Consider the following 115,343-nt stretch of genomic DNA (forward strand, 5'->3'; position numbering starts at 1 on the left):
CAACCCAGAAACCCCACAAATCAAGGAGCTTCGAAACACGCAAAAAGTAGCCTGACTCACTTCACTTCAGGCGACAACTTCCTTGACAGCCACCGAAACCGCGCAGCACCATCGCATTGATCATGCGTTGGCGAAGAGGTGTCATGACAAATCTCCTTGGAAGCGGGGACCGTTCCCCGCTTTCAAGCTTTCACCTCAATGCCGTTCAAGGCAAGCACCGCGCAGGACAACGACGCGCTGCCGGCCTGTGCACACCTGCCACCGCGAAGCGGTTTAGTTCAACGTTAATTGGACGACTGAATCCTACCCGTACTTACAATCTAATACAACTAAAATTCAAAAGTTTCTTTTTATTTTCAACGGGTTATCGGGTTGCCAAGTCGTTTAGGCAAACCTAAAATTTAACGGATGAACCTGCCTCCACGGTCACTCGCGCCACTGCTGGAATCTCCACCATCACTACCTCCAAAACTTCTGGAGCAACTGCGTATTCACCTGCGCACACGGCACTACAGCATTCGCACCGAGCAGACTTATATCGACTGGGCGCGGCGCTTCATTCTCTTTCACAACAAACGGCATCCGCGCGACATGGGCGCTGTGGAGGTAGAAGCATTTTTGAGCCATCTGGCCGTTGAGCGTAATGTATCGGCATCGACACAAAACCAGGCCAAGGCGGCGCTGCTTTATTTGTACAAGCAAATCATCGGGGTTGATTTGCCCTGGCTTGATGAGGTGGTTCAGGCCAAAACACCCAAACGCTTGCCGGTGGTGTTAACCACGCGCGAAGTGCGCGACCTGCTGATGCAGCTCAATGGGCCGATGTGGCTGATTGCCAGTTTGCTTTATGGCACCGGCATGCGTTTGCTGGAAGCTCTGCGGCTGCGGGTCAAGGATGTGGAGTTTGAGCGCCGCGAAATCATTATTCGCGAAGGCAAATGGAACAAGGACCGGATCACCGTCTTGCCCGAAAACCTGATCGTTCCGCTGCAGGCGCAATTGCAGCGCACCCAACTCATCCACGAGCGTGATCTGGAAGCCGGGTTTGGCGAGGTGTATTTGCCGCATGCGCTGGCCGTCAAATACCCGAACGCCGGCAAGGCATGGGGCTGGCAATATGTCTTTCCATCGGCATCGCGGGCCATGGATCCGCGAAGTGACGGGGTGCAAAGGCGTCACCACGTGTTTCCCGAATCGGTGCAGCGGGCGGTACGGGAAGGTGCGCGGCGCATGGGTCCGGGCGTCACTGCGGCAATCGATTCAGGCGATGAGCGCACGGGCGGCGCAATGGCTGGCTCTGCCAAGATCATCACGCCGCATGTGCTGCGCCATTCGTTTGCCACGCACATGCTGCAGGCGGGCTACGACATCCGAACGGTGCAGGAGTTGCTGGGCCACAGTGACGTCAGCACCACCATGATCTACACCCATGTGTTGAACAAGGGCGGGCGCGGGGTGCTGAGCCCGTTTGATGCGTTGTGAAACGCCTCAGCTCACTGCGTCGGCCGGCTGCTTGAGCAGCATGGCCAACGAACTCGCCACGGTCTTGCGCAATTCCCGGCGGTCGCAGATGAAGTCGATCGCGCCCTTGGTCTGCAGGAACTCGGCGCGCTGGAAACCTTCGGGCAGGGTGACGCGCACGGTCGATTCGATGACGCGCGGGCCGGCAAAACCGATCAGCGCTTTGGGCTCGGCAATCACGATGTCGCCGATAAACGCAAAACCGGCGCTCACGCCGCCCATGGTCGGGTCTGTCAGCACGCTGATATAAGGCAGGCCTTTTTTGGCCAGCCGGGTCAGCGATGCGTTGGTCTTGGCCATCTGCATCAGGCTCAGCAGGCCTTCCTGCATGCGCGCGCCGCCGGTGGCGGTGAAGCAGATGAACGGCACTTTTTGCTCGATGGCGGTGTGCACGCCGCGCACAAAGCGCTCGCCGACGACGCTGCCCATGCTGCCGCCCATGAAGTCGAATTCAAAGCAGGCGACGACCACGCCGATGCTGTGCAGGGCGCCGCCCATCACCACCAGCGCATCGGTTTCGCCGGTGTTTTCCATCGCTTCCTTCAGGCGCTCGGGGTACTTGCGGCTGTCCTTGAACTTCAGCGCATCGACCGGAAGCACTTCCTGGCCGATTTCATAGCGGCCTTCGGCATCCAGAAAGGCATCGAGCCGCTCACGCGCGCCGATGCGGTGGTGGTGGCTGCATTGCGGGCAGACGTTCTGGTTTTTTTCCAGGTCGCTCTTGTACAGCACGGCCTCGCAGCTTGGACATTTGATCCACAAGCCTTCAGGAACACTGCGGCGCTCGGTCGGGTCTGTGTGGCTGATTTTGGGAGGGAGGAGTTTTTCTAACCAAGACATGACGTCAGTCCTTGTGATATTGCGCTGCAAAAAACCTGCTGGCGCACGTCGAAAAGCGCCATTATGCGCTGGCTTTACAGGGCCAAAAGTCAGTCCAATGCGCTGCGGATCTCTTGTAAAAAGGCCTGGGCAACAGCGGCCACTTTGTCCCGAGGCTGGTTTTCAATCAGCTGAATGATCTTGCTGCCAATCACCACGGCGTCCGCCACCTTGCTGATGGCCTTGGCTGTGGCGGCATCGCGAATGCCAAAACCGACACCCACGGGAACCCGGACATGCTGGCGAATACGCGGCAGCATCGCCTCCACGGCATCCACATCCAGCCCACCGGAGCCGGTCACGCCCTTGAGCGAGACGTAATACACGTAGCCGCTGGCGACTTTGGCTACCTGCGCCATGCGTGCGTCGGTGCTGGTGGGCGCCAGCAAAAAGATCAGGTCCATGCCGTGGGCGCGCAACCTGGCGGCAAACTCTACGCACTCTTCGGGTGGATAGTCGACGATCAGCATGCCGTCCACGCCGGCCTCAGCGGCGTCGCGGATAAAAGCGCTTTCGGTGCTGCCCGCGCCATGCTTGATGTCATAGCGTTCGACCGGGTTGGCATAGCCCATCAGCACCACGGGCGTCGTGTTGTCCTGGCGGCGAAAGGCGCGCACCATATCGAGCACCTGGAGCAGGCCGACTCCTTGGGCCAAGGCCTTTTCGCCGGCTTTCTGGATCACCGGGCCGTCGGCGCTGGGATCGGAAAAGGGCACGCCCAACTCGATCACGTTGGCGCCGCCCGCCACCATGGCGTGCATCAGTTCGGGCGTGGTGTCGGCGTACGGAAAACCCGCCGTGACGTAAGGAATCAGCGCTTTGCGGCCTTGGGACAGCAGCGCGTCGAGAGTGGGTTTGATCCGGCTCATGACTTGAAATTTACAACTTGCGAGCCGCCTTTGATGCTTTGGCCGTGGCAGGAAGGGCGACAGTAGAAGTCTGCACCCGACAGGTCGGCCACGGTGCCGATGTCCTTGTCGCCCCGGCCTGACAGGTTGACCAGGATGCTCTGGTTGCTGCGCATGGTCTTGGCCAGTTTCATCGCGTAAGCCACGGCGTGGGCAGATTCCAGCGCCGGAATGATTCCTTCGATGCGGCACAGGTAGTGAAAAGCGGCCAGTGCTTCGGTGTCGGTGATGCCGACATATTCGGCGCGGCCGATGTCTTTCAAAAACGCATGCTCGGGGCCGACGCCAGGGTAGTCCAGGCCGGCGCTGATGCTGTGCGTCTCGGTGACCTGGCCATCGTCGTTTTGCAGCACATAGGTGCGGTTGCCGTGCAGCACACCGGGCAGGCCGCGTTGCAGCGACGCCGAGTGCTTGCCGCTGTCCAGGCCTTCGCCGGCGGCTTCCACGCCAATCAGCCGGGTGTTTTCATGCGAAATGTAAGGATGGAATATCCCCATGGCATTGCTGCCGCCGCCGACGCAGGCAATCACTGCATCGGGCTGCCTGCCCCCGTTCATCTCAGGCATTTGGCTCAGGCATTCGGTGCCGATGACGCTCTGGAAGTCGCGCACCATCATCGGGTAGGGATGCGGGCCGGCGACGGTGCCGATGATGTAGAAGGTGTTGTCCACATTGGCCACCCAGTCGCGCATGGCTTCGTTCAGCGCATCTTTCAGCGTCTTGCTGCCGCTGGTCACTGGCACCACGGTGGCACCCAGCAGGTTCATGCGGTACACGTTCGGGCTTTGGCGCTTGACATCCTCGCTGCCCATGTAGACCACGCATTCGAGGCCGTAGCGGGCACAAATCGTGGCAGTTGCCACGCCGTGCTGGCCGGCACCGGTTTCAGCAATGATGCGTGGCTTGCCCATGCGTCGCGCCAGCATGGCCTGGCCGATGGTGTTGTTGATCTTGTGCGCGCCCGTGTGGTTGAGGTCTTCGCGCTTGAGGTAGATTTGCGCGCCGCCCTGTTCGCGGCTCATACGGGCCGCATGGTAGATGGGGGAAGGGCGGCCGACGAAGTGCTTCAGCTCGTAGTTGAATTCTGCCAAAAACTCCGGGTCATGCTGGTACCTGGCATAGACTTCCTTCAGTTCAGTGAGTGCATGGGTCAGGGTTTCGGAAACGAAACTGCCACCGTAAATGCCGAAGTGTCCGGCCAGGTCAGGTTGTTGATAGTCGTACATGGTCTTGATCAGTTAAGGACAGCGCAATGAACATTGCTGCGCTTATGCAGCCCGTTCTGTCCCGCTAGGTTTTAAAAATTGTTTGTCGGCAGCGCGAACGGCTGCGACAAATTGATTCATTTTTTCGGCACTCTTGATTCCTTTGGAAATCTCGACGCCGGAGCTCACATCAACGGCCAGTGTGGTGCAACGCGGCCTGATTTGCAAAATGCCATCGGTCACGTTTGCATGCGTCAACCCACCAGACAAAACGAGGTGAGCGTTGACGCTTTGAGGAAGAAGTGACCAATTGAATGTTTTCCCGCCGCCGCCGTATCCTTCGACATGGGCGTCGAGCAAGATGGCTTGGGCTGCTGAATAATCTTTCGCGTATTTTAGGAGATCAAAGCGCGGGCTGCCCGGCGTGGGGTTTTCGTCCAGCGGGATGCGAGCCGCGCGCAGGAAGGTCCTGCCGGCCTTCAGGCATTCTTCAGGCGTTTCATCCCCATGAAACTGGACAATTGCGCAAGGAATACGGGCACATGCAGCTATTATTTTTGCAGTGTCCGCATTGACGAAAAGCAGCACCGGGGTTACAAACGGCGGCAGTCGGCTGGCCAGTTCTGCGGCGCGTTCCAGCGTGACATGGCGTGGGCTGTGCGCGTACATGACCAGACCGATGGCATCGGCGCCAGCGGCCACCGCAGCATCAACGTCTTCCTCGCGGGTCAGGCCGCAGATCTTGATACGGGTACGGCTGGCGCAAGGGGATGGAATGGTCATGGCAGCCAATCATAAGCTGCCGTACGGGTCGGCAAGCCATGGCGGTCCTCATATACCGGACCCAGAAAATAAAGACCGTCGGGCGAAAAAGTCGGGGCGGCGGCATCGCGGCGGCGGGCTGCCACCACACTGGCCAGCCAGCCGGGAGGCTGGCTGCCCTGGCCCACAGCCAGCAGGCAGCCCATGATGTTGCGGATCATGTGGTGCAGGAATGCATTCGCCTCAAACTCAAAGCGCCAATAACGCGACCCGGCGCCGGCGCGCTGCGAAATCTCGATACGGTTCATGGTCTTGACCGGTGACTTTGCCTGGCATTGTGCGGCCCGGAATGAGCTGAAGTCATGTTCACCCAACAGGTGGCTGGCAGCCTGCCGCATGGCATCGCCATCCAGCGCCCGGTAGACCCAGCCAACGCGTCCGGCTTCCACGCTGGGGCGCACGGGCGATTCAAGCACCACGTAGGCGTACCGGCGTGCAATGGCGCTGGCGCGCGAATGAAACTCATCGGACACGGGCTGCGCCCACTGCACCGCAATGTCGCGGGGCAAAAAAGCATTGGTGCCGCGCACCCAGGAGCCGGTTTCGCGCTGGAGCGAGGTGTCAAAGTGCGCAACCTGCATCAGCGCATGGACCCCGGCATCGGTGCGACCGGCGCACATGACACGAACAGGCTGTACGGCAAAACGGCTCAAGGCTGCTTCCAGCTGGTCCTGAACCGTCTTGCCGGACAACTGGCTTTGCCAGCCTTCATAGGCGCTGCCGCTGTAGCTGATGCCGAGAGCAATCCTCACCGATGCTGTCCCGTAGATGAGTGCAGGCGCTTCAAGCGTTGATCACGACAGGGTATTGAGAAATGCCTGGGCCTTGAATTTCAAGGGGCCCTGGGCATGGGCCACGACCTCGTCGGCCAGCGACTTGGCTCCTTCCGAATCGCCCAGGGTGCGAAATTCCTCAGCCAGCAGGAACTTGATTTCAAGCGGGTCTTTTATAGCGCCAGTCAAGGCCCCAGCATGGGGTTTGGTGGCCGGGCCAAGGTCCAGGGAAAGTGAATCGAGGTCGAACTCCAGCATGCCGCTGTGTGTTGCAGGCGCCGTTGGCGCAATGGCTGCTTTGGGCGCAATGAAGGGTTCCGGCGTGAAGTCCAAGCCATTGGCATTCAGATCAAATTCCGAAGAAGACAGTTTTGCCGACAGGTTTTGAGGGTTCGCCGCTGGCGTAGCGGATGGCACATCGTCCAGGTTCAAATCCAGATCCAGAAAAGCCGATGGAATGGCAATTTCTGACATCGGTTCGGCTTTCGAGCCTGGGTAGGCGACGGCGGCCGCTGCCTTCAAAGCAGGCTGCATCGACGCAGAAGGGGATGCGCCTGCCGGAAAATCGAGATCCAGGTCCAGGTCCAGGTCCAAATCGAGGGCCTGTTGCCTTTTGACAACCGGCGCCAATCCGGCCAGGGCCTGCGGGATGGTGCTGTTCAGGGGCACGAGGTCAGAATTACGTCTTTCGACAAGGTCAACCGAAAAGCTGGCGCCAGATTGGTACATGGAATTGCTTGGCTCCAGATCCCGACCCAGCTGGCTGATATAGGACCACTCTGCGCCTTGGCCTCCCGTCAGCTTAAATGCTGTCAGGGCCGCATTTTCGAAGGCCTTGTGGTCGCGTCGCTTGGCGTGGATTTCAAGCATCTTGCTGTGAACAGCCAGACGTGCGGGATAAATGCGTAACGCTTCCTTGAGGATTTCTTCGGCCTGCTGGTCGCGGCCGTAAGCAAGGTAGACATCGGCTTCGGCTACGGGGTCCACATCGCCGACTGCATCCAACTGGCTGGGGGAGTAGGCCATCGAAGACGACCGTTCCCCACGGATTGCATTCGTATTGACAAGCTGCCCACCACTGGCGCCAAAGAACGAATCGGGCTGCAGGCGGCTGTCCAGAAATGAACTGTCCACATGGCTGGGTCCTGCGTTTTTCTTGTAGCGCGCAAACCCCAGGCCCGCCAGCAACGCCAGCAGAACCCCCCCACCTAGAAGCCATGAGTTGTCAATGATCCAGGTAGTCAAGCTGGATTCAGGCGATGTGACGGGCGGGGCTGTCAGCGAAGATTGCTGGCTCACAGCGGCAGTTGCGAGCGGTGCCTGCGCGCTGGCCAATGGCATCGGCTCCGGTGCTGCGGGCACTGCAAGGGCTGAAGCGCCGGCTGTGAGTTCTGCGGCGCTGGAGGCAATAAGCGCTGGCCTTGCCGCAATGGCAGTTGGGTCAACAGCAGAGGGAGATGCGCTGGAGCCTGCAACCAACACTCCTGGCACCGTGCTGCCTAAACCGGGAATGGCGGCCTGTGGATTCAGCGCACTGCTGTTTTTTGACTGATCTGTGGTTCGGCTTGCGGCATCCCTTGCGCTCGGTTCGTCGGACTGTATGCCCTGGATGGCACCTTTTGAAAGCGTCAGACGGTCTGGCGAAGTGCTGGCTTGCGCGCGGTCATCGACACGCGTCTGGACCTTGCCGCCAGCCTGGCGCTCTGCACTGTCGAGCTGTGTGGCCGGAACACCGTCGGCCAGTTTGCGGCGGAAGGTGTTGAAATCCCTGCTCTGGGCAATGAGGGCCTGCCTGGCGTCGCCCGGTGACAGCGCGTTGGCTGCCTGCGCGTCCGGAATATCCACCACGGCACCAGACTTGATCAGGTTGATGTTGCCACCAACGAATGCGTCGGGATTTCCCCTGAGCAGGGCCACCAGCATCTGGTCCAGCGACACGCTGGCAGGCTTGTTTTGGGCCGCAATCCTGCCGGCATTGTCTCCGGGCCTGACCGTGATCTGGCGGACACCGGAGGTGCTTTGGGGAGGAAGCGTCCTGACGGCTTGCGGCCTGGGGGATGCCGACGCCGGACGGGCAGCAGGCCGGGCGTTTGGAGCTTGCGTGTCCTGCTTGGACGGGAGGGCGGATACGGTCACCGGCTCGCGGGGCAGCACCGGTGTCGACGACACCAGTGGAGCGTAGTTGTTGCGCAGGTTGGGGGGGTCAAACAGCATCGTGTAGTCGCGTGTGACGCGTCCGGAAGCCCATCGGGCCTCAAGAACCAGGTCCACGAAGGGCTCGCCAATGGCACGGTTGCTGGTCAGGCGTAAATAAGGCCTGCCGTCCGGACGTCGCTGGAGCCGAACATCGAGCCCCGAGACGGCAGCAGAGTAGTCGAGTCCAGCAGCCCTGAAAACGTCAGCCCCCGCCACGCCGACCCTGAGGCTGGATGCCTCGTCGGCACTGAGATCGGAAATATCGATTTCTGCACGCAGTGATTCACCCAGGGCGGACTGAACGGTGATGCGGCCCAGCGCCACTGCATGCGCTTCAAGGCTCGCCAGGCAACCAAGCAATGCGATTGCACTTGCCATGGCACCAATACGCCAGCGACCGGGATGATTCATGAAGTTTTGAGCATCTGGAGCTCGGTCTGATTGGAACGTTTTAGGGCTTGAGCGCACAAAAACCTTGATGCTAATTTTTTGAAAAACAACCTTAACACCAAGGCCGGATAGTGACAAGTTAGGACAATGCTTAAGTTTTGATACTTTAATCAAACAGCAAGGATGAAGGTTTCATCCGTTGCCATGAGACAACGCCATCAACCTGCCTGCCGCATTTCTGGATTGTAGGTGCTCAGTCGGTCGGGAACGAAAGTTCAAGCCTCGATCAGGATGCGCAACATGCGGCGCAGCGGCTCTGCAGCGCCCCATAGCAACTGGTCACCCACGGTGAAAGCGCCCAGATAGTCCGGCCCCATCGCCAGCTTTCGCAGGCGTCCGACCGGGATTTGCATTGTTCCTGTTACCGCCACCGGGGTGAGGTCCTTGATGGAAGCCTCCCGCGTATTGGGTACCACTTTTACCCAGGCGTTGTCGGCGGCGATCATTGCTTCGATGTCGGCCAGAGGCACGTCTTTCTTGAGTTTGAAGGTCAGCGCCTGGCTATGGCAGCGCATTGCGCCAATACGCACGCAAAAGCCATCGACCGGCGTTTCAGCGTTGCCGAAGCTGGCACCCTGGCCCAAAATCTTGTTGGTTTCGGCGCCGCCTTTCCATTCTTCCTTGCTCATGCCGTCGCCCAGGTCCTTGTCGATCCAGGGAATCAGGCTGCCGCCCAGTGGCACGCCGAAGTTGGCGGTTTCACTGGCGCTGAGCGACTGCTGCTTGGCCAGAATACGGCGGTCGATCTCCAAAATGGCCGATTTCGGGTCCTCCAGCAAGGACTTGACTTCGCTGTTGAGCGTGCCGTACTGGTTCAGCAGCTCGCGCATGTGCTGCGCGCCGCCGCCGGACGCCGCCTGGTAGGTCATGCTGGTCATCCATTCAACCAGGCCGGCCTTGTACAGTGCGCCCACGCCCATCAGCATGCAGCTAACGGTGCAGTTGCCGCCTATCCAGTTGTTGCCACCCTTGGACAGCGCGTTCTGGATGACAGGCAGGTTGACCGGGTCCAGCACGATGACCGCGTCGTCGTTCATGCGCAACGTCGAGGCGGCGTCGATCCAGTGGCCGGTCCAGCCGGCAGCGCGTAGTTTTGGGAACACTTCCGAGGTGTAGTCGCCGCCTTGTGTGCTCAGGATGATGTCGCACTTTTTGAGCGTTTCGATGTCAAAGGCATCTTGCAGTGTGGTTTCGTTCTTCGCCTGCGCTGGGGCCTTGCCACCGGCGTTTGAGGTCGAGAAAAAAACTGGCTCGATCAACTCGAAGTCGCCTTCGGCCTGCATACGGTCGATCAGGACCGAGCCGACCATGCCGCGCCAGCCGACGAGTCCTGTGAGGTTGCCTTTGGGTTTCATGAAATGCCCTTAAAAAGTACGAAAAAATCGGCTTTTTGGCTTGGCTCATCGAGCCAGAGGGCACGACGAACCAGGCTTGCTAGCCTTTAATGGTGGTCGTTTGGGTGATCTGGGCAAAAGCCGACATGCCATAGCCTGTACGCAGGGCGGCAGGATCGGTGAAGGCAATAAGGCTTTTACACATACCCTTATTGTAGCGAGGGCTGCCTTTTACCTGGCTGACAAGGCCCTGCCGTTCACGAAGGCGCTAATTCTTTTCAGCCCAGCGCCTTGACGACTGCATCGCCCATTTCCACTGTGCCGACTTTTGTCGTGCCTTCGCTGTAGATGTCGGGTGTGCGCAGGCCTTGGCTCAGAACGGCGTCTACGGCTTTTTCGATGCGCGCGGCTGCTTCAGGCTGATTCAGGCTGAAGCGCAGCATCATGGCGGCGCTCAAAATGGTGGCCAATGGATTAGCCACGCCCTTGCCGGCAATGTCGGGCGCGCTGCCGTGGCTAGGCTCGTACAGGCCCTGGTTCTTGTCGTTCAGGCTGGCCGAAGGCAGCATGCCGATGGAGCCGGTCAGCATGGCGGCGGCGTCGCTCAGGATGTCGCCAAACATGTTGCCGGTGACCACCACGTCAAATTTCTTGGGTGCCCTGACCAGTTGCATTGCCGCATTGTCCACGTACATGTGGTCCAGCACCACGTCGGGGTACTGAAGACCGATTTCAGTCACCACGTCTTTCCAGAGCTGGAAGGTTTCCAGTACGTTGGCCTTGTCGACGCTGGTGACGCGTTTGCCGCGCTTGCGAGCAGCCTGAAAAGCCACATGGGCGATGCGTTCGATCTCGGGGCGCGAGTAGCGCATGGTGTCGAAGGCTTCTTCGGCGCCTGGAAAATGGCCGTCAGTCGCAATGCGGCGGCCGCGCGGCTGGCCGAAGTAAATGTCGCCCGTCAGCTCGCGGATGATGAGGATGTCCAGACCCGAGACCAGTTCGCGCTTTAAACTGGAGGCATCGACCAGTTGCTCGTAGCAGATGGCCGGGCGGAAGTTGGCGAACAGGGCGAGGTTTTTGCGCAGCCCCAGAATGGCTTGCTCGGGGCGCAAGGGCCGGTCGAGCTTGTCGTATTTCCAGTCGCCCACCGCGCCGAACAGCACGGCGTCGGCATCCTTGGCCAGCTGAAGTGTGGCGTCGGGCAGCGGATGGCCGTAAGCCTCGTAGGCGGCGCCGCCGACCAGGGCGGTTTCCAGTTCAAAGTTCAGGTCCAGAACCTTTAGTACCTTGACAGCTTCGGCGACGATTTCGGTGCCGATGCCGTCACCGGGAAGAATTGCGATTTTCATTAGTTACTATCTTTTTTATAGCTGCTTGCGACCGTCTGTATTGCGCAAGAGCATGATTCGGCTATTTATTTGTATCAACCCGCGACCGTGTGGCTCAACCAGGGCTTGGCCGCAAGCCGTTCAGCTTCAAAGGCCTTGATCTTGTCGCTTTGCAGCAAGGTCAGGCTGATGTCGTCAAAGCCGTTGAGCAGACAGTATTTGCGGAAAGCCTGCACATCGAAAGGCAGTTCCTCGCCCTGCTCTTTGACGATGACCTGGCGCGCCAGGTCGATCGTGAGCCGGTAGCCGGGAAACACGGCCACTTCGTCAAACAGCTGTGCCACTTGCGCTTCCGGCAGCACGATGGGCAGCAGGCCGTTTTTGAAGCTGTTGTTGAAAAAGATGTCGGCGTAGCTCGGCGCGATGATGGCGCGAAAGCCGAACTGGTCCAGCGCCCACGGCGCATGCTCGCGCGACGAGCCGCAGCCAAAGTTCTTGCGCGCCAGCAGGATAGAGGCGCCGGCGTAGCGCGACTGGTTCAGAACAAAATCGGGGTTTGGCTTCCGGCTGGCCGGGTCCTGACCCGGAAAGCCAGGGTCCAGGTAGCGCCATTCGTCGAACAGGTTGGGGCCGAAGCCGGTCTTTTTGATCGACTTGAGGAACTGTTTCGGGATGATGGCGTCGGTGTCCACGTTCTCGCGGTCCATTGGCGCTACAAGCCCTTGGTGTAGGGTGAATTTTTGCATGCGGGTTGAGCCTATCTGGCAGCGTTTGAAACAGCGGACCCTGCGCGCTGCACGTCCTGGCCAATGCCCCGGACGGTGTTGCAGCCGGACAGTGCAAAGGTTGACAGCAAAGCGGCTGCGATCATGAGGCTTGCGGTGATTTTTTTCATCGGGTCTTTCTTTGAGGCGTCGTTAGACAAATTTCCGGATATCGACGAAGTGGCCGTGCACCGCCGCCGCCGCCGCCATGGCCGGGCTGACCAGGTGGGTTCGGCCGCCGGCGCCTTGCCTGCCTTCAAAGTTGCGGTTGCTGGTGGACGCGCAACGTTCGCCCGGCTCCAGCCGGTCGGCATTCATTGCGAGGCACATCGAGCAGCCGGGTTCGCGCCACTCAAAACCTGCAGCGAGGAAAATCTTGTCCAGTCCTTCGCGTTCGGCCTGTTCCTTGACCAGGCCCGATCCTGGAACGACCATGGCAAGCTTGACGTTCTTGGCAACCTTCTGGCCGATTTTTTTCACCACAGCTGCGGCTTCGCGCATGTCCTCGATGCGGCTGTTGGTGCACGAGCCGATGAACACCTTGTCGATGTACAAATCGTTGAGCGCCTTGCCGGGCTCCAAACCCATGTAGGCCAAGGCGCGTTCAATGGCACTGCGCTTGTTGGCGTCCTTTTCCTTTTCCGGGTCGGGTACCCGGCCTTCAATCGACAACACCATTTCAGGCGATGTGCCCCAGCTCACCTGAGGCAGGATCTGGCTGGCATCGAGTTCGACCACGGCATCGAATGTCGCATCCGCATCGGAATGCAGCGTGGTCCAGTATTGCGCGGCCAGGTCCCATTCCGGGCCACCGACGAACTGGCCGGTTCTGGGATCGGTTCCCGGGGCCAGCAATCGGCCCTTGACATACTCGATCGTTTTGGCATCCACCGCCACCAGACCGGCGCGGGCGCCGCCTTCAATCGCCATGTTGCAGACCGTCATCCGGCCTTCCATGCTCAGGTCACGGATGGCCGAGCCGGCAAATTCAATCGTGTAGCCGGTGCCGCCCGCCGTGCCAATCTTGCCGATGATGGCCAGCACGATGTCCTTGGCGGTCACCCCGGGCGCGCACTTGCCTTCGACTTTTACCTGCATGTTCTTGGCTTTTTTGGCCAGCAGGGTTTGCGTGGCCATGACATGCTCAACCTCGCTGGTGCCGATGCCGTGGGCCAAGGCCCCGAATGCGCCGTGGGTCGAAGTGTGCGAATCTCCGCAAACCACGGTCATGCCGGGCAGGGTGGCGCCGTTTTCGGGGCCGATCACATGCACGATCCCCTGACGCCTGGACATGAAAGGAAAGAAGGCCGCCGCGCCGAATTCCTTGATGTTGCTGTCCAGCGTGGTGATCTGTTCCTTGCTGACCAGATCCGTGATGCCGTCGTATCCAAGTTCCCAGCCGGTGGTAGGCGTGTTGTGATCGGCGGTCGCGACAATGGAACTGATGCGCCAGACCTTGCGGCCGGCTTCGCGCAGGCCTTCGAAGGCTTGCGGACTGGTCACTTCATGGACCAAATGGCGGTCGATGTAAAGAATCGAGGTACCGTCTTCTTCGGTGTGAACGACATGCTCGTCCCAGATTTTGTCGTAGAGGGTGCGTCCCATAGGTTTTCCTTCGTGGTCTTTTGGTGATTTTAGAGGCTGGACGCTTGGCTCGAAAGGTGATCGACCAGCAGCCGGGCGGTTAGCGGCAGAGTAGAGAAATCTCTCGCCACCAGTTCGATTCGGCGGTCTGCCCAATGGTCAAGCAATGTCACGGACTCCAGTTCGCCGACACCATGCATCAGTTCAAAGGCGCGCTGTGGCATCACGCCGACGCCCAGGCCGTTGTGGATCATGCGGCACATGGCATCCAGGCCAGTGACATGGATGCGCAGCTTGATGGTGCGGCCCACAGCCGCCGCCGCCTGGCGCATGGCCAGGTAAATCGAACTGTTGGAATGAAGGCCGACCTGGTCATGGTCAAGCGCTGCTTCAAAATGGAGCGCTTTTTGCGCCAGCAGCACATGCCCTTTGGGGACGATCAGCACCAGTTTGTCATGGCGATAAGGCCGGACCTGCAATGCCCCGATGCCGTGGACGGTATTGCAGACCCCCAGGTCGGCTGCGCCTTCCTGAACCGCCCGGACCACCTCCGTGCTCAGGTGCTCTTCCAGGTCGATCTTGATTTCAGCGTGCTGGCGTATGAAATTGCCCAGGTCTTCCGGCAGGAACTGAACTATGGCCGAGATGCTGGCATGGACGCGCACATGGCCGCGAACGCCGTCGGCATATTCACTCAGCTCGCCCTGCATTTTCTCTAGGCTGAACAGTACCGATCGCGCATGGTGAAGCAGACTTTCTCCCGCCGGCGTCAGGTCAACACCCCGCGTGTGACGGTAAAGAAGCGGTGTGCTCAACAGGGCTTCTAGATCGCTCAGCCGTTTGCTCACGGCAGAAGCGGCTATGAATTCACGCTCGGCCGTCTTGCCAATGCTGCCCAGTTCACACACGGCAACGAACAGCTGAAGCGAGGTCAGGTCAATGCGGCGGGCGAAATTGCGTTCAGAGCTTTTAATGGACATGAAAGTGGTTCCATCGCATTTTGCGATGGATATTGATTTTGCTCCAATAACATTGGTCTTGACATCGTGATTCACGATGACGAACCCAGTAGCTGGATGTTTTTATATGCCCGGGTAAGTGACTTTAAAGGTTGATACTTCAAGCCTTTTCCGCAGAGAGGTGAACGATAGTTTGCTATGAAAAAGAAAAACATGGCGTGAAAAAGCCCGCCGAGGTGACTGCAGCGGGCTTTTGGCTTAAAACTGAAGGACGCGGGTGTTTAGCGCTGTTCCATCGGCCTGACTTCTCGCGGAGTGGAGCCAACAAAGAGCTGGCGCGGACGGCCAATCTTGTACTCGGGGTCGCCGATCATTTCGTTCAGCTGGGCCATCCAGCCGACATTGCGCGCCAGTGCAAAGATGGCGGTGAACAGCGGCACGGGAATGCCGATGGCCCGCTGGACGATGCCTGAATAAAAGTCGACGTTGGGGTAGAGCTTGCGCGAGACAAAATAGTCGTCTTCCAGTGCAATTTTTTCCAGTGCCATGGCCAGCTTGAACAGCGGGTCATTCTCAAGGCCCATTTCCTGTAGCACTTCCTTGCAGGTTTCCTGCATCAATTTGGCGCGCGGGTCGTAGTTCTTGTAGACGCGGTGACCAAAACCCATCAGCTTGACGCCGGAGTTCTTGTCCTTGACCTGCTTGATGAATTCACCGATGTTTTCGACGCCGCCGTTCTTCTGGATGTCGCCCAGCATGTTCAGCGCCGCTTCGTTGGCGCCGCCATGCGCCGGGCCCCAGAGACAGGCCACGCCGGCTGCAATGGCAGCGAACGGGTTGGTGCCCGATGAGCCACACAGCCGAACCGTGGAGGTTGATGCGTTTTGTTCGTGGTCTGCATGCAGAATAAATATGCGGTCCAGTGCGCGCTCGAGCACCGGGTTGACCTTGTATTCCTCGCAAGGCGTGGCAAACATCATGTGCAGGAAGTTGCCGGCGTAGCTCAAGTCGTTGCGCGGGTACATGTAGGGCTGGCCTACGGTGTACTTGTAGGCCATGGCCACCAGCGTCGGCATTTTGGCGATCAGGCGAATCGCGGCAATGTCGCGGTGCTCCGGATTGTTGATGTCGGTGCTGTCATGGTAGAAGGCCGACAGGGCGCCGACCAGACCGGTCATGATGGCCATCGGGTGCGCGTCACGACGGAACCCGCGCAGGAAAAATTGCATCTGCTCGTTGACCATGGTGTGGTTGGTCACGCGGCCCACAAAAACCTTTTTCTGCGCTGCATCCGGCAGTTCACCGTAAAGCAGCAGGTGGCAGGTCTCCAAGTAGTCGCAATTGGTGGCCAGCTGCTCGATGGGGTAACCGCGGTACAGCAGTTCACCCTTGTCACCGTCGATGTAGGTAATGGCCGACTGGCAGGCAGCCGTGGACAGGAAGCCCGGGTCATAGGTGAACATGCCGGTTTGGGCATACAGCTTGCGGATGTCCACGACGTCCGGGCCCACGGTTCCTTGGTAGACAGGCAGGTCCACATTGGGACTGCCATTGCTGAAGGACAAGGTGGCTTTGTTGTCAGCTAACTTCATGTTCGTTTCTTTCTCTCTTGTCAGAGGGGGAGTTAGGGGGCCGCAGCATGCTAAGAACTTCAAGTGCTTCGGGATTGGAGGCGCTTGCCCTTGCTGACGCATCGGAGAGTTGATCGGGCTCTTTTCGTCTGAGCAGGAGGTCAAGCAAATCGTTGTCAGACAAATCCATTAAATCATTCAAGCCTTTAGCCTGCCTGACATTGAGCGTGGTTTCAAAATGCAGAAAGAATTTTTCGATCAGCAGGTCATTTTCCAGCAGGCCCCGGCGGCAGCGCCAACGGAGCTTGCTCAGGCTTCGCTCATCAAGTAGATCGTCGGTCATTTCCATGTGCTTGTGATTTTCCGCAACGTCAGACCGTGCGCAAGACCATCATTTCCTTGATCTTGCCGATGGCCTTGGCCGGGTTCAGACCCTTGGGACAGACATCGACGCAGTTCATGATGGTGTGGCAACGGAACAGCCGGTAAGGGTCTTCCAGATTGTCGAGCCGCTCGGCGGTGGCTTCGTCGCGGCTGTCAGCCAGGAAACGGTAGGCCTGAAGCAAACCTGCGGGTCCCACAAACTTGTCAGGATTCCACCAGAAGCTGGGGCAGGCCGTGGAGCAGCTGGCGCACAGGATGCACTCATACAAGCCGTTGAGTTCATCGCGCTCTTCGGGGCTTTGCAGGCGCTCTGTCTGCGGCGGCACGTTGTTGTTGATCAGGTAGGGCTTGATCGAGTTGTACTGCTTGAAGAACTGCGTCATGTCGACAAACAGGTCGCGCACCACCGGCAAGCCAGGCAGTGGCTTCAGGATGATAGTGCCCTTGAGCGTGTTCATGTTGGTCAGGCAGGCCAAGCCGTTCTTGCCGTTGATGTTCATGGCATCCGATCCGCAAACGCCTTCGCGGCAGGAACGGCGGAAACTGATGGTCGGGTCCTGCGCCTTGAGCTTCATCAGGGCGTCGAGCAGCATGCGTTCGTGGCCGTCGAGTTCTACCTCAATGGTCTGCATGTAGGGTTTTGCGTCGGTATCGGGGTTGTAGCGGTAAATCTGGAAAGTACGTTTGGTCATGTGGTTTCTCGCTTCTTTCGATTTTTTGGGTGGCAGGCTGTCGTTTAGAACGTGCGCGTTTTCAATTCCACGGATGCCACCGTCAACGGCTTCATCTGCACCGGCTTGTAGGCAAGGCTGTTGGTTTCGCTGAACCAGAGGGTGTGCTTGTGCCAGTCAGTGTCATTGCGGCCGTTCGGATGTTCTGGCGTGTCGCCAAAGTCATCCACTGAATGTGCGCCACGGCTTTCCTTGCGTGCGGCGGCCGAAACGATGGTGGCCTGAGCGGCTTCGATCAGGTTTTCGACTTCCAGTGCTTCGATACGCGCGGTATTGAAGATCTTCGACTTGTCCTTGAGGCCGATCTTGTTGACGCGGTCGCGCAGAGCGGCGATCTTGGTCACGCCTTCGTTCATGACGGCCTGGGTGCGGAAAACTCCGGCATGCTGCTGCATTGCGGCGCGCAGGTCGTTGGCCACGTCCTGGGCATACTCGCCCTCGGTCGCATTGTCAAGGCGTGCAATACGTGCCAGTGTCTTGTCGGCAGCATCAAGCGGCAGTTCCTTGTGGGATGTGCTGTTGTTGAATTCGACAATATGGTTGCCAGCAGCGCGGCCGAACACCAGAAGGTCGAGCAGCGAGTTGGTGCCCAGGCGGTTTGCGCCATGCACGCTTACACAAGAGCATTCACCGACAGCATACAAACCGTTGACGACTTCGCTCTGGTTGTCGGCGTTTTGGGTGACTACCTGGCCATGGATGTTGGTCGGAATGCCGCCCATCTGGTAGTGGATGGTAGGAACGACGGGAATGGCTTCCTTGGTAATGTCGACATTGGCAAAGTTGTGGCCAATTTCAAACACCGAAGGCAGGCGCTTCATGATGGCGTCAACGCCCAGGTGCGTCATGTCCAGCAGGATGTAATCCTTGTTGGGTCCGCAGCCTCGGCCTTCCTTGATTTCCTGGTCCATCGAGCGGGAAACGAAGTCGCGCGGCGCCAGGTCCTTGAGCGTCGGGGCATAGCGCTCCATGAAACGCTCGCCGTTGCAGTTGCGCAGAATGGCACCTTCGCCACGGCAGCCTTCGGTCAGAAGCACGCCAGCTCCGGCCACACCCGTCGGGTGGAACTGCCAGAATTCCATGTCTTCCAGCGGAATGCCGGCGCGTGCTGCCATGCCCAGGCCGTCGCCGGTGTTGATAAAGGCGTTGGTCGAAGCAGCAAAGATGCGGCCTGCGCCACCCGTGGCCAGCAGGGTGGTCTTGGCTTCGAAGATGTGCACGTCGCCGGTTTCCATTTCCAGGGCGGTCACGCCGACCACGTCGCCAGCGGCATCCCGGATCAGGTCAAGCGCCATCCATTCAACGAAGAAACTGGTCATTTCCTTAACGTTTTGCTGATAGAGCGTGTGCAGCATGGCGTGGCCGGTACGGTCGGCTGCTGCGCAGGCGCGTTGCACCGGCTTTTCACCATAATTGGCAGTGTGGCCACCAAAGGGACGCTGGTAAATCGTGCCATCGGGGTTGCGGTCGAATGGCATGCCCATGTGTTCAAGGTCATACACAACCTTGGGGGCTTCGCGGCACATGTATTCGATAGCGTCCTGGTCACCGAGCCAGTCGGAACCCTTGACCGTGTCATAAAAATGGTAATGCCAGTTGTCTTCGGACATGTTGCCCAGCGATGCGCCAATGCCGCCTTGCGCTGCCACGGTGTGCGAGCGGGTCGGGAATACTTTGGAAAGTACGGCGACATTCAGGCCGGCACGGGCCAATTGCAGGGAGGCGCGCATGCCGGAGCCGCCAGCACCCACGATGACGACGTCAAATTTGCGCTTGGGAAGTTTGGAGGTAGCAGTCATGTTTTTATAAATCTTGAAAGCTGGAAAATGCCAGCATTGACTTTAGGGAAGAGATGTCGCATCAAAGGCGCCACAGCACTTGGACACCCCAGCCCGCACAAGCGACAAGCCAGAAGATGGTAAACACCTGCAGCAGCAAGCGCAGGCCGACCGGCTTGATGTAATCCATCCAGATATCACGCATGCCGACCCAGACATGCTGAAGCAGGGCAATGATGACGGCAAAGGTCAGTACCTTCATCCATTGGGGCGAAAAGATCCCGGCCCACTGGTCGTAGCCGATGGGACCCTTGCTAAAAATGACCTGACCCAGCAGCAATATCGTGAAAATGGCCATCAGGGCCGCCGTGATGCGCTGGCTTAGCCAGTCTCGGGTACCGTAATGAGCGCCGACAACGATGCGCTTCGAGCCGTAATTGACAGACATGTTTTTCTTTCCTAGTTCAGTTGGACGCAGCGCTTGCGCTGTTTTTGAAGAAGACCCCTGCAGGCTTTTTGATTGCTAGTAGAGGCCGAACAGCTTTGCGCCCAGCACCAGCGTAAGGCCAATGCTCACGACGAGCGTGAAAGCGGCTGACTGCCTGCCGAAAGTCTTGCTGACAGCTTCATGACTGCTGTCCATCCACAAATGCCTAATGCCTGCCAGAAAATGGTGCAAGTACGCCCAGATCAGTGCCAGCGCCACCAGTTTCCAGATAACGCCTGGCAAGCCCAGCATGCCCGCATTGAAGGCGGTCTTGAAACGGTCGAATGAAATGTCTGAAGAAATGGAAGTGTCGAACATCCAGATGATGAAAGGCATCAGCAGGAACATGATGGCGCCGCTGACACGGTGCAGAATGGAAACAATGCCAGCCAGCGGCAATCGGTAGTTCGGCAGGTCAGTAAAGGCATTGATGTTGCGGAACTCTGGCCGCTTGGGGCGCGGAGTGGATGCCAGCTCTGTCATTTTTTTGGGCTTTCTTGGTGGTAACCGGTTGGTAACTCAACGGGACATGACCGGCGGTCAAACATTTTAATTCTATTGCAATGCAACAAATTTATTCACAAAGCTTTGCCGGTTTGGGGTGATGCCGTCAACTAAGCACGTTTTTGTAATGATGGGTGTCGGTTCGGTACAAGCCCCGGCGCAGTTCCATCGGGATGTCGTTGTAGGTATAAGCGACGCGTTCAACGCTCAATAGCGGCTCGCCCTGCTTTACGTCCAGCAGCCCGGCTGCCACGGCATCGGCTGCAACGGCACGAATTTTTTCTTCGGCGCGCACCATGTGTACGCCAAACTCGGTTTCGAATAATGCATACATCGGGCCCCCGTAAACCGCCAGCCGGCTGGCGGTCAATCCCTTGAAGGGGCCGCCCGGCAGCCAGACGTCTTCGACAATCGTGGGTGTGCCCTGGAATGCCAGCACCCGGCGCAGCTGAAGCACGGCATCGCCGGTCCGCAAGGCCAGGGGGCGGGCGATGTCAGCCGTGGCCCGAAGCCGCTTGCAGTCAACGATCTGCCGTTCCGCCGGACCTTCGTTGCTGATATCGCCGGTGTCGGGCATCAGCCGAAGGAATCGGTATTGCACCTGCTGCTCGGCGTGCGTGGCCACGAAGGTCCCCTTGCCCTGACGACGGATCACCAGGTTTTCGGCGGCAAGTTCATCAATGGCTTTTCGAACGGTTCCCTGGCTGACGCGAAATCGCGCAGCCAGTTCCATCTCGCTGGGAATCAGTTCGCCCGGTTTCCATTCAGCCGCCTGAAGTCCCTTGAGGATCAGCACCTTGATCTGCTGGTACAGCGGGCTGAATGCCGGCGTCTGTCCGGCGGGCGCGACTGCCTCCTGCTCGACGGCTGCCAGGGAGGAATCGGGTATCAAAGAATTGGTATTTGTCATACAGCAGATTTGCGCAGCGGCCTGGGATGATGGGGCGCAGTGCTTGACCCGGACACGAAATCATGTCTGGATCATATCTTATATAAGACATAAGACAAGTTGACCTGCCGCAATTTTCAAGCGTAAAATCCTCGGTTTTGCATCGCGCGGACTCTCTTTGCTGGTCATGTACGAAAAGACGGTGCTTTCACGGTCCGGCAAAGCTTGAAATTGCGACGCAAACCTTGTGTCACATCCTGTTCAATAATTTTTTAACCTTCCTGGAGTTGTCAATCATGAGCAAAAAACCCGTCCGTGTTGCAGTTACCGGTGCTGCCGGTCAAATCGGTTACGCGCTGCTGTTTCGCATTGCCTCGGGGGAAATGCTTGGCAAGGACCAGCCAGTGATTTTGCAATTGCTCGAAGTTCCGGTCGATGGCCCGCAAAAAGCGCTTAAGGGCGTGATGATGGAAATTGACGACTGCGCGTTTCCGCTGCTCGTCGAGATGACCGCGCACAGCGATCCGATGACGGCCTTTAAGGACGCCGACTATGCCTTGCTGGTCGGCTCGCGTCCGCGCGGCCCGGGCATGGAGCGCGCCGAACTGCTGGCTGTCAATGGCGCGATTTTCACCGCACAAGGCAAGGCACTCAATGCCGTCGCCAGCCGCAACGTTCGCGTGCTGGTGGTCGGCAACCCCGCCAACACCAATGCCTACATTGCCATGAAGAGCGCGCCCGACTTGCCACGCAAGAACTTCACTGCCATGCTGCGCCTGGACCACAACCGGGCTGCCAGCCAGATCGCTGCCAAGACCGGCAAGGCCGTGGCCGACATCGAGAAATTGACGGTTTGGGGCAACCACTCGCCCACCATGTACGCCGACTACCGCTTTGCGACCATCAATAGCGAGAGCGTTGCCCAGATGATCAACGACCAGGAATGGAATGCCAACGTTTTCCTGCCGACCGTCGGCAAGCGCGGCGCTGCCATCATTGAAGCGCGCGGTTCTTCTTCGGCTGCATCGGCCGCCAACGCCGCCATTGACCACATGCGCGACTGGGCGCTGGGCACCAACGGCAAGTGGGTCACGATGGGCATTGCATCCGATGGCCAGTACGGCATTCCAAAGGACACAATGTTCGGCTTCCCGGTGACCTGTGAAAACGGCGAATACAAGATTGTCGAAGGCCTGGAAATTGACGCATTCAGCCGGGAACGCATCAACAAGACCCTGGAAGAGTTGCAAGGCGAGCAAGCCGGCGTCGCGCACCTTCTTTAACAGTCTGCAGGCGAATCGGGGGACGTGGGCAGCGAGCTTGTGAAGCGCGCCCGGCGCCCGAGCCACTCGCGACAGATCCCAGGACCGAGTTTATTCAATGAAACATCCGCGCGAAGTTCTTCTCGGCGCCCAGGCGGCAACCGCTTTTTTGCCGGTTTGTGACCACTACAGCGGCGTAGAGGCACGGATGCGCAAAAGTCTGCAATTGCAGGCTGAAATGATCGATGAGTTCGGCGCCTGCGTGTTTGACGTAACGCTGGACTGCGAAGACGGCGCGCCGGTTGGCGGCGAAGATGACCATGCTGCCATGGTGGTTTCGCTGGCGGCACTGGCCAGCGACAAGGCCCGCGTTGCCGTTCGTGTGCATGCTGTCGATCACCCGGCATTCGAGTCCGACATGTCTGTCGTTGCCGGAAAGCTTGCGCACCAACTTTCACACATCATGATTCCCAAGGTCGAGTCCATCGACGACGTGATCAGGGCTGAACAGGCGCTGCGGGCTGCATCAGCCGGGCACTTGCCCCTGCATGTACTGATCGAATCCCCTCTGGCCGTCCGCAACGCCTTTGACATTGCCGCGCATCCCCGGGTTCAGTCGCTCAGCTTTGGCCTGATGGACTTTGTCTCAAGTCATGGTGGTGCCATTCCCGCCGATGCCATGAGCAGCCAGGGCCAGTTCGCCCATCCGCTGGTGGTGCGCGCGAAGCTCGAAATCGCTTCCGCATGCCATGCCTACGGCAAGGTGCCTTCGCATTGCGTGGTGACGGAGTTCAACGATGCCTCAGCCATGACACTCGCCGTGCAACGTGCGTCACGTGAGCTGGGCTATACCCGCATGTGGAGCATTCATCCAAATCAAATACGCTCTATCCTGGCGGCTTTTTCCCCTAGCGAAGCTGAAATTGAAGATGCTTCAAAAATAATAGCTGCTGGCGTCCGTGTTGATTGGGCACCCATCAGTTTTGACGGTAAATTGCACGACCGCGCGAGTTATCGCTACTTCTGGCAGGTGCTGGAGCGGGCGCACCGGACCGGAAGCGCACTGCCGGCTGATACCCAAACTTACTTTACGCACGCTCTTGCATGAGCGCCAATCCACTGACAAGATATCACATGAAAACCCAATCCATCACTACGCTTGCAGCCGCTCTGGCTGCCGCTTTCTTGCTGTGCGCTGCGCCCATCGCGCACGCCGAAACTGCAAAGAAATCTGACAGGGAGGCGGTTGACAAGACCAAGGCGACGAAATCTGCAGCCGTCAAGGCCGCTGCTGCCAAGGCCGACAAGCCTGCGGCCAAAAAGAAGGCTGAAAAGCCGGGGGTCACCGCCAGCCGTACCAACCTCAAAAGCGCCGCAGTCAACGTGGCGGCGGGTATGCAGGCCGCCGAGGCCGCCATGACGCCAGCAGAGCTGGCAATTGCAGAGCAAGTGCAGGTGGGCAAGATGCCGTGCGAGCTGGGCGCCTCGGTCACGCTGACCGCCGATGTCAAGAATCCGGGGTATTTCGACCTGCAGGGCAAGAACTTCAGCTACCGGATGTTTCCGGTGGCCACGTCTACCGGCGCCATTCGCCTGGAAGACCAGAAGGCCGGCGCTGTCTGGCTGCAACTGGCCAACAAGTCCATGTTGATGAGCCAGAAACAGGGCATCCGCCTGGCCGATGAATGCACCAGCCCGGCGCAACTGGTAGTGGCCCAGAACCTCAAGCTGAACCCGCCCGCCAGCATTCTGGATGCACCACCTCCGGTGGTTGCCAATCCGGTCCCTGCCAAGTAAACGTCGTTTTCTTGGTCACCACGATTTCCAATAACTTCAATTAGAGGGCAGCCATGTCAACCGAGTTCCTGCAAACCTACCGTAACCATGTTGCCGAACGTGCCGTCCTGGGCATTCCACCGCTGCCTTTGTCGGCCCAGCAGACCGGCGAGGTCATCGAACTGCTGAAGAACCCGCCCGCAGGCGAAGAAGCCTTCCTGCTGGACCTGATCACCCACCGCGTTCCGGCCGGTGTCGATGCCGCTGCCAAGGTCAAGGCCAGTTACCTCGCCGCCGTGGCACACGGCACTGAAACATGTTCCGTGCTGTCGCGTGGAAAAGCCACGCAACTGCTGGGCACCATGCTGGGCGGCTACAACATCAGCCCGATGATTGCATTGCTGGACGACGTCGAAGACAGCGTGGCCGCCCAGGCTGCCAGCGGCCTGAAAACCACACTGCTGATGTTCGACCAGTTCCATGACGTGCAGGAAAAAGCCGAAAAAGGCAACACCTACGCCAAAGCCGTGTTGCAAAGCTGGGCTGATGCCGAATGGTTCACCAGCCGTCCCGAAGTGCCGCAGTCGATCCAGTTGACCGTGTTCAAGGTCGCCGGCGAGATCAACACCGACGACCTGTCGCCCGCGCCCGACGCCTGGAGCCGCCCCGACATTCCGCTGCATGCGCTGGCGATGCACAAAAATGCCCGTCCCGGCGTCATCCCTGAAGAAGACGGCAAGCGCGGTCCGGTCAGGTTCATCGAAGAACTCAAGGCCAAAGGCAACTTGGTCGCTTACGTCGGCGACGTCGTCGGAACCGGTTCTTCCCGCAAGTCCGCCACCAACTCGGTGCTGTGGTTCACCGGCCAGGACATTCCGTTCGTGCCGAACAAGCGCTTTGGCGGCGTCTGCCTGGGCAGCAAGATTGCCCCGATTTTCTACAACACGATGGAAGACTCCGGCGCGCTGCCGATCGAACTCGACGTGAGCCAGATGGCCATGGGCGACGTGATCGAACTGCGGCCTTACGACGGCAAGGCGCTGAAGAACGGCGAAGTGATTGCCGAGTTCAAGCTCAAAAGCGAGGTGCTGTTTGACGAAGTGCGCGCCGGCGGCCGCATTCCGCTGATCGTCGGCCGTGGCCTGACCGCCAAGGCGCGCTTTGCGCTGGGCCTGCCCGTGTCCACGCTGTTCCGCCTGCCGCAAAACCCTGAAGCCACCGAACGCGGCTTCACGCTGGCGCAAAAGATGGTCGGTCGCGCGGTCGGCCTGCCGGAAGGCCAGGGCGTTCGTCCCGGCACCTATTGCGAACCGAAAATGACCTCGGTCGGCTCGCAGGACACCACCGGCCCGATGACGCGCGACGAGTTGAAAGACCTGGCCTGCCTGGGGTTTTCCGCCGATCTGGTCATGCAATCGTTCTGCCACACCGCTGCCTACCCCAAGCCGGTCGATGTGAAGATGCACCATGAGTTGCCAGACTTCATGAGCGACCGGGGCGGCATTCCGCTGCGTCCGGGCGACGGCATCATCCACAGCTGGCTCAACCGCATGCTGCTGCCCGACACCGTCGGCACTGGGGGCGACAGCCACACGCGTTTCCCGATCGGCATCAGCTTCCCGGCCGGCTCCGGCCTGGTCGCTTTTGGCGCGGCCACCGGCGTCATGCCGCTGGACATGCCCGAGTCGGTGCTGGTTCGCTTCAAAGGCGAGATGCAGCCCGGCATCACGCTGCGCGACTTGGTGAACGCGATTCCGCTGTACGCCATCAAGGCCGGCTTGCTGACCGTGGCCAAGCAGGGCAAGGTCAACATTTTCTCGGGCCGCATTCTGGAAATCGAAGGCTTGCCCGACCTGAAGGTCGAGCAGGCGTTCGAACTCAGCGATGCGTCGGCCGAGCGTTCTGCCGGCGGCTGCACGGTGCACCTGAACAAGGAGCCGATCATCGAGTACATCACCAGCAACATCACCATGCTGAAGTGGATGATTGCCACCGGCTACTCGGATGTGCGCACCATCAAGCGCCGCATTGCCGCGATGGAAAAGTGGCTGGCCGACCCGCAGCTGCTCAAGGGCGATGCCGACGCCGAATACGCCGCCGTCATCGAGATCGACCTGGCCGACATCCACGAGCCCATCGTGGCCTGCCCGAACGATCCGGACGATGTGAAAACCCTGAGCGATGTCGCCGGAAGCGTCATCGACGAAGTGTTCATCGGCAGCTGCATGACCAACATCGGCCATTTCCGTGCCGCGTCCAAGCTGCTTGAAGGCAAGCGCGACATTCCGGTCAAGCTGTGGATGGCGCCGCCGACCAAGATGGACGCCAAGCAGCTGAGCGAAGAGGGCCATTACGGCGTGCTCGGTTCTGCCGGCGCCCGCATGGAAATGCCCGGCTGCTCACTGTGCATGGGCAACCAGGCGCAGGTGAAAGAGGGTGCCACCGTGTTCTCGACCTCGACGCGCAACTTTCCAAACCGTCTGGGCAAGAACTCCAACGTGTACCTGGGTTCCGCGGAACTGGCTGCGATCTGCTCCAAGCTGGGCCGGATTCCGACCAAGGCCGAATACATGGCCGACATGCAGGTGCTGACGGCTGCCAGCGACAAGGTGTACCAGTACCTGAACTTCGACCAGGTCAAGGATTACACCGACATGGCCGACACGGTCAAGGACGCGCTGCCAGTTTAAGCCTGGCTTCGCAATAGCCGGTGACAGGCTGCCCGGCTTGCTTCATTGAAAAAGCCCCGCTGTTTTTAGCCGCGGGGCTTTTTTGCGGGCCTTGTGGCTCCTTTTCATCGAACGCCGGAATTACATCCGCAATTCCTTGTGATCGCCCATCTTTTCAGGGGGGGTTCCGGTGACGGCAGCCGTCAGCATTTTGGCCACCTGGACCATCTTGCTTTCTTTCACATCCCAGTACTCGGCATGGCTGATGAGGACTTCCAGCAGCGCAACGTCCGGGTCGGTCGGACCGCCTGGGAACCAGGCCTTGGCCATCGGCGTCCACAGCGCTTCTTTCTTGCCCATGTCTTCGACGATCAGCGCCTTGCCCGACACCGAAACATAACTGTCGTCACCGGTGTCGGCATAGGAGACATTCACGTTGTCATCCTGCACCACATGCCTGGCGATCTCTCCACTACGGGAGACAAAGAAGTACAGCCGATTGCCTTCGTCCATGTTCTTGTTCTGGGTCGTCAGCGGCTGGCTGTGCATCATGCCGTTTTCATGGCGGTGCGTGAACATGCCGAACTTGATGTCCTTGATCAGATCCCAAAGTTTCTGGTGCTCTGTTGTCGTGGTGCTCATGAAGTCTCCGTGAAGTGGTTGAATTGTTCATTGACTTTAGGCCGGGGCCTGCCAAACACGAATCAGCCGCTGGCTTGCCTGGCTGTCGGTACTTACCGACAAGCACGGCGGCAGGCATGAGCGGATTTCAGCCCGAGGCCAATGCTGCATCACACCCGGCTGAATTTCATATTAAAAACAGGCATTGGCGCCGGCCCCTTATGGATTGGCTGCTGTTAAAAAAATTTCAGCCTAGTTGCACGTTGGCTGTGACAGTTTGCTGACGGGATCGATCAGGTGGTCCAGTAGCGCCTCATCAGCCGCCTCTTCAAGCGGAATGCACACCCGCACAGGGCTGCCTGAAGCCACCCTGACAGCGTCACCGTCGCGTTTTCCATGTGTGTGATGGCGCAACCCGGTTGCCATCCGGATGAATCACTTCGAGCCGGTTGCCGACCTGGAAAGTTTCCTGGTTTTCACCTCGGCCCAGTTTTCGCGTATGGGCCTGACTTCGCCGGAAAACGGGCTGAGGCGAATTTCAGAGATGCCGGTGCAATAGTTTTGCGTATTCTGCGCCGGTTGGCGTTCCAGGAAACCGCTGTTGCAGCCGCGGGTGGCCGGGCCTTCCAACCGATTGATCAACGCCGGGTTGAACGACCTGCCCGCAGGCAAAAAGTTTCCTGCCGCGCGCATGGGCTTCATGAATTCCTGTCTGGAGCTGTTCCAGTCGCAACTCATTGTTGCGCGCCCGCAGCGAATAGCGTGGCTGGCCGGCATACACCGCATCGGCACCAAGGTCTTGGGCGGCGCGCATTTTGTCGAGCGAGCCGGAGGGCGGCGAGAGCAATTCGGGTTTCTTGCGCGTCATGTGGCCATTGTCGAAGCCACCAACTGCAAAGCGCTTGCGCTGCATCAGGTCGTTCGGCTTTCCTATTCCTGATTGGCCCGCTGCCTGCCAGAATGTGGCTTGATGATTTACCCAAAAGGAGACTGCCATGGCCAATGCGCCTACCCACGCTAGCCCTTCTTCGAAGGCTGCGCATGCCTTTGCCTCTACGTTGAAGACCTTCCAGCCGGCTTCCGGCAAGGCTGGAAAGTTCTATTCCCTGCCGGCACTGGCCGAACAATACCCCAGCGTCAAGCGCCTGCCGGTGTCGGTGCGCATCGTGCTGGAATCGGTGCTGCGCAACTGCGACGGCAAGAAAGTCACGGCCGAACATGTCGAGCAACTCGCCCACTGGGCGCCGCAGGCCGAGCGCACCGCCGAAATCCCGTTTGTCGTGTCGCGCGTGGTGCTGCAGGACTTCACCGGCGTGCCGCTGCTGGCCGACCTGGCCGCCATGCGCAGCGTCGCCGCCCGTCTGGGCAAGGATCCGAAGGCCATCGAGCCTTTGGTACCGGTCGATTTGGTGGTCGACCATTCGATCATGGTCGATTATTTCGGCACCAAGGATGCCATCGACCTGAACATGAAGCTTGAATTCCAGCGTAACCAGGAACGCTACGAATTCATGAAATGGGGCATGCAGGCATTCGACACCTTCGGCGTCGTGCCGCCGGGCTTTGGCATCGTGCACCAGGTCAACCTCGAGTTCCTGGCGCGTGGTGTGCATAAAAGCGGCGATGACGCCGATGCGGTGTATTACCCCGACACGCTGGTCGGCACCGACAGCCACACCACCATGATCAACGGCATCGGCGTGGTGGGTTGGGGCGTGGGCGGCATCGAGGCCGAAGCTGCCATGCTCGGCCAGCCGGTGTATTTGCTGACGCCTGACGTGGTCGGCATGGAGCTGACCGGCCAGCTGCGCGAGGGTGTCACCGCCACCGACCTGGTGCTGCGCGTGACCGAAACCCTGCGCCGTGAAAAGGTCGTCGGCAAGTTTGTCGAATTTTTTGGCGAAGGCACCCGCAGCCTGGCCTTGCCCGACCGCGCCACCATTGGCAACATGGCGCCCGAATACGGCGCCACCATGGGTTTCTTTCCGGTCGATGAAAAGACGATCGACTACTTCCGGGGCACTGGCCGCACTGAAGAGGAAATCGAAGCCTTCGAGGCTTACTTTCGGGCGCAAGGCCTGTTCGGCGTGGCCGCCGCCGGTGAGATCGACTATTCCCAGGTTGTCAGGCTGAACCTTGATGAGGTCACGCCCAGCCTGGCCGGCCCGAAACGGCCGCAGGACCGCATCGAGTTGGGTAACGTCGCCAGTCAGTTCTGTTCGCTCTACAGCAAATCGAATGCGGAAAACGGTTTCAACCAGCCCGCCAGCACGCTCAACACGCGCCATCTGGTGCGGCACCCCGACGCGGAGCGTGCCGAAACGCTGCCCGGTGCGCCACCCACCCCCATGGGTGCCGAGCGCTCGGTGGTGGAAATGGAGGCCAACCGCCCGACGCTGGCGATGGCGCATGAGCAGGGCGGCCAGGTGGCCAGCGTTGGCACACCGGCGACGCAGGCAGCCTCAAGGGGGCTGACCGTGGGCAACGGCGACGTGCTGATTGCCGCCATCACCAGCTGCACCAACACCTCCAACCCCAGCGTGCTGCTGGCTGCCGGTCTGCTGGCCAAGAAAGCGGTCGAGGCAGGCCTGTGCGTTCAGCCGCACATCAAGACCTCGCTGGCACCGGGCTCGCGCATCGTGACCGAGTACCTGACCGAAACCGGGTTGTTGCCGTATCTGGAGCAGCTCGGTTTTGACCTGGTCGGCTACGGTTGCACCACCTGCATCGGCAACTCGGGCGACCTGACGGCCGAGCTGAACGAGGCCATCAACGACAGCGACCTGGTGTGCGCCGCCGTGCTGTCGGGCAACCGCAATTTCGAGGCGCGCATCCATCCCAACATCAAGGCCAACTTCCTGGCCAGCCCGCCGCTGGTCGTGGCCTACGCGCTGGCCGGCTCGGTGCTGCGCGACCTGACCACCGAGCCGCTGGGCAAGGGCACGGACGGCAAGGAAGTGTTCCTGCGCGACGTGTGGCCGTCCAGCGATGAAATCCAGGCGCTGATGAAGTTCGCCATGAATGGTGAAGCCTTCCGCGCCAACTACGCGAAGGTCAAGACCGAGCCGGGCCAGCTCTGGGCGGGTATCCATGGCGTGACCGGCAACGCCTACACCTGGCCGGCCAGCACCTACATTGCCGAGCCGCCGTTCTTTGCCGACTTTGCTATGGAAATGAAAGCAACCTCCGCAGGCGGGACGGGCGCTACAGGCCAAAACAATGAGTTTTCTGTAACGGGCGCGCGCATCATGGCGCTGTTTGGCGACTCGATCACCACCGACCACATTTCGCCGGCCGGCTCGATCAAAGGCAGTTCGCCCGCCGGGCGGTGGCTGCAAGCCCACGGCGTGCAAAAGGCCGACTTCAACAGTTACGGTTCGCGCCGAGGCAACCATGACGTGATGATGCGCGGCACCTTTGCCAACGTGCGCATCAAGAACCTGATGATTCCTGCCGACAAAGACGGCTCGCGCGAGGAGGGCGGCGTCACGCTGTTCCACCCCGGTCACCATACGCCGGACAGCGTGATCGAAAAAATGCCGATTTACGATGCCGCCATGAAATACATCGCAGAAAACACGCCGACGGTGATTTTTGCCGGCGAGGAATACGGCACGGGCTCGTCGCGCGACTGGGCCGCCAAGGGCACGCAGCTGCTGGGTATCAAGGCGGTGGTGGCGCGCAGTTTCGAGCGGATTCACCGCAGCAACCTGGTCGGCATGGGCGTGCTGCCGCTGCAGTTTTTGCCGGGTGAGTCGTGGGAGACGCTCAAGCTCGTCGGTTCAGAAACCGTCGAGGTGATTCCGCACCCCGAACTCAAGCCGCAAAGCGAAGCCAAACTGCACATTACCCGTGCCGATGGCACGCACCAGGAAGTCACGGTGATCCTGCGCGTCGACACGCCGATCGAGGTGGACTACTACCGCAACGGCGGCATCCTGCCTTACGTGCTGCGGCAGCTGCTCGCGGCATGAGGGCCGGCGCTGACCGTGTGCGCAAATCCGGGGCTTGTGCTGAAACCATGACCCTTGCAGCGTGCCGCGCATGAGGCGCCAGGCCTTGATTGCCGGCGGCGGCATCGGCGGGCTCGCGGCGGCGTTGGCCATATCGCGCGCTGGCTGGGGTGTCCGGCTGTACGAGCGGGCGCCTGTCTTTAGCGAAGTCGGCGCGGGCGTCCAGCTGGGACCGAACGTGGTCAGGCTGCTGCATGACTGGGGCCTGCAGGGCGCACTGGAGCGGGTGGCAGCCTTTCCCGAGCGCCTGGTGGTGCGTGACGCCCTGTCGGGCCAGGAACTGGGCACGTTGCCGCTTGGCCAGCGCGCGCTGAAAAAATACGGCGCGCCTTACCTGACCCTTCACCGCGCTGACCTGCATGCGTTGCTGCTCCAAGGCGTACAGGCGCGCGACCATGTCTGGCTCAAGCTGAACACTTCCGTGACCGCCTATGCCGACAGCGGACACGCCGTCACCTTGCGAACGCAGCCTGCAGCGGCGTCCACCCTTGGCCTGCATCCCGTGCAAGCCGCGCCATTGCTGGAAGTCGAGGGCGATGCGCTGATTGGCGCCGATGGGCTCTGGAGCCGCTTGCGCCAGCAGATGCTGAACGATGCGCCGCCGCGTGCCACCGGCCACTTGGCCTACCGCGCCATGCTGTCGCAAATCAGGCTGCCGGCGCGACTGCGCAGCCAGCAGGTCACCGTCTGGCTGGGCCCCCGGCTGCATGTGGTGCATTACCCGGTGCGCAGCGGCGAATGGCTGAACGTGGTGGTCATTGTCCAGGGCCAGGTGGCGGGCGACCTGCAAAGCTGGGACCACCATGCCAACGCGGCCGACCTGCAGCAAGCCATGGGTCAAACGGCCAAGTTGCTGCAGGACCTGATCCAGGCGGTGACCGATGGCGGCGGCAAGGACAGCCCCAGCTGGCGTCTGTGGCCGCTAAGCGACCGGCCGCCCATGAGCGGTGCGCACCAGCAGGCCCAGGGCCGTGTGGCCCTGCTCGGCGATGCGGCGCACCCGATGCGGCCCTACCTGGCGCAGGGCGCCGGCATGGCGATTGAAGATGCGGCCGAACTGGGTTCCATGCTGGCCGTGGCCCGGGACCCGGCTTTCGACGTGCCGACGGTGCTGCAGCGCTATGCCCTGAACCGCTGGCAGCGCAATGCCCGGGTGCAGGCCCGGTCGATGCGCAACGGCCAGATATTCCATGCCCGGGGGCCACTGCGCTGGGCGCGCGATGCCTCGATGAAGCTGCTGGGAGAAAAGCTGCTGGACATCCCCTGGCTCTACGGCGCTGCCCCTCGGATGTTGTGAAATGCTATTTAAAAAATAGCTAAAAGTGCTTATGAATAAAGCGGTAAAACCATTTTTCTTGCGTTTTTTCAAAGAACGCGCCTTTTTGCAGAGCGCCTTTGCGTCTTTGGGGTCGGGCCTCCTGCCAGCGCTCATCGATACGCGTAGCGCAACGAGGTTTCCCGTAGTCCGCCACGTATCAAACAGTCGCTGCCCAGCCACCTCCGCCGTGCAAGTTCGGCAACAAGGGTGGCCGAGTTGCCAAGATAACTCCGGTCACGACAACAACCGGATCAGCGCATCCGGGTGAATGCCCCAGCCAGCCAGTCCTGACAAACCCATCAGCACGCCAAAGCCCGTGGGCACCAGCGCCACGAAGTACAACCACCAGAAATGCGTCAGCGCCGTCACCGCCAGCAGGGAAATTGCAATCGCCAGCAGTGCATCGGCCAGGTCAAACTGGTCATCCCGGAAGTTGGCGGCGTCGTAGTCCTTTTGGTCCTGCTCGGCCTGAGCCTTCAACTCATCCTTCTTTTTGGCCTGATCCGCAGCCAGTTGCGCATACTGGTCAATCGCCTGCTGGTAATGCGCGCGTTCCGAGGCTGGCTGGGAAGGCGCGGCAAGCCGCAGCTGAAGCAGCGTTCCCTTGGCCACTTCCTCGCGGATGTTGCGCGCCTGGTAGAAATTCCAGTGGTCGATCTTGTTGGCCTGGGCCTGCTGCATGGACTGGACGATGTTGTCGTCCTTGACCTTGCAGATGCCCATGAAGGTGGCCAGCAGCGCCACCGTGATGGCGACGCACTGGTTCAGCTTGCGGAATTTGGAAAAAGCCGATTCATCGGCTTCCTGCGACGGGAGGGACTCAAGTGGATCGATTGCCATCGTGCGTGCCTTAACGTGAAAACCACATCCGCTGGAAAACCCCGTCTTTGTCAATCACCAGATGCTTGAGCCCGGCCAGCACATGCAGCGACACCAGCACCACCAAAATCCAGGTGGTGAATGAGTGCGCATTGAAGAAGGTTTCCGCCAGGTCGTGATTGGCTTGAAACACCCGGGGCAGGGGAAGTCCAAAAAACACGATGCCTTTCTTGCTCAGCAGCGAACCGACGATGCCAAACGTGGGCATGGCCAGCATGGCGGCGTACAGCAGCCCGTGGGTTGCCCGTGACGCGTTGACCTGCCAGGACGGCAGTCTGGCGGGCAAGGGCTCGGGCAGATGACCCAGCCGCCAGACCAGGCGCAAAAGCACCAGCCCGGCAATCACCAGGCCGATGGATTTGTGCAGGGTGAAGAACCAGGCGCTGCCCGGATCGTCTTCAATCTCCGTCATGTACCAGCCCAGCGCGACCATCCCGATGATCAGGACGGCCAGCGTCCAGTGAAGCAGCACGGCCAGGGACGCATAGGGTTTGCTGCTGACTGTCGCAATGGAAGTGCGTTTGCGCATGGTGCTTCTTTTTTTTGAGTGGCCGTTCAGGCAATTGGGTGGGTTGGCAACAGCAGATGAGGCTTTCGCCGGACTTTTGCATGCCCATCCTAAAACTGCCGCCTTAAAGGAAGATTAAGCCGCGCGGGCTGCAGCGCGGCGCCTGCTTGGCTACTGCCAGCCAAAACGCCGGATGTCATCGCGTTTCATCAGCGTCGTCAGCACCGCATAGCCCAGCAATATCGCCACCAGCCAGCCAAAATAGGCCAGCGGCAGCGCTTCCAGCTTGAAATAACTGGCCAAGGGCCCCATGGGCAGAAAAATGTCCGCCACTGTGATGAACAACGTCATGCCCAGCAGCGGGCAGGCTGCGCTCCAACCGGATGATGTCGGCCGCATCCTTGGCAATATCGACGGCGGTATTCACCGAAATGCCGATGTCGGCGGCCCGCAGCGCCGGCGCGTCGTTGATGCCGTCGCCCATAAAGCCGACGACGTGGCCGTTGCTGCGCAGGCTGCGCACGATGCGCTCCTTGTTCAGCGGCGAGAACTTGGCAAAAATGGTGTGGTGCTCGACCGCTTCGGCCAGCGCCTGGTCGTCCATCGTGTCAATTTGCGGGCCCAGCACGTTGCCTTGCAACCTGCAGGCCGACCTGGCGGCAGACTTCGGCGGTCACCAGCGCATTGTCGCCGGTCAGCACCTTCACGGTGATGCCGTTCTCGGCCAACGCTGTAAGCGCCGGGGCGGTCGATTCCTTGGGCAGCGACTCCAGGATGACCCGGCGGCGAAACAGGTGACGGGTGTGGCGCGAAGCGAGGAAGCGGCCAAACAGCTGCTTGAAGATGTTCATGGAATTTTTTGTTTTTGGCCGGTGTCTTGCCTGATGACCCGCTGACGTGGCTGGAATCTACACTTTTTATTGTTAGTAAAGCGTAAGTCCTGAAAGCTGTGCAGGCGCCGGTGTCGCGTCACCGTTCCCTGAACCGACCTTCGATGCTATTAAATATATAGCTGCAAGCATAAGTACTGCTTGCGCAAAAGCCTATTTTTGCTTGAAAAACTGGTCAAACAGACAGGACACGTCGGCAAAGTCATGGATGAAGCGTTCGCGGTTCACGAAATAAGCCTCGCAGGCCACGGCAAAGAATTCAGCCGGCGCGCTGGCGCCATAGGCGTCGAGCCAGGGCGGCTCGCCGCCGAAGCGTTCGGCCATGGCGACCTGCTCGCAAAAGCGGTCGTAGGCGGCCTGCATGGTGTCGTGCCAGGCAGCATGGGCGGCGCGCGAGGGCAGGGGCGGGCAGCCGTCGGCCGCGCCATCGCGCATGTCGATCTTGTGGATGAATTCGTGGATCACCACGTTGTGGCCATGTTCGGCTGAACTGCCCGAGGCAGCCACATCCTGCCAGCTCAGGGTGACCGGGCCGCCTTGCATTGCTTCGCCCAGCAGCGCTTCCCGGTAGTCGTGAACCACGCCGGCGTGATCGATGGCCTTGCGCCGCGCCAGCATGGCGCCGGGATGCACGACGATGCCGGTGAAATCGTCATACCAGCCAAGGCCCAGGTGCAGAACCGGCAAACACGCCTGCGCGGCAATCGCCACGGCCATTTCGTCGGTCACTTCCAGGTCGTGCGCGCCGCTGAATTCCTTGTTCTGCAGGAACCGGCCCACGGTCAAGCGAAGCGCCTGACGCTCGGCGGGGGGAAGCCGCGCCAGGAAAGGGTAATGCTGCAGCGTCGATTGCCACAGCGCTTCAGGAATGGCCTTGGGTCGGGTGCCGGGCAGACCGAGGGCGCCCGCCAGGCTGTTCAGCCAGTTCAGCCAGTTCAGCAAGGTGCAGGCCTCATGCGCAATCCACGGCGATGCGCTGCAGGCCGCTGCTGTCCAGTCGAAGCACTTCGGCGCGCGGTACGCTGGCCCCGGCGTCCCAGTCGCTCAGCACCATGCGTGACAGGCCCTTGCCCAGGTCGTGCAACGCGGGCTTGTGGGTGTGGCCGTGGATCAGTGTGGGAGCATTCGCTGCCTCCAGCCACTGCCGCGCGGCATTGTGGTCCACGTCGCCGTAGTCCATGCCTGAGCGTTTGCGCGCCTCGCTTTGACGACGCATCTCGCGCGCCAGGCCCAAGCGTTCGGCCAGCGGCCGGGCCAGGAAGGCCTGCTGCCAGCCGGGGCTGCGCACCTGGCGGCGGAACGCCAGGTAGTCGGTGTCGTCCAGGCACAGCGCATCGCCATGCGACAGCAGCCAGCGCCGGCCGGCAAAGCCAAGTGCCGTCGGGTCGCCGAGCAAGCTGGCGTGGCAGGCGTCCATGAGATCCGGGCCGACCAGGAAATCGCGGTTGCCGTGCATGAAAAAAAGCGCCAGCCGGCTGCCCGCCTGGGCCAGCACGCTGGCGCAGCGGTTTTCAAAACTCGCTTCCGGCTGGGCCTTGAAGTCGGCGCTGACGGCATCGTCGCCGACCCAGACTTCAAACAGGTCGCCCAGGATGAACACCGCATCGGCCGGCGTGCCCTGCATATAAGCCTGCCAGGCCTCGAAGGTGGCGGGCTCGTCGGCGTTCAGGTGCAGGTCGGAAATGAAATCGACCGTGCGCCACGATGGCGGAGCCACAAGCTCGGCCAAAGGGGGCACGGTCGCAAAAGGTTGCATGGCGGACTCAGACGGGCTCAGTCCGGCGGCCGCTTCAGGCCAGCGCGACGGCTTTTTCGATCACCACGTCTTCGAGCGGAACGTCGTCATGAAAACCCTTGCGGCCGGTCTTGACGGCCTTGATCTGGTCCACCACCTCGGTGCCCGAGACGACCTTGCCGAACACGGCGTAACCCCAGCCCGAAGCGTTCTGGCCGGTGTGGTTCAGAAAGCCGTTGTTGCCGACGTTGATGAAGAACTGCGAACTGGCCGAATGCGGCGCATTGGTGCGGGCCATGGCGACGGTGTACATGTCGTTTTTCAGGCCGTTGGTGGCTTCGTTCTCGATCTCGCCGTCGGTCGGTTTTTGCGTCATGCCGACCGCAAACCCGCCGCCCTGGACCATGAAGCCCGGAATCACACGGTGGAACACCGTGCCGTCGTAATGGCCCTTGTTGACGTAGCTCAGGAAGTTGGCGACCGACTTGGGCGCTTTTTCAGCGTCAAGTTCCAGGGTGATGACGCCGTATTTGGCAATGTGCAGTTCGACTTTAGGATTGCTCATGTGTTTTTCCTTTAAGAGTGGGTTAGTTGACAAGGGTTGCAGATTTGATCATGACGGGCGTCTTGGGAACGTCCGACGGGAAAGGGCCACCGCTGCCGGTGGCCACGGACTTGATCTTGCCCACCACGTCCATGCCGCTGGTGACCTTGCCGAACACTGTGTAGCCGGGGGCCAGGGCGCTCGGGTTCAGGAAGTCATTGTCATTCACGTTGATAAAAAACTGCGACGAGGCGGAGTTGGGGTCATTCGTGCGGGCCATGGCCAGCGTGCCAACGACGTTTTTCGGGCCGCCCTTGGCCAGCGCCTCGCGGCCTTCATGCACCACCGGGGCGCGGGTTTTCTTTTCGGCATAAGCGGCATCGTAGCCACCGCCCTGCACCATGAAGTTGCTGATCACCCGGTGAAAAATCGTGCCGTCATAGTGCCTGTCCTTGACGTACTGGAGAAAATTCTCGACCGTCTTGGGCGCCTTGTCGGGATAGACCTCGACCACAAAGTCGCCTTCGCTGGTGGCAAATTTGACCTTGGGCGCGGGCTCGGCCGCTAGGGCCACGCCGGCGCTCCAGGTAAGGGCGGCCAGCAGGAGCGTTGTGCTTCGGCGGGTGATAGCGGTGCCAGGAATTTTCATGGAGTGGATTTCTTTCAAAAGGTAAATATTGAAATCAAGGCGTCTTGGCTGGTATGGCAGCCTTGGCGGCGGGCATCAGCAACTGGTTGACCAGTGCCAGCTTGGGTGGTAACGCGGCGTTCGCGGCATTGAGCTGCAGCGCGCGGCTGTAGGACTGGCTGGCCAGCCGGGCGTGGATGTCGCCCAGGTTTTCATGGGCGGTGGCATAGCGCGGGTTCAGCCGAATGGCCATTTCCAGCGATTCCCTGGCCTTGTTGAACTGGCCCAAGCCGGCATACAACACGGCCAGGTTGTTGTAGGGCTCGGGCAGTTCCGGATAGTCCCGGTTGAGCTGGGCAAAGGTTTCCATGGCTTCGGCGGTCTGGGCAGATCCGCTCTGGACCACACCCTTGAGGAAGCGCATCTGCGGATCGCGCGGCTTGGCCGCCAGGTAGCGGTCGGCGCTGGCCAGCGCCTGGGGGAACTGACCGGCGCTGATCAGCTGGTTGACATCGGTGTACTCGTCGGCATGGACTGCCGGCGAGCCAAGCAGCGCGAACAGCAATAGGGTGGCTGGCAAAAATGAAAAGGGCTTGCAGAAATGAACGGCTCGCGTGGGCATAGGACTCTCGTTGTTTTTGGGCAAACAGGGGGCCGCGCGAAGGCGCAAGGTGGCGAGGTGACAAGCCGGTCCGGGCCGAATTTTCGCACCCTGACAGCTGCCCGGACCGGCTCGAAATAGTGTTTAATTCTAGCTGAGGGGGTATAGTCACCCTCCTTGCCCTGTTGTTCCTTCCCGGTTTTTTCCGAAGAATTTCGCTTCTTTTTTCAGCGCCATCGCCGCCGGTGGCGCGCGGATATTCAGGTTTTTCTTTTTTTCTTCCTGGCATTTCCACGTCAGAACACGCATCCAGCCAATTTCCATGAGCCTTCGCATTTACAACACGTTGTCGCGTGCCGTAGAAGATTTTTCCCCTATTGTTCCCGGCCAGGTCCGCATGTATGTTTGCGGCATGACGATTTACGATCTTTGCCACATCGGCCATGCGCGGATGATGATGGCCTTTGACGTGGTGCAGCGCTGGCTCAAGGTCAGCGGCTATCAGGTCGCCTATGTGCGCAACATCACCGACATCGACGACAAGATCATCAAGCGCGCTGTCGAGCGCGGCATCACGATACGCGCTTTGACCGACGAGATGATTCAGGCCATGCACCAGGACATCGGCGCCCTGAACATCGAGCCGCCAACGCTGGAGCCGCGCGCGACCGATTACGTGCCGCAGATGCTGGCGATGATCGGCACCCTTGAAAAAAAAGGACTGGCCTACCGCGGTTCGGGCGGCGACATGAACTACGCGGTGCGCAAGTTTGTTGGCTACGGCAAGCTGTCGGGCAAGTCGCTTGACGAGTTGCGCGCTGGCGAGCGCGTCGCCGTGCTCGAAGGCAAGGACGACCCGCTGGACTTCGTGCTGTGGAAGTCGGCCAAGGACACCGAACCCGAGGACGCGAAGTGGGACAGCGCCGCGTTGGGCCATGACTATGGCAAAGGCCGGCCTGGCTGGCACATCGAATGCTCGGCCATGAGCTGCGCCACGCTGGGCGAGACCTTCGACATCCATGGCGGCGGCGCCGACCTGCAGTTTCCGCACCACGAAAACGAGATTGCCCAGAGCGAAGGCGCCAATGGCCAGCCGCTGGCCCGTTTTTGGGTGCACAACGGCTTCGTGCGCGTGGACAACGAGAAAATGTCCAAGTCGCTGGGCAATTTCTTCACCATCCGCGAGGTGCTGGAAAAATACGATGCCGAAACCGTGCGCTTTTTCATCCTGCGCGCGCACTACCGCAGCGCACTCAACTACAGCGACGCCCACCTCGACGATGCGCGCAATGCGCTCAAGCGCCTGTATACCGCCCTGGATCTGGTGAAGCCGGCTGCGGTGATGATCAACTGGGCGGGTCCGTTTGCCGCCCGTTTCAAAGCAGCGATGGACGAGGACTTTGGCACGCCCGAAGCGATGGCGGTGCTGTTCGATCTGGCGGGCGAGGTAAACCGGACCGGTTCCGCCGAACTGGCCGGGCTGCTGAAAGCGCTGGGCGCCTGCCTGGGCCTGCTGCAAACCGAGCCCTCGGCTTACCTGCAGGCTGGGTCAAGGCTGGACGACGAGGCCATCCAAGCGCTGATCATGCAGCGTGCTGAAGCCAAGCAGGCCAGGGACTTTGCGGCGGCAGACCGCATCCGCACCGAACTGGTGGACCAGGGCATCGTGCTGAAAGACTCGCCCCAGGGAACGAGCTGGGAGGTGAAATCGTGAAAAACTCAAAATTTTTAAGCGTTTCATGCCTTTTGCGCACGTCTGTCATGGGCCAGCAGCTATGAAAAACATAGTAAGCGCCGACACAGCCAATGTAGCGCCCATCGAACTCACCGACAAGGCTGGCGCCCCGGAACCCACCATCATCGTGCCGCCGTACTGGCTGGATGCCTGCAAGCACCTGGTCAAGAAGGACCGGGTCATGAAACGCCTGATTCCGCAGTTCGGCAGCACCTGCCTGCAGTCGCGTGGCGATGCCTTCAGCACGCTGGCGCGCAGCATTGTCGGCCAGCAGATTTCCGTGAAGGCCGCGCAGACCGTCTGGCACCGCTTTGCCGCCTTGCCCGCTGAAATGACGCCAGCCCATGTGCTGCGCCTGAAGATTGACGACATGCGCGCGGCTGGCCTGAGTGCGCGAAAGGTCGAATACCTGGTGGACCTGTCGATTCATTTCGACGCCGGCCGCGTTCATGTGCAGGATTGGCAGGCGATGGACGATGAAACCATCATTGCCGAGTTGATCGCGATTCGCGGCATCGGCCGCTGGACGGCCGAGATGTTCCTGATGTTTTACCTGACGCGGCCCAACGTGCTGCCGCTCGACGATGTCGGGCTGATCAATGGCATCAGCCACAACTATTTTTCCGGCGAATCGGTCAGCCGCAGCGACGCACGGGAAGTCGCCGCCGCCTGGGCGCCGTACTGCAGCGTGGCGACTTGGTATATTTGGCGCTCGCTGGATCCGAAAATTGTGTCCGGCGCCTGACGGACGGTGTGCAGTTCGCTTCACCGACTGCCCGATCAAGAATTAAAAGTCTGAGGATTAACATGGCAAAAAAGACATTTCTCGATTTCGAGCAGCCGATTGCGGAGCTTGAAGGAAAAATTGAAGAATTGCGTTATGTGCAAACCGAGTCAGCGGTCGATATTTCGGATGAAATAGAGCAACTGGCGAAAAAAAGCCAGCAACTCACCAAGGACATCTACAGCGTCCTGACGCCCTGGCAGATCACCAAGATCGCTCGCCATGCCGAGCGGCCCTACACGCTGGACTACATCCGGGACCTCTTCACCGATTTTGTCGAACTGCATGGCGACCGGCATTTTGCCGACGACCTGAGCATCGTCGGCGGCCTGGCCCGCTTCAACGGCAATGCCTGCATGGTACTGGGCCATCAAAAAGGCCGTGATACCAAGGAGCGCGGCCTGCGCAATTTCGGCATGAGCAAGCCCGAGGGCTACCGCAAGGCGCTGCGCTTGATGAAGACGGCGGAAAAATTCAGGATGCCGGTGTTTACTTTTGTTGACACGCCGGGCGCCTACCCCGGCATCGAAGCCGAGGAACGCGGCCAGTCCGAGGCCATCGGTCGCAACATCTTCGAAATGGCGCAGTTAGAAGTGCCGATCATCACCACCATCATCGGCGAGGGTGGCTCCGGCGGTGCGCTGGCCATCTCGGTGGCCGACCAGGTGGTGATGCTGCAGTATTCGATCTATTCGGTCATCAGCCCTGAAGGCTGCGCGTCGATTTTGTGGAAAACCTCCGAAAAGGCGCAGGATGCGGCCGAAGCGCTGGGCATCACTGCGCACCGGCTCAAGGCGCTCGGCGTCATCGACAAGATCGTCAACGAGCCGGTCGGCGGCGCGCATCGCGACCCGAAACAGATGTCGGCCTTTCTCAAGCGCGCGCTGAACGATGCCTTCCGCCAAGTCAGCGACCTGCCGGTCAAGGAACTGCTCAACCGTCGCTATGACCGGCTGCAAAGCTATGGCCGCTTCACCGACACCAAAGCTGACGTCGGCAAATAGTCTGTTGCCCTCATTGCCCTTATTGCTGCCAGGCGCGGCGTCTCTCAAAAAGCCGGTCAACCCGGCAGTGGCGGGCATTGACTCCCTGTTCCCTGCAGATCCACCTTTGCCGATGGGCGTGGCTTACAGCGGTGGCGCCGATTCAACCGCCTTGCTGCTGGCTGCAGCCCGGCGCTGGCCGGGCCAGGTCGATGCCTTCCATGTCCACCATGGACTTCAGGCAGCTGCTGATGACTTTGTCCGTGTCTGCACCGCAGTGTGTGCAAGAGTCGGTGCGCCCTTGCATGTGGTTCATGTCGACGCCACCCATGCTTCTGGTGAGAGTCCTGAAGACGCGGCGCGGCGCGCGCGTTATGCGGCGCTGGCGACTGCAGCATTGGCGCAGGGCACGAAATGCGTGCTGCTCGGGCAACACGCCGACGACCAGGTCGAAACCCTGCTGCTGGCACTGAGCCGGGGCGCAGGGCTGCCTGGCCTGTCGGCCATGCCGGCGCGGTTCGAGCGCGGCGGCATGGTGTTTTACCGGCCGCTGCTGCAAACCCCGTCGGACGTTCTCAGGCAATGGTTGGTGCAGCAGCAGATTCCTTTTGTTGATGACCCGACCAACACCGACGAACGCTATACCCGCAACCGCATCCGGGCACGTTTGATGCCCGCACTGGCGCAGGTGTTTCCTCAGTTCCTGGCGACGTTTGCACGCAGTGCGCGTCATGCCGCGCAGGCGCAGGCAGTGTTGGTCGAGATTGCCATGCAGGATCTGACCGCCGCCGGCAACCCGCCCGTCATCCAGGCTGTGCAGGCTTTGTCGACGGCGCGCCAGGCCAATTTGCTGCGTCACTGGTTGCTGCTCCAGCAGGCCACGCCAAGCGCGGCGCAACTGGACCAATTGCTGCACCAGGTGGTAGCCTGCACCACACGTGGCCACCGGATTCATCTCAAGGTGGCGACGGGCCACGTGACGCGGCAGGGCGGTAGCCTGCATTACGCCGCCACCGCCACAGATCGATGATCGAAAATTGCGCTGGTTATAATCAAAGGCTTTGCTGCCGAGCTGAAAAGCGGGCTTTTTCGAAAGCTTTTTTACGGGTCGCCAGCAGGAGAAACCACTTCACCACCAACTCCTGATTGACCAACCGCAATGGCTTTGATCGTTCACAAATACGGCGGCACTTCAATGGGCTCAACCGAGCGCATTCGCAACGTTGCCAAACGCGTTGCCAAGTGGGCACGCGCCGGCCACCAGATGGTCGTGGTTCCCAGCGCCATGAGCGGCGAAACCAACCGCCTGCTGGGCCTGGCGAAAGAACTGGCACCCGCCAAATCCGATGATTCCTACAGCCGCGAACTCGACGCCCTGGCCGCCACCGGCGAGCAGGCTTCCAGCGCGCTGCTGGCCATTGCGCTGCAGGCCGAGGGCATGCAGGCGGTGAGCTACGCCGGCTGGCAGGTCACCATCAAGACCAACAGCGCTTACACCAAGGCGCGCATCGAGTCGATCGACGACCAAAAGGTGCGCGCCGACCTGAACGCCGGCAAGGTGGTCATCATCACCGGTTTCCAGGGCATGGACGAGGGCGGCAATGTCACCACGCTGGGCCGGGGCGGATCCGACACCTCGGCCGTGGCGATTGCCGCCGCGCTCAAGGCGCACGAATGCCTGATCTACACCGATGTCGATGGCGTGTACACCACCGACCCGCGCGTTGTGCCTGAGGCGCGCCGGCTGCATACCGTGAGCTTCGAGGAAATGCTGGAAATGGCCTCGATGGGCTCCAAGGTACTTCAAATCCGCTCGGTCGAGTTTGCCGGCAAGTACAAGGTGCCTCTGCGGGTGCTGTCCAGCTTTACCGCCTGGGATATTGACATCGACGACGAAGCCAAATCAGGCACATTGATCAGTTTTGAGGAAGACGAAAACATGGAACAAGCCATCGTATCGGGCATCGCATTCAACCGCGACGAAGCCAAAATCTCTGTGCTTGGCGTGCCCGACACCCCGGGCATTGCCTACCAGATTCTGGGCGCCGTGGCCGAGGCCAACATCGAAGTCGATGTGATCATCCAGAACATCAGCAAGGACGGCAAGACCGACTTCAGTTTTACCGTGCATCGCAACGACTTTGCCAAAACCCTGGAGCTGCTCAAATCGAAGGTCGTGCCCGCACTGGGCGCGCAGGAAGTCACCGGCGACGCCAAAATCTGCAAAGTCAGCATCGTCGGCATTGGAATGCGCAGCCATGTTGGCATTGCCAGCAAGATGTTCGGCGTGCTGGCCGAGGAGGGCATCAACATCCAGATGATCTCTACGAGCGAAATCAAAACCTCGGTCGTGATCGATGAGAAATACATGGAACTTGCAGTGCGGGCGCTGCACAAGGCATTTGACCTGGATCAGCCCGTGAACTGAAACAGCACCTAAGTCGTGCGATAATGTTTGAATTGGAAACGTGACCGAGTGGCCGAAGGTGCTCCCCTGCTAAGGGAGTATGGGGTGTAGAGCCTCATCGAGGGTTCGAATCCCTCCGTTTCCGCCAAATTCAACGCGCAATCCTCACAGGTTGCGCGTTTTTTTGGTTCATTCCGTTTGTAATCGCGCAGGTTTTTCTACTCGACGCTGAACCCAAGGCCTTTGAAGTAAATGTCCATCGTGCTTTGACCGGCTTCCTGCAGGTCGAAGGCTTGTGGGTCGAGCAGCCAGTTTTGTATCAACCCGTCAATCAGCGCGTGCAACCCTCGCGCAGCCAGTGCACTCGGCACGGACAGCTTGAGGTTTTTCTGTCGCGAGGCGGTGTCAAGCCCTTGGGTAACCCGGCATAAAAAACCATTGCAGGCGGTCAGGTGCCGAAGGCGAATGTTTCGGATGCCTTCCATGTATTCCACCTTTTGCGTGGCAATCTCCAGGACGCGGCGTGTCTGCGGGTCGTTCACGATTTGATGGAGCGCTTTCAGGATTGCGCTTCTCGTGTGCGTGAGTGCCTGGGTGCCGGAGTCGCTGTTGGTTTCCTCCGGGCTCTGTTCGTGGCTGAAGTAGCTTTCAAGGGGCAGCGTGACCCGCTCCATCATGGCGTCAAAGAGGTCGGCCTTGTCCTTGAAATGCCAATAAACGGCACCGCGCGTGGCTCCAGCGTGAAGGGCAATGTCCTGCAGCGTGGTGCTTGCGACGCCTTGGGATTGAAACAGTCCTTCCGCTGAATCCAGCAGTTTGTTTCGCGTTTCGCGTGCTTCCTCTTTGGTTCTGCGGGCCATGGACATCTCCTGAGATCAATTACGTATGGTTTTACATACATTCAAAAACGTATGTAAACTATAGCATCGTAAACCCTTGCTCCCCTATCATTGGATTTTTGGTTTTTGGCAGATTCGTTTTGCCTCTGCCGGAACCACGCAATTTTTTTGTGCCTTTTCTTCTAAAACCCCAGGAACAGATATGCCTATGCCCAGCATTGCCCGTACTTTTTTGCCCATCAGGTTCGGGCGTCAGCTGTCGCTTGTAATGGCTGTTGTTCTTGCATTGTTTGTGGCTGGCTGCGGCAAGGGCGCTGCACCGGCTGCGGCTCCGAGCGCGGCGCGGCCACCGCCCCAGGTCGGGGTGGTAACGGTCACGCCAGGCGATGTGGGCCTGGTCACCGAATTGCCCGGCCGTCTGGAAGCTTCGCGCATCGCGCAGGTGCGGGCGCGGGCGGCAGGCATCCTGCAAAAGCGGCTGTTCCGCGAAGGCAGTGACGTGAAGGCGGGCCAGCCGCTGTTCACGATCGATGCTGCCCCGTATGCTGCTGCGGCCGCCAGCGCGCGTGCCGGACAGGCACGCGCCGAGGCCAACCTGGCGCAGGCGACGGCGCTGGCCGAGCGCTACAAGCCGCTGGTCGAAGCCAACGCCATCAGCAAGCAGGAATATGCCAATGCCATCGCCGCGCAAAAGCAGGCGGCGGCCGACGTGGCCGTGGGCAAGGCGAATGTGCAGACCGCCAGCATCACGCTGGGTTACGCCTCGGTGAAGGCGCCCATTTCAGGCCGCATTGGCCGCTCGCTGGTGACCGAAGGTGCGCTGGTCGGGCAGGGCGAGGCGACGCAGCTGGCCGTCATTCAGCAGATCAATCCGATGTATGTGAATTTCACGCAGTCGGCTTCCGACGTGATGAAACTGCGCTCGGCCATGGCCAGTGGCCAGTTCAAGCGGGCCAGCGGCCCCGAGGCGGCCAGCGTGCGCATCATGCTGGAGGACGGCAGCGAGTACGCCCAGCCCGGTCGGCTGCTGTTTTCCGACCTGACGGTTGATTCCACCACCGGACAGATCACCTTGCGAGCCGAAGTGCCCAATCCGCGCGGGCAATTGCTGCCCGGCCTGTATGTGCGCGTGCGGCTCGAACAGGCCCAGGCCACCAATGCCATCACCTTGCCGCAGCAGGCGGTCACGCGAACGGCGCAAGGCGACACGGTCATGGTGGTGGGCAGCGATGGAAAAGTCACGCCGCGAACGATCAGGATCGGCTCGTCCAAAGGCCCCCAATGGGTGGTGCTGGACGGCCTGCAAGCCGGTGAGCAGGTGATGGTCGATGGCTTTCAAAAGCTGCAGATGATGCCGCCCCGTACGCCGGTCAAGGCCGTGCCATGGCAACCGGCAGGCGCTGCTTCGTCGCCGGCCGGCACCGCTTCCGCGCCTGTCGCTGGCGCCGCGGCGCCGGTGGTTGCTGGCGCTGCGCCTTCGGCTTCTGCCGCGTCCGACGCCGCGAAGTAAGGAGCACACCGCATGGCCAAGTTTTTTATTGACCGACCCATCTTTGCGTGGGTGATAGCCCTGTTCATTCTGGTGCTGGGCAGCGTGGCTGTCACGCAACTGCCGATTGCCCAGTATCCGCCAGTGGCGCCGCCTTCCATCGTGGTGACGGCCAGCTACCCCGGCGCTTCTGCGAAGACCCTCGAAGACAGTGTGCTCAGCGTGATCGAGCGCGAGATGAACGGCTTGCCAGGCCTTATTTACATGGAGTCGGTTTCCCAGGCCAACGGCAGTGGCACGCTGACGCTGACCTTCGAGACCGGCACCAACCCCGACCTGGCACAAGTCGATGTGCAAAACCGCCTGTCACGCGCCGCGCCGCGCCTGCCGCAGGCGGTGACGCAGCAGGGCGTTCGGGTGGACAAGTCGCGCTCGAATTTCCTGCTGTTCACCATGCTGTCGTCCGCAAACCCGGCGATCGACCCGGTGGCGCTGGGTGACTATGCCTCGCGCAACGTGATTCCCGAGCTTCAGCGCCTGACCGGTATCGGTCAGGCGCAGCTGTTTGGCACCGAGCGCGCCATGCGCATCTGGATAGACCCGGCCAAGCTGGCGGGTTTTGCGCTGTCATCGGCCGATGTCACCAGTGCCATACGCGCCCAGAATGCCCAGATCGCCTCCGGCACGATTGGCGATCTGCCCAATGTGGCCGGCCAGGGCATCGCCGCCACCGTCGTGATCAACGGCCAGCTCTCCAGCGTCGAGCAGTTCGGCGACATCGTCTTGCGGGCCACCACCAACGGCTCGACCGTGCGCCTGAAGGACGTGGCCCGCATCGAGCTTGGCGCGCAGACCTATGCCACCTCGGCGCGGCTGAACGGCAAGCCTGCCACCGGCATCGGCCTGCAACTGGCGGTGGGTGGCAATGCGCTTGATGCCGCCAAGGCGGTGCGCGCCAAGATGGAGCAGCTCAAGCCCTACTTTCCACCGGGCGTGAACTATTCGATTCCCTACGACAGCTCGCGCTTTGTCAGCATCTCCATCAAGCAAGTGGCCGAGACGCTGGTCGAGGCGGTGGTGCTGGTGTTTTTGGTGATGTTCCTGTTCCTGCAGAACTGGCGCTACACCATCATCCCGACCATCGTCGTGCCGATTGCCCTGCTGGGCACCTTCGCCACGCTGCTGGCGCTGGGCTTTTCCATCAACGTGCTGACGATGTTCGGCATGGTGCTGGTGATCGGCATCGTGGTCGATGATGCCATCGTGGTGGTCGAGAATGTCGAACGCATCATGAGCGAGGAAGGCCTGCCGCCACTGGAAGCCACGCGCAAGGCTATGGGGCAGATCTCGGGCGCCATCATTGGCGTCACCGTGGTCCTGATCTCGGTGTTTGTGCCGCTGGCCTTTTTTGCCGGCTCGGTGGGCAATATCTACCGCCAGTTTTCCGCCGTCATGATCGCGTCGATCGGCTTTTCAGCCTTCCTGGCGCTGTCGCTCACGCCTGCACTGTGCGCCACGCTGCTCAAGCCGGTGGAAGCCGGCCATCAGCATGAAAAAACCGGTTTTTTCGGCTGGTTCAACCGGGGGTTTTCGCGCACCGCCAAGGGGTATGAAAGCCTGGTCGCGCGTCTTTTGAAGCGCGCCGGTCGCTACCTGATCATCTACGCGGCCATCATCGGCGTGGTGGCGCTGGTCTACACGCGTTTGCCGACGTCCTTCTTGCCTGCCGAAGACCAGGGCACGCTGCTGGTCAACGTGCAACTGCCGCCGGGCGCCACGCTGGAGCGCACCCGCGCCGTGATGGAGCAGGTCGAAGGCTTCATGCTCAAGCAGCCCGAGGTCGAGGGCATGGTCGGCGTGCTGGGTTTCAGCTTCTCCGGTCAGGGCCAGAATGCCGGCCTGGCTTTCGTCACGCTCAAGGACTGGTCCGAGCGCAAGGACGCCAGCCAGCAGGCCGATGCGCTGGCCGGACGGGCGTTTGGCGCATTCTCGCGGATTCGCGATGCGTTCGTGTTCCCGCTCAGCCCGCCGCCGATTCCCGAACTCGGTTCGGCCAGCGGCTTTACCTTTCGGCTGCAGGACCGCTCGGGCGCGGGTGGTGATGCGCTGCTGGCCGCGCGCAACCAGCTGCTCGGCATGGCGGGCAAGAACCCGGTGCTTGCGCAGGTGCGGCCCGATGGCCTGGAAGACGCGCCGCAGCTGCAGCTCGACATTGACCGTGACAAGGCCAACGCCCTGGGCGTGAGCTTTGAGGCCATCAACTCGGCACTGTCCACCTCGCTCGGTTCGAGCTATGTGAACGACTTCCCGAATCAGGGCCGTTTGCAGCGCGTCGTGGTGCAGGCTGACGCGCCGGCCCGCATGCAGCCCGACGACCTGCTGCAGATCAACGCCAGCAACAGCAAAGGCGAGTCGGTTCCGCTGTCCGCCTTTGCGACCACGCACTGGGCCAAAGGTCCGATGCAGACGGTTCGCTACAACGGCTATCCGGCGATGCGCATCAGCGGCGCCGCCGCGCCAGGCTACAGCACGGGCGCGGCCATGGCCGAGATGGAAAAGATGGCGGCCCAGTTGCCGCAGGGCTTCGGCTTTGAATGGAGTGGCCAGTCGCGCGAGGAAAAGCTCGCCGGCTCTCAAGCCATGATCCTCTATGGCTTTGCCATCCTGGCGGTGTTCCTGTGCCTGGCTGCGCTGTATGAAAGCTGGTCGATTCCGCTGGCGGTGATCCTGGTCGTGCCGCTGGGCGTGGTGGGCGTGCTGCTGGCGACCTTGTTCCGGGGGTATGCCAACGACGTGTATTTCCAGGTGGGCCTGATCACCATCATCGGCCTGTCGGCGAAGAATGCGATTCTGATCATCGAATTCGCCAAGGACCTGCAGGCGCAGGGCAAGGGCGTGGTCGAGGCGGCGCTGACCGCCGCGCACCTGCGGTTCCGGCCCATCATCATGACATCGCTGGCCTTCATGCTGGGCGTGCTGCCCCTGGCGATTGCCACCGGCGCAAGTTCCGCCAGCCAACGGGCCATCGGCACCGGCGTGATTGGCGGCATGATCACCGGCACGGTGCTGGCGGTGCTGTTCGTGCCGGTGTTCTTTGTCGTGATTCGCGGCTTTTTCAAGGGCAGCGCACGGCAGCAGCAAATCTACACCGAGCATGCCAGGGCGGCAGGCGTGGGCGGACAAGAAGGAAAGCCAGCACATGACTAAGACCAAAATTTTCCAACGCCTTGCCGTGAGCATTGCGGTGCTGCTGGCCGGCTGCTCGATGATTCCGACCTACGAGCGTCCGGCCGCGCCCATCGCCACCGACTGGCCCGCGCTGGGCGCTACCGCCGCTGCGTCCGCAACGACCAGCAACGGCATGGCCGCTGCCGACATCGAATGGCAGGGATTTTTCAGCGATGCCCGGCTGCGCCAGCTGATCGACGCGGCACTGCGCAACAACCGCGACCTGCGCGTGGCGGTGCTCAACATCGCGCAGGCCAGGGCGCAGTTCCAGATTCGCCGGGCCGACCAGTTTCCGACGATTGGCGCTGTCGCCACCGGTTCGCGCCAGCCTGCGGCGAACGAACGCATCACCAGCGTCTACACCGCGGGCCTGGCGATGACGTCTTACGAATTCGACTTTTTCGGCCGTGTCGCCAGCCTGAAAGAAGCCGCGCTGGGCCAGTACCTGGCCACCGAGGAAGGGCACAAGTCCGCGCAGATCAGCCTGGTCGCGGCCGTCGCCAACACCTACCTCAGCCTGCTGGCCGATGAAGAGCTGATCGGCATCACGCGGCAGACGCTGGCCACGCGCGAGGACTCGTTTCGCCTGAGCCAGCTGCGCTTTGACAATGGCGTGAGTTCGGAGCTTGATGTTCGCCAGTCCGAGTCGCTGATCGAGGCGGCGCGCGTCTCGCTGGCGCAGCTGACGCGCCAGCGCGCGCAGGGCCAGAACGCGCTGGTCTTGCTGCTGGGTCAGCCGGCCACCGGCGAGCTGGCTGTGGCTTTGCCAGCGGGCAAGGGCCTGGCCGACATGCCGGTGATGGTTGACGTACCGGCGGGCTTGCCGTCGGACCTGCTGACGCGACGCCCCGACGTGCGCCAGGCCGAGCAGTTGCTGTTGGCGTCCAACGCCAATATCGGCGCGGCGCGGGCAGCGTTTTTCCCGAAAATTTCGCTGACGGCCAGCGCTGGCAGCGCCAGTTCGCACCTGGGGGATTTGTTCAAGAGCGGCAGCTTTGGCTGGACGCTGGCGCCCCAGCTGTTCCTGCCGATTTTTGACGCCGGCCGCAACCGCGCCGGTCTGGAGTCGGCCAAGGTGCAGCGTGACATTGCCGTGGCGCAGTACGAAAAATCCATCCAGACGGCGTTCCGCGAAGTCGCCGATGCGCTGGCCGGCCGCGCCACGCTGGGCGAGCAGTTGCGTGCGCAGCAGGCGCAGGCCAATGCCGAAGGCGTTCGCTACAAGCTGTCCAACCTGCGCTACCAGAACGGCATTGCCAGCCAGCTCGACCTGCTCGACGCGCAGCGCTCGCTGTTCACGGCGCAGCAAGCCGTGGTGCAGACCCGGCTGGCGCAACTGCAAAGCCAGGTCACGCTGTACAAGACGCTGGGTGGAGGGTGGAAGGAGCCGGGCGAGGCGATGCCGGTGGTGAATGCAGCGTTGCCGCTCAAACCTTAGCCTGAAAAAGACCGTTTGCGCATATCCGGCATGCACTAACAGCTATTAAATAGATAGCAAATCGACAGACGCCGAGAGATTCAGCCAGCGCCGGGCGGCTGACTGCAGGGACTGTGGATCGCCGGTCGTGAACAGGCTGACCCGGCCCGGTGGCGCATTCGCCGCCCTCAAGCAAGCGGGCAGACGCTGCCGTGTCTGCCGGGCGACTGCTTCGCCGTTGTCGAGCAGACGCACGCCGGGGCCGAGCAGGGCGCGCAACTGCTCGCTGGCCAGCGGGTAGTGCGTGCAACCCAGCACCAGCGTGTCGATCTGGTCATTTTCAGTGCCAAAAATCCCTGCTGCGCTGATGTGGCGGGCGCAGAGTGCTATGGTTTCCGATGTGTCGCCAGTTGGCGCGCTGCGCTCGATGGCGTGCGCCAGTCCATCACAAGGCTGCAGGACGAATGTCATGTTGGCGGCTTGTGACGCCAGCAGCGCCTGGAACTTGGCGCTGCAAAGCGTGCTCCGGGTCGCAAAAACGCCGATACGCCCGGTGCTGCTGAGCGCCACGGCCGGCTTCAGCGCCGGCTCGACGCCGATCAGCGCCAGCCCGGGATACTCGGAACGCAATAAGTGGATGGCGGCTGCCGTGGCCGTGTTGCAGGCTATCACCAGCGCCTTGACGTTGTGGCTGACCAAATATTGAGCGATGGCGCGGGAACGGGCGAGCACATGCGCCGTGTCGCGCTCGCCGTAGGGCGCATGGCCGCTGTCGGCGATGTAGATAAAGTTCTCGTGCGGCATGTCGGCACGCAGCGCCTTCAGCACGCTCAGGCCGCCAATGCCGCTGTCGAATACGCCGATGGATTGGCCCCCACGTTCACTCACTGCGTGCAGCTCTCTGCCCCCCGAGGGGGCTGCTCCACCTGCGGACTGGCAAAGCCGGATCCGCGGCCCTTGCTTGAAGGGGACGCCTCACGCATTTCGGCGCGGTTCAAACGCTGGTAACGGCAATGTCCTTGAACTCGTTCATGGCAATGCGTTTTTGCCACTCTGCAGGTCCGGTGATGTGCGCGCTGGTGCCGCCCGAATCGACCGCCACGGTCACCGGCATGTCCACCACGTCGAATTCATAGATCGCTTCCATGCCCAGATCGGCAAAACCGACAACTTCGGCATGCTTGATGGCCTTGGACACCAAGTAGGCCGCGCCGCCCACGGCCATCAGGTAAGCGCTTTTGTGCTTTTTGATGGCTTCGATGGCGACCGGGCCGCGTTCGGCCTTGCCGACCATCGAGATCAGGCCGGTCTGCGCCAGCATCATTTCGGTGAAGCCGTCCATGCGCGTCGCCGTCGTCGGACCGGCCGGGCCCACCGCTTCGCCCTTGACCGGATCAACCGGGCCAACGTAGTAAATCACGCGGTTGGTGAAATCGACCGGCAGCTTTTCACCCCTGGCCAGCATGTCGGCAATGCGCTTGTGCGCGGCGTCGCGGCCGGTCAGCATCTTGCCGTTGAGCAGCAGCGTCTCGCCCGGATTCCAGCTGGCGACCTCTTCTTTCGTCAGCGTGTTCAGATTGACCTTCTTGCTCTTTTTATAGTCAGGCGTCCAGTTGACGTCAGGCCAGGTGTCGAGCGACGGCGGCGTCAGGTACACCGGGCCGCTGCCGTCCATCACGAAATGCGCGTGGCGCGTGGCGGCACAGTTGGGGATCATCGCGACCGGCTTGCTGGCCGCGTGCGTCGGGTACAGCTTGATCTTCACGTCGAGCACGGTCGTCAGTCCACCCAGGCCCTGCGCGCCGATGCCCAGGGCGTTGACCTTGTCGAACAGTTCCAGGCGCAGGGCTTCAACCTTGGTCAGCGTTTCGCCGCCGGTCTTGGCGCTGGCGGCCTTGGCCTGCAGCTCGTACATGTCCAGGTCGTCCATCAGGCTTTCCTTGGCCATCAGCACGGCTTTTTCAGCGGTGCCGCCAATGCCGATGCCGAGCATGCCGGGCGGGCACCAGCCGGCACCCATGGTCGGCACGGTCTTCAAGACCCAGTCAACCACCGAGTCCCCGGGGTTGAGCATGGCCATCTTGCTTTTGTTTTCGGAGCCGCCGCCCTTGGCCGCAACCGTGACTTCGACCGTGTTGCCAGGCACGATTTCGGTGAAGATCACGGCTGGCGTGTTGTCCTTGGTGTTCTTGCGGTCGAACTGCGGATCGGCCACGACGCTGGCGCGCAGCGTGTTGTCGGGATGGTTGTAGCCTTGGCGAACGCCTTCGTTGATGGCGTCGTCAATGCTGCCGGTGAAGCCGTCCCAGCGAACGTCCATGCCGACTTTCAAAAACACATTGACGATGCCGGTGTCCTGGCAGATCGGCCGGTGGCCGGTCGCGCTCATCTTGCTGTTGGTCAAAATTTGCGCAATGGCGTCTTTGGCGGCGGGGCTTTGCTCGCGTTCATAGGCGCGCGCCAGGTGGGCAATGTAGTCGGCGGGGTGGTAGTAGCTGATGAACTGCAGGGCAGCGGCCACGGATTCGATGAGGTCGGCTTGTTTGATGGTGGTCATGGGCTTGGGTAGGTGGAGTGGATCGAGGCAACGCCCGCTGACGGGGTTTGCTTTTGATTACTTTGATTCGCGGCTATGCTGAAACATCACCCTCCATTTTGACAGGTCAGGCCTTACACCATGAGTTCAGCTGCCACCACCCGCACCGAACGCGACACTTTCGGCCAGATCGACGTTCCGGCCGACCGTCTCTGGGGCGCGCAAACCCAGCGTTCCTTGAAAAATTTCGATATTTCCGGCGAACGCCAGCCGGTCGAGCTGATCCGGGCGCTGGCCAAGGTCAAGCGCTCATCGGCCTTGGTCAACCAGGCGCTGGGCCTGCAGGACGAGAAAAAAACCCGCGCCATCGTGGACGCGGCCGATGAAGTCATCGCTGGCCGGCATCCGGACGAGTTTCCGCTGGTGGTCTGGCAAACCGGTTCGGGCACGCAGACCAACATGAACATGAATGAAGTGCTGGCCAACCGCGCCAGCGAATTGCTGGGTGGCGAACGCGGCGATGGGCGGCTCATCCATCCGAATGACGATGTGAACCGCAGCCAGTCGTCGAATGACGTGTTTCCCACGGCGATGCATGTGTCGGCGGTCATCGGCATCACGAACCGGCTGCTGCCGGCGCTGGAAAAGTTGCGCAGCACGCTGGCGCAAAAGGCGCTCGACTTTGATGGCATCGTGAAAATCGGCCGCACGCATTTGCAGGACGCTACGCCCTTGAGCCTGGGCCAGGAATTCTCGGGCTACGTGACCCAACTGGCGCACGGCGAAAAGCATGTGCGCGATGCGCTGCCGCACTTGTATGAACTGGCGCTGGGCGGCACGGCAGTCGGCACCGGGCTGAATGCACCGAAAGGCTATGCCGAACAGGTTGCGGCCGAACTGGCGCTGCTGACCGGCCTGCCTTTCATCACCGCGCCAAACAAGTTCGAGGCGCTGGCGTCGTGCGACGCGCTGGTGCATGCCCACGGCGCGCTCAAAACCCTGGCCGCCAGCCTCATGAAAATCGCCAACGACGTACGCTGGCTGGCCAGCGGCCCGCGCAGCGGCATTGGCGAACTCAGCATTCCGGAGAACGAGCCCGGCTCGTCGATCATGCCGGGAAAGGTCAACCCGACGCAAAGCGAAGCGCTGACCATGCTGGCCGCGCAGGTGTTCGGCAACGATGTGGCGATCAACTTTGGTGGTGCGTCCGGCAACTTCGAGCTGAACGTGTTCCGGCCCATGATTGCGTACAACTTTTTGCAAAGCGTTCGTCTGCTGGCCGATGGCATGGTGAGCTTCAACGACCACTGCGCCATTGGCATCGAGCCAAACCGCGAGCGCATTGCCGAGCTGGTCAGCCGCTCACTGATGCTGGTGACTGCGCTGAACCCGCACATCGGCTATGACAAGGCGGCGTTCATTGCCAAGAAGGCGCACAAGGAAGGCACCAGCCTGCGCGAGGCGGCGCTGGCCTCGGGCCACGTCACGGCCATGCAGTTCGATGCCTGGGTTGATCCGGCCAGCATGACCGGTCGGTAGGCGCTCCGGGCGATACTTCCTGCATGTCGGAAAAGCTTCTCTATCTGCTGCAGCGGCTGCTGCACAAAACCTGGGTGCGGTGCGCGCTGTTTTCGCTGGTGGCGTTGCTGGCGGTGACGCTGGCAAAGGTCCTCGGGCCGCTCATTCCCGAAGACATTGCGTTCAAGCTGGGGTCTGACTCCATTGGCAGCCTGCTCAACATTTTGGCCACCAGCATGCTGACCGTGTCAGTTTTTTCTGCCAGCACCATGGTGGCCTCGTTTTCGGCCGTGGCCAGCACGGCCACGCCGCGTGCGTCCCAGCTGTTGATCGAAGACAACACCATCCAGAATGCGCTGGCCACGTTTGTGGGGGCTTTTTTATACAGCGTGATCGCGCTGGTCGGGCTCAATGCCCAGATTTATGGCGGCGGTGGGCGCTTGGTGCTGTTTGGTTTCACGCTTCTCGTCTTGCTGGTGGTGGTGGTCGTGCTGTTGCGCTGGCTGGACTATCTGTCGGTGCTGGGGCGCCTGGGCGAAACCATCAGCCGGGTCGAATCGGCCACCACCAAGGCGATGGCGCAGCGCCTGAAAAAGCCTTTCATGGGCGGCCTGAAGCAAACCGAAGACGCCCGTGGCGAGCACACCCTGCGTGCGCCGGCCACGGGTTTTGTGCAGCATGTGTCGATGGATATCTTGCAGGAATGCGCGAAGCGCACCGACGCCATGATTCACCTGCATGTCCAGCCGGGGGACTTTGTCGAGACCTCAATGGTGATTGCCAGCAGCACGCGATTGCTTGACCAGAAAGACTGCAAGGCATTGGCTGACGCCGTGTTGATTGGTGCGGCAAGAACCTTCGACCACGACCCGCGTTTTGGGCTGCGGGTGATGGGCGAGATTGCTGCGCGCGCCTTGTCGCCGGCGGTGAATGACCCCGGCACGGCGATTGAAGTGCTGGCAACCGCCGTCAGGACGATGATCTACTGGGTTGATGAACAGCGGGCGCAAATCAAGTGTATGGAATCCGATGCTTCCCAGGCAAACCATCCCGAGTTCGACCGTGTGTCCGCGCCGAATTTGCACGAGGCAGGCATGTTGACCGATGTGTTTGATCCGCTGGCCCGGCATGGCGCGCTGGCGGTGGATGTGGGCGTGGCGCTGCAGCACGCGCTGGCCTCCCTCAGGCGGCTGAACCACACGGCATTCAACGCGATGCTTGATCATCTGTCCCGGGATGCGATCCAGCGGGCCAAGCATGCCGGCCTGTACGAGCCGGACCTGGAGTGCCTGCGTGAAGCCGCGCTGTCAGAACGTCAGGCCTGGCCCGGCTGAACCGGCTGCGAGATGCGCGGTGCCCATTGGCCAAAAGCCAGGGAAGAATGGCGCTGCTTAACAAAATTTGAAGCCGCCATGAAAAAAGCGCTGCCGCTATGGTTTAAATAGCTGACAGCGCCCGTCCTGCTTGCGCAGAAGGCATTATTAATGCTTATTTGGCAGCAGCCATGGCCTGTGCGATCCAGCCGTCAAAGGTTTTCTGGTGCCCCTTGATCCAGCCATCGGTATGGCGTTCGATGTCTCGCTGCTTGTTCTCGCCATCATTCAGGCGCCTGTTTTGCGAGCTGATGTCGCCAATCGGCAGCACCATGACTTCAAACAGCTTGGCCGCCGCCGGGTTTTTTTCGACAAACACCTTGTTGGCCACGATGTACTCGTTGTTCAGCGGAAAGCCGTAGTTCTTGCCATTGGCCTGCTTGGTGTCCATGCCAGCCTGTACGCCAGGCATGGCCGAAAACGGCACTTCCAGCCACACTGATTCCTGGCCAGGGCGCAGCACATTGCTCAGCCAGTATGGCGTCCACGCGTAGTACAGCACAGGCTTGCCGGCCTTGAAGCGGGCCACGGTGTCAGCGATCAGCGCGGGGTAGTTGCCCTGCGTGTAGGTGACGGTGCCCTGCAGCTTGAAGGTGGTGAGCTGATGCTCGACGACGGCTTCACCGCCCCAGCCGGCACTGGGGCCCACCAGGTTGGCCTTGCCGTCGCCAGTGATGTCAAACAGCTTGGCCAGTTTCGGGTCTGCGAGCTGGCCGATGCTGGTGATCTTGTACTGGTCGGCAGTTTTCTTGTCAATCATGTAGCCCTGGACCGCACCGGCCGAGTAAACGCCCTTGCGCGACATCTTGGCATCGGCGCCGGCGTTCTTGTAGAACTCGGCGTGGTGCGGGTTCCAGTGGTTGGCCATAAAAGTAGCGTCGCCGTTGGCCACGGCAATGTGGGCCGTGGGGTATTCGACTTCCTTGATCGGGCTGACGTCGTAGCCGAGTTTTTGCAGGGCACGGCTGACCAGCAGGGTCTGGAAGGTTTCCTCGGTCAGCGCGCTTTGCAGCGGCTGTACCTTGACGCCTTTGCCGGGCAGGTCGGCGGCGGCATGTGCTGCCAGGCCCAGGGTCAGCAGGCCTGCGGCGAGCAGGGTTCGGGTGAAGTTGCGGGTGTTGATCATCATCTGTTGGACGGGTTCCTTTTTGAGTGAAGTGAGGGCGGACAGGTTGTCCCGTGGTGGAAGTCACTGCCCGCGCCCGGCCCATTCCCACATCGCACCAGTGCTATTGATTGCATAGCTGCTTGTGCAATGTGGATGGGCGCTAGAGGCTAATTTTCTTGATCAGATGCATACCTGAGACATCGAGCACTGGATTCCCGCCTTCGCGGGAATGACAGGGAAGAAAAGTCTGAGACCAGTAGCCAATCAGGCTGATTTGACTTACTTTTTAGCAACAGCCATGGCTTGTGCAATCCAGCTGTCAAAGGTCTTTTGGTGGCCTTTGATCCAGGCATCGGTGTGGCGGGCAATGTCTGCCTGCGTGTTTTCGCCGTTCTTCATGCGCTGGTTCTGTGCGTTGATGTCGCCGACGGGCAGGCGCATCACTTCAAACAGCCTGGCGGCCGACGGGTTCTGGTCGGTGAAGGTCTTGTTGGCCACAATGCGCTGGGTGTTCAGCGTGAAGCCGTAGTTCTTGCCATTGGGCAACTTGGTGTCGAGCTTGGATTGCTCGCCGGGCAGGGACGAGTACGGTACTTCGAGCCAGACCACATCCTTGCCAGGACGCAGCACGCCGCTGACCCAGTACGGGGTCCAGGTGTAGTACAGAACCGGCAGGCCTTTTTGGAAGCGCGTGATGGTGTCGGCGATCAGTGCCGAGTAGGTGCCCTGCGCATGGGAGACGCTGTCGCGCAAGCCGAAGGCGGTGAGCTGGTGCTCGATCACGGCTTCGCATCCCCAGCCTGGGTTGCAGCCGGTCAGGTCGGCCTTGCCGTCGCCTGTGGAATCAAACAGCTTGGCCAGCTTGGGGTCTTTGAGCTGGTCGATGTGGGTGATGTTGTATTTTTCAGCGGTCTTTTTGTCGATCAGGTAGCCCTGCGCGGCATTGCTGGAGTACACGCCCTTGCGAAACAGCTTGGTGTCGCCGCCGCCGTTCTTGTAGAAGTCGGCATGCAGCGGGTCCCAGTGGTCGGCCAAAAAGGTGGCGTCGCCGTTGGAAATGGCAACGTGGCCAGTGGCCGCTTCGATCTCCTTGATCGGCTGCACATCAAAACCCAGTTTTTCCAGCCCGCGGCTGACCAGCAGGGTCTGGAAGGTTTCTTCGGCAATCGCGCTTTGCAGCGGTTGAACCTTGACGCCCTTTCCGGGCAGGTCGGCGGCGGCATGGCCAGCCAGTCCGAAGGCCAGCAGGCCGCCGGCAATCAGGGTGTGCGTGAAGTTGCGAGTGTTCATCATCAGGAAGAATCCTTTTCAAGGGTTAAAGAAAATGGCGGTGGAGACAGGGGAACGGTTACTGGGCAACAGGCGTGATTGAGGCTGGCGCTGGCTGACTGGATTTGAGCAATGCCCAGACCAGGCCGGCCGGGCCGGTTTGCCACCAGTGGCGCACACCCCGGCGTGGTTGGCCCAGGGACTGGGTGATGCGGTCCAGCGTGATGGCCAGCAGCACGATCCCCAGCCCGCCGACGGTGGCCAGGCCCATGTCGAGCCGGCCAATGCCGCGCAGCACCATCTGGCCCAAGCCGCCCACGGCGATCATCGAGGCGATCACCACCATGGACAGCGACAGCATCAGCGTCTGGTTGACACCGGCCATGATGGACGGCATGGCCAGCGGCAGCTGTACCTTGAGCAGCATCTGCAGCGGCGAGGCGCCATAGGCGCGGGCGGCCTCGATCAGGTCAGGCCGTACCTGGCGAATGCCCAGGTTGGTCAGCCGAATCAGCGGCGGCAGCGCAAAGATGATGGTGACAATCACGCCAGGAACGTTGCCAATGCCGAACAGCATCACCACCGGCACCAGGTAGACAAAGGCGGGCGTGGTCTGCATCGCGTCCAGCAGCGGACGTGTCAGGCGCATGGCGCGGTCGCTGCTGGCCAGCAAAATGCCTGCCGGCAGGCCCACCACCAGGCAAAACGCCAGCGAAGTTAGCACCAGCGACAGCGTCACCATGGCTTCGGGCCAGATGCCCAGCATTGCCACCAGCAGCAGCGACACGACGGCACCAATGGCCAGCGCGCGGCCCGTGAACTGCCAGGCCAGCAGGCCGATGAAGGCAATCATTGCCAACGACGGCACGCTTTGCAGCAAGCCTTCAACGCCGGTCAGGGTGCTGTCAATCGGCCCGCGCACGGCCTGGAAAAAGGGACGGAAGTTGTCCACCACCCACTCCAGCCCCTGATTGATCCAGCTCTCAACGGGCAATGAGCCGTCCCACAGTTGCTGGATCTGAAAGCCGGTGACGGCCTCGGCGTCCATCGCGGGCGCATCAAGCCAGTCGCTGGCACCGCTGACGGTTTCTGTCGGTTGCGTGGCGGTTTGCCATGCGTCTGCAGGGGCGGCGGCCGGCGCGCCTTCGACCGGCATCCCCCAGGCATCGAACTGTGCCGGCGCCGAACTGCCGCTGTCAATGGCGACAGTGGACTCTATCGGCATGCCCCAAGGGTCGAGTTGCGGCGGTGCGGCTGCCGTTGCAGGCGCTCTGTCATTGATGGTGGTCAGGGTGCTGGAGGTGTTGGTTTCGTTCATGGGCATTCTTTCAGGATCACTGTGCGGGCACGGAAGGGGTGTCGCGGTCAAGGAATTTCAGCAGCGTGGTTTTGCTGATGGCGCCTCGGAACTTCCCGTCAGGCGCTGTCACCGGCACGGGGTAAGGGCACTGCGCGACCTGGCCATACAGGCCGTTGACCGAATCGTCAGCGGCTATCGGCAGCACGTCAGGCAAAAAGGCGTGCGCCAGGCCCAGCGGTCCGACATGGCCATGCAGCGCCTTGCGCAGCGAATCTGCCGAGACGACGCCAAGGTACTGATCCTTGGGGCTGACCACATAGGCGTATTCCCGGTCCCGGTCTTCCAGCATCTTGAGCGCGGCACGCGAGCCGCTGTTGGCGTGTTCGGCGACCACGATCTGGGACCTTCGGGCAATGTCGGCGGCTTTGAAGACGGCCGCGGCATCGACCCCGTGGGTGAAGCTGCGCACATAGGCGTCAGCCGGGTTGCGCAAAATCTCGTCCGGCGTGCCGACCTGCACCACGTGGCCATCCTTCATGATGGCAATGCGGTCACCGATGCGCATGGCCTCGTCCAGGTCGTGCGAGATGAAGACGATGGTGCGGCGCTTGACCTGCTGCAGGCGCAGCAGCTCGGACTGCATTTCGGTGCGGATGATCGGGTCCAGCGCTGAAAACGCCTCGTCCATCAGCAAGATGGACGGGTCCGAGGCCAGCGCGCGGGCCAGGCCCACGCGCTGCTGCATGCCGCCCGACAGTTCGTCGGGGTAGCTGGAACCCCAGCCGGCCAGACCGACCTGGTCGAGGGCCTGGTCGGCTGCCGCATGGCGCTCGGCGCGGTTCACGCCGGCCAGTTCCAGGCCCAGCGCGGTGTTGTCCCGCACCGTCATGTGCGGCATCAGTGCGAACGACTGGAACACCATGCTGATGTCCTTGCGTCGCAGGGCACGCAGCTGTTTGTCGGTCAGGTTGCCGATGTCGGCGCCATCGATCAGGATGCGGCCGGCGGTGGGTTCGATCAGCAGGTTGAGCAGGCGCACCAGTGTGGACTTGCCTGAACCCGACAGGCCCATGACGACGAAGATCTCGCCCGCCTCGATGGTCAGGCTGGCGTCGAAAACGCCGATCGTGGCGCCGGTGCGGGCCAGGATTTCTTCCTTGGTGCAGCCTTGGTTGACGAGTTCAAGGGCGGCTTGCGGTTCGTCGCCGAAAACCTTGAACACATGGTCGATGATGATTTGTTTGGCCATGCGGGTGGACTTTCTGTTGTGGGGTGAAGGGAATAATCAACTTGCCTGCAGGATTGCCATGCAAGAGACTCCTGAATTTTTCCAAGATCGGGTAGCCACGCCGGTGGCACAACGAACACCGGAGGGCCGGAAAAGGCGGAAGGACACATCGCTGTGACCTGTTGGCTTTCATGGCATGCCATGGAGTGCGTTTCAGCAAAAGAGGTCTGGACAGAGGACTTTTGAATAACGCAGGCGCTGTGCGGTGCACGGCGCGGGCAGGAAGGCAAAAGATCTTGTCGGCACGACAAAATCCGCAATACCTTGCCGGGGTGTAGCTTTGTAAAAGCGGAACTACCTATGTTTTGGGTAGTAAGAAAGTCACTAATTATATCGATTAGCTATTTTAAAGTCAACAGCCATGGTTTTTTCGCTGACCAAGCCAGGCATGGCCAGTGTTGATGCTAAAAATCTTTGTTTGTCTTCGCTATTAAAAAAATAGCATTTTTCGCATGCCGGATAGACGCATGGAGCTCAATTGGCTTGAAAATTTGGTCGGGTCAGTGGCAGGGCAGAGGTGGGCGGCGCTGCAGACCGAGGGAGATGGTCAAAGAAGGTCTGGCCACAAGGTAGGTAGACGTCATTACGGGCTCAGGAAGACTGGCGCCCGGGCACGGCGTCATCGGGGGGAAGCACCTTGCCGGGAACGAGCAGGTGCAGCGCCGCCTGCGCCATCATGTTCGCCGAGACCGGGGCGGTCACAAACACGAACAGGGTGATCAACAGTTCCGCAAAACCGGCGCGTCCCTGGTCGGCGGCCAGCAGCATGCTGGCCAGCAGCAGGCCACCGATGCCCAGAGTCGAAGCCTTGGTTGGGGCATGCAGGCGCATGAAAAAGTCGGGCAGACGCACCAGGCCAATCGCACCCACCAGCAGGAAAAAAGCGCCTACCAGCAGCAAGACTGCGGCCAGCCCTTCGATAACAGGATGAAGCGCCATGGTCATTCCTTTTGTTTCATTCGATGACGTCGCCGCGCGTCAGGTAACGTGCCAGCGCCACAGTGGAGACGAAACCCAGCATCGCGATGATCAGTGCCGCCTCGAAGAGCAGCGCGGTGTGCAGGCGGATGCCCAGCAACACCACCAGCGCCACGGCGTTGATGTAAAGCGTGTCAATGGCCAGCACACGATCGACGACATGGGGGCCGCGCACCAGGCGCCAGGCGCACAGCAGCAGGGCCAGCGACACCGCGCCCGTGGCAATGTCGAGCGCCAGCGCCAGGAGGTTGATGTTCATGGGCCTTCTCCTTTTTTCGCGGTTTGCTTTGTGTTGTATGTTTTGCCTGTGTTCTGCAGCGGGCATTCAAAGATCGCCAGCAGCGGGCGCTCGTAGCGCGTCTGGATGTCGGCCACCATCTGCGCGGGATCGGTGCAGTTCAGTGCGTGAACCAGAATAGAGCAACTCTTTTCGTCGATGGTGCACGACACCGTGCCAGGCGTGGTGGTGATGATGCTGGCGAGCAGCGAAATGGCGGTGGGGTGGCTGAGCGCCAGCGGCACCGTGATCCAGGCGGGCTGCAGCCGCGATATCGGACCCAGCACCAGCCGCGCCACCGTGATGTTGGACACCACGATGTCCCACAGCACGACCCCCAGCAGCCGCACGGCCGGCAACCAGCGCATGGGCTCGGAGATGGGCAAGAAACCGTGCAGCAGGCGCGGCACGGCCAGGCCGATCAGGACCGCCGAAATCAGGTGAAAGGGTGCCAGCGTGTGTTGCAGCAACAGCCAGCTGACAGCCAGGAGTATTGACAGCCAGGGGTGTCCGAACCAGCGTGACTTTTCTGTCTTGTTCATGGCTTTTCTTTCTGCGCAGGCAACACCACTTCTCCTGCGCCAGCCTTGTAAGGTCGGGCCGTGTCGGCAGCAGTCCCGCCTACACGGCCCAGCACGGCTTGCGCATAGGCGGCCCGGTCAGTCAGTTGAAGCGCCGCCGCATCGGTGTAGCGCTTGAGCGGCGAGGCCGCCACGGCCAGCAGCAGGCTCAAACCGAGCAGGCCCAGCGTGGCGCGTGTCAGGCGCAAACTGGTGCCGGCGCGAATCGACACCGTGCCAGTTGGCCGTTCGGGCAGGACGTTCCAGAAAAGAATGGAGCCTGCGCGCGCCAGGCCGACCATCGTCATGACGCTGGTCACCAGCACCACGCTCCATACCCACGCATGGGCGGGCGTCAAGGACGAGCTTTCAAGAATCATGAGCTTGCCCAGAAAGCCGGGCAGCGGCGGCAGGCCGGCCACGGAGGCGGCGCCCAGCAGCGTCATCATTCCCAGCAAAATGGGCTGGGCTACAGGCGCCGCAGGTTGCAGCCGGTCACCTGAATCGCCACGCTGGGAGGCCACCAGTTCGACCAGCAGGAACAGCGCCGCCGCCACCAGCGTACTGTGCATCATGTAGTAGAGCGCTGCCGACAGGGCGGCCGGTGTGTACAGCCCGACCGCCGCCAGGATGGTGCCGACCGAGGCTACCGCGAGGTAAGCCACCAGCCGCGCCAGGCTGTGCGCGGCCAGCGCGCCCAACACGCCCAGCACAACCGTTGTTAGCGCCACGGGCAGCAGCCAGGACTGGGCCGCCAGCGCGGCATGTCCCGCGCCTTCGCCCAAAATCACACCATGCACACGAATGATGCTGTACACGCCGACCTTGGTCATGATGGCAAACATCGCGGTGACCGGCGCACTGGCTGCGGCGTAGGTGTTGGGCAGCCACAGGTAGAGCGGCACGATGGCCGCCTTCAGGCCGAACACCACCAGCAGCACCATGGCGCCAGACTTGAACAGCGCGGCCTCTTCAGGGCCGAGCCGGGCAACGCGCAGCGCCAGATCCGCCATGTTGAGCGTGCCCGCCACGCCGTAAATAATGGCCAGACCCACCAGAAACAGTGCCGAGGCCACCAGGTTCAGCACGACATAGTGAACGCCAGCCCTGAAGCGCTCGCGGCCCTGGCCATGCACCAGCAGCACATACGACGCGATCAGCAGCACTTCAAAAAATACGAACAGGTTGAACAGGTCGCCGGTCACGAAGGCACCCGACAGGCCCATGAGCAGAAAGTGGAACAGGGTGTGAAAGTGCCGTCCGCGCGCATCCCAGCCGCCGGCGGCATACCAGAGCACAGGGACGGCAATGGTCCAGGTCAAGGCCAGCATCATGGCGCTCAGTCGGTCGATGACCAGCACGATGCCAAAGGGCGCGGGCCAGCCGCCCAGGGGGTAAATGTTCAGGACGCCTGAAGAGGCCTCGGTCATGAGTCGCCAGGCCAGCACGGCGCCCAGCACCACCGAGGCAAAGCTGAGCAGCCGCCTGCGTTGCTGTAACTTGCCGCCGTGGCTGGCCTCGCCGCCCTCGTCGCCCATGAGGAGCAGGGCGACTGCGGTAAACATCGGCAGCAGCACCGGCAACACCGGCAGGTGCGTGGAAAAAAATACGTTCAGAAGGTCAGTCGAGTAATTCATGCCGTATCGTCCCGGGCATGGCCTGGGCGGTGGCCGGGCTCATGCCCATCCACATGGTCGCTGTCCGATTCATGGCGGCTGCGCAGTGCCAGTTCAATCACAAAGCCGGTGGTGGCAAAGCCGATCACGATGGCCGTGAGCACCAGCGCCTGCGGCAGCGGGTCGGCAACGCGGCCGGTGGCGGTCAGGATGGGCGCCGCATCCTGCCAGAGTCGGCCCATGGCAAAGATGAACACATTGACGGCATAACCCAGCAGGCTCATACCTAGCACCACAGGCCAGGTGCGTCCGCGCAGGACAAGGTAAATGCCGGTGGCGGTGACAGCGCCAATGCCGCTGGCCACCAGGAATTCGAGACTCATGGTTGAACTCCTTTGTTGGGGCTTGGCAACGGGGCCGCACCGGTTTCGCGGGACACGGTGCCCAGGGTGGACAGCGTCAGCAGCGTGGCGCCGACCACAGTGATGTACACGCCCAGGTCGAACAGCGCGGCTGTAGCCAGCGGCAACTCGCCCAGCAGCGGCACGAAAGGATGGCCGTGGGCACTGGTCAGGAAAGGCTGGCCCAGCGCGAAAGCGCCGATGCCCGTCAGCCCGGCAATGCCCAGCCCCAGGCCGATCCAGCGCACGAAGCGGCCTCCGCCATCCGCCCCCAGCAGCGCCTCGGCACGCGACTGGCCCCTGGCCATGTACTGAAGCACCAGCGCTACTGCGGTGATCAGCCCGGCAATGAAGCCGCCGCCCGGCTGGTTGTGGCCGCGCATGAAGATATAAAGCGTGACCACCAGCGCCAGTGGAAGCACCATGCGCGCCGCCACGCGCAGCATCAACGGCTGATGGGCAAAAGTCCAGGGCAGGCCGCTGCCGTCCGTCACCGGGCGGCGTGTGCGCATGCCGTCCATCAGCGCCAGCACGCCGACGGCGGCAATCGCCAGTACGGTGATTTCGCCAAAGGTGTCATAACCCCGGAAGTCCACCAGGATCACGTTGACCACATTCGTGCCGCCGCCGGCCACCGCCGAGTTGTTCAGGAAATACCAGGCAATCGAGTCATGGTCGCGCGTCAGCATCACCCAGGCCAGCCAGGCCATGCCCGAGCCGCCGCCCAGCGCCAGAACGCCATCGCGCAGCCGGCGGGCCCTGGTGGATTCGCGCGGCGTTTGCCGGGGCAGCAGCGCCAGGCCCATGAGCAGCAGCACGGTAGCGACCACTTCCACGGTGAGCTGCGTGAGCGCCAGGTCGGGCGCCGACAGGCTGACGAAGGTCAGGGAAGTGACCAGCCCGATCACCCCGGCCACGACGACTGACTGGAAGCGGTCATGGTGGCGCAAGGCCAGCCATGCACACGCCATCAGCAGCAGACCCCAGAGCACCAGCGCCGGCAGGCTGACGGGAAGCAGCGTGCGCGAACCGGTGCCCGGCGCATCGCCCGACAAGAACGGCGAGGCAGCCACCACCAGAGTGGCGATCAGCATCCAGGCAATGTAGCGCTGCAGGGAATAGGTCTCCAGCAGCGCGGTGATGCGGCCCGCGCTGCCAAACAGGCGGTCGATGCCGCGCGTGAACAGCTTCAGCCCGGTCAGCAGGCCGAACCAGTTTTCGGAATCCAGGCGGTGCAGCCGGCCACCGCGCGCCAGGGTGAAATACACGGCGGCACCTCCGGCCAGCGCCAGCATGCTTAGCACCAGAGGCAGGTTGAATCCGTGCCAGATCGCCAGCTGGAATTCCGGCGGCGCGGTGCCCAGCATGGCGGTGGCGGCCACCAGCACCATCGGCCCCAGGAGAAGCGAAGGCAGGATGCCGACCGCAATGCAGACCAGCGCCAGCAAGATCACCGGCATCTTCATGCCCAGCGGCGGTTCATGCGGATGCGGGTGCGGCAGGTTGCGTGCCGGTCCGTTGAAAAAGATGTCGTGAACCAGCCGCACCGAGTAGGCCACGCTGAGCAGCGCGGCCAGTGTGGCAACGGCCGGCACCAGCCAGCGCCAGCCGCCCGCCTGAGCGAAAGTCACGCTCTCGGTCAGGAACATTTCCTTGGACAAAAAGCCGTTGAACAGCGGCACGCCCGCCATGGAGGCGGCCGCTATCATGGCCAGCGTCGCGGTCCAGGGCATGAGATGGCGCAGTCCGCCGAGCAGGCGCATGTCGCGCGTGCCGGTTTCATGGTCGATGATGCCGGCAATCATGAACAGCGAGGCCTTGAAGCTGGCATGGTTCAGAATGTGGAACAGCGCCGCGACCGCCGCCAGCGGCGAGCCCAGGCCAATCAAAAACGTGATCAGCCCCAAGTGGCTGATGGTCGAGTAGGCCAGCAGGGCCTTGAGGTCGTGCTTGAAAATCGCAATGAAGGCGGCAAACGCCATGGTCACCAGTCCGGTGGTGCTGACCAGGCCGGCAAACAGCTCAGTGCCGCCAATGATGGGTGTCAGGCGGGCCAGCAGGAAAATGCCGGCCTTGACCATGGTGGCCGAATGCAGATAGGCTGACACCGGCGTGGGCGCCGCCATGGCCTGCGGCAGCCAGAAGTGAAAAGGGAACTGCGCGCTTTTGGTGAAACAGCCGAGCAGGATCAAAATCAGCGCGGCGGGGTAGCGAGCGTCAAGCTGGATTTGCGCCCCCTGGCCAATCATCTGGCTCAGTTCATAAGTGCCGGCAATCTGGCCCAACAGGATGAAGCCGCCCAGCATGGCCAGGCCGCCGCCGCCGGTGATGGCCAGCGCCATGCGTGCGCCTTCGCGCGCATCGGCCCGATGCTGCCAGTAGCCGACCAGCAAGAACGACGAGATGCTGGTGAGTTCCCAGAACACGATCAGCAGCAGCAGGTTGTCCGACAGCGCAATCCCCAGCATCGCCGCCATGAACAGCATCAGCGTGCTGTAGAACTTGCCGACCGGATCGTCCTTGCCAAGGTAGAAGTGCGCGTACAGGATGATCAGCAGGCCGATGCCGGTGATCAGCAGCGCGAACATGAGCGACAGGCCATCGAGCCGCAATCCCAGGTTCAGGCCGATTTCCGGCACCCAGGGGATGAATTCGTAGAGCACTTCGCCGCGCATCACGGCAGGCGCTCGGATCAGCAGCAACGCCAGGCTGGCGGCAGTGACTGCCGCGGCCAGCCAGGCTGTGCGGCCACGGGCGCCCGCAGACCGTTGAGCGCCGGACCAGCCGGTGAGGAGGGTTCCAGCCAGCAGTGGCAAGAGAATGATCAGGAGTAACAAGGTTTGGAAGCGTCCTTTGGCGAGCGGTCATTTTAGTGGGCTGGTTTTTACGGCCCGCGCATGTGAAATTGATCCCCCGGCAAGACGCCTGCGTCCCCGGCGGGCCTTACGGGCCGGTACTCAGCGCGGGCGATCCGGGGTCTTTTCACGCCGTATCAACACCACGATCAGCGTGATGAGCGTGATCGGAATCACGAAACTCATCATGGCCGTCGAGAACGCACCCAGTGCCGCATGCTGCTGCGTGGCCAGAATCAGGTAAGCGACGTAGGCGGCATAGTAAAGAACAAAGACGCCGCCTTCCCAGCGGGCAATTTCGCGCCCGGTCATGAAAATCGGCAGGCAGGCCAGTGACACGGCAATCATCACCCAGATGTCGAAGTTCAGGATGGCGGTCGGCATCGCCAGGCCCAGATCACCCGAGACAACGCCCGCCAGCCCCGCGCAGCCCAGGATGTTGAAGGTGCTGCTGCCGACCACGTTGCCGACCGCGATGTCGCGCTCGCCCTTGATGGCCGCCATGACCGAGGTCGCCACTTCGGGCATGGATGTTCCGGCGGCCACGATGGTCAGGCCAATCACCAGGTCGCTCACGCCCAGCGCCTTGGCAAAAATGGTCGATGCCGTGACCAGCCAGTCCGAACCAAGCACCAGCAGGCCCAGGCCGGCAACGATCAGCAGCAGCTGGGCCGGAAGTTTCGAGTCCCAGCCGCCTGGCGCAGCGGGTGTGAATTCAGCCGAATAATGGTTTTGTGCGGCCTTGCTTTCGGCGCGCGACTGCACGATCAGAAACACCGTGTAGGCCAGTACCAGGGAAAACAAAACCGCCCCATCCATCAGGCTGATCCGACCGTCCAGGCCCAGCGCCAGCAGCAGCAGCGACGCCCCGATCATGATGGGGACTTCCTGACGGATCAGCTGAATGTTGACGATCAAGGGCGTGATCAGCGCCGACACGCCCAGCACGAACAACACGTTAAAAATGTTGCTGCCGACCACGTTGCCAATGGCAATGTCGGTCTGGCCGTTCAGCACCGCAGCCGTCGATACAGCCATTTCAGGCGCGCTGGTGCCGAAAGCCACGATCGTCAGGCCCACCACCAGCGGCGAGATGCCGAACGACAGCGCCAGCTTCGATGCGCCCCGGACCAGCAGCTCAGCGCCCAGAACCAGTCCGATCAGGCCGCCGATGAAGAGCAGGAGGGTCATGTGAAGTATTTCGAAGGATTCAGTAGGGTTTCTGGCTGTGCGACATCATCCGGTCGGTTGCGGCAATCGCCAGGGCGCTGAGCAGGAAGGTGATGTGGATCACTGTTTGCGCAATCAGCACCCGGTCGGTGTAGTTGTCTGCATTGATGAAGGTCTTGAGCAGGTGAATCGAGCTGATGCCGATGATGGCGGTGGCCAGCTTGACCTTGAGCACGGAAGCATTCACATGGCTCAGCCACTCCGGCTGGTCACGGTGGCCTTCCAGGTCCAGGCGGCTGACAAAGGTTTCATAACCCCCGACGATCACCATGATCAGCAGGTTGGAAATCATGACCACGTCAATCAACGCCAGCACCACCAGCATGATGACGGTCTCGTTCAGCGTGGTCACGGGCGCGCTGGTCTTGTAGCCAATGCTCGTGATCAGCGCCTGCAAGGCCGTCTGGCTGCCAAAGACCGCCTCGATCAGGTGCAGCAATTCCACCAGGAAATGGAAGACATAGACACCCTGGGCCGCGATCAGCCCCAGATACAGCGGAACCTGCAGCCAGCGGCTGGCGAAGATCAGGTTGGGCAAAGGCCGAAGCGATATGAGTTTTTTGGGGGGAGGTAGAGACATGGGGAAAACCGTTGCTGAAGGTTGGGAATTGTAGGACGCGCCGAACCCCTGCCGAATTACATGGATTAAGCTGGAAGCACGTCAGTGGCCTGTAAGTGCGAGGGCCGAAAGTACGCTCGATTCAATGACCCAAGGAGACATGATTAATGAGCACCCCTGACAATTCCATCCAGTCCACATTGGTTGAAAACCGCGTGTTTCCACCCAGCGCTGCCATCATGCAGTCAGCCCGTATTTCCGGCATGGAGGGCTACAACGCCCTGTGCGCGGAAGCCGCAAACGATTTCGAAGGTTTCTGGGCCCGGCTGGCGCGTGAAAACCTGAGCTGGAACAAGCCGTTCACCCAGGTGCTGGATGAATCCAATGCTCCGTTCTACCAATGGTTTGCCGATGGCGAGTTGAATGCCTCCTACAACTGTCTGGACCGCCACCTGGGCACGCCGACGGAAAGCAAGAAGGCCATCATTTTTGAGAGCGACGACGGCCAGGTCACCAACGTCACCTACAAGGAACTGCACGCCAGGGTCAGCCAGTTTGCCAGCGCGCTCAAGGAAATGGGTGTGCACAAGGGCGACCGCGTCGTCATCTACATGCCGATGACAATTGAAGGCATTGTCGCCATGCAGGCCTGTGCCCGCATCGGTGCCACGCATTCTGTGGTGTTCGGCGGCTTTTCGGCCAAGAGCCTGCAGGAACGCATCCAGGACGCCGGCGCCGTGGCGGTCATCACCGCCAACTATCAGTTGCGCGGCGGCAAGGAGCTGCCGCTCAAGGCCATCGTCGATGACGGCATTGCGATGGGCGGCTGCGAGTCGATCAAGAACGTAATCGTTTACCAACGCACACCGACCGCGTGCAACATGGTCGAAGGCCGCGACAGCCTGATGCACGAAGTCACCGCCAAGGCGAACCCGGTGTGCGAGCCCGAATTCGTCGGTGCCGAGCATCCGCTGTTCGTGCTCTACACCTCCGGCTCCACCGGCAAACCCAAGGGCGTGCAGCACAGCACCGGCGGCTACCTGCTGTGGGCCAAGCTGACGATGGACTGGACCTTCGATCTGCAACCATCCGACGTGTTCTGGTGCACCGCCGACATCGGCTGGATCACCGGCCACACCTATATCACCTACGGCCCGCTGGCGGCCGGTGCCACGCAGGTGGTATTCGAAGGCATTCCGACCTACCCGAACGCCGGCCGCTTCTGGCAGATGATCGAAAAGCACAAGGTCACGATCTTCTACACCGCGCCGACTGCCATCCGCTCGCTGATCAAGGCAGCCGATGCCGATGCGGCCGTGCATCCTGACCGCTCTGACCTGAGCAGCCTGCGCATTTTGGGCTCGGTGGGCGAACCGATCAACCCCGAAGCCTGGATGTGGTACTACAAGCACATCGGCCACGAGCGCTGCCCGGTGGTCGACACCTTCTGGCAGACCGAGACCGGCGGCCACATGATCACGCCGCTTCCTGGTGCTACACCGCTGGTTCCCGGCAGTTGCACGCTGCCGCTGCCCGGCATCATGGCCGCCATCGTCGATGAAACCGGCAACGACGTGCCCAACGGTTCGGGAGGCATGCTGGTCGTCAAGCGCCCCTGGCCGTCGATGATCCGCACCATCTGGAACGATCCGGAGCGTTTCAAGAAAAGCTACTTCCCTGAAGAAATGGGCGGCAAGCTTTATTTGGCCGGCGATGGCGCCGTGCGCAATATCGACAATGGCTACTTCCGCATCACCGGCCGCATCGACGACGTGCTGAACGTGTCGGGCCATCGCATGGGCACGATGGAAATCGAGTCGGCACTCGTGGCGCATCCGCTGGTGGCCGAAGCCGCCGTGGTAGGCCGTCCTGACGACCTGACCGGCGAGGCTATCGTGGCTTTCGTGGTGCTCAAGCGTTCACGTCCCACTGGCGATGAAGGCAAGGCGATAGCCAAAGAGTTGCGCGACTGGGTTGGCAAGGAAATCGGACCTATTGCCAAGCCCAAGGACATTCGCTTTGGCGACAACCTGCCCAAGACGCGCAGCGGCAAGATCATGCGCCGGCTGCTGCGGGGCGTAGCCAAGGGCGAGACGGCACCACAAGACACCTCGACGCTTGAAAATCCGGCGATTCTGGAGCAACTGACGCAAAACCTTTAACGTTTTTGCAGGGCCGACTGGATCGGCCCATAAAAAAAGCCCGTCAATCGACGGGCTTTTTTTTAGCTGCCAGTGTGCGGTCCGCTGCTTCGGCGACCACACGCAGCGTGGTCACTTTTGCGCCAGAATCCAGGCGACCAGTTGCTTGGCCTCTGCTGGCGTGACCTGCGCATTTGCCGGCATTGGCACAGGCCCCCAGACGCCAGCCCCTCCCTTGAGGACTTTGGCCTCCAGTTTTGCCACAGCGTCAGCCTGTCCTGCATATTTGGCCGCCACGTCCTTGTAAGAAGGTCCGACCAGTTTTTTATCAACGGCGTGGCAGGCCATGCAGTTTTTGGCCGTCGCCAGTTGCAAGTCAGCCATGGCCGGCGCACAGACTGCAAAACCTGCCGCCACGGAAGCAAATGCCAAAAGAGTGCGCTTCAGTTTCATGGGATGCCTCATTCGTAAAGGGTGATGGATTCGGTTACAGTGATTTAACGTGATTGTAGAGGCGGGCGTTGACTGTGAACCACGGTCACCACCCGCAGGCGGCCCGTCCGATTTCAGGAGTTCGGCATGTATTTGTTAATGATTGGCGTTTTGGGACTGGTTTTGAAATACCTGCAAACCGAACCCGTGGCCGGTTGGAGTTGGTGGCTGGTTTTGTCGCCGTTTGCGCTGGCTGCCGTCTGGTGGGCATGGGCTGACGCTTCGGGTTATACCAAGCGCAAGGAGATTGAAAAGATGGATTACCGCAAGAAAAAACGCATTGACAGGCAGCGCACGGCCTTGGGCCTGACATCCAAAAAACGGCTTTGAAGTCGTCGGTTGACATTCGCTATACAGCGGCCTTGACGAAGGTAAAAAGCCCGTGAAGTTTGTAACTCACGGGCTTTTGACGTCGCTGTTCAGGGCTCAGGCATCAATAGTCGTCAAGTACGGCACCCTTGCTGGCGCTTGATGCGTTGAATGCGAACTTGGCCTGCACGCCGCGCGTGTAGCGCGCAGCGGGGGCTGTCCAGCCGACCTTGCGGCTTTCAAGTTCGGCATCGCTGATGTTGAGTTGCAGCAGCAACTGGTTGGCATCAATCGTGATCGAATCACCTTCGCGGATGAACGCAATGTTCCCGCCAGCCGCCGCTTCGGGCGCCACATGGCCGACAACCATACCCCAGGTGCCGCCCGAGAACCGTCCGTCGGTAATCAAGCCGACGCTTTCGCCCAGGCCGGCGCCTATCAGTGCGCCCGTGGGTGCCAGCATTTCCGGCATGCCGGGGCCGCCCTTGGGACCGAGGTAGCGCAGCACCATCACATCGCCCGCCACGATCTTGCCGTCCAGAATCGCCTTCAGTCCGGACTGCTCATCCTCGAACACGCGCGCCGGGCCGGTCATGACCGGATTCTTCAGGCCGGTGATCTTGGCCACGCAGCCTTCGGGCGAGAGGTTGCCTTTCAAAATTGCCAAATGGCCATGGGCATACATCGGCTTGTCGATGGGGCGAATCACGTCTTGGTCGGCGCGCGGCGCATCGGGCACGTCTGAAAGCACTTCGGCAATCGTCTGGCCCGAAATGGTGATGCAGTCGCCATGCAGCAGGCCGGCAACCAGCAGCATTTTCATGACCTGCGGAATGCCGCCCGCCTGGTGCAGGTCCACCGCCAGGTACTCGCCCGAAGGTTTCAAGTTGCACAGCACCGGCGTTTTCTGGCGCACACGCTCGAAGTCGTCAATGGTCCATTCGACGCCGGCCGCATGGGCAATGGCCAGGAAATGCAGCACCGCATTGGTCGAGCCGCCGGTGGCCATGATGACAGCCACGGCGTTCTCGATGGACTTGCGGGTCACGATGTCGCAGGGCTTGATGTCTTTCTTGACCGCCTCGATCAGCACCCGGGCCGATTCTTGCGCAGAATTGAGCTTTTCGTCATGTGGATTGGCCATGGTGCTGGAGTAGGGCAGCGAAATGCCCAAAGCCTCGAACGCGCTGGACATGGTGTTGGCGGTGTACATGCCGCCGCAACTGCCGGTGCCGGGAATGGCGCGGCGCTCGATCTGCAGCAGGTCTTCGTCGCTCAGGCGGCCGGCGGCGTTTTCGCCCACGGCTTCAAACACGCTGACGATGTTCAGGTCCTTGCCCTTGTAGTGGCCCGGCAGAATCGTGCCGCCGTAGACATAGATGGCCGGCACGTTGGCGCGCAGCATGCCCATCAGGCCGCCGGGCATGTTCTTGTCGCAGCCGCCGATGACCAGCACGCCGTCCATCCACTGGCCCTGCACGCAGGTTTCGATGCAGTCCGAAATGACTTCGCGGCTGACCAGCGAATACTTCATGCCTTCAGTGCCCATGGCCATGCCGTCGGAAATCGTTGGCGTGCCAAACACCTGCGCATTGCCGCCGGCTTCCTCGATCGCGGCAATGGCTGCGTCGGCCAACTTTTGCAGGCCACTGTTGCACGGCGTGATGGTGCTGTGGCCGTTGGCCACGCCGATCATCGGCTTCTTGAAATCGCTTTCCTCGTAGCCCATGGCGTAGTACATGGAGCGGTTGGGCGCGCGCGACTTGCCCTCGGTGATATTGGCCGACCGGCGGTTGATGGCGATGACTTTGGTTTCCATGGGCTTGCCTTGATGGGTTGTGGGATTAACGCGAAACGCCAAGTATCTGCGCTTTGAATGATTCTTTCCAATCCATTATTTATGCTGTATTAATATCTGTTGCATATGAAGAAAAAGCTATCAACCGACGCGCGCGCGCCCCATTTGATTGAACTTCGGCTATGGCGGCAGTTCGTTGCGGTAGCCGAAGAGCTGCATTTCAGTCGGGCTGCGCAACGTCTGAACATGACCCAGCCGCCGCTGACCCAGGCCATTGCCCAACTGGAGGCGGTGCTGGGGCTCAGGCTGTTTGACCGCACCAAGCGCAGCGTGCAACTGACTGCGGCGGGCGCCGCCCTGGTGCCCGAAGCGCGCGACCTGCTGGCCCGCGCCAGTGCCTTGCCGGTTTTTGCACGCGCCAGCGCCGACGGCGAAGCGGGGCGCTTGCGGCTGGCCTTTGTCTCGACGGTCGGGTTTGATGTGCTGCCGCGCTGGGTTCGCGCCTTTCGCGAGCAGCATCCCAAGGTGCAGCTTGAACTGATTGAAGCGACAGGCGATGTCCAGCTTGAAGCCATTGGGCGCGGTGAAATTGATGCCGGCTTCATGCTGCATTCACCCGGATTTTCACCGCCCGGCCTGGCCTGCCAGCTGATTGCCCGGGAGTCACTGGTGGTGGCCGTGCCCGGGCAAAGCGCCTTGGCCGCCAGCGACACACTGACGCTGAAGAACTTGTTTGACCAGCCGCTGGTGATTTTTCCACGCCGCATCCTGCCTTCGCTGTACGACGCCATTTTTGCGATGTACCACGCGGCCGGTTGCTTGCCGCACGTGGCGCAGGAAGCCATCCAGATGCAGACCATTGTCAACCTGGTGTCCGCGGGCATCGGTGTGGCCTGGGTTCCCGACAGCGTTCGCCAATTTCAAAGGCCGGGCGTCGTCTATCGCAAAGTCTCAGTAGCCAAAGGCCAGGCCGTTCCGGGGTGCGAAACCAGCCTGGTACGGCGCCTTGGCGTCGCCAGTCCTGCGCTGCTGCGCTTCATGGCATTTGCACCGGGCTGACAGCGATTTTCCGCACCGAATGAATAAACATAATTTACTGGAGCCGCCAGAAGTTGATGCTTGCAAGGTGCACGAAGGATAAAAGGTGTAATGTAGACGCCAATCAGGAACAATAAATTACTTTTGTTACCTTGAAGTGTTATTTCACCGCCTTAAAAGGCTTCAAGCCATGACGAACGCTTTCCTTCAGGCCAGGATGCCTACATGACTGCGCCTGATCCGCAAATGGACAAGCCATTGCGCGGCCCGGGCAGTGCGGGCATTTCCAGGAACTTGTCCAATGAAGCCATGCAGCCTGTCAACAAACGCCTGCTGGTCGAAGCAGTGCTGGTGTTTGTCCTTGGCTGCCTGGCGGGCGTGGGCTGGCTGGCGTATCGAAACATGCAGGCCGCAACCAACTCGGAACGCTGGGAAACACACTCCCGTGTGGTGATCCAGGAACTTGGTGAACTGCTGTCCAGCCTCAAGGACGCGGAAACCGGCCAGCGCGGCTTCGTTATCACCGGGAACCCCGATTACTTGGCGCCGTACCACGAAAGTCTGAAAACCTTTCCCATCCGGCTGGCGCAATTGCGCCGCCTGACCGCTGACAATCCCGAGGAGCAACAGCGGCTCGCCGCGCTCATGCCCTTGGCCGCAGCTAAATTCGCCGCCATCAAAGCCCTTATCTTGCTGCGCGAAACCCAAGGATTGACGGCCGCCAGCGAGTCGGACATGGTGGAGTCAGGCAAGTCGGCCATGGACCAGATTCGCCTGTTGGTGGCCCAGTCGCAGTCGCAGGAAACGCAACTCTTGAGGGACCGCGCCCTCGCGAGGCAGGCTGACAGCAGCAAGTCGGTTCAAACGCTTTTGCTGGCCAGCACGCTGGGCGGTTTCGCCCTGCTGCTGCTGCTGGTCTGCCTGCGAAGGGAACAGGTGAGCCGGCGTCGCGCCGAAACGCGGCAGAACGCCAGCGAGGCGCGCTATGGCTGCTTGTTCAATTCGATGGATGAAGGCTTTTGCATCATCGAATTGATTTTTGATGAACACCGGCAGCCGATTGATTGCCGCTGTCTGGAGGCAAATCCAGCGTTTGAGACGCACACCGGCATCACCGGCGCGGCAGGAAGATGGATCAGCGAAATTGCCCAGGATCAGGCAGCGGACTGCATCGAGATGTGCGCCAAAGTCCTTGAGACAGGCAAGGCGGCTCGCTTTGTGAACCAGTCGAAAACAGTGGACCGCTGTCTGGAAGGCTATGCCAGCCGGATCGGCGGGCCGAAGGGTACAACGATCGCGGTCCTTGTGCGCGACATCACCGCGCGTCGGCATACGGAAAAAGCGCTGCGCGAATCGCAACGGTTTTTGCGCTCTTCCCTTGATGCCTTGTCGGGCCACATCGCCGTAATCGATGCATCGGGAACGATTCTGGAAATCAACGAATCCTGGCAACGCTTTGCCGATGAAAACCAGCCGCCGGGCGTTTCGGCGTCCGTCATTGGAATCGGCTTTAACTACCTCGACCATTGCCGGCAGACGTTGCTGCACGGAGGCGATACCCCGGCCTATGTGCTGGCCATCAACGATATCATCGCCGGACGGCGCACGCGTTTCGAGATGGAATATCCCTGTCACTCGCCGACCGAGCAGCGCTGGTTTGTCATGCGGGTCACGCGTTTCCAGAGTGCCGGGTCGGTCCGGATCGTCATCGTGCACGATGATTGCACCGAGCAAAAACGGGCTGAAAACGCCTTGCGTGAAAGCGAGGAACGCTACCGCAACCTGTTCAATTCAATGGACGAGGGTTTCTGCATCATCGACATTGCGTTTAACGACCAGGCGCAAGCGGTGGATTGCTGCTTTCTGGAAGTCAATCCGGCTTTTGCATTGCAAACGGGTATGCAAGGCGTTGCCGGCAAGCGTTGGTCTGAATGCGCCCCTGGCCGCGAAGCGCAATGGCTGAAAGCTTGCGGCAAAGTGGCCCTGACAGGCAAGCCGGTCCGGTTCAACCACGAAGAAAAAGCGCTCGATCTCCGGTTTGACATGTATGCCGCGCGGTTGGGCAACGCGGGAAGTCGAAAAGTCGCCATCGTCTTCAGCAACATCACTGAACGCGCCAAGGCAGCGGAAGCCCTGCGCCAAAGCGAACAGCGTTTTCGCGCTTTGTTTGACCGGGGGCCAGTGGCGATGTATTCGTGCGACACCTCTGCAATGATTCTGGAATTCAACGCCTGCGCGGTGAAATTGTGGGGGCGCAAGCCCAGGCAGGGCGATGTTGACGAGCGCTTTTGCGGCGTATCCACGGTCTATCGTCCCGACGGGACTTTGCTGAGCGCTGAGCAAAACCCGATGATTGCGGTGCTCAAGGGAGAAATACCGCAGGTCGATGATGTTGAAATTGTGATCGAGCGGCCCGACGGCTCGCGCATCACCGTCGTTGCCAATATTGTGCCGCTCAAGGATGGCCAGGGAAAAATCATCGGCGCCATCAATTGTTTTTACGACATCACCGAGCGCAGTCGTCTGGAGCGGCAGACGAAGGAGCAGGCGCAGGCCCTGTCCGAGCTGCACCGCCGCAAGGACGAATTTTTGGCGATGCTCAGCCATGAGCTGCGCAATCCGCTGGCGCCGCTGGCCAGCGCGGCGCAACTCCTTCGGTTGCAGGAAAACCAGGACCCGGTGTACCAGCAGGCTTGCCAGGTGATCGAACGGCAGGTCGGTCAGATGAAGCACCTGATCGATGACCTGCTGGAGGTTTCCCGCATCACCAGCGGCAATCTGCGTCTTCGCAAGGCGCCGGTCCGCGTGGGCGATATCGTCGAAAGGGCGCTGGAAACAGCCCGGCCGCTGATCGCCAGTCGCCGGCAACAGCTCACGCTGTCACTGCCGCCCCATCCTGTCTGGCTGCATGCCGACGCCACGCGGCTGGAGCAGGTGCTGGTGAACCTGCTTAACAACGCTGCCAAGTACACCGACGAGGGCGGCCGTCTGTGGCTGAGTGTCGCGCAGGAAGGCGATGCCGGGGCAGCTGCTGGCGGGGCGGTGGCTGTGATCGAGGTGCGCGATGCCGGCATGGGCATCGCCGCAGAACTGCTGCCACACGTCTTTGACCTGTTCACGCAAGGCGAACGCACCATGGACCGCTCGCAAGGCGGCATGGGCATCGGCTTGAGCCTGGTCAGGCAACTGGTCGAGATGCACCAAGGCAGCGTCGAAGTGCACAGCATCCTGGGGCAGGGCAGCGAATTCGTCGTGCGCCTGCCGGTCGGGCAGGCGGCCGTGCCGCTGCTGTCCTTGCCGCGGCCGGTGGTCGCCCGCTCAACTGGCAGGCGCTGCCGGGTGCTGGCTGTCGATGACAGCGTGGATGCGGTGGAGTTTCTGGCCAGGCTGCTCAGGCTGTCCGGGCATGAGGTTGAAGTCGCCTATGACGGCCCCAGCGCCGTGCAAACCGCCTTGGTCATGCGCCCCGACGTGGTGCTGCTCGACATTGGCCTGCCGGGAATCACGGGTTACGAGGTGGCAAGGCAGCTGCGCCAGGAAGCCGCGCTGAAACATACCGTGCTGGTCGCCCTGACGGGCTATGGACGCGCGTCTGACCGGCAGCGCTCCAGAAATGCCGGTTTTTCTTACCATCTGGTCAAGCCGGCCGGGGTGCGCGAGGTTGAGGAAATATTGGTAATTGTTGACGAACAACTCGCGCTGCAGGCCAGTTCGGCGCCAGCTGTGGCCCCTGGCGAGTGAAGGCGCAGGCAGGCAGTGACGGCCTGGCTTGCATGCACAATGGCACCCCATGCTCATCCATCCTGAAATCAATCCTGTTGCGCTGCAACTCGGCCCGCTGGCCATTCACTGGTACGGCCTGACCTACCTCGCCGCCTTTGGCCTGTTTTTTTTCCTCGCCAGCCTGCGCCTGCGCCACGAACCGTATGCGTCCATCACCGGGCCGGGCGCCTGGTCGCGCCGGGACATCGAGGACATTCTGTTTTTGGGCGTGATGGGCGTGGTGATTGGCGGGCGGCTCGGTTACTGCCTGTTCTACAAGCCGGGCTACTACCTCACGCATCCGCTGGAGATCTTTTTCGTCTGGCAGGGCGGCATGAGCTTTCACGGCGGCATGCTGGGCGTGCTGGCGTCGCAGCTCTGGTTTGCGCGCTCGCGTCACCGCCCGTGGCTGCAGGTGATGGACTTCATCGCGCCTTGCGTGCCGACCGGTTTGGCGGCCGGGCGTGTCGGCAACTTCATCAACGGAGAACTGTGGGGCCGCTTCAGTTCACCTGACTTGCCGTGGGGCATGGTGTTTGCGCACAGCGGCTCAATGCTGCCGCGCCACCCGTCGCAGGTCTACCAGTTCCTGATGGAAGGCCTGCTGCTGTTCGTGCTGTTGTGGTTGTATGCCAGAGGCCCGCGCAAGATGGGCCAGGTCTCGGGCGCCTTCCTGGTCGGCTATGGCGTGTTCCGTTTCATCGCCGAGTTTTTCCGCGAGCCCGATGATTTCCTCGGCATTTTGGCGCTGGGCATGAGCATGGGCCAGTGGCTGTGCATTCCCATGATCGGCGCCGGTGTCTGGCTCTGGATTTGGGCCTCAAACAGGGCTTTGCGCACATAGAATGGGCGTCAATCGCTATTTATTTGATAGCAATTGGTCGGCCTGTCTTTTTTGGGGTGCGGGCAGTCGCGTTGAAATTCAACCCTCTCAAGGAGTTCATGCCATGGGTCTTGTCTGGAATTCGTTGCCTTGCCACGTCGCCGAAGGGCACGGAGCTGCGTCAGCAAGCTGCAGCGGCACGCTGGCATGAACAGCACCCACTGGCTCGGCCGCAGTGTCTCGCGCCTGCTGCCTGCCGCTTCGGCCAAGCCGGCAGCTGACGCGCAGGATGCGAGCGGAATTTCTGAAACACCGCCGGCCAAGGAAGGCCCGCTCGCCCGCTCCATTCCGGCGCGCCTCGAAGCCACGCTGCGCCAGGAGGGCGAGGCGCTGTCGCCACGCCTGCTGCGCCGGGCCTTTGAGGAACTCCGGGCCATCATCGACCCGCGCGTGAGCGAGGTCGACGGCGGACGCCGCGCCATGGATGTGGCCGCCTGGCATGCCGCCGCACCGCTGGCGCAGCGCTGCGACCTGTGGCTGCTGATGAGCGAGATGTTTGTCGCCGACGCGCAAAAAACCAAAGAAGCCCAGGCGCGGTTTGCCGCCGCCGTCGGCACGCTTGATGAAGCCGTGGCCGAGGTGCATTACCGTCGCGCCACCGTGTCGCCGCGCCGCCGCCTGCTGCAGCGCTTCAGCGTGTACCCGCAGGGCGTTCAGTTCCTGGTCGAATTACGCGCTGAAATACTGCCTTTCCTCAAGGCCGACAAGCGGCTGATGGCGCTGGATGTGGAAATGGAGTACATGTTCTCGACCTGGTTCGACGTGGGCTTTCTGGACCTGCGCCGCATCAGCTGGGATTCGCCGGCATCGCTGATTGAAAAACTGATCCAGTACGAAGCGGTGCATGACATCAAGAGCTGGGCCGATGTGAAGAACCGCCTGGACAGCGACCGCCGCTGCTACGGCTTTTTTCACCCGCGCCTGCCCGGCGTGCCCTTGATTTTTGTCGAGGTCGCGCTGGTTGATGCAATGGCCGAAGGCATCGAGCCGCTGCTTGATGAACAAGCGGCCGCGGCCGACCTGGGCAAGGCGACAAGCGCCATTTTCTATTCGATCAGCAACACCCAGCCCGGCTTGCGCGGCGTGAGTTTTGGCGACTCGCTGATCAAGCGGGTGGTGGAAACGCTCAAGGACGAATTCCCCAAGCTCAAGGTGTTTGCCACGCTGTCTCCGATCCCGGGTTTGCGGAACTGGCTGGGCAAACATGCCGCAGCGATGTTTGAGAAGCTGTCTGACAAGGAACGCGCAGCGCTGGGGCAGGCGCTTGGCAGCGACGTGCCCACGCCGACAAGTTTTCTGGCCACGATCGAACATCCATTAGACCTGCCGGAAAAGTCCCCGGTGCGCCAGTTGCTGCTGCAATGCGCCGCGCATTACCTGGGGCAGGCGCTGAAGGATGGCCAGCCGCTCGACCCGGTGGCGCGGTTTCACCTGGGCAATGGTGCCCGGGTCGAACGGCTCAACTGGGCCGCCGACCCGTCGCCCAAAGGCCTCAGGCAGTCCTATGGACTGATGGTGAACTACCTGTATGACCTCAAGCGCCTGGACAAGCACCGGGCGATGCTGACGCAGGGGAAAGTCCCGGTATCCACCGAGGTCCATGATTTGTATAGTTGACGACTTGCTCTGAACGACCCTGAGACAGAAACAAAAAAGGAGACTTGCATGACATTTCATTTTGAGAACAGCGGCACCCGCCGTAGCCTCTTGCGTGGCGCCGCAGCCGGCATGGCCGCGCTGTCCTGGGGCAGCCACGCCCAGTCGGCCTGGCCCGCTAAGCCCGTCACGGCCATCGTGCCGTTCCCGGCCGGCGGCGGCACTGACGCTTTTGCCCGCCCACTGTCGGCGCAGTTTGCCAAGCTGACCGGCAAGCAGCTCATCATCGACAACCGGGGCGGAGCGGGCGGCACACTGGGCGCCAGCATTGCGGCGCGTGCACAGCCCGACGGCTACACCCTGTTCATGGGCGCGGTGCACCATGCGATTGCGCCGTCGATGTACCCCAAGCTCGACTACGACATTGAAAAAGACTTTGTGCCGCTGGCGCTGATCGCCAACGTGCCGCAGGTGCTGGTGGTCAATTCCAAAAACATTCCAGGCGATTTCAAGGCTTTCTTGGCGCAGGTGCGCGGCAAACCGGGTGGTTTCAACTACGGCTCGGCCGGTGCCGGAACCTCGCACCATTTGGCTGGCGAGCTGTTCAAGCAGCAGACCAACACCTTCATCACGCACATTCCCTACCGGGGTGCCGGGCCGGCGCTGCAGGATTTGATCTCGGGCAACGTGGACATGATGTTCGACGGCCTGGGTTCATCGGCGGCCCACATCAAAGGCGGCCGCATCAAGGCGCTGATGGTCTCGGGCGCCAAGCGCAACCCGGCTTTCCCCGATGTGCCGTGCGCCGCCGAACTCGGCCTGCCCGACTACACCGTCACCACCTGGTACGGCATGTGGGCGCCCAAGGGCACGCCGCCCGATGTCCAGGCGCGCATCGTCGAAGACCTGCGCAAGGTCGCAGCCACTGAAGAGCTGAAAACCATCTGGGCCAGCAACGGCGCCGAGTTCGGCAGCCTCACGCCGGCGCAGTTCGGCGCGTTTGTCAGCGCTGAAGTCAAACGCTGGGCGGCTGTGGTGAAAGCCTCCGGCGCCAAGCTCGATTGATCAATGAGCGGTGCTGTTCTTCTTGACTTTTCGGCTTCCCTGGCAACGGTCACGCTGTCGAACGCAGGCAAGTTCAACGCTATGTCGCGGGTGATGTGGCGCGAACTGCGTGTAATTTTTGAAACTGTCCAGCAGCGCCCCGATGTGCATTGCGTGCTGGTCCGGGGCGAGAACGGGCACTTTTGCGCGGGCGGCGACATTTCCGAATACGCCCGTTTCCGCTTCGACGCGGCCAGCCTGCGTGATTTTCATGAAAACGACGTCTGGGGTGGCCTGCAGGCCATGCTTGACTGCGACGTGCCCATCGTCGCGCAGATCGAGGGCAATTGCATGGGCGCCGGCGTGGAGATTGCCAGTTGCTGCGACATCCGGCTGGCCGCCGGCAGCGCGCGTTTCGGTGCGCCGATTGCCAAGCTCGGCTTTCCGATGGCGCCGCGCGAGGCGGCGCTGGTGATGCGCGCCGTGGGCGAGCTGACGGCGCGCGAGATGCTGCTGTCGGCTGCCGTGCTGGACGCGACCGAGATGAAGCAGTGCGGATTTTTGAACCAGGTGATGGCGGCCGACGCGCTGGGCGCTGCGGTGCAGGAGCGCCTCCAGTGCATCGGGCAACTGGCGCCGCAGGCCGCACGCTTGAATAAAGCATCATTTAGAGCTATGGCGCAGGTTCCGCTTGCGCAAGCAGCTATGAATACAATAGCGACCGCGTATGACTATGCGGCGTCTGGCGAACACCGTGAAGGCATCATCGCCTTCATGGAAAAACGTCCGCCAGCGTTCAGCGCCTGAACGGCTGCGTCCTCCATTTTTGACAGCTTCACTCCCATGAACAACCACAACCTGTTTGCCGCGCTGCGTTCGGCCTTTCCCGACGACCTGGACGAAGTCGCCATTGAAACCGGCAGCGGCCTGCTGTATTCCTGGCGCGACCTGGAGCATGGCAGCGCCATGATGGCCAATTTGCTGCAATCGCTTGGCCTGCCCGAAGGTGCGCGGATTGCCGTGCAGGTCGAGAAATCGGTCGAGGCCCTGGTCCTGTACCTGGCCACGCTGCGTGCCGGCTTTGTGTTTTTGCCTTTGAACACCGCCTACCAGAGCGCCGAAATCGAGTATTTCATCGGCAATGCCGAGCCGGCGGTGGTGGTCTGCAGCAGCGCCAATTTTGGCTGGGTCAGCAAGATCGCCTTCAAGGCCGGCACGCAGAACGTCTTCACGCTCGACGACGACCGTACCGGCTCGCTCCTGGCGCGCGCCGCGCATTGCAGCGACCAGCATGAAGTGGCGCGCAAGCAGCCCGACGACTTGGCGGCGATTTTGTATACCAGCGGCACGACGGGGCGCAGCAAGGGCGCGATGCTGTCGCATGGCAACCTGCTGAGCAACGCGCTGGTGCTCAAGGATTACTGGGGTTGGAAAAAGGGCGACGTGCTGGTCCATGCCTTGCCGATTTTCCATGTCCACGGCCTGTTTGTCGCCATTCACGGTGCGCTTATCAACGGCAGCAAGATGATCTGGCTGGCCAAATTCGATCCGAAAAACGTCATCGAAAAACTGCCCGAAGCGACCGTGTTCATGGGCGTGCCGACGCTGTATGTGCGGCTGCTGGCCGAGCCCGGCCTGACGCTTGAAGCCTGCCGCAACATGCGCCTGTTCATTGCCGGATCAGCGCCGCTGCTGATCGAAACCTTTAGGGAATGGCAGGCGCGTACCGGCCACACCATCCTGGAGCGCTACGGCATGTCCGAAACCGCCATGCTGACGTCCAACCCCTGCCAGGATGGCGAGCGGCGCGGCGGCACGGTCGGCTTTGCGCTGCCGGGCGTCAGTCTGCGGGTGCAGGGCGACGGCGGCAAGCCCCTGCCAGACGGAGAGATCGGCAACATTCACGTCAAGGGGCCGAATGTCTTTTCGGGGTACTGGCGCATGCCGGATAAAACCGCCGAGGAGTTCACCGCCGACGGTTATTTCAAGACCGGCGATGTGGGCAAGATTGACGAGGAAGGCTACATCACCATCGTCGGGCGCAGCAAAGACCTGATCATCAGCGGTGGCTACAACGTCTATCCGGCCGAGATCGAAGGCTTTATCAACGAACTGCCCGGCGTGGCCGAGAGCGCCGTGGTCGGCGTGCCCCACCCGGACTTTGGTGAAGTCGGCGTGGCCGTGGTGATTGCCAAGTCCGGTGCCACGCCCGACGGCCTGCAGATCATGGCCGAGATGAAGTCAAAAATGGCCAACTTCAAGGTGCCCAAGCAATGCTTCATGGTCAGCGAGTTGCCGCGCAACACCATGGGCAAGGTGCAGAAAAATGTCTTGCGCGAGCGATACAAGGCGCTGTTCGGCTGAATCTGGCCATGCCGCGCACGGCGCGATTCACCGCAACGGCGCGGCCTGTGCCGGCTTGGGCTGGCCGCGCTGGGGCAACGTCGCCAGCACCACGCCAACCAGCGCAATCGAAAAAGCCCCGATTTGCGTGCCATTCAGGCTTTCACCGAGCACCCCCACGCCAACCGCTGCCGCGCTGACTGGCAGCATCACCGTGAACACGCCGGCCTGGTTGGCAGGCACGGTTCGCAAGCCGGTCATCCACAGCCACACCGTCCAGACGCTCGCCGCCAGTGCATAAAACACCAGCAGCCCCCAGCTGGCCAGTGCAACGGCGGCAAAGTCAAAGCCCCAGGCCATCCACACCCCGAAAGGCGTGACCAGGGCAAAACCCCACAGATTGATCAGTGCCGTGATGCGCTTGGGGCTGAGCACGCCGGTCAGCTTTTTACCAATCACCGCATACGCCGCCTCGCACAGCACTGCGCCCACCAGCAACAGATTGCCCAGCCAGGCATTTTTTAATGCCAAATCGGCCTCTTGCGCAGTACCCATCTGCGCAGGCAGCTCACTTTTCGAGAGCGACACCAGGGCAATGCCGAGCACCGCGCAGGCTACGGCAGCCCAAACACGGCCGCTGATCTGCTCGCGCAAAAAGGCCCAGCTCAGCAGCGCCACTGTGGCCGGGATCGCCGCCATGATGACGCCAGCGGCTACCGCGCTGGTCAGGCTGACGCCGAACAGCATGCAGATCGAGAACAGAAAATTCCCCAGGAAGGACTCCAGGAACACCAGCCGGCGGGTTTGCGGGCTCATCGGCGTTTCAGCGGCCGGCTTTTTCAGCCAGTGCGCCATCGCCAGCCCGCCAATGCCAAAACGCAGCCAGGCCAGCAAAAAAACCGGCAACGCGGCCACCAGCGGCTTGGACAGGGCGACATAGCTCCCGACCAGCGACATGCTGAGCGCCAGGCAGGCATAGGCAATCCAGGGGGAAGCGGGGCGGTGCGGCACGTTGAAAACTCCAGGGCAAGGGCAGGAAAATAGCTGGAAAAAAGTAGCTTTTTGCGGTGGCAATAAATTGGAGCCGGCGCCAGCAGCGCGGCAGGGTCACCTTCAGTCCAGTTTAGCGTAGGTATTTTTCATGCATACCGGCCAGCTCGCCTATGTCAACAACACTGTCAGCTTGCTGGCCACACCGCCCTTGCCTCTGGGGCACTCCTTTGCCGTGGCGGGCGTGCCGTTCGGCGGCGCCGTCACCAATCGGCCGGGTGCGCGCTTCGGTCCATAGAAAATTTGCCGAGCCAGCCCGATGCTGTACGACGGGATTCATCCGCATTTCAACGTTTCTCCGCTGCACCAATTGGGCCACCCGGGCGACATGCGTCTGCGCTGATGGCCGGCCAGCATGCCATTTTTCTGGGTGGAGACCACAGCGTCACGTTGCCACTGCTACGCGCGGAGTGCCAGCGCCAGGCCCGCTGGCACCGGTGAATTTCAACGCCCACCGCACGATCTGGGCTGACCATTTCGGAAAACCCGGCAGCCACGTCGCTTCGATCGAACACCCGGCTGGGCCGCGACAGCCATCAAAGAATCCAGCGTCCAGCGAGCGCCCCCGCTTTCCCCGTTGCAACAGGCGCTGCATGCGGCTGTGCTGTGGGTCGGCGCGGGCTTTTCGGGATGGTCGGCAGCGCCAGCCGGGTGCGCAGCGGGGCGTGAGTCGGCTGCCTATTTCATAGACGCCGTCGCGCCCGCGCCTTCAAGCAGAGTCTCCAGGCTCCTGGATTGGGCCGCGAGTCTGGGAATTCGTGAGAGGGTCTGGTTTACCTCGTCCAGCTTTTGCCGGGTTGCCATCGACATCGCTCCATTGGTCTGGCGCAGATTGGCGAGAACCGTATCGGTCAGCAAATGGATCACGACCTCGAAGCGAATGGCCTCGCGGGTTGAGGTTCCGGTCCAGGCAGGCGCGGCACCCCACCAGAGCACGTCGACCAGGCGGGGCAGGTCTGCTGCGGCAAATATGGACCGGGCCAGGCCGCACACCGCCTGCACCAGTGCTTCCTTGACGGCCGAAACGTTGAGTGTGTGGTCGTCAAGGGCTTTTTTGAGCAGGTCGAGTTCAACGGCCAGCGCGTCTTCGCTGAAGGTCTGCACACGCGCGCCGATCATGGTGCCGCTGGGGTCGCTAAAGCCGCCGGGCGCTTCGAGCGCATTGACCAGCGGGTGATAAGCCGTTTCACCGCTCCAGCAGAACTGGCCCCGGAAGAAGACTTCGTCATAGCCCTTGGGCACGCCCAGAAAATGCAAGGCCACCGGTTTGCCGCTGCGCTGGATAAGGTAGAGCGCCAGTTCCAGCGTGTTGACAGGCCAGCCCAGATCGACAGCGGCCCAGAAACCATCGGCCGGTGTCTGGTCAGCAAGCGCCAGCGCGTTGATCAGAAGGTGGCCTGCCTGCTGCAGATTCTGGATGTTGAAATAGCGGTCCGGGCCGTGCAGGCCGACCAGCCCCTTGGCAATGCCCTCCATGATGTCCTGCGTCACCACGCCGTTTTCCATGACATGGGTAAAACGCGTGCAGCGAAACCGCGTCGAGTTGCTGCGCCGCGCAACGGCTGCCCACTGCGCCTCGGCCAGTTTTTTGCTGCCGGTGTAGACATGATCGGACACGTAGGCAAAACACTTGCCGGTAGAAGAATAAATCGCATCCTCCACACCATGGCGCAGGCAGGCGCTGATCACATTGCGCGTGCCGAACACATTGGTTTCAATGGCCTCGCGCACCACCGCCTCGGCCCGGCCGGGCTCGCGGATGCTGGCCAGGTGGAAAACGACATGTGGCCGTACCTCTTCAAACACGGCGTCGAGCGCCGCGGCATCGCGGATGTCGACCTGGTAAGTAGACAACTGGCCATTGGGCAAGCCTTCACCGATGCCGCCCATGCCAATGCTGCCGGTCGTCACGGCAATGTCTGCAATGGCAATTTCCGTCGCCCCCAGATCGAAAAGCAAGGGAATCAGGTGCGAGCCGACGCAGCCGGCGCCGCCCGTGACCAGCACGCGCTGCCCCCCGAGCCGTTTTTCGGCGGCCTCGCGGTGCAGGTCTACCGTTCGCTCCATTGCCAGCGTCATGGGGCTCTGTTCCAACTTTCCGTCGGCCCTGGCAAGCGCCATCAGGGCTTGGGTAGCCGCCTGAAGCTGTTCGGCAATGGCCGGTGTGATGGGGGTGCCAGCCGGCGCGAGGGTAGCGATCTGGCGAACCAGGTCGTCGCTGGTGGCATTTGGGCGGGCTTCATCAATGGACATGAAGAACCATCCTTTCTAAAAATTTGTTACCTCTGCAGGTAGCCGTCCGCTGGGCCACAAGTGAACGGTTGTTCAGCAACGCATGCCGCGGGGGCAGTGAAGCAGTCACCGTTTCAGACAAGCTGAACATCCCCCGGCCATGCCGCCATGCCCTGTTCAAGGTTGTACAGCCGCAGCGGGTCATAGCCCGCCTCGACCAGCGATTTGATAATGCTGCTGCTGCGCATTCCGCTCTGGCACACCAAAACAATGTCACGATCCCTGGGCAGCGGCGCTGCGCCAGATTCATGGAGTGCGTGTTCAAGCTCCGGCTTGGGCCATCCAATGGCGCCTGGAATCCGACCCGACAGCCATTCGGCCGGATTGCGCACATCGACGATGACCATCTCATCGCGCGCCTGCAGTTTGGCCTGCAGCCCGCCAGACGAGATGGACCGGCCCACCGGTGCGGCACAGACCATCACGGTTTCCCTGAGCACGATGTCTTGCGGCGCATGGCTGCAGACCGGACAGTCGGGGTCCTTGGCGATGTGGACTGTGTTGAAGGAGAGATCCAGCCCGTCATAAATCAGCATGCGGCCGATCATGGGCGAGCCGATGCCACTCAACAACTTGAGCACCTCGGTCGCCTGCAGCGATCCGATCACGCCGGGCAGCACGCCCAGCACGCCGGCCTCGGAACAATTGGGCGCGAACTCCTGCGGCGGTGGTTCGGGAAAAAGGCAGCGGTAGCATGGTCCCGTGCGCGCATCGAACACGCTGAGCTGGCCGTCGAAACGCAGCACGCCGCCATACACGTCGGGTTTGCCGAGCTTCACACAGGCATCGTTGACCAGATAGCGGGTCGGGAAATTGTCCGATCCATCCATGATCACGTCGTATTGAGCAATCAGCGCCAGTGCATTGTCGACACCCAGGCGCACATCGTGACGTTCTATCTGGACGTTCGGGTTGATATCCAGCAAGCGTGCTTCGGCACTTTCGTTCTTCAAGCGACCGAGCGTGGACTGGCCGTGCACGATCTGGCGCTGAAGATTGGTTTCATCGACCACATCGGCGTCCAACAGTCCGATCCGTCCGACGCCCGCTGCTGCCAGGTAGAGCGAGGCCGGGCTGCCCAGTCCGCCCAGGCCGATCAGCAGCACACTGCCGGCCTTGAGTCGCCGCTGCGCTTCGATACCGAATTCTGGCAGGATGATCTGGCGGTTGAAACGCCTAAGCTCGCTGCTGGTGAGTTCTGGCAGCATGGCAGGATGCAACGTCGTGCTCATCCGCCAGCCACACTCGCAATGATCTGGACTTCATCGCTATCGTTCACCAACGTCTGCAATCCGTCGAGAAGCCGAATGTCCTGGCCATTCTTGCAGACGACGATGAATTTGCGCAAGGCTTGACCGCTGAACAGGTGATTGCGAAGCTCGCAGGAATCTTCGGAGAAGCGCTTGAGTGCCTCCTCGATGGAACTGACCGAAAGGGTGATGCGGCTTTGCTGGTTGGTGTACCTGCGCAGCGAACTGGGCACCATTAAAATTGCCATGTAAAACGTCCTGATTGGGTAGTGTTCAGTTTCAAGGCGCAGCCTTCTATCATGGAAAGCGATCCGTTGAAGAATAATCCTCACAAAACAAATGTTAATTTGATATTTTTGATGCCGCAACCCCCCAAACGGACCAATCTAAAGCGTTTTTTGTTGATGGTGAAAACGCTGAAGATAAGTTAGAAGGCACGCTTGAGTAATACGGCCTATTTCAATCTTTGCGCTGGCAAGCCACGGTCGCCATTGGTCGGGCGGACGGCCTGGCAGGAGGAAGCTGGGTGGCTGACAGGCTTGAACCCGACAGGGAAACCCGTCCATGGGTTTTTTTAAAAAAGATAGCAGTTTGTGCCCGTGTACAAAGCAGAACGAGCTGATTTGACTTGAAAAATCGCTCTGCATCCCGGAATTTCTTCCGGGAAGATGCACGTCATCCGTCACGTCATCGTCGGCTTGCGTTGGCGCCATGCCTTCGCCATCGACAGTCAGCGAGTGCATGCGCATGCCGGCAGCTACAAGTGACTCGATGGCGCTCAGCAGGCTGGGTCCTCCCTTCACACCGCGCCGCCATGGTCGGCCAGCAACTGAACGCGCTGTGCAATCGACTACGGGGTGACGGAGGTCTGTACGCGCTGGCCGGCATCAGGGTTTCAGCCGCACCCCCTACCTGCAGGTACGCCGCCACGGTGCGAGACTGCGCAATGACGGGCTGGTTACACTGGATGGAACTCCCTCAACACCCATGAACTCCACACGGCAAACCCCGTCGATTCATTCGCAGCACCTTTACCCGCCGCTGGTGTGGCTGCCGGCCGACCATCGGCTTCTGGGCGACGAGGGACACCAGTCGCCGTTCCTGGTGCTGGGCGAGAAATATGCCCGTGCCGTCAGGCAATGCGCCGGGGCCCAGCCGGTGCTATTTCCCCTGGCCGATGTGGCCCAGATACCGGCGCTTTTGGAATTGGTCGACGGTGTCATGCTGACCGGTTCGCCGTCAAACGTCCATCCTTCCCATTTTGACCAGGACGTGCTGGATGCCGGCCTGCCGCTGGACCTGCAGCGCGATGTGCTCACACTGGCGCTGGTACGGGCGTGCCGGTCCGCTGGTGTGCCGCTGCTGGGGATTTGCCGCGGCTTCCAGGAAATCAACGTGGCGCTGGGCGGCTCGCTGGAGCAAAGCGTGCATGCGCGGGAAGGGCGCTTCGACCATCGCGACCCCGAAGGCGTCAGCCTTGAAGAGGCCTACGGACCTGCGCATGAGGTCCGTTTCGTGCCGGGCTGCGCTTTTTCCCGCTGGGCTGGCGGCGACATGGCGCAGGTCAATTCGCTGCATGGACAGGGCATTGGCCGGCTGGCCGACGGATTGCGCGCGTTGGGCCATGCATCCGACGGCCTGGTCGAGGCCTTCGAGATCGAGCGCGCCGCTGCGTTTGCCTATGCGGTGCAGTGGCATCCCGAGTGGAATTGCCAGGAGAATCCTTTTTACCGCGCCATTTTTGCGGCCTTCGGCCAGGCCTGCAAGCGCCGCCAGGCCAGCCGGATGCAGGAAAGGGCTACCCCCGCCAGTTGAATCCAGGTTATTCCAATCCACCGACATGCGTCGAAAAACAGGAGTGCGCGATGAGTCTGAACATGAGCATGACAAAAGCAACGACCTTCACGGAACTTGAAAACTGGCTGAACGAACGCAGGATTACCGAAGTCGAATGCCTGGTGCCCGACCTGACCGGCGTGGCCCGGGGCAAGATCCTGCCGCGCGGCAAGTTCACTGAAGACCGGGGAATGCGCCTGCCCGAGGCGGTGGTGGCCATGGGCGTGACCGGCGAGTTTCCCGAGAGCGGCCCTTACTACGATGTGATCAGCCCGACCGACAAGGACATGCACCTGCGGCCCGACCCGTCCACAGCACGGATTGTTCCGTGGGCGTCGAGCCCGACGGCGCAGGTCATCCATGACTGCTTCGATCCGGCCGGAACGCTGGTGCCGTTTGCGCCCAGAAGCGTACTGCGCCGGGTGTGCGAATTGTATGAAGCCGAAGGCCTGGTGCCGGTGGTGGCGCCCGAGCTGGAGTTCTACCTGGTGGCCCGCAACACCGACCCCAACACGCTGCTGCGCCCGCCAGTTGGCCGCAGCGGGCGCGCCGAAACTTCGCGCCAGGCCTACAGCATCGACGCGGTGAACGAGTTTGACCCGTTGTTCGAGGACATCTACGACTACTGCGAAAAGATGGAGCTCAATGTCGACACGCTGATTCATGAAGTCGGCGCGGGGCAGATGGAAATCAATTTTTTCCATGCCCATCCGCTGGGCCTTGCCGACGAGGTGTTCCTGTTCAAGCGCACGGTGCGCGAAGCGGCGCTGCGCCACAACATGTATGCGACCTTCATGGCCAAGCCGATTGCGGCCGAGCCCGGCAGTGCCATGCATGTGCACCAGAGCATCTTGAGTCGGGAAACCGGCTTGAACATTTTCAGCAACCAGGATGGCACCGAGTCGGAGGCTTTCTTTCACTACATTGGCGGGCTGCAGCGCTACATTCCGGCCGCTATGGCGCTGGTCGCGCCCTATGTCAACAGCTACCGGCGGCTCTCTCGCGACACGGCAGCGCCGATCAACATCGCCTGGGGACACGACAACCGCACGGTGGGCATTCGCTCGCCGATTGCCACGCCACAGGCCCGCCGGGTGGAAAACCGGGTGATCGGCGCCGATGCCAATCCGTATATCGCCCTGGCCATGACCCTGGCCTGCGGCTACCTGGGCATCAAGAACAAGATCAAGCCCAAGCCCGAGATGAAGGGCGATGCCTACCTGTCGCCCTATTCGCTGCCGCGCAGCCTGGGCGAGGCACTGGACTGGCTGCGCCGCGAGTCGGACCTGCATGAAGTGCTGGGCCGTGATTTCGTCACGGTGTATTCCGAAATCAAGGAAATGGAATTCGCCGAGTTCATGAAGGTGATCTCTCCCTGGGAGCGTGAACACCTGCTGCTGCTGGTGTAAGAGTCCACCCCATTGATCAAACAATCCACTGCAACCGAGAGCCGCCCACCATGAATACTCCTGTCGACACCGCCTTGATCCAGGCCCTGGACCGCGAGCATTTCCTGCATCCCTTTACTGACTTCAAGGATCTGGAGGCCCACGGCGCGCGGGTCATTACTCGCGCCGAGAACATCTACGTCTGGGATTCCGAGGGCCACAAGCTCCTTGATGCCATGAGCGGCCTGTGGTGCGTCAATGTCGGCTATGGCCGCGAGGAACTGGCCAGCGCCGCCTACCGGCAGATGATGACGCTGCCTTACTACAACAGTTTTTTTCAGACCACCAACGTGCCCGCCGTGCAGCTGGCGGCCCGGCTTTCAGCACTCGCGCCCGAGGTGGGCGGCCGCAGCTTCAAGCACGTGTTTTATTCCAGCAGTGGCTCCGAGAGCAACGACTCGAATGTGCGCATGGTGCGCCGCTACTGGGACCTGCTGGGTCAGCCGGAGCGCAAAGTCATCATCGGCCGGATCAATGGCTACCACGGCAGCACCATGGCCGGTGCCTCGCTGGGCGGCATGTCCAGCATGCATGCGCAGGGCGACTTGCCGATTCCCAACATCACCCACATCGGGCAGCCGTATTTTTACGAGATGGGCCAGCCCGGCGAGACCCCCGCAGAATTCGGCCTGCGCGCGGCCGGCTGGCTGGAGGAAAAAATCCTGGCGCTGGGCGCGGACAAGGTCGCTGCCTTCATTGCCGAGCCGGTGCAGGGCGCTGGCGGCGTGATCATTCCACCCGACAGCTACTGGCCCGAGATCCAGCGCATCGTCGACAAGTACGGCGTCTTGCTGATCAGCGACGAGGTGATCTGCGCCTTCGGCCGCGTGGGCCACTGGTTTGCCTACGAGAAATTTGGCTACCGGCCCGATTTGGTGACGTTTGCCAAGGGCGTGACCAGCGGCTACATCCCGCTGGGCGGCGTGATGGTGGGCAACCGGGTGGCCGAGGTGCTGATCGAGCAGGGCGGCGAATTCAACCATGGCTACACCTACAGCGGCCATCCGGTGGCCTGTGCCGTGGCCCTGGCCAACCTGGACCTGATGGAAAAGGAAAACCTGCCCGGCCGCGTGAAAAACGACATCGGTCCCTACCTGGCCGAACGCTTTGCCGAGCTTGGCGAACACCCGCTGGTGGGGCTGGCCGAAACCTGCGGCTTCATGGGCGGGCTGGTGCTGACCAAAAACAAGACGACGCATGAGGCCTTCAAGCCCGAACTGGGCGTGGGCATGCTGTGTCGCGGCCATTGCTTCCGGCTGGGGCTGATCATGCGCGCCGTGGGCGACCGCATGATCATTGCGCCGCCGCTGGTCATGACGCGCGAACAAATCGACGAAATGATGGGACTGATCCGCCGTTGCCTGGACGCGACCCGGGCCGATTTGCAGGCGGCCGGCCAGCTGGATTGAATAGAATATTTGTTACCGTCTGGCGCATGCCGGCTGGTCCGGATATTGCTATTCCAACCGGGCGTTTCCAGGCTGTTTTCAGCCATTTCCGTTCGGTTGTCGCCTTGAGTCCTGTTCATTTTGTTTACTTTTCCCGGGAGTGTGTTTCACCATGAAAAAACTTGTACTGGCTGCGGCCCTGTCGGCCACCTTCTTGGCAGCCTGCGGCAAAAAAGAGGAGGCGGTGGCGGTTGCTCCTGCGTCATCGCCTGTCGCCTCAGCCCCGGCGCTACCGGTCAATGCCGAGGAGAAGGTGCTCAATATCTACAACTGGCCCGACTACATTCCCGAAGGCATGACGGCCGCCTTTGAAAAGGAAACCGGCATCAAGGTCAACTACGACACCTTTGAAACCAATGAAGCCCTGCATGCCAAGCTGGTCGCGGGCAATACCGGGTACGACATCGTGGTGCCGGGTACGGTGTTTGCCAAGTCGCAGATTGAAGGTGGGCTGCTGCAGCAGCTGGACAAGTCCAAGATTCCCAATCTGGCCAATCTGGAGCCGGCCATCATGAACACCCTGACCAAGGCCGACCCGGGCAACCAGTACCTGGTGCCGTGGGCCTGGGGCTTCACCACCGTGGGCATCAACAAGACCAAGGTAGACAAGGCGCTGTCCGGCATGCCCATGCCGGAAAACGCCTGGGACTTGGTGTTTGATCCGAAATACACCGCCAAGCTCAAGTCCTGCGGCATTGCCTACCTGGATTCGCCCACTGAAATCATGCCGGTGGCGCTGCACTACATCGGCAAGGACGCCTATTCGAACAATCCGGCCGACTTCAAGGCGGCCGCCGACATGCTGCTCAAGGTTCGCAAGGACGTGCGCCTGTTCAGCGCCACCATGATCGATGACGTGGCTGGCGGCAAGGCTTGCGCGGTCATCGGCTGGTCGGGCGACATCAACATCGCCGCCAACCGTGCCATGGAAAACGGCTCCAAGGACATCATCCAGGCCCTGCTTCCCAGCACCGGCGCGCTGCTTTTTGCCGATACGATGGCCCTGACCAAGGACGCCAAGCATCCGAACAATGCCCAGGCTTTCATCAATTTTTACCTGCGTCCCGAAAATGCCGCGTCGGTGACCAACACGATGAACTATCCCACGGCCAACAAGGCAGCCATTGCGCAGATCAAGCCTGAAATTGCTGGCAACAAGACCATCTTTGTCGAACCCGCGTATTTCAGCAAGATGATCGCGCCCAGCAGCTTCACCAATGAAGCCCGCGAAGCACTGGCCAACGCGTACAACAGCGTCAAAAAAGGCAATTGACGTTAATTTCCGAGGTCTGGCTCCGGGCTTTTGCAGGCAGGGCGGCAGCCCCCTGCGGCGCGCCACCGCACTGGCTTTCGGTGGTGGCACGGCAGACGGCCAGTGGCGTCATGCTACTGAATCAATAGCTGGTTGTGGATGCTGGTCGTGCGCCAAAGGCCTTTTTGATGAAAAAAAACAGGTTTTCATTCAGCAGCATGGTGCGGTGGCTTCCGAAATACGAACAAACGCAGGGACGGATGCATGGCAGAACAGTATGGGAAAGCGGGCTACCTGGTCACCGAAAAACTGGTCAAGCGCTTTGACGACGCAGTGGCGGTGGACGAGGTGTCGCTGTCGGTGAACCGGGGCGAGATTTTCGCGCTGCTCGGCAGTTCAGGCTGCGGTAAATCCACCTTGCTGCGCATGCTGGCGGGCTTTGAGAAGCCCAGTTCCGGCCGTATCCTGTTGGGTGGCGAGGACGTGGCCGGCCTACAGCCCTATGACCGCCCGATCAACATGATGTTCCAGTCGTATGCCTTGTTTCCCCATCTCGATACCTGGGAAAACGTCGCTTTTGGCCTGAAGCGTGAAGGCCTTCCCAAGGCCCAGATCCAGCAGCGGGTGGGCGAAATGCTCGACCTGGTGCAGTTGGGTCAATATGCCAGGCGCAAGCCGCACCAGCTTTCCGGCGGCCAGCAGCAGCGCGTGGCGCTGGCACGCAGCCTGGCCAAGCGGCCCAAGCTCTTGTTGCTTGATGAGCCACTGGGTGCGCTGGACAAGAAACTGCGCGAGCAGACCCAGTTCGAACTCGTGAACATCATCGAGAAAGTCGGCGTGACCTGCGTGATGGTGACCCACGACCAGGAAGAAGCCATGACCATGGCCAACCGCATCGCCGTCATGAGCAAGGGCAGGGTGTTGCAGGTGGGCACGCCCGAAGAGGTGTATGAGCATCCGGCCAACCGCTTCGTCGCGGACTTTATCGGCCATGTCAACATGTTTGAAGGCCGACTCAGCGTGGACGAGAACGACCACTGCGCTGCCATCACCGGCATTGGTGAAATCCAGGTTGGCCATGGCGTCAGCGGCACACTGAACATGCCACTGGCCATTGCCGTTCGGCCCGAGAAAATCGAGATCAGCAAGCTGCGACCACCTGTGGACCGCAATGTTTTTACCGGCAAGGTCCAGGAAATTGCCTACTTTGGCTCCTACAACACCTATATCGTGGTAGCCGGTGACGGCTCCCGGGTGCGGATCACCGAGGCCAACACCTCGCGGCAGGACGTGAGCAACATCACCTGGGAAGACAGTGTCTTTTTCTGGTGGGACGACCGTGCCGGCATTGTTCTGCGCGATTAAAGAAGCGAGTAACCCCATGGCCGCTTCAAGCTTTCCCATGCCCGGCAAACGCTTCGTGATCGGCGTGCCTTATCTATGGCTGATCGTTTTTTTCTTCCTGCCCTTTCTCATCCTGCTGTACATCAGCTTTGTCGACATGGGCAATGACATCAATCCGTTCAAGCCTCTCTGGGATCCGCGAACCGGCCTGCTCAAGCTCAAGTATGAGAACTACGGGTCGATTTTTCGCAGCAGCGAAGGCGGTGCGCTGTTCCAGACGCTTTACATCGAAGCTTATCTGCGCTCGCTCTGGTATGCGCTGTGCACTGCTGTGCTTTGCCTGGTGGTCGGCTATCCGTTCGCCTATTTCATTGCGCGCTCGCCATCGAGCGTGCGGCCTGCGCTGCTGATGATGGTGATGCTTCCCTTCTGGACCTCGTTCCTGCTGCGCGTCTATGCCTGGAAAGGCATCCTGGCTGACCAGGGCGTGCTAAACCAGGCGCTCATGGCGCTGGGATTCACCGCCGAACCCCTCCAGCTCCTGTACACCGATGTGTCCATGCTGGTAGGCATGACCTATGTCTATCTGCCTTTCATGGTGCTGCCGCTCTATGCCAACCTGGTGAAGATGGATTTCCGCCTGCTGGAGGCGGCCCATGACCTGGGCGCCTCGCCCCGCGAAGCCTTCTGGCTGGTCACGGTGCCGCTGTCGCGGGCTGGCATCATCGCCGGCTTCATGCTGGTCTTCATTCCGTGCGTCGGTGAATTTGTGATTCCTTCACTGCTGGGCGGGCCTGAAAACATCATGATCGGCCGCGTGGTCTGGGATGAAATGTTCACCAGCAACAACTGGCCCCGCGCCACGGCGCTGGCGGTGGTCATGATCGGGCTCATCGTCTTGCCGCTGGCAATTTATTACCACTACGCCAGCGATGCGGCCGAGCCAGGAAAATAGTCCGGCCATGAAAAACGTTCTGGAAAAGCATTTCGGCAAGCTGTGGCTGGCGCTGGTTTACCTGTTCTTGTACCTGCCCCTGATTTTCATGGTCGTTTTTTCGTTCAACAGCACCCGCCAGGATGCGGAATTCACCGGTTTTTCACTGCGCTGGTATGAAGCATTGACGCACGATACCAAGATCGTAGACGGCTTCTGGCTGTCGCTGAAAATTGCCACTGTGTCCGGCCTGCTGTCTGCCACGCTGGGCACGTTTTGCGCCTTCGTACTGGTGCGGTACCGCCGTTTTCCAGGCCGCACCGCTTTCTCCGGCATGGTCAACGCGCCTCTGGTCATGCCGGAGGTGGTCATTGGCCTGTCTCTGCTGCTGCTGATGGTCGGTGCACAAAATTTCCTGGGATGGCCGCAGCGCGGCATGCTCACCATCATCCTGGGCCATACGCTCTTGGGCATGGCGTATGCCATGGTGGTCGTCCAGTCAAGGCTGCTGGATGTGGATTGCTCGATTGAAGAGGCCGCCATGGACCTGGGTGCGCGGCCGCACCAGGTGTTTTTCCTGATCACGCTGCCCAACATCTTCCAGGCCGTGCTGGCGGCTTTTCTGCTGTCATTCACCCTGTCGTTTGATGATGTGGTGATTGCCGAGTTTTTGTCCGGCCCCGGCGTCAACACGCTGCCACAAGTGATCTTTGGCTATGCACGGCGCGGCATCAACCCGACCATCTATGCGGCCGCAACCTTGCTGATCGCCACAGTGACGATGGTCATCGTTGGCTACAGCGTCTGGGTGGCGCGGAAAACCCGGCAGCGTGAACGCGAGATGGCCGCTGCCAGCCGTGCTGAATTGACGGTACTCAATGCCGCCTAACCTGTCATCTATCTGATGCGTGGCTGATCTGGTGGAAAGGATGGGGTCTGCCAAGGTTGAAATTTTCACAAAACAGAAATTTTTATCACGCTATGAAATAAGTGCAAAGAATTGGCTGCGCGTAATTTGCGCCATAAGAAATTTATTTCCATAGTGTGAAATTATTTCGTAAGTCTTTGATTATCATGGAAATATATAGTCTTATATAAGACATAAGAGACGGTTGAAGTCTTCTAGAAGACTTAGAATAAACCCATCTACCTTTTCTACCAACGGAGTTCACCATGCCACACAGCCTTACCGAGCACCTCAGCCGCGACCAGCAAATTGAAGCCCTTGAAAAAGACTGGGCTACCAACCCTCGCTGGAAAGGCATCAAGCGCGGTTACAGCGCCGCTGACGTGGTTCGCCTGCGCGGCTCGTTCCCGATCGAGCACACGCTGGCCCGCCGTGGCGCTGAAAAGCTCTGGGGTCTGGTGAACAACGAACCCTACGTCAACTGCCTTGGTGCCCTGACCGGTGGCCAGGCGATGCAGCAGGTGAAAGCCGGCGTCAAGGCAATCTATTTGTCAGGCTGGCAAGTCGCCGCCGACAACAACGGTTATGCCGCCATGTACCCCGACCAGTCCCTGTACCCGGTGGACTCGGTGCCGAAGGTTGTCGAGCGTATCAACAACACGTTCCGCCGTGCCGACGAAATTCAGCACTCCAAGGGCATTGACGCCGGCGATGCCAATTACATCGACAATTTCGCACCTATCGTGGCCGATGCCGAAGCCGGCTTTGGCGGTGTACTGAATGCCTTTGAGTTGATGAAGGCCATGATCAATTCCGGCGCGGCAGGCGTTCACTTTGAAGACCAGCTGGCTTCCGTCAAGAAATGCGGCCACATGGGCGGCAAAGTCTTGGTGCCCACCGCTGAAGCCTGCCAAAAGCTGATCGCTGCCCGCATGGCCGCCGACGTTTGCGGCGTGCCGACGCTGGTGATTGCCCGTACCGACGCCGAAGCGGCTGACTTGCTGACCAGCGACTACGACGAAAACGACAAGCCCTTCATCACCGGCGAGCGCACCGCCGAAGGTTTCTACAAGACGAAAAAGGGCATGGACCAGGCGATTTCGCGTGCTGTGGCCTACGCCCATTATGCCGATCTGGTGTGGTGCGAAACCGGTACACCTGACCTCGAATTCGCCAAGAAATTCGCCGATGCCGTGCATGCGGTTCACCCCGGCAAAATGCTGGCCTACAACTGCTCGCCATCGTTCAACTGGAAGAAGAACCTGGACGACGCGACCATTGCCAAGTTTCAGAAAGAACTCGGCGCCATGGGTTACAAGTACCAGTTCATCACGCTGGCTGGCATCCACTCCATGTGGTACAACATGTTCGACTTGGCGCAAGATTACGTGGCGCGCGGCATGACGGCTTATATCGAGAAGGTGCAAGAGCCCGAATTCGCAGCCCGCGGCCGCGGCTACACCTTTGTGTCGCATCAGCAGGAAGTCGGCACCGGCTACTTCGACGAAGTGACCACCGTGATTCAGGGCGGCAAGTCCAGCGTGACGGCTCTGACCGGCTCGACCGAAGAAGAGCAGTTTCACTGACCTGAAGTCAATGCCGGGCCGGCGTAAAATTGCGCCATCCGGCTTTAAACTTTCAAGCGCGGCTAGTCCGCGCTTTCTCATTTTTGTTTTCGAGACCATGATCCAAATCACACTGCCTGACAACTCCAAACGCGACTACCCTCAAGCCGTTACCGTGGCTGAAGTTGCTGCGTCCATCGGCACCGGCCTGGCCAAGGCGGCCCTGGGCGGCAAGGTCGACGGCAAGCTGGTCGATGCCAGCTACCTCATCAGTCAGGACAGTGCGGTTTCCATCATTACCGCCAAGGACGCTGACGGCTTGGAATTGATTCGCCACAGCGCGGCCCACTTGTTGGCGTATGCGGTCAAGGAGCTGTTTCCCGAAGCGCAGGTCACCATCGGACCAGTGATTGAAAACGGATTTTTCTACGATTTTTCTTACAAACGCCCGTTCACGCCAGAAGATCTGGTCGCCATCGAAAAGCGCATGACCGAGCTCGTCGCCAAGGATGAGCCTGTCACCCGCCGCGTGTTGCCTCGCGATGAAGCCGTGGCGCATTTCAAAAGTATGGGTGAGCATTACAAAGCCGAAATCATCGCCAGTATTCCGGCCAACGAGGATGTCTCCCTCTACCAAGAAGGCGCATTCGAAGATCTGTGCCGCGGCCCGCACGTGCCAAGCACCGGCAAGCTCAAATTCTTCAAGCTTATGAAGGTGGCCGGCGCTTACTGGCGCGGCGACCATCGCAACGAGATGCTACAACGTATCTACGGCACGGCTTGGGCCACCAAGGACGACTTGCAACAGTATCTGACCATGCTTGAAGAAGCCGACAAGCGCGACCACCGCAAGTTGGGCAAGGAACTCGACCTGTTTCACATCGATGACCATGCGCCGGGTCTGGTGTTCTGGCACCCCAAGGGCTGGACGGTGTGGCAAGGCGTTGAGCAGTACATGCGCAAGGTCTACCAGGACAACGGCTATCAGGAAGTCAAGGGCCCGCAGTTGCTTGAAAAGACGCTCTGGGAAAAAACCGGTCACTGGGACAAATACCGCGACAACATGTTCACGACCGAAAGCGAAAAGCGTGATTTCGCTCTCAAGCCGATGAACTGCCCTGGCCACATCCTCATATTCAAGCAGGGCATCAAAAGCTACCGTGATTTGCCATTGCGCTATGGCGAATTTGGTCAGTGCCACCGCAACGAGCCGACAGGCGGCCTGCATGGCATCATGCGTGTGCGTGGCTTCACGCAGGATGATGGTCACATTTTTTGTACCGAAGAGCAAATTTTGAAAGAGTGCGTTGACTACACTGCGTTGCTGCAAAAAGTTTATGCAGACTTCGGCTTTAAAAACATTATTTATAAAGTGGCCACACGGCCCGAAGCCCGCATCGGCTCCGACGAAAGCTGGGACAAGGCCGAGCATGCCCTGATTGAAAGCCTACGGGCATCGAATTGCGAATTTGAAATTTCCCCAGGCGAGGGCGCATTTTATGGCCCGAAGATTGAATACACGTTAAAAGATGCAATTGGTCGGCAGTGGCAGTGTGGCACGATCCAGGTCGATTTTTCAATGCCAGAGCGCTTGGATGCAGAGTACGTGGGCGAGGATGGTGCGCGCCATCGTCCCGTGATGCTGCACCGCGCCATTGTAGGAAGCCTGGAGCGATTCATCGGAATTTTGCTTGAGGAGCATGCCGGTGCATTGCCTACTTGGCTCGCACCAGAGCAGGTTTCTGTCTTGACTATCACCGACTCTCAGGCTGATTACGCCAGAAGAGTTGCTAAAACGCTGCAGAATCAAGGGCTTAGGGTCAACCTGGATCTACGCAACGAGAAAATAACGTATAAAATACGAGAGCATTCATTGCAAAAGCTTCCTTTCATTCTCGTCGTAGGTGACAAAGAAATGGCAGCTGGCGCAGTTTCAGTGCGTGCCCGGGGTAATAAAGACCTTGGCGTGATGTCTATTGAAGCGTTTTCCAATCGAGTCGCTTCCGACGTTGCACAAAAAGCTTGACTTTTTTGCACACATGGTAAATGCAGGCTAATGTCCTTGAAGGACGGGCAAAAAATGCTATAGATTTTATAGCAAATATTAAAGGATTCGCACCATCGCTACAGAATTTCGTGACCGCCGTCACCGTGAAGAACGCAAGCATCGCTTGAACCGTGAAATCATGGCCCCTGAAGTACGACTTACCGGACCTGACAACGAGCCCTTAGGCGTTGTGAGTCTGATGGAAGCGCTGCGTTTGGCTGGTGAAGCGGACGTGGATCTGGTTGAAATTTCGCCAACGGCCATGCCGCCTGTTTGCAGGCTGATGGATTACGGCAAGTTCAAGTATGCCGAACAGAAAAAAGCTGCAGAGGCGAAGTCCAAGCAAAAAGTGATCGAGGTCAAGGAGGTTAAATTCCGGCCTGGTACCGACGACGGCGACTACAACATCAAGCTACGCAACATCAAGCGTTTCCTGGATGACGGAGACAAGTGCAAGATTACTTTACGTTTTCGCGGCCGTGAAATCACCCATCAAGAACTGGGTTTGGCCTTGCTGGCGCGAATTCGTGATGAATTGGCAGATTTAATTTTGGTAGAGCAGTTTCCAAAGCTCGAAGGGCGACAAATGGTCATGATGATCGCACCCGGTCGCAAGAAAACTGCTTCTAAAGCATCGGCAGAGGTTGCGTAAGTTTTGCCTGCTGAGGTTGGGCTGTCTGACCTCAGAGCAATGATTTATCGCTTCGTCTGGCAAATAACAAAGGTGCATCTAAACGGTGTTCATGTGAACTCTGGCTTAAACCGGAGTTTCGAAAGCAACGGCTTCAAAGCCGTTGCGCCGACGGCAAGTGTCAAATCTTGTCATGACAAGTGGCTCGGGGCCATCAAGTCTGTGAAAGTTTCGCAGCGCCTCACGAGCACAAATGAAAAGGAGCATATACATGCCCAAAATGAAGACCAAAAGCGGCGCTAAAAAGCGTTTCCGCGTTCGTCCAGGTGGCACGGTCAAACGTGGTCAAGCCTTCAAACGTCATATCTTGACCAAGAAGACCACCAAAAACAAACGTCAATTGCGTGGATCGGTAGCTGTTCATGAGACCAATATGGGTCACATGGCACAGATGCTGCCAGGCCGTGGCATTTAATTTAACGACGAATTAGGAGTAATACATGCCTCGCGTCAAACGTGGTGTAACGGCTCGCGCCCGCCACAAAAAAGTTCTAGCCCTTGCAAAAGGTTTTCGCGGTCGTCGCGGTAATGTCTTCCGGATCGCCAAAGAAGCGGTGATGAAGGCCGGTCAATACGCCTACCGTGACCGCCGTAACAAAAAGCGCGTGTTTCGCCGTTTGTGGATTGCCCGTATCAATGCCGCTAGCCGTTCATTTGGCCTGACATACAGTCAGTTTGCAAATGGTCTGAAAAAAGCCGGTATTGAGATTGACCGCAAGGTTCTATCCGATATGGCGATTCACGACAGTGCTGCCTTTGGCGCCATCGTCGAGCAGGCCAAAGCTAAGCTGGTAGCCTGATTTTCAGGATAGTACGCTATTAAATAGATAGCTTCTTGCATAGGAAAGTAGAGGGCTGGAGCTTGAAAAGGCTCTGGCCCTTTTTCATGGCCTTCTGTGCAGCGTCCCTGTCATGATCACCTGACCGAAATTAATGCTGCTGTGTTTCTTCCTGCACCTGTATAAGAGATCTTATGAACGACGCTGATATCCTGAATGAACTGATAATTACTGCCAAAGCAAAATTTGAGCAGTCTCTAACGCCGGCAGATCTGGAAAATGCCAAAGCGCAATTTCTTGGTAAATCAGGTCGTATCACCGAATTCATGAAGGGTATGGCACAGCTTTCGGTAGAAGTGAAAAAATCCCGTGGTGCTGCTGTCAATCTGGCGAAACAGGCTATCGAAGCTGCATTGAACGAGCGTCGCCAGGCGCTTGCAAATGCAGAGCTTGAAAAGCAGTTAAAAGCCGAAGCCCTCGACGTGACTCTGCCCGGTCGCCTTTATCCGCTGGGAGGCCTGCATCCTGTGTCGCTCACCCTGGAGCGGATTGAGGCCATCTTTGGGTCCATGGGTTTTGACATAGCGCAGGGCCCCGAAATTGAAACTGACTGGTTTAACTTCACTGCGCTGAATACACCCGAAGACCACCCGGCGCGATCCATGCACGACACTTTTTATGTCGAGGGTGGTACGAAAAATTCGCCTAACTTGCTGCGCACCCATACCAGCCCAATGCAGATTCGCTATGCCGTCCAGCATGTCAAACAACATCGCACACTGATCGATGCGGGCGGCCGCATGCCCGAAATTCGCGTGATTGCCCCGGGCCGTACCTACCGCGTTGACAGTGACGCCACACATTCGCCAATGTTTCATCAGTGCGAAGGGTTATGGATTGGCGAGAACGTGAGTTTCAAGGACTTGAAGTTTGTGTTCACCGATTTCTGCCGCACCTTTTTTGAGAGCAACGATCTGGTGCTTCGTTTTCGTCCCAGTTTCTTTCCGTTCACCGAGCCGAGTGCTGAAATCGATATTCAGTTCCAGTCCGGGCCGCTATCGGGCCGCTGGCTTGAAGTGGCAGGTTCGGGACAGGTCCATCCGAATGTGGTGCGCAACATGGGACTGGATCCTGAAAAATACATCGGTTTCGCCTTTGGCATGGGACCTGACAGGTTGACCATGCTGCGCTATGGCGTCAATGACCTGCGCCTGTTCTTTGATGGCGACATGCGCTTCCTGTCCCAGTTTCAGTCATAACAACAAGAATAGCAAACGAAAGAACAAGGCCACACCATGCAATTTCCAGAATCTTGGTTGCGCGAATTTTGCAATCCACCGATCAGCACCGTGCAACTCGCTGAAACCCTGACCATGGCCGGACTTGAGGTTGAAGAACTAAAGCCGTTCGCACCACCGTTCGACCTCATAGTGGTCGGTGAAATCATGGAAGCCCTGCAGCATCCCAACGCCGACCGCCTGCGCGTGTGCCAGGTCGACGTGGGACAAAGCAAGTACCTTACTATCGTCTGCGGGGCGCCCAATGCCCGAGTCGGCATCAAGGTGCCTTGCGCACTGGTGGGGGCCGAACTGCCCCCCGGCGAAGACGGCAAGCCCTTCCAGATTAAAGTGGGCAAACTGCGTGGGGTTGAGAGCGATGGCATGCTATGTTCGGCGCGGGAGCTCAAACTTTCCGAGGAACACGGTGGCCTTCTAGAACTGGCGTCTGACGCGCCGGTGGGGCAAGATATCCGTGCGTATCTCAAGTTGGATGATACATTGTTCACGCTCAAGCTCACGCCCAATCTGGCGCACTGCCTGAGCGTCTACGGTGTGGCTCGCGAGGTTGCAGCGCTGACAGGTGCGCCCTTGAATACGCCATCTTTTCCTGCGGTACGTGTTGGCAACCACGAAAAATTAGCTGTCAGGGTCAGCGCGCCCGACCTGTGCGGCCGCTTTTCGGGCAGGATTGTGCGTAACGTAAATCCGCAAGCGGCCACACCATCATGGATGACCGACCGGCTGGCGCGGTGCGGTCAGCGCAGCGTTGCAGTGCTGGTCGATATTTCCAATTACGTGATGTTTGAACTGGGCCGCCCCAGCCATATCTTCGATCTCGACAAGATTCAGGGTGGACTGGATGTTCGTTGGGGCAAACCGGGGGAGACACTCAAATTGCTGAATGGCAATACCGTCGTGGTTGATGAACGAGTTGGAGTGATCGCTGATGACCACCAGGTCGAATCGCTGGCTGGCATCATGGGAGGCGATGCCACCGCAGTGTCGGATGACACCAAGAATGTCTATGTCGAAGCTGCCTTTTGGTGGCCCAAGGCCATAGCAGGGCGTTCACGCCGCTACAACTTTTCCACCGATGCAGGCCACCGTTTCGAGCGTGGCGTCGATGCCGGGCAAACCGTGGAGCATATTGAACGCATCACCCAACTCATCATTGACATTTGCGGAACGTCAGAGACATTCTGCGGGCCGGTTGACGACCATCAAGTCAACCTTCCAAAGGCTATGCCGGTGACCATACGAGTGGCGCGTGCAGCCAAAATCATTGGCATGCCCCTCACGCAGGCTCAATGCCAGGATGCACTGGTGCGTCTGGGCCTGGATGTCAAGGTGGGCGACGGCCTGTTGACAGTTACGCCACCAAGCTACCGTTTTGACCTGCAAATAGAGGAAGACCTGATTGAAGAGGTAGTGCGTATAGTGGGTTATGACCAGTTGCCGGCAACACCGCCGCTAGCCCCTATCACTGCTCGAATCCGCCCTGAAGACGAACGGAGTCCTTTTGCTGTACGTCGCGAATTGGCGTCGCTGGGTTATCAGGAAACTATTAATTTCAGTTTTGTCGAGGTGCGCTGGGAAAATGAACTGGCGGGTAATCCCGACCCTATCAAACTGCTGAACCCAATTGCCAGCCAGATGAGCGTCATGCGTTCCTCGCTGCTGGGATCATTGCTGCAAGTGCTCAAGTTCAACCTGGATCGAAAAACTTCGCGCGTCAACGTCTTCGAATTGGGCCGGGTGTTTCTGCGCGACCCACAAAGCCAGGATACAGATACAACCGTGGCCGGCTTTAACCAGCCCATGCGGGTCGCGGCGCTGGCCTATGGCCCGCGCGCTGGGTTGCATTGGGGTGAGTCTGACAAGGGTGTCGATTTTTTCGATGTCAAGGGAGATGTTGAAGCTTTGCTGGCACCGCTTCAAGTTGTTTTTGCCCCTGCAACGCATCCTGCCATGCATCCAGGACGGTGCGCCAGCGTATCCGCTGCTGGAAGGCAGATTGGCTTTGTCGGTGAACTGCATCCGCAGTGGCGCCAAAGTTACGAACTGGCGCAGGCACCTCTGCTGTTTGAACTTGAACTCGATGCTGTTTTGCAACGTCAGGTGCCTGTTTTCAAGGCTGTCAGTAAGTTCCAGCTTGTCGAGCGTGATATTGCCGTAATCGTGCAGGAAAGTATTAGCCATCACGCGTTCATGTCTGCCATTCGTGATGCCAATACGCAAGACTTGCTCAAGAAGGCGACCTTGTTCGATGTGTACAGGCCGCAGCATGCGAGTCTGAATCTTCAAATGGGTGAAAAAAGTCTGGCGGTACGTTTGGTCCTTTCCAGCAACGCGGGTACTTTGACTGAAGACGCGATTGATTCAGCGATTCAGGAAATTGTGGCAATGCTGCAAATACGGTTCCAAGCCCGTCTGCGCGCCTGAGCATTCGATATAGACCATTTCTAACCAACAATAGCTAGAAGGATGCCCATGGAATTTTCCGTTGAAAGTCTGGAGACACCTGTGCTGACCAAAGCGCATCTGGCTGAGTTGTTGTTTGAGCAAATCGGGCTCAACAAACGCGAATCCAAGGAAATGATTGATGCTTTTTTTGAACTCATTTCAGAATGTCTGATTGAAGGCAATGATGTGAAGATTTCTGGATTTGGTAACTTTCAGATACGCACCAAGGCGCCCCGACCGGGGCGTAATCCGCGTACTGGCGAAACTATTCCAATTAAATCCAGGCGGGTGGTTACCTTTCACGCCAGCCACAAGCTAAAAAATCAGATTCAGGGTACATCCATCGGTGACTTGGAAAAAGAAGCTACTTTCGAAACTCACAATGTTGCGTGATGTGATTCACTTTGCGACGCTGGGAAAGTTAGAGTAAATTCGAAACACTTTTTCGAAGGGCATCGATTTAATTGGAGAATTCCTTTTTTCCTATTCCAGAAAAACGCTACTTCACAATCAGTGAAGTCAGTAGGCTATGCGGATTAAGGACCCATGTGCTTCGCTATTGGGAGCAGGAGTTCTCACAATTGCGACCCATGAAAAGACGCGGGAATCGTCGTTACTACCAGCTTCATGAAATTAAATTAATTTGCCAAATACGCCAGCTGCTGTATGAGCAGGGATTCACCATTGTTGGAGCCCGTAATAAGTTACAAGAACTTATAACGGGCGCATTTAAAGAGGGTTTTCACACTGATCCGGTACCTCTCCCAATAAAATCGTTGCTGCAGCAGAATGACAACACATTTTCTCTTATCCCGAGCCTTCTGCCGCTATGCGCCCCTATTACTCAAAATATGATGGCTGATAACGCAGTTGCTTTACATCCAGTCATTACGCGGCCTCTTCTCGGCATGGTTCGTCACGAGTTGATGAGCATCCGCGACCTGCTTGAGCCGATCGCCTAATGGGGCTAGTCGTCAGGTTATAATTTGTAGCTTAACGGTGTGTGGCGCAGCTTGGTAGCGCACTTGCATGGGGTGCAAGGGGTCGAAGGTTCGAATCCTTTCACACCGACCATAACGAATGTCAGAGGCCTTTAGGGAGCGATTCCTAGAGGCTTTTTTCATTGGTAAATCAACCGTTTCAGGTCGGTCAAGGATTTCGGCTCGCTGGTGATAACAGACTCAGCGCCAGCACGCGTCCTCAGATTGAACATTCATCGCGTAGCCCGGGTTGGATAAACCACAATGGATTCTGCTTTTGGGTGCTCGATTTCGTCGCGTGAATCTTCTGGTGGCTGGTGAAGCACAGTGGGTCGAAGCTGATGCGAATTTTTAATTTCTTCCTCGATCCGGCCAATTCTTTCGGAATACATTTTTGCCAGTGCTGCATGGTGCTCTGCTGCTGCCTGATGCTCCACCCAGGCCAGATTCGCCTCTTCAAGGTACTCCAATGACCTGCGGATGTGCGCTTCAGTGCGTGTTCCAAATAAACGAAATCTCATGACACCCTCCCTTCGAGATCTGGCTTGACGACTGTAAAACAACATCCAGTCTGCAAAATTCTTAGCCTGACTGTCGAACCATGGATAACGTTCTACTCGAATTTTGTCAATCAGACAGGCCTGATTTCCTCGGTTGAAAACCTGGTCCTACACTTTACTTGGGTATCAGCCGAGATTTTCATACGGATGTTGCTCGCAGGAATCAATAAGCGGAGGTGTCTGACAAGCCGTTTTCCTTCGATATCAGCAACAGAGAGCAGGCTTACCAACATAGGTTGAAGCAACACCACATGGGCTTGAGCACGTCTTTTGCTTGCCATGCGTAGGCTTCCTCTTCGGGGTGGCTTTCATGCCGCAGCGAGAACGCGCTCTGATGGTTCCCCAACTGCTGCAGGCGGAGCTTCTCCGTCAATGGTCAACTCGCCGCCTAGTGCTTCGAGCAGGTCAGGGATCAGCGCCGACAGTTCTCCTGTGACGATGGCGACGTCGGTGTCAAACCCGTCATCGTCCTTGCCGTTTTCCTGCACTCCGTCAAGCACCACGTCGAGCAGCTTGATCTTCCTGGCCTGGGCCATGTCGGTCAGCACGAACGACACCCGCTCGTTCCAGGTCATTGCCAGCTGCGTGGGCACTTTGCCCGAAGCAATATGCTCGGCCACTTCGTCGATTTCAAGCGTGTGGCGTGAATAGCGGACCGTTGACTTCTGGTCGTCAGGCATTTTGAGTTCGCAGTCGCGGTCCACGGTGAATCCGACGGGCGCTTCGCGGCTGGAAAGCCAATGCGCCATGGCGGCACTGGCCGCCATGGTGGTCTGCACGGGCTTGGCCATCAGTCCGGGGCGGGACCCAGGAATCTCGCTCAGTGCCTCGATCAATTGGCTGACCACCTTGTCGGCGCCGGTCAAGCTGGAGGAATCGACCACCAAGAACTTGTTGACCGGGTCGATCCACAGCGTCGTCGACGAACGCTTGGTGAAAGCGCGCGGCAGCAGGGCCTGCATGGCTTCCTCCTTGAACTCTTTTTTGATCTTGGCACTGGCCCGTTCTCGGCCGGTTTCCTGCTTGTACTTTTCGACACGTTCTTCCACTTCGGCCTTGACGGCGGAGGCGGGCACTGGGCGGCGCTCGATGCTCAGCCGCAAGAGGACCTGCGTGCCGACGGTTTCGACCATCACTGTACTTTTATTGCCGCGCGGCGGGACCCAGCCGACAGATTCGGGCTGCGTAGCGCCGCAGGGTATGAATTGGGCGGTCTGGAGCACCTCTTCGAGCGCTTCGAGTGGTGGAAGAACAAAATCGTTGGCAATGCGAAAAAAGGAGGCGGATTTGAACATGGGATTCCGGTATTGGGAGATTCTGGTGAAAACGGGGGGCGTCAACGGCTAAGTCGGAGCCAGAAGGCTTTAATAAGTTGAGGCGAAGGCGAAGCCTGAAATTTTAAGCCGGGTCTGCATTACCAAATACGTCCGGCCCGGATGAGACCTTGGAGAGAAGGTCAGGAAACGTCCAGCACATGAATGCCGAAGCGGCCCTTGCGCCGGTCTTCAAAATAACGCTCCAGCGTTTCCTTGACGGTCCGAAAAGCAATCTCGTCCCACGGGATTTCGGACTCGGTGAACAATCTGGCCTCGATGGTTTCGTGGCCGGGATTGAAGTCGGTGCTCAGCAGCCTGGCACGATAGTACAAATGGACCTGGCCAACGCGAACCACATTCATGATGCTGAAGAGGTCCTGCAGTTCATACTGTGCGCCCGCTTCCTCGTCGGTCTCGCGGGCTGCGCCTTCTGCCGTGGTTTCGCCCATTTCCATGAAGCCGGCCGGCAAGGTCCATTTGCCCCAGCGCGGCTCGATATTGCGTTTGCACAGCAGCACCTGCCCGCCGTCCTCACCCCACACCGGCACGGTGCCGACGACGTTCAGGGGGTTTTCATAGTGGACGGTGTTGCAGGCCGGGCAGACTGCCCGCTGCTTGGTGTCGCCGTCATCGGGCAGGCGGTAAACCACGGCGGTGCCGCAGACGCGGCAGTGTTTCAGAGGGGGGCGATGCATCAAATGAGTGTAGCGGCTTTGGCGTTTGGGTTCGTTTCGCGGCAGCGTTCAGGGCTTTGGGCCACTTCAAAAAGCATAGCTGTAAAGGTAAGGCGGTAAAGCGCAAGAGGCCTGAATCACCCTTAAAATGCAGCGGAGCCGCACGGATCGTTAGAGCGCCGGATGGTCGCCATTGGGGCTGCACCCGGCCACCGGCTTGATCGCTCAGGAAATTTGGATGCTCAGCGGTTCCAGGCCTGCGACGCCGCCCGTCAGGGTGTCGCCCTGCACCACGGCCGCAACGCCTTCAGGGGTGCCGGTAAAGATCAGGTCACCAGGCTGCAGTTCCCAGGCTGCCGAAAGGTGCTCTATCGTTTCGGCAATCGACCAGATGAGTTTGGACACATGGCTTCGCTGCCGGTCCTGGCCGTTCACCTGGAGATGGATTTCAGCCTGCTCCACATCGCCGGCCTGTGCGGCTGGGGTGATCGGACCGATGGGCGCGGAATGCTCGAACGCCTTGCCGATACACCAGGGGCGTCCTTGTTTCTTCATCTCGTTTTGCAGGTCGCGGCGCGTCATGTCCAGACCCACCGCATAGCCAAAAATGTGATGCTGCGCGTCGGCCGCCAGGATGTTCTTGCCGCCTTTGCCAATCGCCACGACCAGTTCGATTTCATGGTGCAGGTTGTGGGTCAGGCTGGGGTAGGGCACGCTGGCCTGGGTGCCGGCCTCCACCGGAACCATGGCATCTGCGGGCTTCAGGAAAAAGAACGGGGGTTCGCGCCCGGTAAAGCCCATTTCCTTTGCATGCTCTTCATAGTTGCGGCCGACGCAATAAATGCGGTGGATGGGAAAGTGGTCTTCCGTGCCCACGACAGGCGCTGAAACCGTGGCGGGCGGAGTGACGACAAAACGCATGACGGGCATTCCTTGACAGGTTTGTGTCCGAACCAGACGGCCGGGCGGTTGAAAAATGAGAAACGACAGGCTGGCCTGGCAGCAGGCCAGCTGCGCAGTGTGCCACGATGGCGCCGCGCAAACAGTTCAGCTCCCAGCCATTCATCGGGCCTGGCGCTATTCAAGCTTGATGCCGCGCGTCTGGATGATGTTGCCCAGAATGGCGGTTTCGTCCTTGAGCCGGCTGCGCAGTCCGTCAGGCGATGTGCCGACGGCTTGCCAGCCCTGTGCAAACAGCTTTTGGCGCGTGTCGGCATCGCGCACGATGCGCGGCACTTCCTGGGCCAGCCTTGCCTGCGCTGCGCTGGACAGGCGGGCCGGGCCGATCAACGCGGTCCACACCTCCAGGTTGACATTTTTCAGACCAGCCTCGGCCAAGGGCGGCACATCGGGCGCGAGCAGGCTGCGCCCGCCTGTCAAGCCAATCGCCCTGAGCTTGCCCGAGCGGATGTGCGGCAGGGCGATGCCGGGTGGTATCAGCGCCATCTGGATGTGGCCGCCCAGCATGGCCGTGACCACCTGCGGGTTGCCTGAATACGGAACATGCACCGGCGTCATGCCGGTCGAACGCTGCTTGATCAGTTCCATGCCGAGATGCCCGACCGATCCGTTGCCGACCGATCCGTAATTCCAATGGCTGCCAGCCTCTTGCGCTGCCGTGAAGAAATCGGCCCCGCCCGGAAGGCTGGCCGGTGCAACCAGCATCAGCGGCGCGGTGGTCAGCAGCGAGAGGGGCGCAAAGTCACTGGCCGGGTCGTAGGGCAATTTGGCATAAAGCTGCTTGGCAGAGGTCAGGTTGCCATTGATAACGACGCCCAGCGTGTGGTCGTCGGTAGCCTTGGCAACCAGGTCCGCTGCGATATTGCCCGACGCGCCCACCCGGTTCTCGACAATGACCGGCTGGCCCAAGGCTCTGGACAGCGGCTCTGCCAGCGTTCGGGCCGACATGTCGGGGGTCGATCCTCCAGGAAAGCCCACCAGGATGCGCACCGGCCGCGTCGGCCAGGCTGCTGCGGTTTCCGCTTTTTTATCAATATTTTGTGCTGTTGCGCTTATGGGCAGGGCGCATGCAGCTATTAAAAAAGTGGTATGGACGGCATGCGTCGAACAGGCACGGCAAAGCCGCTTCAGCCGGCTGGGTATCAGGTCAGGAATTTTCATTGTTGCTTGAGCAGGTTCGAAGGAGGGCTTGCATGGATAGACGATGACTGCTGGAACGCTGCCGCCTTGCGCAGGAACTGGGCGCTGGCTTGGTGCGCGCCGGCACTCGGCACGGTTTTTTATCAGGCGGATGGCGCCATCAGGCTAAAGTGCTCCACTGAGGGCGGGCTGGCAAAGAAGGGTCCGACAATCGCCCGCCAGTCGGCAAACGCAGTCGACTCGCGGAAATCGACAGTGTGGTTTTCCAGCGTTTCCCAGCGGATTTGCAACAGGTAGCGATCAGGACTTTCGATGCCTTTAAAGATCTGGTGGCCCTGGAATCCTTTGGCATGGGCAATCACGGTACGAACGCCACGCTCAATGGCTTCGTCAAAAGCGGTCTGCTGGCCGGGGTGGATACGGATGTCGGCAAGTTCAAGAATCATGAAGCTCCAGTGAAGGTTGTGATGGCAAAGGCCTAACTCTAGCGGCAAATTTCATCCAACAAGGCCCTGCTCGCCCTTGATCAAAGCGCTTACGTTGAAGCGGCATAAAAATCCGGTGTGAGCGATGCCATTTTTCGAATTGGTATTAATTTGTGTTCGCCTTGCTGCACGATCCGACGATGACTGCATCCGCGTCATTTTGGCTGCCTTGCTGTCGCTGGGCGAGCGCTCCGTCTGCAAATTCGCGAGTGGTGGGCTGGAGCTTCAATCAGGCCGGTACCCGCTTTGCTGCCATCGGCTGACACAGCCTAACTGAATTCATATTCACCTTATCTACCAGTTCACCTCCTTCGCTGGCGAAAAATCAGCAAGCACGATCCCGGTTTATGCTTTCGGCCATGAAGCTGCATAACTATTTCCGTTCTTCGGCGTCGTTCCGAGTGCGCATCGCGCTGGAACTCAAGGGACTGGCGTACGACTATGTGGCGGTCCAGCTCACAAGGGACGAGCACCGGCAAGCGCACTATGCGGGGCTTTCTGCCGACGGCCTGGTGCCGCTGCTCGAAGCGGAGGGCGAAAAGCTGTCGCAGTCGATGGCCATCATCGAATACCTGGATGAAGTACATCCCGCGCCTGCGCTGCTGCCCGCCGACGCACTGGGTCGCGCCAGGGTGCGGGCACTGGCGCAGTCGATTGCCTGCGAAATTCATCCCCTCAACAACCTGCGCGTCCTCAGGTATCTGGTGCGCGACCTGCATGTCAACGGCGAAGAAAAAGACCAGTGGTATCACCACTGGTGTCGTGAAGGACTGGAGGCCTTCGAGCGGCAGCTTGCGCGCTTGCCCGCTTCAGCCTATTGCTACGGCAGCACCCCGACGCTGGCCGACTGCTGCCTGGTGCCGCAAATTTACAATGCCTCGCGTTTCAAGGTGAATTTGGACGGCTTGCCGCTGACCATGGCCGCCTACCATGCATGCATGGCGCTGCCAGCCTTCCAGAAATCCCATCCGTCAG

100 protein-coding genes, 2 tRNA genes and 2 pseudogenes (1 of these 104 running past the window's edge) are annotated in these 115,343 nt (G+C 60.3%); 46 read left to right on the forward strand and 58 right to left on the reverse strand.

The window, feature by feature from the left end; translation table 11 throughout:
* Positions 1 to 408: 408 nt before the first annotated feature.
* Entirely contained in the window at positions 409 to 1,482 is a 1,074-nt protein-coding gene (locus IWX85_RS11185; RefSeq protein ID WP_196869781.1) for an integron integrase, read from the forward strand.
* Positions 1,483 to 1,488: 6 nt separating this feature from the next.
* Here IWX85_RS11185 and accD read toward each other — a convergent pair whose 3' ends face one another.
* The 19 genes from accD to IWX85_RS11280 form a co-directional block, all read right to left on the reverse strand.
* The gene (gene accD / locus IWX85_RS11190) at positions 1,489 to 2,361 is read right to left on the reverse strand and encodes an acetyl-CoA carboxylase, carboxyltransferase subunit beta (RefSeq protein ID WP_036804895.1); all 873 of its coding nucleotides are present in this window, start codon (positions 2,359 to 2,361) and stop codon (positions 1,489 to 1,491) included.
* Between the two features lie 89 nt (positions 2,362 to 2,450).
* Positions 2,451 to 3,269 carry a tryptophan synthase subunit alpha gene (gene trpA / locus IWX85_RS11195; protein WP_036804893.1) on the reverse strand — a complete coding sequence of 273 codons (819 nt, stop codon included), beginning with the start codon at positions 3,267 to 3,269 and terminating at the stop codon, positions 2,451 to 2,453.
* Positions 3,266 to 4,534, reverse strand: coding sequence for a tryptophan synthase subunit beta (gene trpB / locus IWX85_RS11200; protein WP_196869782.1), 1,269 nt, complete (start codon positions 4,532 to 4,534; stop codon positions 3,266 to 3,268). The genes trpA and trpB overlap by 4 nt, the downstream gene beginning before the upstream one ends.
* A 42-nt stretch (positions 4,535 to 4,576) precedes the next feature.
* A complete protein-coding gene (locus IWX85_RS11205; RefSeq protein WP_196869856.1) occupies positions 4,577 to 5,296 on the reverse strand; it encodes a phosphoribosylanthranilate isomerase in 720 nt (239 codons plus the stop codon).
* The gene (truA, locus tag IWX85_RS11210) at positions 5,293 to 6,087 is read right to left on the reverse strand and encodes a tRNA pseudouridine(38-40) synthase TruA (RefSeq protein ID WP_036804888.1); all 795 of its coding nucleotides are present in this window, start codon (positions 6,085 to 6,087) and stop codon (positions 5,293 to 5,295) included. The genes IWX85_RS11205 and truA overlap by 4 nt, the downstream gene beginning before the upstream one ends.
* Positions 6,088 to 6,129: 42 nt before the next feature.
* Positions 6,130 to 8,715 (reverse strand): FimV/HubP family polar landmark protein, encoded by a 2,586-nt coding sequence (locus IWX85_RS11215; RefSeq protein ID WP_196869783.1) that lies wholly within the window; start codon positions 8,713 to 8,715, stop codon positions 6,130 to 6,132.
* A 254-nt stretch (positions 8,716 to 8,969) separates the two neighbouring features.
* Positions 8,970 to 10,109: an aspartate-semialdehyde dehydrogenase gene (asd, locus tag IWX85_RS11220; protein ID WP_196869784.1), complete on the reverse strand. Its 1,140-nt coding sequence runs from the start codon at positions 10,107 to 10,109 to the stop codon at positions 8,970 to 8,972.
* Positions 10,110 to 10,366: 257 nt separating this feature from the next.
* Entirely contained in the window at positions 10,367 to 11,437 is a 1,071-nt protein-coding gene (gene leuB / locus IWX85_RS11225) for a 3-isopropylmalate dehydrogenase (protein WP_196869785.1), read from the reverse strand.
* Positions 11,438 to 11,511: 74 nt separating this feature from the next.
* On the reverse strand, positions 11,512 to 12,162 hold the full coding sequence (leuD, locus tag IWX85_RS11230; RefSeq protein WP_196869786.1) for a 3-isopropylmalate dehydratase small subunit: 651 nt from the start codon (positions 12,160 to 12,162) through the stop codon (positions 11,512 to 11,514).
* Positions 12,163 to 12,173: 11 nt separating this feature from the next.
* A complete protein-coding gene (locus tag IWX85_RS11235) occupies positions 12,174 to 12,311 on the reverse strand; it encodes an entericidin A/B family lipoprotein (protein ID WP_036804878.1) in 138 nt (45 codons plus the stop codon).
* Positions 12,312 to 12,333: 22 nt separating this feature from the next.
* Positions 12,334 to 13,785, reverse strand: coding sequence for a 3-isopropylmalate dehydratase large subunit (gene leuC, locus IWX85_RS11240; protein WP_036804876.1), 1,452 nt, complete (start codon positions 13,783 to 13,785; stop codon positions 12,334 to 12,336).
* Between the two features lie 29 nt (positions 13,786 to 13,814).
* Entirely contained in the window at positions 13,815 to 14,738 is a 924-nt protein-coding gene (locus IWX85_RS11245) for a LysR family transcriptional regulator (protein WP_196869857.1), read from the reverse strand.
* A 266-nt stretch (positions 14,739 to 15,004) separates the two neighbouring features.
* Positions 15,005 to 16,315, reverse strand: a complete 1,311-nt coding sequence (gene gltA, locus IWX85_RS11250) for a citrate synthase (RefSeq protein WP_036804874.1) — start codon at positions 16,313 to 16,315, stop codon at positions 15,005 to 15,007.
* Positions 16,302 to 16,643 carry a succinate dehydrogenase assembly factor 2 gene (locus tag IWX85_RS11255; RefSeq protein WP_081932352.1) on the reverse strand — a complete coding sequence of 114 codons (342 nt, stop codon included), beginning with the start codon at positions 16,641 to 16,643 and terminating at the stop codon, positions 16,302 to 16,304. Before IWX85_RS11255 ends, gltA begins: the two co-directional genes overlap by 14 nt.
* A 22-nt stretch (positions 16,644 to 16,665) precedes the next feature.
* On the reverse strand, positions 16,666 to 17,370 hold the full coding sequence (locus IWX85_RS11260) for a succinate dehydrogenase iron-sulfur subunit (protein WP_036804872.1): 705 nt from the start codon (positions 17,368 to 17,370) through the stop codon (positions 16,666 to 16,668).
* Positions 17,371 to 17,414: 44 nt separating this feature from the next.
* Positions 17,415 to 19,208 (reverse strand): succinate dehydrogenase flavoprotein subunit, encoded by a 1,794-nt coding sequence (gene sdhA, locus IWX85_RS11265; protein ID WP_036804870.1) that lies wholly within the window; start codon positions 19,206 to 19,208, stop codon positions 17,415 to 17,417.
* Between the two features lie 61 nt (positions 19,209 to 19,269).
* Positions 19,270 to 19,635: a succinate dehydrogenase, hydrophobic membrane anchor protein gene (gene sdhD / locus IWX85_RS11270; protein ID WP_036804868.1), complete on the reverse strand. Its 366-nt coding sequence runs from the start codon at positions 19,633 to 19,635 to the stop codon at positions 19,270 to 19,272.
* 75 nt (positions 19,636 to 19,710) lie between these two features.
* On the reverse strand, positions 19,711 to 20,157 hold the full coding sequence (gene sdhC, locus IWX85_RS11275) for a succinate dehydrogenase, cytochrome b556 subunit (protein WP_036804867.1): 447 nt from the start codon (positions 20,155 to 20,157) through the stop codon (positions 19,711 to 19,713).
* A 127-nt stretch (positions 20,158 to 20,284) separates the two neighbouring features.
* Entirely contained in the window at positions 20,285 to 21,088 is an 804-nt protein-coding gene (locus IWX85_RS11280; RefSeq protein WP_036804865.1) for a GntR family transcriptional regulator, read from the reverse strand.
* A gap of 275 nt (positions 21,089 to 21,363) precedes the next feature.
* On the opposite strand from IWX85_RS11280, the gene IWX85_RS11285 reads away from it, so the two are divergent.
* The 4 genes from IWX85_RS11285 (at position 21,364) to acnB (ending at position 26,795) form a co-directional block, all read left to right on the forward strand.
* The gene (locus tag IWX85_RS11285; protein ID WP_196869787.1) at positions 21,364 to 22,350 is read left to right on the forward strand and encodes a malate dehydrogenase; all 987 of its coding nucleotides are present in this window, start codon (positions 21,364 to 21,366) and stop codon (positions 22,348 to 22,350) included.
* A 97-nt stretch (positions 22,351 to 22,447) separates the two neighbouring features.
* Positions 22,448 to 23,437 (forward strand): CoA ester lyase, encoded by a 990-nt coding sequence (locus IWX85_RS11290; protein WP_036804862.1) that lies wholly within the window; start codon positions 22,448 to 22,450, stop codon positions 23,435 to 23,437.
* Between the two features lie 26 nt (positions 23,438 to 23,463).
* Positions 23,464 to 24,126: a hypothetical protein gene (locus tag IWX85_RS11295; protein ID WP_196869788.1), complete on the forward strand. Its 663-nt coding sequence runs from the start codon at positions 23,464 to 23,466 to the stop codon at positions 24,124 to 24,126.
* 53 nt (positions 24,127 to 24,179) lie between these two features.
* Positions 24,180 to 26,795 carry a bifunctional aconitate hydratase 2/2-methylisocitrate dehydratase gene (acnB, locus tag IWX85_RS11300; protein ID WP_196869789.1) on the forward strand — a complete coding sequence of 872 codons (2,616 nt, stop codon included), beginning with the start codon at positions 24,180 to 24,182 and terminating at the stop codon, positions 26,793 to 26,795.
* A 120-nt stretch (positions 26,796 to 26,915) separates the two neighbouring features.
* On the opposite strand, the gene IWX85_RS11305 is transcribed toward acnB, so the two are convergent.
* Positions 26,916 to 27,416, reverse strand: coding sequence for a pyridoxamine 5'-phosphate oxidase family protein (locus tag IWX85_RS11305; protein WP_196869790.1), 501 nt, complete (start codon positions 27,414 to 27,416; stop codon positions 26,916 to 26,918).
* A gap of 631 nt (positions 27,417 to 28,047) precedes the next feature.
* Positions 28,048 to 28,263, reverse strand: a pseudogene (locus tag IWX85_RS20960) (U32 family peptidase); the annotation flags it as partial.
* Between the two features lie 127 nt (positions 28,264 to 28,390).
* Between IWX85_RS20960 and IWX85_RS11315 the strand changes: the two are divergent.
* Together IWX85_RS11315 and IWX85_RS11320 are read left to right on the forward strand one after the other, a co-directional pair.
* Entirely contained in the window at positions 28,391 to 31,369 is a 2,979-nt protein-coding gene (locus tag IWX85_RS11315) for an aconitate hydratase (protein WP_196869791.1), read from the forward strand.
* A 70-nt stretch (positions 31,370 to 31,439) separates the two neighbouring features.
* Entirely contained in the window at positions 31,440 to 32,705 is a 1,266-nt protein-coding gene (locus IWX85_RS11320) for an FAD-dependent monooxygenase (RefSeq protein WP_196869792.1), read from the forward strand.
* A 255-nt stretch (positions 32,706 to 32,960) separates the two neighbouring features.
* On the opposite strand, the gene IWX85_RS11325 is transcribed toward IWX85_RS11320, so the two are convergent.
* From IWX85_RS11325 to IWX85_RS11370, 9 genes and pseudogenes are all read right to left on the reverse strand, one after another.
* Positions 32,961 to 33,566, reverse strand: coding sequence for a DUF4337 domain-containing protein (locus IWX85_RS11325; RefSeq protein WP_051984035.1), 606 nt, complete (start codon positions 33,564 to 33,566; stop codon positions 32,961 to 32,963).
* Positions 33,567 to 33,576: 10 nt separating this feature from the next.
* The gene (locus tag IWX85_RS11330; RefSeq protein ID WP_051984034.1) at positions 33,577 to 34,134 is read right to left on the reverse strand and encodes a cytochrome b; all 558 of its coding nucleotides are present in this window, start codon (positions 34,132 to 34,134) and stop codon (positions 33,577 to 33,579) included.
* Positions 34,135 to 34,284: 150 nt separating this feature from the next.
* Positions 34,285 to 34,874 (reverse strand): annotated as a pseudogene (locus IWX85_RS11335) (HAD-IC family P-type ATPase); the annotation flags it as partial.
* Between the two features lie 282 nt (positions 34,875 to 35,156).
* On the reverse strand, positions 35,157 to 35,945 hold the full coding sequence (locus tag IWX85_RS11345) for a zinc-dependent peptidase (protein ID WP_370584265.1): 789 nt from the start codon (positions 35,943 to 35,945) through the stop codon (positions 35,157 to 35,159).
* A 10-nt stretch (positions 35,946 to 35,955) separates the two neighbouring features.
* Entirely contained in the window at positions 35,956 to 36,759 is an 804-nt protein-coding gene (locus tag IWX85_RS11350; protein ID WP_196869794.1) for a UDP-2,3-diacylglucosamine diphosphatase, read from the reverse strand.
* 34 nt (positions 36,760 to 36,793) lie between these two features.
* Complete coding sequence (locus IWX85_RS11355; RefSeq protein ID WP_036804839.1) at positions 36,794 to 37,303, reverse strand: peptidylprolyl isomerase; 510 nt, start codon at positions 37,301 to 37,303, stop codon at positions 36,794 to 36,796.
* A gap of 22 nt (positions 37,304 to 37,325) precedes the next feature.
* On the reverse strand, positions 37,326 to 37,931 hold the full coding sequence (locus IWX85_RS11360) for a peptidylprolyl isomerase (RefSeq protein WP_196869795.1): 606 nt from the start codon (positions 37,929 to 37,931) through the stop codon (positions 37,326 to 37,328).
* A gap of 34 nt (positions 37,932 to 37,965) precedes the next feature.
* Positions 37,966 to 38,490, reverse strand: coding sequence for a tetratricopeptide repeat protein (locus IWX85_RS11365; RefSeq protein WP_231379699.1), 525 nt, complete (start codon positions 38,488 to 38,490; stop codon positions 37,966 to 37,968).
* A gap of 189 nt (positions 38,491 to 38,679) precedes the next feature.
* Positions 38,680 to 38,835 carry a hypothetical protein gene (locus IWX85_RS11370; RefSeq protein ID WP_196869797.1) on the reverse strand — a complete coding sequence of 52 codons (156 nt, stop codon included), beginning with the start codon at positions 38,833 to 38,835 and terminating at the stop codon, positions 38,680 to 38,682.
* Between IWX85_RS11370 and cysS the strand changes: the two genes are divergently transcribed.
* The 6 genes from cysS (at position 38,834) to IWX85_RS11400 (ending at position 44,568) form a co-directional block, all read left to right on the forward strand.
* On the forward strand, positions 38,834 to 40,225 hold the full coding sequence (gene cysS, locus IWX85_RS11375; RefSeq protein ID WP_036804831.1) for a cysteine--tRNA ligase: 1,392 nt from the start codon (positions 38,834 to 38,836) through the stop codon (positions 40,223 to 40,225). The two genes, IWX85_RS11370 and cysS, sit on opposite strands and share 2 nt — an antisense overlap.
* Positions 40,226 to 40,286: 61 nt before the next feature.
* Positions 40,287 to 40,991: a DNA-3-methyladenine glycosylase gene (locus IWX85_RS11380; RefSeq protein ID WP_036804829.1), complete on the forward strand. Its 705-nt coding sequence runs from the start codon at positions 40,287 to 40,289 to the stop codon at positions 40,989 to 40,991.
* Between the two features lie 62 nt (positions 40,992 to 41,053).
* The gene (locus IWX85_RS11385) at positions 41,054 to 42,034 is read left to right on the forward strand and encodes an acetyl-CoA carboxylase carboxyltransferase subunit alpha (RefSeq protein ID WP_196869798.1); all 981 of its coding nucleotides are present in this window, start codon (positions 41,054 to 41,056) and stop codon (positions 42,032 to 42,034) included.
* A 112-nt stretch (positions 42,035 to 42,146) separates the two neighbouring features.
* A complete protein-coding gene (gene tilS / locus IWX85_RS11390) occupies positions 42,147 to 43,043 on the forward strand; it encodes a tRNA lysidine(34) synthetase TilS (protein WP_231379706.1) in 897 nt (298 codons plus the stop codon).
* A 129-nt stretch (positions 43,044 to 43,172) separates the two neighbouring features.
* A complete protein-coding gene (locus IWX85_RS11395; protein WP_196869800.1) occupies positions 43,173 to 44,441 on the forward strand; it encodes an aspartate kinase in 1,269 nt (422 codons plus the stop codon).
* A gap of 34 nt (positions 44,442 to 44,475) precedes the next feature.
* Positions 44,476 to 44,568 (forward strand) — tRNA-Ser (locus IWX85_RS11400).
* Positions 44,569 to 44,638: 70 nt separating this feature from the next.
* Here IWX85_RS11400 and IWX85_RS11405 read toward each other — a convergent pair.
* Positions 44,639 to 45,280, reverse strand: a complete 642-nt coding sequence (locus tag IWX85_RS11405; protein WP_196869801.1) for a TetR family transcriptional regulator — start codon at positions 45,278 to 45,280, stop codon at positions 44,639 to 44,641.
* A 181-nt stretch (positions 45,281 to 45,461) separates the two neighbouring features.
* On the opposite strand from IWX85_RS11405, the gene IWX85_RS11410 reads away from it, so the two are divergent.
* From IWX85_RS11410 to IWX85_RS11420, 3 genes are read left to right on the forward strand one after another with little or no spacing between them, the layout of a single operon-like run.
* A complete protein-coding gene (locus IWX85_RS11410; RefSeq protein WP_196869802.1) occupies positions 45,462 to 46,769 on the forward strand; it encodes an efflux RND transporter periplasmic adaptor subunit in 1,308 nt (435 codons plus the stop codon).
* A 12-nt stretch (positions 46,770 to 46,781) separates the two neighbouring features.
* A complete protein-coding gene (locus IWX85_RS11415) occupies positions 46,782 to 49,955 on the forward strand; it encodes an efflux RND transporter permease subunit (protein WP_196869803.1) in 3,174 nt (1,057 codons plus the stop codon).
* Positions 49,948 to 51,414 (forward strand): efflux transporter outer membrane subunit, encoded by a 1,467-nt coding sequence (locus IWX85_RS11420; RefSeq protein WP_196869804.1) that lies wholly within the window; start codon positions 49,948 to 49,950, stop codon positions 51,412 to 51,414. Before IWX85_RS11415 ends, IWX85_RS11420 begins: the two co-directional genes overlap by 8 nt.
* Before the next feature lie 45 nt (positions 51,415 to 51,459).
* On the opposite strand, the gene murI is transcribed toward IWX85_RS11420, so the two are convergent.
* Complete coding sequence (gene murI / locus IWX85_RS11425; RefSeq protein WP_196869805.1) at positions 51,460 to 52,281, reverse strand: glutamate racemase; 822 nt, start codon at positions 52,279 to 52,281, stop codon at positions 51,460 to 51,462.
* A gap of 106 nt (positions 52,282 to 52,387) precedes the next feature.
* On the reverse strand, positions 52,388 to 53,950 hold the full coding sequence (locus IWX85_RS11430; RefSeq protein WP_196869806.1) for a fumarate hydratase: 1,563 nt from the start codon (positions 53,948 to 53,950) through the stop codon (positions 52,388 to 52,390).
* Positions 53,951 to 54,070: 120 nt separating this feature from the next.
* Here IWX85_RS11430 and fumC point away from each other — a divergent pair, with 120 nt between their 5' ends.
* Positions 54,071 to 55,468: a class II fumarate hydratase gene (fumC, locus tag IWX85_RS11435; RefSeq protein WP_196869807.1), complete on the forward strand. Its 1,398-nt coding sequence runs from the start codon at positions 54,071 to 54,073 to the stop codon at positions 55,466 to 55,468.
* A gap of 23 nt (positions 55,469 to 55,491) precedes the next feature.
* Positions 55,492 to 56,781: a DUF2254 domain-containing protein gene (locus IWX85_RS11440; protein ID WP_196869808.1), complete on the forward strand. Its 1,290-nt coding sequence runs from the start codon at positions 55,492 to 55,494 to the stop codon at positions 56,779 to 56,781.
* Positions 56,782 to 56,935: 154 nt separating this feature from the next.
* Here the strand turns inward: IWX85_RS11440 and proX (IWX85_RS11445) are convergent, their stop codons facing one another.
* The 12 genes from proX (IWX85_RS11445) to IWX85_RS11500 all read right to left on the reverse strand — a co-directional run bounded on the left by proX (IWX85_RS11445) (position 56,936) and on the right by IWX85_RS11500 (position 70,282).
* Entirely contained in the window at positions 56,936 to 57,949 is a 1,014-nt protein-coding gene (proX, locus tag IWX85_RS11445; protein ID WP_196869809.1) for a glycine betaine/L-proline ABC transporter substrate-binding protein ProX, read from the reverse strand.
* 258 nt (positions 57,950 to 58,207) lie between these two features.
* On the reverse strand, positions 58,208 to 59,218 hold the full coding sequence (gene proX, locus IWX85_RS11450) for a glycine betaine/L-proline ABC transporter substrate-binding protein ProX (RefSeq protein ID WP_231379708.1): 1,011 nt from the start codon (positions 59,216 to 59,218) through the stop codon (positions 58,208 to 58,210).
* A 58-nt stretch (positions 59,219 to 59,276) separates the two neighbouring features.
* Complete coding sequence (proW, locus tag IWX85_RS11455; RefSeq protein ID WP_370584266.1) at positions 59,277 to 60,521, reverse strand: glycine betaine/L-proline ABC transporter permease ProW; 1,245 nt, start codon at positions 60,519 to 60,521, stop codon at positions 59,277 to 59,279.
* Between the two features lie 10 nt (positions 60,522 to 60,531).
* On the reverse strand, positions 60,532 to 61,746 hold the full coding sequence (gene proV / locus IWX85_RS11460) for a glycine betaine/L-proline ABC transporter ATP-binding protein ProV (RefSeq protein WP_036804813.1): 1,215 nt from the start codon (positions 61,744 to 61,746) through the stop codon (positions 60,532 to 60,534).
* A gap of 630 nt (positions 61,747 to 62,376) precedes the next feature.
* Positions 62,377 to 62,724, reverse strand: a complete 348-nt coding sequence (locus IWX85_RS11465) for a Na+/H+ antiporter subunit G (protein ID WP_036812254.1) — start codon at positions 62,722 to 62,724, stop codon at positions 62,377 to 62,379.
* Between the two features lie 16 nt (positions 62,725 to 62,740).
* Positions 62,741 to 63,022, reverse strand: coding sequence for a K+/H+ antiporter subunit F (locus tag IWX85_RS11470; protein WP_196869811.1), 282 nt, complete (start codon positions 63,020 to 63,022; stop codon positions 62,741 to 62,743).
* Positions 63,019 to 63,582, reverse strand: coding sequence for a Na+/H+ antiporter subunit E (locus IWX85_RS11475; protein ID WP_196869812.1), 564 nt, complete (start codon positions 63,580 to 63,582; stop codon positions 63,019 to 63,021). The genes IWX85_RS11470 and IWX85_RS11475 overlap by 4 nt, the downstream gene beginning before the upstream one ends.
* Positions 63,579 to 65,237, reverse strand: coding sequence for a monovalent cation/H+ antiporter subunit D (locus IWX85_RS11480; protein WP_196869813.1), 1,659 nt, complete (start codon positions 65,235 to 65,237; stop codon positions 63,579 to 63,581). The genes IWX85_RS11475 and IWX85_RS11480 overlap by 4 nt, the downstream gene beginning before the upstream one ends.
* Positions 65,234 to 65,599 (reverse strand): Na+/H+ antiporter subunit C, encoded by a 366-nt coding sequence (locus IWX85_RS11485; RefSeq protein ID WP_036804809.1) that lies wholly within the window; start codon positions 65,597 to 65,599, stop codon positions 65,234 to 65,236. The genes IWX85_RS11480 and IWX85_RS11485 overlap by 4 nt, the downstream gene beginning before the upstream one ends.
* Positions 65,596 to 68,454 (reverse strand): monovalent cation/H+ antiporter subunit A, encoded by a 2,859-nt coding sequence (locus IWX85_RS11490; protein ID WP_196869814.1) that lies wholly within the window; start codon positions 68,452 to 68,454, stop codon positions 65,596 to 65,598. Before IWX85_RS11490 ends, IWX85_RS11485 begins: the two co-directional genes overlap by 4 nt.
* Positions 68,455 to 68,574: 120 nt before the next feature.
* The gene (locus tag IWX85_RS11495; RefSeq protein ID WP_196869815.1) at positions 68,575 to 69,663 is read right to left on the reverse strand and encodes a calcium/sodium antiporter; all 1,089 of its coding nucleotides are present in this window, start codon (positions 69,661 to 69,663) and stop codon (positions 68,575 to 68,577) included.
* Between the two features lie 19 nt (positions 69,664 to 69,682).
* A complete protein-coding gene (locus IWX85_RS11500) occupies positions 69,683 to 70,282 on the reverse strand; it encodes a YqhA family protein (RefSeq protein ID WP_036804803.1) in 600 nt (199 codons plus the stop codon).
* A gap of 146 nt (positions 70,283 to 70,428) precedes the next feature.
* Between IWX85_RS11500 and acs the strand changes: the two genes are divergently transcribed.
* Complete coding sequence (gene acs, locus IWX85_RS11505) at positions 70,429 to 72,423, forward strand: acetate--CoA ligase (protein ID WP_196869816.1); 1,995 nt, start codon at positions 70,429 to 70,431, stop codon at positions 72,421 to 72,423.
* Positions 72,424 to 72,534: 111 nt separating this feature from the next.
* Here acs and IWX85_RS11510 read toward each other — a convergent pair whose 3' ends face one another.
* The gene (locus IWX85_RS11510) at positions 72,535 to 72,855 is read right to left on the reverse strand and encodes a c-type cytochrome (protein ID WP_370584267.1); all 321 of its coding nucleotides are present in this window, start codon (positions 72,853 to 72,855) and stop codon (positions 72,535 to 72,537) included.
* Between the two features lie 126 nt (positions 72,856 to 72,981).
* On the opposite strand from IWX85_RS11510, the gene IWX85_RS11515 reads away from it, so the two are divergent.
* The gene (locus IWX85_RS11515) at positions 72,982 to 73,224 is read left to right on the forward strand and encodes a TIGR04438 family Trp-rich protein (protein ID WP_196869817.1); all 243 of its coding nucleotides are present in this window, start codon (positions 72,982 to 72,984) and stop codon (positions 73,222 to 73,224) included.
* Positions 73,225 to 73,327: 103 nt separating this feature from the next.
* On the opposite strand, the gene ilvD is transcribed toward IWX85_RS11515, so the two are convergent.
* Positions 73,328 to 75,022: a dihydroxy-acid dehydratase gene (ilvD, locus tag IWX85_RS11520; RefSeq protein WP_036804797.1), complete on the reverse strand. Its 1,695-nt coding sequence runs from the start codon at positions 75,020 to 75,022 to the stop codon at positions 73,328 to 73,330.
* A 105-nt stretch (positions 75,023 to 75,127) separates the two neighbouring features.
* On the opposite strand from ilvD, the gene IWX85_RS11525 reads away from it, so the two are divergent.
* From IWX85_RS11525 to IWX85_RS11555, 7 genes are all read left to right on the forward strand, one after another.
* Complete coding sequence (locus IWX85_RS11525) at positions 75,128 to 76,060, forward strand: LysR family transcriptional regulator (protein ID WP_196869818.1); 933 nt, start codon at positions 75,128 to 75,130, stop codon at positions 76,058 to 76,060.
* Positions 76,061 to 76,264: 204 nt separating this feature from the next.
* A complete protein-coding gene (locus tag IWX85_RS11530) occupies positions 76,265 to 79,780 on the forward strand; it encodes a CHASE3 domain-containing protein (RefSeq protein WP_196869819.1) in 3,516 nt (1,171 codons plus the stop codon).
* A 49-nt stretch (positions 79,781 to 79,829) separates the two neighbouring features.
* Positions 79,830 to 80,645: a prolipoprotein diacylglyceryl transferase gene (lgt, locus tag IWX85_RS11535; protein ID WP_036804795.1), complete on the forward strand. Its 816-nt coding sequence runs from the start codon at positions 79,830 to 79,832 to the stop codon at positions 80,643 to 80,645.
* A gap of 186 nt (positions 80,646 to 80,831) precedes the next feature.
* Positions 80,832 to 82,301 (forward strand): malonyl-CoA decarboxylase, encoded by a 1,470-nt coding sequence (locus tag IWX85_RS11540; RefSeq protein ID WP_196869820.1) that lies wholly within the window; start codon positions 80,832 to 80,834, stop codon positions 82,299 to 82,301.
* Between the two features lie 48 nt (positions 82,302 to 82,349).
* Entirely contained in the window at positions 82,350 to 83,345 is a 996-nt protein-coding gene (locus IWX85_RS11545) for a tripartite tricarboxylate transporter substrate binding protein (RefSeq protein ID WP_036804790.1), read from the forward strand.
* 3 nt (positions 83,346 to 83,348) lie between these two features.
* Positions 83,349 to 84,131, forward strand: a complete 783-nt coding sequence (locus IWX85_RS11550) for an enoyl-CoA hydratase/isomerase family protein (RefSeq protein WP_196869821.1) — start codon at positions 83,349 to 83,351, stop codon at positions 84,129 to 84,131.
* Positions 84,132 to 84,167: 36 nt separating this feature from the next.
* On the forward strand, positions 84,168 to 85,688 hold the full coding sequence (locus tag IWX85_RS11555) for a malonyl-CoA synthase (protein ID WP_036804786.1): 1,521 nt from the start codon (positions 84,168 to 84,170) through the stop codon (positions 85,686 to 85,688).
* 27 nt (positions 85,689 to 85,715) lie between these two features.
* Here the strand turns inward: IWX85_RS11555 and IWX85_RS11560 are convergent, their stop codons facing one another.
* Positions 85,716 to 86,624, reverse strand: a complete 909-nt coding sequence (locus tag IWX85_RS11560; protein WP_051984438.1) for a DMT family transporter — start codon at positions 86,622 to 86,624, stop codon at positions 85,716 to 85,718.
* A 184-nt stretch (positions 86,625 to 86,808) separates the two neighbouring features.
* On the opposite strand from IWX85_RS11560, the gene IWX85_RS11565 reads away from it, so the two are divergent.
* Positions 86,809 to 86,955: a hypothetical protein gene (locus tag IWX85_RS11565; RefSeq protein ID WP_196869822.1), complete on the forward strand. Its 147-nt coding sequence runs from the start codon at positions 86,809 to 86,811 to the stop codon at positions 86,953 to 86,955.
* A gap of 440 nt (positions 86,956 to 87,395) precedes the next feature.
* Here IWX85_RS11565 and IWX85_RS11570 read toward each other — a convergent pair whose 3' ends face one another.
* The 4 genes from IWX85_RS11570 to IWX85_RS11585 form a co-directional block, all read right to left on the reverse strand.
* Complete coding sequence (locus IWX85_RS11570) at positions 87,396 to 88,970, reverse strand: polysaccharide biosynthesis protein (RefSeq protein WP_196869823.1); 1,575 nt, start codon at positions 88,968 to 88,970, stop codon at positions 87,396 to 87,398.
* Positions 88,971 to 89,083: 113 nt separating this feature from the next.
* Positions 89,084 to 90,217 (reverse strand): molybdopterin-synthase adenylyltransferase MoeB, encoded by a 1,134-nt coding sequence (moeB, locus tag IWX85_RS11575; protein WP_196869824.1) that lies wholly within the window; start codon positions 90,215 to 90,217, stop codon positions 89,084 to 89,086.
* 20 nt (positions 90,218 to 90,237) lie between these two features.
* Positions 90,238 to 90,507, reverse strand: coding sequence for a MoaD/ThiS family protein (locus IWX85_RS11580; protein ID WP_036804776.1), 270 nt, complete (start codon positions 90,505 to 90,507; stop codon positions 90,238 to 90,240).
* 138 nt (positions 90,508 to 90,645) lie between these two features.
* A complete protein-coding gene (locus IWX85_RS11585) occupies positions 90,646 to 91,002 on the reverse strand; it encodes a hypothetical protein (protein ID WP_196869825.1) in 357 nt (118 codons plus the stop codon).
* A 244-nt stretch (positions 91,003 to 91,246) separates the two neighbouring features.
* Here IWX85_RS11585 and IWX85_RS11590 point away from each other — a divergent pair, with 244 nt between their 5' ends.
* The 17 genes from IWX85_RS11590 to IWX85_RS11670 all read left to right on the forward strand — a co-directional run bounded on the left by IWX85_RS11590 (position 91,247) and on the right by IWX85_RS11670 (position 109,327).
* Positions 91,247 to 92,074 (forward strand): gamma-glutamyl-gamma-aminobutyrate hydrolase family protein, encoded by an 828-nt coding sequence (locus tag IWX85_RS11590; protein ID WP_196869826.1) that lies wholly within the window; start codon positions 91,247 to 91,249, stop codon positions 92,072 to 92,074.
* A 62-nt stretch (positions 92,075 to 92,136) separates the two neighbouring features.
* Positions 92,137 to 93,504 carry a glutamine synthetase family protein gene (locus IWX85_RS11595; RefSeq protein WP_231379700.1) on the forward strand — a complete coding sequence of 456 codons (1,368 nt, stop codon included), beginning with the start codon at positions 92,137 to 92,139 and terminating at the stop codon, positions 93,502 to 93,504.
* A gap of 50 nt (positions 93,505 to 93,554) precedes the next feature.
* Positions 93,555 to 94,952: an aspartate aminotransferase family protein gene (locus IWX85_RS11600; protein WP_196869828.1), complete on the forward strand. Its 1,398-nt coding sequence runs from the start codon at positions 93,555 to 93,557 to the stop codon at positions 94,950 to 94,952.
* Positions 94,953 to 95,103: 151 nt separating this feature from the next.
* Complete coding sequence (locus tag IWX85_RS11605; protein ID WP_196869829.1) at positions 95,104 to 96,264, forward strand: extracellular solute-binding protein; 1,161 nt, start codon at positions 95,104 to 95,106, stop codon at positions 96,262 to 96,264.
* A gap of 243 nt (positions 96,265 to 96,507) precedes the next feature.
* Positions 96,508 to 97,608 carry an ABC transporter ATP-binding protein gene (locus IWX85_RS11610; protein WP_196869830.1) on the forward strand — a complete coding sequence of 367 codons (1,101 nt, stop codon included), beginning with the start codon at positions 96,508 to 96,510 and terminating at the stop codon, positions 97,606 to 97,608.
* 16 nt (positions 97,609 to 97,624) lie between these two features.
* Positions 97,625 to 98,542, forward strand: a complete 918-nt coding sequence (locus tag IWX85_RS11615) for an ABC transporter permease (protein WP_036804768.1) — start codon at positions 97,625 to 97,627, stop codon at positions 98,540 to 98,542.
* 7 nt (positions 98,543 to 98,549) lie between these two features.
* Positions 98,550 to 99,410 (forward strand): ABC transporter permease, encoded by an 861-nt coding sequence (locus IWX85_RS11620; RefSeq protein WP_196869831.1) that lies wholly within the window; start codon positions 98,550 to 98,552, stop codon positions 99,408 to 99,410.
* Positions 99,411 to 99,694: 284 nt separating this feature from the next.
* A complete protein-coding gene (aceA, locus tag IWX85_RS11625; RefSeq protein WP_196869832.1) occupies positions 99,695 to 101,014 on the forward strand; it encodes an isocitrate lyase in 1,320 nt (439 codons plus the stop codon).
* 97 nt (positions 101,015 to 101,111) lie between these two features.
* Complete coding sequence (thrS, locus tag IWX85_RS11630) at positions 101,112 to 103,019, forward strand: threonine--tRNA ligase (RefSeq protein ID WP_036812236.1); 1,908 nt, start codon at positions 101,112 to 101,114, stop codon at positions 103,017 to 103,019.
* 85 nt (positions 103,020 to 103,104) lie between these two features.
* Positions 103,105 to 103,692: a translation initiation factor IF-3 gene (gene infC, locus IWX85_RS11635; RefSeq protein ID WP_081932338.1), complete on the forward strand. Its 588-nt coding sequence runs from the start codon at positions 103,105 to 103,107 to the stop codon at positions 103,690 to 103,692.
* A gap of 250 nt (positions 103,693 to 103,942) precedes the next feature.
* Positions 103,943 to 104,146: a 50S ribosomal protein L35 gene (rpmI, locus tag IWX85_RS11640; protein WP_011802230.1), complete on the forward strand. Its 204-nt coding sequence runs from the start codon at positions 103,943 to 103,945 to the stop codon at positions 104,144 to 104,146.
* A 25-nt stretch (positions 104,147 to 104,171) separates the two neighbouring features.
* Positions 104,172 to 104,531 (forward strand): 50S ribosomal protein L20, encoded by a 360-nt coding sequence (gene rplT, locus IWX85_RS11645; RefSeq protein ID WP_011802229.1) that lies wholly within the window; start codon positions 104,172 to 104,174, stop codon positions 104,529 to 104,531.
* Positions 104,532 to 104,704: 173 nt separating this feature from the next.
* Positions 104,705 to 105,769 (forward strand): phenylalanine--tRNA ligase subunit alpha, encoded by a 1,065-nt coding sequence (gene pheS, locus IWX85_RS11650; RefSeq protein ID WP_196869833.1) that lies wholly within the window; start codon positions 104,705 to 104,707, stop codon positions 105,767 to 105,769.
* A 36-nt stretch (positions 105,770 to 105,805) separates the two neighbouring features.
* A complete protein-coding gene (gene pheT, locus IWX85_RS11655) occupies positions 105,806 to 108,232 on the forward strand; it encodes a phenylalanine--tRNA ligase subunit beta (protein ID WP_196869834.1) in 2,427 nt (808 codons plus the stop codon).
* Positions 108,233 to 108,280: 48 nt separating this feature from the next.
* Positions 108,281 to 108,646, forward strand: coding sequence for an integration host factor subunit alpha (locus IWX85_RS11660; RefSeq protein WP_036804757.1), 366 nt, complete (start codon positions 108,281 to 108,283; stop codon positions 108,644 to 108,646).
* A gap of 71 nt (positions 108,647 to 108,717) precedes the next feature.
* On the forward strand, positions 108,718 to 109,215 hold the full coding sequence (locus IWX85_RS11665; RefSeq protein ID WP_196869835.1) for a MerR family transcriptional regulator: 498 nt from the start codon (positions 108,718 to 108,720) through the stop codon (positions 109,213 to 109,215).
* Between the two features lie 35 nt (positions 109,216 to 109,250).
* A tRNA-Pro gene (locus IWX85_RS11670) sits at positions 109,251 to 109,327 on the forward strand.
* Positions 109,328 to 109,466: 139 nt separating this feature from the next.
* Here IWX85_RS11670 and IWX85_RS11675 read toward each other — a convergent pair.
* The 6 genes from IWX85_RS11675 to IWX85_RS11700 all read right to left on the reverse strand — a co-directional run bounded on the left by IWX85_RS11675 (position 109,467) and on the right by IWX85_RS11700 (position 114,329).
* Entirely contained in the window at positions 109,467 to 109,754 is a 288-nt protein-coding gene (locus IWX85_RS11675; protein ID WP_231379701.1) for a hypothetical protein, read from the reverse strand.
* A 347-nt stretch (positions 109,755 to 110,101) separates the two neighbouring features.
* The gene (locus IWX85_RS11680; protein WP_231379702.1) at positions 110,102 to 111,088 is read right to left on the reverse strand and encodes a recombination-associated protein RdgC; all 987 of its coding nucleotides are present in this window, start codon (positions 111,086 to 111,088) and stop codon (positions 110,102 to 110,104) included.
* Between the two features lie 161 nt (positions 111,089 to 111,249).
* The gene (locus IWX85_RS11685; protein WP_196869837.1) at positions 111,250 to 111,804 is read right to left on the reverse strand and encodes an NUDIX hydrolase; all 555 of its coding nucleotides are present in this window, start codon (positions 111,802 to 111,804) and stop codon (positions 111,250 to 111,252) included.
* Positions 111,805 to 112,008: 204 nt separating this feature from the next.
* Positions 112,009 to 112,704 (reverse strand): fumarylacetoacetate hydrolase family protein, encoded by a 696-nt coding sequence (locus IWX85_RS11690; protein WP_196869838.1) that lies wholly within the window; start codon positions 112,702 to 112,704, stop codon positions 112,009 to 112,011.
* A 156-nt stretch (positions 112,705 to 112,860) separates the two neighbouring features.
* Entirely contained in the window at positions 112,861 to 113,904 is a 1,044-nt protein-coding gene (locus IWX85_RS11695) for a tripartite tricarboxylate transporter substrate binding protein (RefSeq protein ID WP_196869839.1), read from the reverse strand.
* Positions 113,905 to 114,026: 122 nt separating this feature from the next.
* Positions 114,027 to 114,329, reverse strand: a complete 303-nt coding sequence (locus IWX85_RS11700) for an antibiotic biosynthesis monooxygenase (RefSeq protein ID WP_196869840.1) — start codon at positions 114,327 to 114,329, stop codon at positions 114,027 to 114,029.
* 398 nt (positions 114,330 to 114,727) lie between these two features.
* Between IWX85_RS11700 and maiA the strand changes: the two genes are divergently transcribed.
* Positions 114,728 to 115,343 carry the 5' portion of a maleylacetoacetate isomerase gene (gene maiA / locus IWX85_RS11705; protein WP_196869841.1) on the forward strand. 23 nt of this gene lie beyond the right edge of the window, so 616 of the gene's 639 nt are visible here — the first part of the coding sequence; it begins with the start codon at positions 114,728 to 114,730; its stop codon lies off the right edge, out of view.

Source organism: Polaromonas sp. CG_9.11, assembly GCF_015752225.1.
GTDB lineage: Bacteria > Pseudomonadota > Gammaproteobacteria > Burkholderiales > Burkholderiaceae_C > Polaromonas.

Bases quoted from the DNA above. Each gene is read 5' to 3' on its own strand.
- IWX85_RS11185 (WP_196869781.1), top strand. From the start codon at position 409: ATGAACCTGCCTCCACGGTCACTCGCGCCACTGCTGGAATCTCCACCA.
- accD (WP_036804895.1), bottom strand. From the start codon at position 2,361: ATGTCTTGGTTAGAAAAACTCCTCCCTCCCAAAATCAGCCACACAGAC.
- trpA (WP_036804893.1), bottom strand. From the start codon at position 3,269: ATGAGCCGGATCAAACCCACTCTCGACGCGCTGCTGTCCCAAGGCCGC.
- trpB (WP_196869782.1), bottom strand. From the start codon at position 4,534: ATGTACGACTATCAACAACCTGACCTGGCCGGACACTTCGGCATTTAC.
- IWX85_RS11205 (WP_196869856.1), bottom strand. From the start codon at position 5,296: ATGACCATTCCATCCCCTTGCGCCAGCCGTACCCGTATCAAGATCTGC.
- IWX85_RS11215 (WP_196869783.1), bottom strand. From the start codon at position 8,715: ATGAATCATCCCGGTCGCTGGCGTATTGGTGCCATGGCAAGTGCAATC.
- asd (WP_196869784.1), bottom strand. From the start codon at position 10,109: ATGAAACCCAAAGGCAACCTCACAGGACTCGTCGGCTGGCGCGGCATG.
- leuB (WP_196869785.1), bottom strand. From the start codon at position 11,437: ATGAAAATCGCAATTCTTCCCGGTGACGGCATCGGCACCGAAATCGTC.
- leuD (WP_196869786.1), bottom strand. From the start codon at position 12,162: ATGCAAAAATTCACCCTACACCAAGGGCTTGTAGCGCCAATGGACCGC.
- IWX85_RS11235 (WP_036804878.1), bottom strand. From the start codon at position 12,311: ATGAAAAAAATCACCGCAAGCCTCATGATCGCAGCCGCTTTGCTGTCA.
- leuC (WP_036804876.1), bottom strand. From the start codon at position 13,785: ATGGGACGCACCCTCTACGACAAAATCTGGGACGAGCATGTCGTTCAC.
- gltA (WP_036804874.1), bottom strand. From the start codon at position 16,315: ATGAAGTTAGCTGACAACAAAGCCACCTTGTCCTTCAGCAATGGCAGT.
- IWX85_RS11255 (WP_081932352.1), bottom strand. From the start codon at position 16,643: ATGGAAATGACCGACGATCTACTTGATGAGCGAAGCCTGAGCAAGCTC.
- IWX85_RS11260 (WP_036804872.1), bottom strand. From the start codon at position 17,370: ATGACCAAACGTACTTTCCAGATTTACCGCTACAACCCCGATACCGAC.
- sdhA (WP_036804870.1), bottom strand. From the start codon at position 19,208: ATGACTGCTACCTCCAAACTTCCCAAGCGCAAATTTGACGTCGTCATC.
- sdhD (WP_036804868.1), bottom strand. From the start codon at position 19,635: ATGTCTGTCAATTACGGCTCGAAGCGCATCGTTGTCGGCGCTCATTAC.
- sdhC (WP_036804867.1), bottom strand. From the start codon at position 20,157: ATGACAGAGCTGGCATCCACTCCGCGCCCCAAGCGGCCAGAGTTCCGC.
- IWX85_RS11280 (WP_036804865.1), bottom strand. From the start codon at position 21,088: ATGACAAATACCAATTCTTTGATACCCGATTCCTCCCTGGCAGCCGTC.
- IWX85_RS11285 (WP_196869787.1), top strand. From the start codon at position 21,364: ATGAGCAAAAAACCCGTCCGTGTTGCAGTTACCGGTGCTGCCGGTCAA.
- IWX85_RS11290 (WP_036804862.1), top strand. From the start codon at position 22,448: ATGAAACATCCGCGCGAAGTTCTTCTCGGCGCCCAGGCGGCAACCGCT.
- IWX85_RS11295 (WP_196869788.1), top strand. From the start codon at position 23,464: ATGAAAACCCAATCCATCACTACGCTTGCAGCCGCTCTGGCTGCCGCT.
- acnB (WP_196869789.1), top strand. From the start codon at position 24,180: ATGTCAACCGAGTTCCTGCAAACCTACCGTAACCATGTTGCCGAACGT.
- IWX85_RS11305 (WP_196869790.1), bottom strand. From the start codon at position 27,416: ATGAGCACCACGACAACAGAGCACCAGAAACTTTGGGATCTGATCAAG.
- IWX85_RS11315 (WP_196869791.1), top strand. From the start codon at position 28,391: ATGGCCAATGCGCCTACCCACGCTAGCCCTTCTTCGAAGGCTGCGCAT.
- IWX85_RS11320 (WP_196869792.1), top strand. From the start codon at position 31,440: ATGAGGCGCCAGGCCTTGATTGCCGGCGGCGGCATCGGCGGGCTCGCG.
- IWX85_RS11325 (WP_051984035.1), bottom strand. From the start codon at position 33,566: ATGGCAATCGATCCACTTGAGTCCCTCCCGTCGCAGGAAGCCGATGAA.
- IWX85_RS11330 (WP_051984034.1), bottom strand. From the start codon at position 34,134: ATGCGCAAACGCACTTCCATTGCGACAGTCAGCAGCAAACCCTATGCG.
- IWX85_RS11350 (WP_196869794.1), bottom strand. From the start codon at position 36,759: ATGCAACCTTTTGCGACCGTGCCCCCTTTGGCCGAGCTTGTGGCTCCG.
- IWX85_RS11355 (WP_036804839.1), bottom strand. From the start codon at position 37,303: ATGAGCAATCCTAAAGTCGAACTGCACATTGCCAAATACGGCGTCATC.
- IWX85_RS11360 (WP_196869795.1), bottom strand. From the start codon at position 37,931: ATGAAAATTCCTGGCACCGCTATCACCCGCCGAAGCACAACGCTCCTG.
- cysS (WP_036804831.1), top strand. From the start codon at position 38,834: ATGAGCCTTCGCATTTACAACACGTTGTCGCGTGCCGTAGAAGATTTT.
- IWX85_RS11370 (WP_196869797.1), bottom strand. From the start codon at position 38,835: ATGGAAATTGGCTGGATGCGTGTTCTGACGTGGAAATGCCAGGAAGAA.
- IWX85_RS11380 (WP_036804829.1), top strand. From the start codon at position 40,287: ATGAAAAACATAGTAAGCGCCGACACAGCCAATGTAGCGCCCATCGAA.
- IWX85_RS11385 (WP_196869798.1), top strand. From the start codon at position 41,054: ATGGCAAAAAAGACATTTCTCGATTTCGAGCAGCCGATTGCGGAGCTT.
- tilS (WP_231379706.1), top strand. From the start codon at position 42,147: ATGGGCGTGGCTTACAGCGGTGGCGCCGATTCAACCGCCTTGCTGCTG.
- IWX85_RS11395 (WP_196869800.1), top strand. From the start codon at position 43,173: ATGGCTTTGATCGTTCACAAATACGGCGGCACTTCAATGGGCTCAACC.
- IWX85_RS11405 (WP_196869801.1), bottom strand. From the start codon at position 45,280: ATGGCCCGCAGAACCAAAGAGGAAGCACGCGAAACGCGAAACAAACTG.
- IWX85_RS11410 (WP_196869802.1), top strand. From the start codon at position 45,462: ATGCCTATGCCCAGCATTGCCCGTACTTTTTTGCCCATCAGGTTCGGG.
- IWX85_RS11415 (WP_196869803.1), top strand. From the start codon at position 46,782: ATGGCCAAGTTTTTTATTGACCGACCCATCTTTGCGTGGGTGATAGCC.
- IWX85_RS11420 (WP_196869804.1), top strand. From the start codon at position 49,948: ATGACTAAGACCAAAATTTTCCAACGCCTTGCCGTGAGCATTGCGGTG.
- IWX85_RS11430 (WP_196869806.1), bottom strand. From the start codon at position 53,950: ATGACCACCATCAAACAAGCCGACCTCATCGAATCCGTGGCCGCTGCC.
- fumC (WP_196869807.1), top strand. From the start codon at position 54,071: ATGAGTTCAGCTGCCACCACCCGCACCGAACGCGACACTTTCGGCCAG.
- IWX85_RS11440 (WP_196869808.1), top strand. From the start codon at position 55,492: ATGTCGGAAAAGCTTCTCTATCTGCTGCAGCGGCTGCTGCACAAAACC.
- proX (WP_196869809.1), bottom strand. From the start codon at position 57,949: ATGATGATCAACACCCGCAACTTCACCCGAACCCTGCTCGCCGCAGGC.
- proX (WP_231379708.1), bottom strand. From the start codon at position 59,218: ATGAACACTCGCAACTTCACGCACACCCTGATTGCCGGCGGCCTGCTG.
- proW (WP_370584266.1), bottom strand. From the start codon at position 60,521: ATGCCCATGAACGAAACCAACACCTCCAGCACCCTGACCACCATCAAT.
- proV (WP_036804813.1), bottom strand. From the start codon at position 61,746: ATGGCCAAACAAATCATCATCGACCATGTGTTCAAGGTTTTCGGCGAC.
- IWX85_RS11465 (WP_036812254.1), bottom strand. From the start codon at position 62,724: ATGGCGCTTCATCCTGTTATCGAAGGGCTGGCCGCAGTCTTGCTGCTG.
- IWX85_RS11470 (WP_196869811.1), bottom strand. From the start codon at position 63,022: ATGAACATCAACCTCCTGGCGCTGGCGCTCGACATTGCCACGGGCGCG.
- IWX85_RS11475 (WP_196869812.1), bottom strand. From the start codon at position 63,582: ATGAACAAGACAGAAAAGTCACGCTGGTTCGGACACCCCTGGCTGTCA.
- IWX85_RS11480 (WP_196869813.1), bottom strand. From the start codon at position 65,237: ATGAATTACTCGACTGACCTTCTGAACGTATTTTTTTCCACGCACCTG.
- IWX85_RS11485 (WP_036804809.1), bottom strand. From the start codon at position 65,599: ATGAGTCTCGAATTCCTGGTGGCCAGCGGCATTGGCGCTGTCACCGCC.
- IWX85_RS11495 (WP_196869815.1), bottom strand. From the start codon at position 69,663: ATGACCCTCCTGCTCTTCATCGGCGGCCTGATCGGACTGGTTCTGGGC.
- IWX85_RS11500 (WP_036804803.1), bottom strand. From the start codon at position 70,282: ATGTCTCTACCTCCCCCCAAAAAACTCATATCGCTTCGGCCTTTGCCC.
- acs (WP_196869816.1), top strand. From the start codon at position 70,429: ATGAGCACCCCTGACAATTCCATCCAGTCCACATTGGTTGAAAACCGC.
- IWX85_RS11510 (WP_370584267.1), bottom strand. From the start codon at position 72,855: ATGAAACTGAAGCGCACTCTTTTGGCATTTGCTTCCGTGGCGGCAGGT.
- IWX85_RS11515 (WP_196869817.1), top strand. From the start codon at position 72,982: ATGTATTTGTTAATGATTGGCGTTTTGGGACTGGTTTTGAAATACCTG.
- ilvD (WP_036804797.1), bottom strand. From the start codon at position 75,022: ATGGAAACCAAAGTCATCGCCATCAACCGCCGGTCGGCCAATATCACC.
- IWX85_RS11525 (WP_196869818.1), top strand. From the start codon at position 75,128: ATGAAGAAAAAGCTATCAACCGACGCGCGCGCGCCCCATTTGATTGAA.
- IWX85_RS11530 (WP_196869819.1), top strand. From the start codon at position 76,265: ATGACTGCGCCTGATCCGCAAATGGACAAGCCATTGCGCGGCCCGGGC.
- lgt (WP_036804795.1), top strand. From the start codon at position 79,830: ATGCTCATCCATCCTGAAATCAATCCTGTTGCGCTGCAACTCGGCCCG.
- IWX85_RS11540 (WP_196869820.1), top strand. From the start codon at position 80,832: ATGAACAGCACCCACTGGCTCGGCCGCAGTGTCTCGCGCCTGCTGCCT.
- IWX85_RS11545 (WP_036804790.1), top strand. From the start codon at position 82,350: ATGACATTTCATTTTGAGAACAGCGGCACCCGCCGTAGCCTCTTGCGT.
- IWX85_RS11550 (WP_196869821.1), top strand. From the start codon at position 83,349: ATGAGCGGTGCTGTTCTTCTTGACTTTTCGGCTTCCCTGGCAACGGTC.
- IWX85_RS11555 (WP_036804786.1), top strand. From the start codon at position 84,168: ATGAACAACCACAACCTGTTTGCCGCGCTGCGTTCGGCCTTTCCCGAC.
- IWX85_RS11560 (WP_051984438.1), bottom strand. From the start codon at position 86,624: ATGTCGCTGGTCGGGAGCTATGTCGCCCTGTCCAAGCCGCTGGTGGCC.
- IWX85_RS11565 (WP_196869822.1), top strand. From the start codon at position 86,809: ATGCATACCGGCCAGCTCGCCTATGTCAACAACACTGTCAGCTTGCTG.
- IWX85_RS11570 (WP_196869823.1), bottom strand. From the start codon at position 88,970: ATGTCCATTGATGAAGCCCGCCCAAATGCCACCAGCGACGACCTGGTT.
- moeB (WP_196869824.1), bottom strand. From the start codon at position 90,217: ATGCTGCCAGAACTCACCAGCAGCGAGCTTAGGCGTTTCAACCGCCAG.
- IWX85_RS11580 (WP_036804776.1), bottom strand. From the start codon at position 90,507: ATGGCAATTTTAATGGTGCCCAGTTCGCTGCGCAGGTACACCAACCAG.
- IWX85_RS11585 (WP_196869825.1), bottom strand. From the start codon at position 91,002: ATGCACTCGCTGACTGTCGATGGCGAAGGCATGGCGCCAACGCAAGCC.
- IWX85_RS11590 (WP_196869826.1), top strand. From the start codon at position 91,247: ATGAACTCCACACGGCAAACCCCGTCGATTCATTCGCAGCACCTTTAC.
- IWX85_RS11595 (WP_231379700.1), top strand. From the start codon at position 92,137: ATGAGCATGACAAAAGCAACGACCTTCACGGAACTTGAAAACTGGCTG.
- IWX85_RS11600 (WP_196869828.1), top strand. From the start codon at position 93,555: ATGAATACTCCTGTCGACACCGCCTTGATCCAGGCCCTGGACCGCGAG.
- IWX85_RS11605 (WP_196869829.1), top strand. From the start codon at position 95,104: ATGAAAAAACTTGTACTGGCTGCGGCCCTGTCGGCCACCTTCTTGGCA.
- IWX85_RS11610 (WP_196869830.1), top strand. From the start codon at position 96,508: ATGGCAGAACAGTATGGGAAAGCGGGCTACCTGGTCACCGAAAAACTG.
- IWX85_RS11615 (WP_036804768.1), top strand. From the start codon at position 97,625: ATGGCCGCTTCAAGCTTTCCCATGCCCGGCAAACGCTTCGTGATCGGC.
- IWX85_RS11620 (WP_196869831.1), top strand. From the start codon at position 98,550: ATGAAAAACGTTCTGGAAAAGCATTTCGGCAAGCTGTGGCTGGCGCTG.
- aceA (WP_196869832.1), top strand. From the start codon at position 99,695: ATGCCACACAGCCTTACCGAGCACCTCAGCCGCGACCAGCAAATTGAA.
- thrS (WP_036812236.1), top strand. From the start codon at position 101,112: ATGATCCAAATCACACTGCCTGACAACTCCAAACGCGACTACCCTCAA.
- rpmI (WP_011802230.1), top strand. From the start codon at position 103,943: ATGCCCAAAATGAAGACCAAAAGCGGCGCTAAAAAGCGTTTCCGCGTT.
- rplT (WP_011802229.1), top strand. From the start codon at position 104,172: ATGCCTCGCGTCAAACGTGGTGTAACGGCTCGCGCCCGCCACAAAAAA.
- pheS (WP_196869833.1), top strand. From the start codon at position 104,705: ATGAACGACGCTGATATCCTGAATGAACTGATAATTACTGCCAAAGCA.
- pheT (WP_196869834.1), top strand. From the start codon at position 105,806: ATGCAATTTCCAGAATCTTGGTTGCGCGAATTTTGCAATCCACCGATC.
- IWX85_RS11660 (WP_036804757.1), top strand. From the start codon at position 108,281: ATGGAATTTTCCGTTGAAAGTCTGGAGACACCTGTGCTGACCAAAGCG.
- IWX85_RS11675 (WP_231379701.1), bottom strand. From the start codon at position 109,754: ATGAGATTTCGTTTATTTGGAACACGCACTGAAGCGCACATCCGCAGG.
- IWX85_RS11680 (WP_231379702.1), bottom strand. From the start codon at position 111,088: ATGTTCAAATCCGCCTCCTTTTTTCGCATTGCCAACGATTTTGTTCTT.
- IWX85_RS11685 (WP_196869837.1), bottom strand. From the start codon at position 111,804: ATGCATCGCCCCCCTCTGAAACACTGCCGCGTCTGCGGCACCGCCGTG.
- IWX85_RS11690 (WP_196869838.1), bottom strand. From the start codon at position 112,704: ATGCGTTTTGTCGTCACTCCGCCCGCCACGGTTTCAGCGCCTGTCGTG.
- IWX85_RS11695 (WP_196869839.1), bottom strand. From the start codon at position 113,904: ATGAAAATTCCTGACCTGATACCCAGCCGGCTGAAGCGGCTTTGCCGT.
- IWX85_RS11700 (WP_196869840.1), bottom strand. From the start codon at position 114,329: ATGATTCTTGAACTTGCCGACATCCGTATCCACCCCGGCCAGCAGACC.